This is a genomic window from Brucella lupini (genome assembly GCF_002252535.1).
GTDB classification, from domain to species: Bacteria; Pseudomonadota; Alphaproteobacteria; order Rhizobiales; family Rhizobiaceae; genus Brucella; species Brucella anthropi.
Map to the genome: position 1 here is coordinate 115,344 of NZ_NNRN01000062.1, position 113,960 is coordinate 229,303.

Sequence of the window (113,960 nt, forward strand, 5' to 3'; positions counted from 1 at the left end):
GTTCGCAATGGCTTCCGACAATGCCTGCGCCAGTTCCGTTCCGCTGGTAAAATCGTGCCGTTCAATGCTCATTCCATACCTTTCCAAAGCAGAAACCAGAGCGGTTTCAATCGGATAAAATCGTGAAGCCGCTCTATCTCTTTGTTTTTCGCATTATCCTACGCAAAACCGCTGCGCACTTTTGCTGGAAATGCTTAGAGCGCGTTTCGATCTGATTGGATCAGATCGGCGCTCTATCTCTTTGTTTTGACGCGCATCCCGAAAACCGTTTCACACTTTTCGGGATGCGCTCTAGAGGCTCTCGTGCCATGTGCGTCCGTCACGCTCAATGAGCGCGATGGACGATGACGGTCCCCAAGTTCCTGCTGTGTAGCCCTGCACAGGCTGGCTGTTCAATTCCCACCCCTGAAGGATCGGGTCGACCCAGCGCCATGCCGCCTCAACTTCGTCGCGCCGCATGAAGAGGGTCTGGTTGCCGCGAACGACATCCATGATGAGACGTTCATAGGCATCCGGATTGCGCTCGCTGAAAGATTCGGCAAAACTCATATCCAGCGGCACGTGACGCAGGCGCATACCGCCCGGACCCGGATCCTTGATCATCATCCACTGCTTCACGCCTTCATCCGGTTGCAGGCGGATGACAAGCTGGTTGGCGATGACCTTGCCAGCACTTTCGCCGAAGATGGAGTGCGGGATCGGCTTGAATGTGACGACGATTTCCGAAACGCGCGTGGCAAGACGCTTGCCTGTGCGCAGATAGAACGGTACGCCAGCCCAGCGCCAGTTGGCGATTTCAGCTTTCAGCGCCACAAAGGTTTCGGTGTTGCTGGTGTTGTTTTCGAGGTCTTCCAGGTAGCCCTTGACCGGACCGCCTGCGGATGCGCCTGCACGATATTGGCCGCGAACGGTCAAGTCTTCGACATTTGCATTGGTAATCGGCTGAAGGGACCGCAGAACCTTGACCTTTTCGTCATGGACGGCATCGGCCTCCAGCGAGGATGGCGGTTCCATGGCGACAAGGCAGAGCAGCTGAAGAATGTGGTTCTGCACCATGTCGCGCAGCGCGCCTGCCGTGTCGTAATAACCGGCGCGACCCTCAAGGCCGACAGATTCGGCAACCGTGATCTGCACATGGTCGATATGGGCAGAGTTCCACAATGGCTCATAAAGCGCATTGGCAAAGCGCAGCGCCATCAGGTTCTGCACGGTTTCCTTGCCGAGATAGTGGTCAATGCGGAAAATCTGATCTTCGCGGAAAACGCTGCCCAGCGTATCATTGAGCGCCATGGCGGATTCCAGGTCGCGACCGATCGGCTTTTCCACGATGATGCGTGTATCGCGGGTAATCAGGCCATGCGCCTTGAGGCGCGTGGCGATATCACCGAAGAGCGTGGGGCTGACGGCGAGATAGAAAGCGCGAATCTTTTCCGGCTTCTTGCCGATCAGCGTCTTGAGCGCATCCCAGCCCTCTTCGGACTTGGCATCGACCGCCACATAGCTGAGACGGGCGAGAAACTTGTCGACTTCCTTCTCGTCGACTTCCGAAGCCTTCACATGCTCGTGGATGGCATCGCGTGCGAACTGCCGATATTCCTCATCGGTCATGGCACTGCGCGATGCGCCGATGATGCGCGTTGGGTCGGTGAGCTGGCCTGCACGCTGACGCTGATACAGTGCCGGAATGAGCTTGCGTTCGGCAAGATCGCCGGAACCGCCGAACACGATGCAGTCGAAAGGCTCTACCGGAATTGTCTGGCTGGTCATCTATCGCTCTCTTCTCTTCTTGCGCAAATCAGTCTGCCTGTGGGCAGCATGCGATTTTCAAGCTGCCCTTGTCTATTATCTAATCGATTTAAATTCAACAGTCGCAATGCTGCAATCGCACGAAATTGAAGGCGCCCTGCCATAATTGACGGATTAACGGGTTGTGCATACATGACATGTTCATTTTGGTTCAGGCTCTTTACGCCATATTGAAACAAATAATCTGGATTCAAGTGATTGCACTTTACTGGAAATGCTCAAAAGGAGAATGACATGAAGAGGCTGCAGGATAAGGTCGCAATCATCACCGGTGCCGGCTCGGGCTTCGGTTCAGGCATGGCGCGCCGATTTGCAGCCGAAGGTGCAAAGGTCGTTCTCGCCGATGTGAACGTGAAGCGTGTCGAGGATGAGCTTGCCGATATCGGCAAGAACGCTCTTTCCGTGCAGGCCGATGTCTCGCGCAAGGACGACATGGAGCGCGTGGCGCGCACAGCCTTCGAAACGTTCGGCCGCATCGACATCATGATCAACAATGCCGGTTTTACGCATCGCAACATGCCGCTGACCGAAGTGACGGAGGACAGTTTCGACCTGATCGCGTCCGTGAATATGAAGGCGCTTTATTATTCGACGCAGATCGTTGTACCGATCATGGAGCATCAGGGCGGAGGCGTCATCATCAACACGGCTTCGGCTACCGCACTGCGCCCGCGCAAGGGCCTCGTCTGGTACAGCGCGTCCAAGGGCTGGATCATCAGCGCGACCAAGGCGATGGCGCTGGAACTTGCGGACAAGAATATCCGCGTGAACTGCATCTGCCCGGCCGAAAGCGACGGTGAGGCACTGAAACTGTTTCTGGAGGAAGACACCCCGGAAGCTCGTGCAGCACTCAAGGCCACCATTCCCCTCAATCGGTTTTCGACGCCGGAGGATGTGGCCGAAGCTGCACTCTGGCTGGCCTCGGACGCCGCTTCCATGGTGACGGGGACGGCACTGAATATCGACGGTGGTTACTCAATCTAGCCATCGGCTTCGGCAAGGAAGTCATCAAAAATGGCTTCCAGACGCCTGTGCCGTTCAGCGGCCATGAGCTTTCCGGTTTCCGTCTTGAAACCGGAGGCGAGGCCGAACAGTTTGGTGCGGAAATGGTCGAGCGCGAAAAGCTTGTCGTCCAGCGGGCGGTTTTCGGCGTGTGGATCGCGCCAGTCGTAAAGCGCACTGCCCATGCGGCCCGCAATGTAGAAACACCGGGCAGCTCCAATCACGCCAATGGCATCAAGCCGGTCCGCATCCTGCAGGATTTTCGCTTCCATCGTGACAGGCTCGATATTGGCTGAAAAGCTGTGCGCCTCGATGGCATGGGCGGCGAGGTCGATGCGAGCGTCATTCCAGCCGAGGTTCCGCAGCAAGGTTATTGCCTTTTCTGCCGCCAGACGCGAGGCGCGATTTCTGTCGGGCGAATTCTTCTCCACGCTCACGCAGTCATGCAGCAGGGCTGCGGCGCAAAGCACTCCGGCATCGCCGCCTTCCTGACGCTGGATCGCAGCGGCATTTTTCCAGACACGGGCAAGGTGGGACAGGTCATGTGACCCGTCCTCGCCGTGTTCGAGCGCATGAGGCAGCAGCCTTTCGGCAAGCGTTGCGAAAGGCGCGAAGATATGTGCTGTCATTCTGATTCTGCCGTGGGTTTTGCGGATTCGGGAGATGGCCGAAATTATCGGTTCTTGCGCAGGACGGTCCAGTTATAAAATGCGCCGAGAGCCATAATCAGGCATGTGCCGAGGAATACGGACCGCATGCCGAAGTGACCGCCGACGAAACCGCCAGCGACGGGGCCAGCAACCTGCCCGACATATTGGGCCGAGACGGAATAGCCCAGAATGCCGCCCGCTACACGGTCGGGCACATTGTGCCGGATGACGCTGGTGATGCAGGGCAGCAATCCGCCCAGCGCCAGCCCCATCAGAAAACGCAGGCCGATCAGCTGCCAGGCTTCCGTAACGAAAGCCTGCGGGATCAAAAGCAGCGCGGAAACTGACAGTGCCCCGATGATGACGCGGGTGTGGCCAATGCGGTCGGCAAGGCGCCCCAGTCGCGAGGATGACATGATGCTGCCGAGGGCTGCAGCAGCCATCACCACGCCGGAAATCAGTGTCACTTTCGTCTGATCGTCCATCAGTTGGATCACATAGACGGTGATGATCGGCTCAATCGACATATTGGCAAAAAGCAGCAGCATACCCGTCACCAGCATGGCGATAACCGGTTTCCTGTCAGGAATGGCAGCCCAGATGGATTCCGCCTTCTGCTCTTTGGTCGGCTTCGGTGGCTTGCGCTCTTCGCGGATCAGAAAGGTGGTGGCCAGAAAGGTGAGAAAGATCACGCCACCAGCTAGCCAGAAGGTTGCGCGAATGCCGATCAGCGGCGGCAAAGCGCCGCCGAGCAGCGGGCCGGCCAGATTGCCCGCCATGATGCCAGCCGAAAGCGCGCCCAGCGCCCAACCGGTCTTTTCTTTTGGCGTCTGGGTAGCGACGAGGATCATCGAGCCGGACGAATAGCCGCCTGCGATGCCCACGAACAGGCGCAGCGCCACCAGCTGCCAGACACTCGTCACCATGCCGATCAGCGACATGGCGATGGCCATGCCGAGGCTGGCGCGGATCAGCATCAGCTTACGTCCATAGCGGTCGCCGAGCCTGCCCCACAGCGGCGCGACGAAGGCTGCTGCCAGAAAGGTGGCGCCGTAAGCGATACCTGACCACTGCACGATTGCCGCGTGATCGGTGACGCCCAATTGTTCCACATAGAGCGGCAGGAAGGGGAGGAGGAGCGACATGGCAATGAGCGTCGTGAACGAACCGATGAGGCAGATCAGCAGATTCTGCTTCCAGTAGCGCTCGTGATTATCTTCGACGGCCATATTTTCCTGGCGGGCTGCAGCGACGGTTTCGTCGCTTGCAGCGGCTTGGGCGGTGCTCATGTCATGTCTCGCGATTGCAATGTATTCCATTTTGGGATACCAAAACGGTATGCATGAATGCGCCTGTTGATGAGGCTTGTCAATTGCAGCGCTGCCTTAGAGAGCGTTTTGTTCTGATTGTATCAGATCAAAACGCTCTCTAAGCCCTTTTATTTGAAGCATAATCTTATCGATCCTCGTTTCACTCCGGTCGGATTATGCTCTAAAATGGAGAATGGTCGCCAATGTCACAGATGAGGCAGGTTGAGACGCAGCTTCGCGACATGATCCTCGGTCTGGAACTGGGGCCGGGCGAACGTTTGACCGAGCGCTGGATCGAGGCGCAGTTTGAAGCCTCACGCACGCCGATCCGGGCAGCGCTTCTGCGGCTGGAGGCGGAAGGCCTGATCTGTCGTGAAGGGCGCGGCTGGACGGTCTCGCCAATCAATCTCAGCGAAATTGAACAAATCGGTGTCTATCGTGAAGCGCTGGAAATTGCCGCGTTAAAGCTCACCTGCGCGCTTGAAGATCGCAGTGGTGTGGAGCTGATTCTAGCGATGCTGGACAGCTGTGATGCGGACACATCGCGCGAGGAATGGCACCGGATCGGCATGGATTTTCATATCGAACTGGCGCGCCTGTCCGGCAACGAGTTTCTCAGCCGTGGCGTGCGCGATGCTATGCAGCGCCTCTCCCGGGCGCGCTGGCTGGAAGTGCGCGACGAGGCGGCGCTCGCTCGCGCATGGGCCGAACACCGCTCCATTCTCGATGCGGTGCGCGAAGGAAATACCGATAAGGCGACGGCGTTGATGAGCGCGCATCTGGACGGAAGCCGCAGCCGCCTCGTCAATAGTCTGCACGAGGACCGGCGCGGCCTCAAGGCGCGGGGCTTTGCCGTCATCAGCACGTGACGCAATCATTACCATTCGGGCAGCTTATGGCCGTCTCGCGAATAATATTGCGTGCGCCCATCACCGATGCCGATATCCCGCAAGAGATATTCCGGCGAATGTTCGGTAACGACGATATGAGTACGTTTGCGCGAAAACAGGCGGGAGAATAGTGCGCTCCAGCCGCTTTCCGATCCGTGGCTGACCGTGGGCGCTGTGGCGGTTGTGCAGGCAGAATCGACGTTTTTCATGATCTCACCTATCGAATGAAGCGGCTGTGGGAGGCAGCTGCTCGTTAAACTCTGCCTATAGGTATGCGCCTGAAAACCTTTGTTTTCCAATCGAACCTCGATTAGTATGCATAAGGAGGACTTATGCATCATGACGACAGCGCTTCCCCCTTTATCGGCCATTCGCGTTTTTGAATCCGCCGCCCGCCATGCAAGTTTTACCCGCGCTGCGGAGGAGCTGGGCATGACACAGGCTGCGGTCAGCTATCAGATAAAGATATTGGAGGAGCGTGTCGGCGCGCCCCTGTTTCTGCGTATGCCGCGACAGGTGGAACTGACCGAACTTGGCAGGCAGCTTGCTCCCGCGATCACGGAAGCGTTCGAGACGATGCGCAATGCCTTTGCCAGCCTGCGGGAAGATGCGGAAGGTACGCTGTCGATCAGCGTTCTCGCCACTTTTGCCGCCAACTGGCTGGCGCATCGGCTCGGCTCGTTCCAGATGCGGCATCCGTCACTCGCGGTCCGGCTCGATACGTCCGACAGCATGATCGATTTTGCGACGACTAATGTGGACATCGCGATCAGAAGCGGCTTCGGCAAATGGCCGGGGCTGGAGGCACATCAGCTCATCAAGGCGAGTTTCACGCCCATGCTGAGCCCGGCCTTGGCGGCCACTATAGGCGGGGTGAAAGAACCTGCGGACCTCCTGCGGCTCAAGATCATCGATGTGAGCGATCCGTGGTGGAATATCTGGTTCAAGGCGGCGGGGATCGAAAACCCGCAAATGCAAGGCAATACGCAGAGCCGGCTCGGAGCGCAGCATATCGAAGGTCGGGCGACAGTCGCAGGGCAGGGGGTGGGCATTCTCACGCCTGCTTTCCACCAGATCGAAATCGCTACCGGCCAGCTTATCCAGCCTTTCGATATTCTTGGCGATGATGGGCGATCTTATTGGCTCGTCTATCCCAAATCCCGTCGCAATACGCCAAAGGTGCGCGCATTCAGGGAATGGATATTGAGCGAGCTCGACTGTGGATAGATGCCTGCCAAGACAGGCTCAATCTTTCGACACGGCGAGGAAAACCGCGTGCTGGGCGTCATATGCACGCTTGAAGGCCGGTCGGGCTTCTCCGCGCGCGACATAGGCTGCAAGGTTCGGATAATCGTTCAATATGCCTGAACTCTTCAGCCTCCGCAGCACGGTCACCATCAGAAGATCACCGGCACTGAACGCACCCTCCAGCCAGTCATTGTTGACAAGACAGGCGGAAAGGGCATCCAGTCTTTTGCGGATACGCGCTTCCACGATGGGGATGCGCTGCTCGTACCAGCTTTCCTTGCGCTCTACGAAACCGGCAACTTCCCTTTCGAGGATCACTGGCTCGATGGTGTTATGCGCGGCGAACATCCATGTGATGGCGCGCGCCCGACCATTGGCGTCATCCGGCAGAAGGCCGGGGTTCTGCTCCGCAATATGAAGCACGATCGCGCCGGATTCGAACAGGGCCAGATCACCCTCTTCATAGGTGGGTATCTGCCCGAAAGGTTGCAGATCGAGATGGGGGTGGGCTTTCAGCGCCTCAAACGAGACGAGGCGGACATCATAGTCCTGCCCGGTCTCTTCAAGCGCCCATCGAACGGGCGTGTCACGCGCCATCCCTCGGCCGCGATCAGGCGAATTTTCAAATGCGGTGATGACGGGACGTTTCGGACTGTTGCTGTTGGTGGACGCGTTTTTCATGATGGTTCCTCCTCACTACAGCACAGGCTGTTCGCAAGGTATGTTGCAAACCGTGCGCCGGTTCAGTGGCAGCCTGCTGCCGCTTGCTCTGAGCGGTTCCCGATATGATCGGGAAAATCTCCTCTATTAAATAATACCGACCGGTTGGTATGTCGTCAATGTGGAGAGACAGGAAGATGGGACAAGGGGGCGGAGCGAGGGTAGAAGGAGGAAACCGGGAGATGGGCGTTGGAAAGGTGGGAGCAGGTGAAAGGAAACGGGGAAAGGAGGAGCGGATTGGTGCTGTTTGGATTTAAACAGATCACGGAAAAGCAGCCTATCTTGTAGCGTTCTCATGCATCAATTTCTCCATAACGTGGCGATTAGTTCCGTCGATTGGTTTCGTGGGAGGTAGTTTGTTCCATCGCATAAGAACCAAAATGTCGGGCATTTAATTTTTTTTCCACCGGATGTCACATTCGGCGTTGCTGTCTCGTCATGTCTATCGAACCCCTTGAACCGAAAGGAACAATACCATGACCCCTCTGCTCAACCCGTTCGATGTTGCCCCTGCCACGATGAAATCCTGGTTGAACGCTTCGATGACCATCGCATCCAGTCTGGAAGCGAGCCTGATCGAGCTTGTCAAAATCCGCTCATCGCAGATCAATGCCTGCGCCAATTGCATCAATATGCATACGCTTGAAGCACGCTCTCTTGGCGAGACCGAACAACGCATCTATTTGTTGTCCGCATGGCGCGAAGCACCGTGCTACTCTGAGCGCGAACGTGCGGCTCTGGGATGGGTCGATGCGCTGACCCGTTTGTCACAAGGTCACGATCTGGAAGACGCCCGCACTGCCATGCAGGCACAGTTCACTGAGGAGGAGCAAGTGAACCTTACGCTGATGATCAACATCATCAATGGATGGAACCGCATGGCGGTTGGCTTCGGCCTCTGGTTCGAGCCGGAAGCCAAGAAGCCGGCAGTAAAGGCAGCCGTCTGATGGCTGACACATCCTTGCAAGGCGATGCAGCTGACAGCTTCGATCCGCTGCGCCCGAAACTGATCCGCGTTGCCTATCGCATGTTGGGTTCGGTCGCCGATGCCGAGGATATGGTGCAGGAGGCGTTCATCCGATGGATGAACGCTGATCGCAGCGAAGTGCGCGAGCCGGAGGCCTTTCTGCGTCGCACTGTTACCCGCCTGTGCCTTGATTTTCTGAAATCCGGTCGCAACCAGCGCGAAACCTATTTCGGGCCGTGGATTCCCGATCCGGTTGTCGAAGAGGAAGCGGATGACGATGTCACCCTTCCGCTCATGCTGGCGCTGGAGCGTCTTTCGCCATTGGAACGCGCCGCCTTTCTGCTGCATGATGTCTTCGGGCTGGATTTCGACGAGATAGCCAGGACAATCCAGCGCGATGCCGCTGCCTGCCGCCAGCTTGCTGCACGGGCGCGCAAGCATGTGCGCGAGGAGCGTCCGCGTTTTCAGGTCGACAAGCAGCGCGGGCTCGAACTCGCGCAGGCCTTCTTCAATGCGTCGCGCAGCGGCGACATGAATGCGCTTGGTGCGATGCTGGCAGCAGATGTCAACCTTCAGGCCGATGGTGGCGGCAAGCGCCCGGCTTTCCCGAAGCCTGTTTTCGGCTTCGAAGAGGTGATGAAGACCCACGAGAAACTGGCGGGTTATTTCCGTGGCAACCAGTCCACGCTTTTGCGTACGGTTTTCATCAATGGTTTGCCCGGCATCATCACGCGTGAAGCCGATGGCGAAATCCAGACGACAGCTCTCGATATAGAAGACGGCAAGATTGTCGGTATCTATGTGGTGCGCAACCCAGACAAGCTAAAGCATCTGCACTGAGCAATACTGGGCCCCGCTTTCGGGCGATATGCTTATTTGTTTTCAAACATGTCTTTGTCCCGAAACCGGTTTCCACTTTTTGGAGACATGCTTTACCCGATCAGGTAGCGGCAGGCGCCTGCCGCGCCGATGCCGATCAGCACGGTTGGCAGCATGGAAAAGCGCGTTGCGGCGAAGATCGTGATTGCAAGCGCGATCAGGTCGGCAGGCTTGTCGGACACGAAATCGGGCGCGATAACCGAAATCAGAACACAGCCGGGAGCTGCTTCCATCACCGCCGTCGCACGTTTGCTGAGCGTGCGGTTGCGCAGCAGCACATAGCCGCCGATCCGCGTGAGATAGGTGACACTTGCCATCAGAACGATGGTCAGAACGGCCAATGGATCGATCATTCTTCACCTGCCAGCAGATAGGCTGCAACAAGACCGGATAAGGCACCCGCGGCGACATACCAGGCGCCGGGAATGGTGAGATAGGTCAGCGCGGCCACCACAAGGCTGACCAGCCACGGGCGCGCTGCCGCAAAACCTTTCCACATGCCCGCCAGCAGAACCAGAAACACTGCCGGAAATGCCATGTCGAAACCATAGGGGCGCAGGTCTCCCATCATCGGCCCGAAGGCGGCACCCAGCGTGGTGAATAGAACCCATGCGAGATAGAAAGGAATGGCCACGCCGGCATAGAAGGTGAGGCTCAGCGCCGGATTGACGCCTTTCGACTGGCGACGTTTCGCATCGGCAAGTCCGAGCGCCCAGCTTTCATCGCACATCAGAAACAGGCTCGCAAAAGCCTTGCGCTTGGGCAGATGGCGGATGAAGGGGGCCAGAGCTGCGCCCATCAGCAGATGGCGGCTGTTGACCAGAAAGGTGATCGCAACAATCAGCAGGACATGCGGCGGCGAGGTCCAGAGCTGGATGGCTGCGAATTCCGATCCGCCTGCAAAGTTCAGTCCGGTCATCAGGGGGACTTCGATGACGCTGAGGCCTTTTTGTGCGGCCTGCGCGCCCAGAACCAGCGCATAGGGAATAATGCCAAGCAGAACCGGCAGACCGGCTGCGGCCCCGCGACGGAATTCCGAGCCGCGCCCGGATCTGCTTTTTTGAGGCACATAGGCCTGTGAAATATCCATAAAATTCCCGTTGACCAACCGGTAACTGGTTGCCCCTTGCTCAGTCTCTTGCGTGTTTGCTTGAGAAGTTTCGTGACTATAACCAATTTCTTGAGCAATTTGGTTGCGAATTATGCCCTTATGCATCAATATTTGGCAGAGAATGCCAATAAGGTCAGCATAAATGGAATCGAACGCCAATGAAGCTGGATGATATCGATAAACGGATTCTGCGCGTGTTGCAGCGCGATGGCCGCATCGCCAATAACGATCTCGCACGCGAGGTCGGCCTTTCGCCGTCACCATGCCTGCGGCGGGTGAAGCTTCTGGAAGAGGCGGGCGTGATCGACCGTTATGTCGCCGTGCTGAACCCGGCCAAGGTTGGCAAAGGGCTGACTTTCTTCACGCGCATCCGGCTCGACCAGCAGGATGAGGAAACGCTTCAGACTTTCGCCAAGGAAATCCTGAAGCTGCCGCAGGTGCTCGAATGCTATTTCATGCTCGGCGATTATGATGCGATGATCCGCGTGGTGGCGGCGGATATCGAGGATTACCGCCGCTTCCAGTCGGAATATCTGAGCCGGATCAAGGGCGTTCAGAATCTGAAGACGGACGTGCCAAGCCAGACAGTCAAGCAGACTTCCGAAATGCCGCTCTAACCTGTCTTGCGGGCGGCGATGCCGGGCAGCAGCGCCAGACTAAGCAGGGCGACGGCGGATAGAATTGCACCGGCAAGGAAGGTGGCGGAGGAGCCATAGCTTTCCCACAGCCAACCGGCGCCGATGTTGCCGACAAGCATGACAAGACCCGTTATCACGTTGAACATGCCAAAGGCCGTACCCTTGAGGTGGCCTGGTGCCGTGTCGGCGATGAGCGTTGCGAGAATGCCCTGCGAAAAACCCATATGCAGGCCCCAAAGAACGATGCCGGCAAGGAACGGATAGATCGTGGTCGATTGGGCAATCACAAGATCGGCGACGATCAGGAAGCCGAGACTGGCGGCAAGCAGGCCCTTGCGCCCCAACCTGTCCGAGAGCGCGCCAACCGGATAGGCTGTCAGCCCATAGACGGCATGCATGACAACCATGGTGATCGGGACCCATGCGGCTGCAAACCCGGCTTCCTGCGCCTTGAGGAGCAGGAATGCTTCGCTAAAACGAGCCATGGTAAGGATCGATGCGACTGCAATCACGATCCATACGGTCGCGTTCAGCTTGCCCGCATCGGCAAATCGTGGAAATCCCTTGGAGCGAGCAAGGGGGCGTTTAGGGGGCGTTTCCGGTTCACGAATGCCGAAAATCAGAAGCGCGACCGCAATGAAAGCCGGAATGGCTGCAATCCAGAAAATGGTGATGATGTTGCCGCCGGTTACGAGCATCAGCCCTATGGCAATGAGCGGACCGACGAAGCCGCCGACCGTGTCGAGCGACTTGCGCAGCCCGAAGGCTGCGCCGCGTATTTCCGGCGGTGTCACATCGGCAATCAAGGCATCGCGCGGCGTGCCGCGTATGCCCTTGCCAACACGGTCTATCGCCTTGGCCATTACGATACCGCCCGCTGTCGTTGCCAGCGGGAAGATAAGCTTGGAAATGGCGGCCAGCCCATAGCCTGCGACGGCAAGCGGTTTCCTTCGGCCTGTCCAGTCGGAGATGACGCCCGAGAAAAGCTTGGTCACCGTTGCGATGGCGACTGACAGCCCTTCGATGAATCCGACCATCATGGCCGAAGCGCCGAGACCGGCCACCAGATAGAGTGGCAGCAGCGTCTGTACCATTTCCGAAGAGATATCCATCAGCAGGCTGACGAAACCAAGAATCCATACCGTTGACGGTATGGATGCGGTTTTCTGAGTGGATGCCATGTTGAAAACCCGAATCTGCCGAAGGAATTATCAAGCTGTTAGCACAGTACGAAAAAAGATGAGTAACAAACTCCTATTATTTCGGATAGGCGTCGACCATATTCAGCAGTTTAGCTGTATGCTCGTTGAGTATTGGTTGCATGTCGTCAAGCGAGCTGTGTCGACGGGATTGATGATCCAGTTCTTCGTTGATGCGGTCGGCAAGTGCGAAGAAATGTTTGCGTACCTTCGGAGCATAAGGATTGGCGCGCTCGATGGCCTGAAACACTTCCGGTGCATCGTGGCGGACCATGCCGACCGCCTGCATCATAAGGTCGAAGCTCTTTGTCGTCATGCGGGTTGGTAACGGCTCCATCTGCACCAGAACCTTGGCGATCAGATGCGTCAGACCCTGAACCATTGCGGCTTCGCGGTCGTGGTCTTCTGGTGTCGTGACGATGACGTCGAGGGCAAGATGCTTTTTCAGGAAGGCTGCAACGCGGCGAAATTTTGTACCGCGCACGGGGCAGACGGCGATTTTCAGACCGGCAATGCCGTCACGCGCGCTCTGCGGACCGAAGAGCGGATGTGTGGCGACAATATCGACATGCATGGGCAGGCCGCGCTGCATGATATCGGCAGGCCCGACCTTGACCGAACCGACGTCGAGAACAAGCGCACCGGGGCGCAGATGCGGCGCGATCATCGCCACCACGCGGTCGAGCGTCGCGACCGGCGTTGCGAGGATGACGATATTGCACCGGGCGACCTGTTCCATGGAAGTCAGCGTGACACCATGTATCCGCTCTGTCTGTTCAAGGTCTGCGACGGGGTCGTAGGCATACAACTGGAAATACGGATTCAGGTGACGGGCGATAAGCTGCCCGAATGCACCAAAGCCGATAATGCCAATTTTTATATGCTGATTATTGTCGCAAGACATGGACTGACCTCTTTAGGGCCGCATGGCCAGAGGTGCTGTCCTTGAAACTCAACCGCTGGCAATGCAGCGGTTGAACTATGACAAAGCAAACCCGCCGCTATATGAGCGGGGCGTAATAAGACCGGGTGCTGATGAGTGCTTTGTTCATGCCGCCTAGCTATTCCTGCTTTTGGTCGATGTCAACACACCGTCTATTTCATATAGGCGCGAACCACGTCGACGAGTTCGCCGGCACCTTCGTCGCGTTCCTTTTGCGGAAGGGCGCCATCGGCAACATGCATCAGGATGTGGTCTTCGATCACTTCCGCCATCAGCCCGTTGACCGCACCACGGACGCCTGCAATCACCTGCATGACTTCGGCGCAGCCCTTCTCTTCCTCAAGCATCCGTTCCACGCCTTCAAGCTGGCCACGAATGCGACGCACGCGATTGATGAGCTTCTGCTTTTCACGGATAGTGTGGGTCATGGGAACTTCGGTCCTTCATGGCAATGTTGCGATTTTCAGGCAGCGCGCGTTTCCACCTCCACCGTCACATGCGACAAATCATGGATCGCCGCAAGCTTGTTCCGATAGTAGGACGGTGTCTTCGGCTGCTCCGCGACGATCGACACAATGGCACCGTGATGGCCTGGCCCGAGTTGCCAGACATGCAGGTCAGCGATCTCTCCGCCTTCGCGGCTGATGATCTCCGCGATCTCGTCCGGCAGGTCTTCGTCTTCGGGCAGATAGTCCAAAAGGGTCGAGCCGGTGTCTTTGATCAGCCCCCATGACCAGTGTGCGATCACCGCAGCGCCGACAATGCCCATTGCCGGGTCGAGCCAGAGCCAGCCATAAAGGCTGCCCAGCAGGAGCGCTGCGATGGCAAGCACCGATGTCAGCGCATCGGCGAGCACATGCATATAGGCTGCACGCAAGTTCTGGTCATAGCCACCCGCGTGATCGTGATCGTGGTCATGGTGATGGCCATGATGGTGTGAATGATCGTCCCTGAGAAGCCAGGCGCAGACGAGGTTGACGATCAGTCCGATGATTGCGACGAGAATAGCCTCGTGAAAATTGATGTTTACCGGGGAACTGAAGCGCCAGAAGCTTTCCCATCCGATCAGGAGGGCGATCAGTGCGAGAACGATGGCGCTGGCAAAGCCAGCGAGATCGCCGAGCTTGCCTGTGCCGAACGTGAACCGCGAATTATGTGCGTGCTTGCGCGCATAGAGATAGGCAAGGGCCGCGATCAGCATTGCCGCTGCATGGGTGGACATGTGCCAGCCATCGGCAGTGAGCGCCATGGAGCCATAAAGGCTTCCGGCTGTGATCTCGATTATCATCATCGCTGTCGTGATGGCGATCACGATCCAGGTTCGCTTCTCATTGCGTCGGTGGTTTTCTCCCAGAAAGACATGGTCGTGTCTGGAACTCAGCTGATGCCCGGAATGGTGGGAGTGATGATGTGCGCTCATGAAAACAGCCTCTCTATTAGAATAGGGGGGTATACTATTTTCTGGAGCGCTACAAATCACACTTTCAGGAGCCGACTTAACTTCGATCAGCAGGGGCAACCGCTGGCAACGCCTTTCAACGGCAGAAAAACTCACCTTTCGATGTAGGGCTTACGCCTATTCGAGGAGGCTTTAGACCTGATTGCCGGAATCTTTTCGAGGTCGGGATCAGTTAAGATCAGACTTGTTAACTTGGGGCAAAGCACTGAAGCGCCGCTGATCCGGGCAACACGGAACGACGCTTCAGATTTTGAAGCTGTGCATCGTGCTTTGCTAGAAATCCACGCTGATTTTCAGGCCGGTGCCGTAACGAGAAGAGCGGAGGGATTCATGTCTTCAGAAAAGAACGGGCATTCGCCGCGAAGTCGTGCGCGACGACATTTTCTGGGTCTCACAGCAGCCACTGCCGCCAAGGTTGTGGCACTGGGTGCTCTGGCTTCAACAATGTCATCACGCCCGTCGCAAGCCCTGGGCACGAAATGGTGGCATGGTGGTCATGGTGGCGGAGGAGGCTCCGGATCGCACTGCCTTTTGAAAGGCACACTTATCGAAACGCCCACCGGCCCGGTGGCGGTGGAGACATTATCCGTTGGTGATCTTGTGACCACGGCTTGCGGTGAAACGCGTCCGGTCAAGTGGGTCGGATGGCAGAGCTGCAGAAAAGGCGGCACGCAATGGAATGAGAGCGTGATGCCGATCCGTGTCAAACGTTATGCCATCGACAGCAAAACCCCGCAGCGCGACCTTTACCTTTCGCCCAACCATGCGCTGCTTATCGACGGCGTTCTGATCCGCGCGAAGGATCTGGTCAACGGCCAGAGCATAGCGCGCGTGTCGATGGATACGACAATCGACTATTACAACATCGTTCTCGACAGTCATGATGCCGTGCTGGCGGAAGGGGCAGCCGTCGAAACCTATCTGATGCGCGGCGACAGCTACAAGGGCTTCACCAACTTTGCCGAGTATCAGGAACTATATCCGGACGAAGCCAATATCATCATGCGGCCCTATGCGCCGCTTATGGGCTACGAAGGTGCCCGCCAGCACATGCATGCATTGTTGTGCATGAGCGGCATTCTTCCGCTGCGCGACGTGGTTGAGGAAACCTATCAGCGTCTGGCAGCAAAGACGAGTGAAAGCGTAGCGTAGAATAATGAATAGTACCGGGCGGTGGTAAGAAAGGCGGGGCGCTGATTGTGGTGCCCCGCCTTTCTTGTGAACCGAGTTTAGCCAGCTTCTGCCGTGCGCAGGAAGGATTTCCGTTCCATTTCACTGCCGTTGATCTGGCCTCTCAGTTGCAAGAGGTCTTTTCGGCTGACCAGTCCGCAGAGTTTTCCGTCGCGTGTCACAATCGGGATACGTCCACAATCAGTCGCGATCATCATGTCGGTGATGAACGCCACGCTGTCGTCCTGATGGCCGACAGGTGTGGAGGTGTCGGAAACGGCATCTGCAAGCGTCTGGCTGGACAAATCCGTCTTCCGCTGCCATTCCAGCGCATCAGCGCGCGTCACCATGCCGATCAGTATCCGGTCGTTATCGATGACCGGATAAAGCCGATGCCGTGCCGCTTCCGAGGCAAAAAAGGCAGAGGCTTCCTGCACGGTCATGCTTGCCGGTAGCGTGTCCACATTCGCCACCATGACTTCATGCACACGGGCGGACTCGAACGGGCTTACGCCATATTCGTGCGTGATGTGCTGTCCGCGCCGCGCAATTTTCTCGGTCAGAATTGAACGCTTGAGCAGAAGAACCGTGACCGCATAGGCGGTTACCGTCGCCACGAACACCGGAACGATCTGGCCGAAATCGCCAGTGACTTCAACTGCAAAGAACGTGCCGGTCAGCGGTGCACGCATCGTGCCGCCCATCATGGCGGCCATTCCGAGCAGCGCCCAGAAGCCGGGTTCGCCGCCTGGCAAGATCAAGCCCAGCAGCCAGCCCATCGCGCCGCCGAAGATCAGAAGCGGGGCCAAAACACCGCCGGACGTGCCCGATGCCAGAGCGCAGAGCCAGATTGCGCTTTTGACAAGCAGGACCACCAGCACTGTGGTTGCCAGAAATTTATCATTGAGGAAACCGTCGATGAGATCATAGCCGACACCAAGCGCGCGCGGTTCGATCAGACCGCCAATGCCGATGGCGATGCCGCCGATTGCCGGCCACCACATCCAGTGAATGGGCAGTCGCTCGAATGCATCTTCCAGCTTGTAGAGAAGGGTCGTGAGCAAGCCGGATTGCAGGCCGGCGACAATGCCGATCAGGGCACATGCGACTATTCCCCACCAGGGCAATGCCAGATGAAAATGGGTCTGGAACAGCGGACCTGTTTCGAAAAACAAGGGTCGGTTTGTGTGAGCGACTGCTGCTGCAGCTGCCACAGGAATGAAGCTGCGGGGCTTCCACTCGAAGAGCAGCAATTCGACGCCCAGCATCACGGCGGCAATGGGCGTACCGAAAATGGCGGTCATGCCTGCGGCGGCACCGGCTACGAGCAAGGTCTTCCGCTCGGCTGAACTCATCTGAAACAATTGCGCAAAAAGCGATCCGATAGCTCCGCCCGTCATGATGATCGGACCTTCGGCGCCAAAAGGGCCGCCTGTACCGATCGAGATCGCCGATGAAAGTGGCTTCAGTATCGCCACTTTGAGCGACATGCGACTGCCGCCGATCAGGATGGCTTCGATTGCTTCCGGAATACCGTGCCCGCGAATTTTCTCGGAGCCGTAACGTGCCATCAGCCCGATTGCCAGACCGCCCAATATGGGGATGAGCACGATCCAGAAGGACGGCGAAAGGTGCGCCAGTGTTGCCGGGTCAATGCTGATGCGGCCAAACCAGACCAGATTGGTGACCAGGGCGATCAGGCTTACAAGCACCCATGCGGCAGCGGTGCTGGCGGCACCGATGACGATCGCCATCGCGATCAGGAGCAGCATTCGCCTGTCGGCGGTAAAATCGCCCGCGACGCGGCGCGCGACGCCGCCGGTGAAATCGTGCGGTCTTCGAAACTCGTTTTGCCGGGCCATAGCAAACTCCTGTCTTTCTCGGCGGATACGCTAGCTTGGGGGAGAGCGTCTTGGAGCGCGTATCGATCTGGTTGAATCAGACCGGCGCGTCTCGATGTTTGTTTTGACGCGCATCTTGTCCGAAAACCGCTTCACACTTTTCGGGATGCACCTAAACGGCTGGTTAAATATATCGTAATACGATATAAATCAATTGCCATCTTTGTGTTTGGGCAAGGGGCTTGCTATTGGGGAGGGGATTGCTGCAAAGCGCCTTCGGAAAAGCCGAACGGGCGTGTTTATATCGAGGTCAGGGAAGAAGCCTGTTGTGAAACAAACTCCGGATGCTTTGACACAAGCCGACTATCAGGCGCTTGCGGAACTTCGCTATCGTTTGCGCCGGTTCATGAGTTTCAGTGCAACGGCTGCGGAAGCGGAAGGGCTTCCGGCGCAACAGCATCAGGCGCTGCTTGCGATCAAGGCCCATGCCGCTAATGCACCGTTGACGGTTGGCAACCTTGCGGAATGGCTTGTCATTGCTCCGCATACGGCAACGGAGTTGGTCGGCAGGCTGGCGGATGCCGATCTGGTGATGCGGATGGTCGATCCTTCGGACCGCCGGCGTCATACATTGGCGCTCACCGACAAGGCCGAGCAGGTTCTTGAGCGGCTCAGCGCCGCGCACCTTGCCGAGATACGCGAGCTGGCCCCCAATCTGATCGGTGTGTTGACCAAGCTGGAGCGCGCAGCGAACAAGCCGAAGTAACGGCTTAGAGCGCGTATCGATCTTATTCAATCAGATCGATACGCGCATCTTGTTCCGAAAACCGTTTCACACTTTTCGGGATGCGCTCTAAATCCTGTCCATCAGTGCATACCACGACAGGGCGAGGAACAGCAGCGGTGAGCGGAAAGTACGGCCGCCGGGGAAGGCGGGAATCCGCAGTTCTTCGAACAGTTTCAACCGGTCGCGATTGCCAGCAACGGTTTCGGCATAGAGCTTGCCCATATAGTTTGCCAGCATGACGCCATGACCGGAATAGCCACCTGCGGAAATGACACCGGGCATCACTTCGCGCACGAAGGGCTGGCGCGGCATGGTGATGCCGACCGAGCCACCCCATGCATGGGTGATTTCGACCTTGTCCAGCGCCGGATAAATCTCGGCTATCTGGCGGCGGATGTGGGTGCTGATATCGCGCGGATTGTCGGCAGTGTAGGCTTCACGCCCACCGAACAGCAGCCTTCCGTCCTTTGAACGACGGAAATAACGCACCACGAAGCGGGAATCGTCGATGGATTCACCGCCCGGAATAATGGGGCTGTCGTCGCCAAGCGGCACTGTTGCGCCGATGAATGAGCGGATCGGCATGACATGCGATGCGCTGACCGGTTCCAGCAGACCGCCATAAGCATTGACAGCGATGAAGGCATTTCGCGCCGATATGGTTCCGCGATTGGTTTCGACTTCGACCCGCCCGCTTGCGGTGCTGATTTTGGTGGCTCTGGTGTCTTCAAACAGCTTTGCGCCCGCCGCATGGGCGGCCTTTGCAGTTCCGACAAGCAGTTTCAGCGGATGAATATGGCCGGTGCCTGCATCATAAACGCCGCCAAAATAGCGTTCAGAACCGAGCAGAATCGCTGTTTCAGCGCGGTCGAGCAGACGCAGGTGCTGATAGTTGAAGCGACTCGCCATCAGCTCGACATGGCGTTCATACGACTTCAGATAGCGCGGCTTGTGCACGACCGAAATCTGGCCGGGCACATATTCCATATCGATCCTGTGTTCGTCGGCAAAGGCAAGGAGATAGGCCTTGGCCTCTTCCGCCACGTCGAATAGAGCCTTGGCGCGCTCAAAGCCATATTCGGCTTCAAGGTCTTCGGCCCATGTGCGCTGGCCGGTGCCGAACTGGCCACCATTGCGCCCCGACGCCCCATCGCCGAACCGCGCTCCGTCGATGAGTGTGACGTCCACGCCCTGTCTCGCCAGATGGTAGGCAGCCGAAAGCCCTGTATATCCGCCACCAATGACAACGACATCGGCCTGCCGCGAGCCATCCATTTCAGGATATTGCGGCCGATCAGGGACACTCGCTTCGTACCAGGAAATGCCGGGCGAGATTGGGCTTTGGTAGGGCATGTGGAACCGGTCAGACGTTGAGCAGCAGGAACTCGCGTTCCCACGGGCTGATGACTTCCATGAAGGTTTCGAACTCGGCACGCTTGATGGCGGCATAGGTCGTGACGAAGGAACTGCCGAACAGATTGCGCAGCTCCGTGTCTTCCTCAAACAGTTCCACCGCGTCGATCAGGCCGCGGGGCAGTTCGATTTCCTTGGTGTTGACGCTGGTGGTCGCAGGCTGTTCAGCTTCAATCTTGTTCACGAGGCCGATCAGGCCGCAGGCAAGTGAAGCCGCCAGCGCGAGATAGGGGTTGGCATCGGAGGAGGGGATGCGGTTTTCCACGCGGCGCCCATTGGGGTCGGAGCGCGGCACGCGGAAAGCGGTGGTGCGGTTGTCGTAGCCCCATTTGACGTTGACGGGTGCGGAAGCATCCGGCGTCAGGCGGCGATAGGAATTCACATAGGGCGCGAACATGACAAGCGCATTCGGCACATGACGCTGCATGCCGCCGATAAAATGGCGGAAAGCCTCGCTTTCGCTGCCATCCTCATTGGTGAAGATGTTGCGTCCGGTCTTCTTGTCCACGATGGACTGGTGGATATGCATTGCCGATCCGGGCTGGCCCTGAATGGGTTTGGCCATGAAGGTGGCATACATGTCGTGCTTGAGCGCCGCCTCGCGGATGGTGCGCTTGAACATGAAAACCTGGTCGGCGAGTTCCACCGGGTCGCCATGGCGCAGGTTGATCTCAAGCTGGCCAGCGCCTTCTTCGTGGATCAGCGTGTCGATCTCCAGCCCCTGGCCTTCGGAGAAATGATAGATGTCGTCGATCAGTTCGTCGAACTCGTTCACGCCTGCAATCGAATAGCCCTGTCCGCCGCCAATGGCGCGACCCGAGCGACCGACAGGTGGCGTCAGCGGATAGTCGGGGTCGGGGTTCTTGCGGACCAGATAGAACTCGATTTCCGGGGCAACGACCGGTTTCAGGCCGCGCTTGCTGTAGGCGGCAACGACATTGCGCAGCACGTTGCGCGGAGTGAATTCCACCCCGCGTCCGTCCTGATAGACGAGATCGCAGATAACCTGCGCCGTTGGATCGGATTCCCACGGCACAGCCGAAAGGGTCGAGAGGTCCGGCACCAGCTTGAGGTCGCCGTCATCCTCCGGGTAATGAAAGCCGTAGCCGTCTTCCGGATAGTCGCCGGAAATCGTCGTCATGAAGACGGCCGAAGGCAATGCCAACGAGGTATTGGAAGTGAACTTCTTCGACGGCATCATCTTGCCGCGGGCAACCCCCGCCTGATCGGGGGTAATGCATTCGATGTCTTCGATATCACGCCAGGCAAGCCATTCGGTTGCCTGCTTCCAGTTCTTCACACCGCGAAGAGATTTGACATAGGCAGGCGTACGGCGACGCGGGGCGCGCGTAACCTTCTTTTCCGTCGTATCAGCAGACATCAATCACCAGAAAATGATTTCGATAGCGGCATGATAGCTGCGACCGGCCTCAATGACAAATGGGTCCGGCAAGCTTTTGTGTGCGCCATCGCAGAAAGCGCACACAAAAGAAAATCGATGCGTCAGAGACCGAAATGGCCCTTGAGAGCGGGTACGTTTGCCACCAGCTGGTCGACCAGCTGCGGGTCATGGTCGCGCACATAATTGATCACCTGCCCGCCTGCTTCGGTGATCTGGTCGCTGGACAGGCCGCTGGAACGAAGCGTGGCAGCGGCTTTGAGAAGCGCACTCATCTTTTCGCCAGCCACATTATCCATCAGTCCCGACAGCGCACCCATAATGCCGCCGGTACTCGAGGTAAGCACGTCGTGGGCGCTGGCGAGCTGCTGGGCATCCGGCAGGAGTGCGAAGATCTTGTTGCCGATTTCCGGTGCGCTGTGCTGCAGAACGGAAAACACCGAGCCAGCCAGCTTTTCTGCAAGCTGCGGATCGATGTTGATCTTGGTGGCGATACTGTCAATGAGAGACTGAACAGACATGAAAATTCCAAATTCCTTGCCCCCGCAAGGGGCGGTTCAAACCGCAGTCGGCGAGCAAACCCTATGGCTTCCACGACCAACCATTTACAAGTGACCCGCAGGCTTGTGCGCCGGATCGGGGTGCAGGGACCACCAATGGTGCACCGGCGTCAATGCATGAGGCGCGGCTTTGTTGGAGTTCGGTGAATTTTCGGTCAAGATTCAGTTTGTGGAATATTGAAGTGGCTTTTCAGTGCCGGGACGAAAGCAAAGAGCTTTCGCACAAGTTCGCGATCTTTTTGCCTGATATGACGGATGACTGTCAGGAATGCCTGATTGGCCTGATCCATGCTCATGCCGGTGGATTTCAATGCCGCCAGACCGCAGACCAGAGCGCCTATTCTCTCGCCCGCAAAATTTCCGGCCACATTCGAAACTGTTCCGAGGATCCCATCTGCATGATGATTTTCAGGGTTGAGCACATCATTGGCGCGTGCCAGTGCGGGCGCTCCGGGAATCAGGTTGAATATTTGCGGCGCGACAATCGGAGCCTCGTGCTGGATGATGGAGAGCAATATACCAACTGTTTGCTCGGCGGTTCCAGGATTTATATTGGCGTTTGAGGCAATATTGTCTATCAAGGATTGGATTGACATTTCTCACCCATGAAAATTGATAAAATAATATTTGTCAGAACAATTTTATGAGAAGTAATACTGTTATTTAGAATAATATAATTTTGTATTCTCTTATACGGTAAGAAAATACAGGGTGCTTCTGGTCGTGTGTTGCAAGAAGGCGTATAGGCTGCATTTGCTCATCTTCGTCGGACCCACTTGAAATGATCGTTCGCCCGCGCCCTCTTTTGTGGAAGCTCTTCTTCATACTCAAGGGCTCCATCATCCTGCGTATCCTGCCGCAGATTTTTGCGGTTTTCCTTCTGTCGGTGCTGGTTGTGTGGGCGCATCGCGCGTTTCCCGGCTGGGTGCCAGCCGTCAACAACGGGACGGCTTTGGCGCTGCTCGGCATTGCGCTTTCGATCTTTCTCGGCTTCCGCAACAATGCCTGTTATGACCGCTGGTGGGAGGCTCGCAAAATCTGGGGCAAGCTCGTCTATACGACGCGCGGTCTGGGGCGTCAGACGCTGTTGCTGGAGAATGTGCCGGGACTGGAAGGCGGACGGGAAAAGCTGCTCCGTTATGCGATTGCGTTTTCGCAGGCCATGGTCAGCCATCTTCGGCCAGAGGAAACCGGTGGCTCAAACAAATACGACAAATGGTTGTCTGCGGAAGAGCGGAAAGCGTTGGCGGAAAGCCGCAACAAGCCTGATTTCATCCTGCGGCGGCTTGGTGCTGCTCTGGCGGATATGCGTGGGAAAGACGCTCTGCATCCGGTCGATTTCCAGACGCTTGACAGTTCAGTGTCCGCATTGGCAGAGGTTCAGGCGGCCTGCGAGCGGTTGCGGTTCACGCCGGTTCCCTTCGGCTATACGCTGCTTCTGCATCGCACGGCCTATCTGTTCTGTTTCTTCATACCGTTCGGCTTTGCCGATATGCTTGGTTGGGGAACGCCATTTGCGACGACACTGGTGGCCTATACTTTCTTTGGGCTGGATGCGCTGGGCGACGAGCTGGAGGAGCCGTTCGGAACATTGCCCAACGATCTGCCCATCGGGGCCATCGCCGATACAATCGAAATCAATCTGCGGGAAGCATTGGGCGAGGAAAACCTGCCCGACCTTCCTCAACCAGTCGATTATCTTCTTATGTAAAAAAAGCCCCGACTGGCAGGGCCAGCCGGGGAGGTCAGTTGAGGAAATCCGACCATAAAGCGAGTGACAGATCAACCCTGTTTCATCGAATTTTACGGGCAACTGCCAGTTTGGACATTGTGTCGCTGCCAAAAGAGAAGTGTGTGAGCATGGCAGCGAACATGAGAGCGAGGACCGTCATCATTTGTCGTGGGTGACGATAACCGGGATCAATAGATCACCCCAGTTGCCGTCGCCGTTCCCGTGCTGCCGAAGGCACACAAAATGAAGGAACATGGCGGCGACGGCGATTGTCGAAAGCATCATCATTTGTCGTGGGTGACGATGACTGGGATCAGTAGATCACCCCAGTTGCCGTCGCCGCCATGATGCCGGGCCGAGCGGACCAACTCCACGGAAACGCCTGCCTCGACCGCCTTCATGACGGTGTAGTTGAGGCGATGCAGATCGTTGGCGAGCATACGGATAACGGTCTGCTGATCCGTGGTCATGCTTGAAGATTGTTCTTCTGCTCTTTCCTTGACGCGTGCTGGCGAATTCATGGAACTGTTCCTCCTGTTTGTCGCCGGGCTGTTATTCAGCAGCCGGTCTGAACTGTGCTGTTTCAGTCGATTCCTTCATGGCGGTGGTCGAAGACTGGCCGCCGGTGATTGCGAGCGATACGGCATCGAAATAGCCGGTGCCGACTTCACGCTGATGCTTGGTCGCGGTGTAGCCGTTGGCTTCGGCTGCAAATTCCGCCTGTTGCAGTTCGGAATAGGCTGCCATTTGCCGGTCCTTGTAACCGCGTGCCAGTTCGAACATGCCGAAGTTGAGCTGGTGGAAACCGGCCAGCGTGATGAACTGGAACTTGTAGCCCATCGCGCCCAGCTCGCGCTGGAACTTGGCAATCGTGGCATCGTCGAGGTTCTTCTTCCAGTTGAACGACGGCGAGCAATTATAAGCGAGCTTCTTGCCCGGATGTGCCTTGTGCACGGCTTCCGCGAAGCGACGAGCCTGCTCGAGATCGGGCTTGGATGTTTCCATCCAGATCAGATCGCAATAAGGCGCATAGGCAATCGCACGGGCGATACATGGCTCAATGCCGTTCTTCACCTGATAGAAGCCTTCCGCCGTGCGGCCCGCATCGTAATCGACGAAGGGCTGGTCGCGCTCGTCAATGTCCGAGGTCAGAAGCTTGGCGGCTTCCGCATCCGTGCGGGCGATAACCAGCGTTGCCGTTCCCATCACGTCAGCAGCCAGACGCGCCGCGTTAAGGTTGCGGATGTGCGCTGCCGTCGGGATCAGAACCTTGCCGCCAAGATGGCCGCACTTCTTTTCCGAGGCAAGCTGGTCCTCGTAGTGAACGCCTGCCGCACCCGCCTCGATGAAGGCTTTCATGATCTCGAAAGCGTTCAGCGGACCACCGAAGCCTGCTTCAGCGTCGGCAACGATGGGGGCAAACCAGGTATCGACCGAAAGCCCCTTGCCTTCGGCGGTTTCGATCTGGTCGGCACGCTGCAACGTCTTGTTGATGCGCTTTGCCAGTTCCGGGGCGGCATTCGCCGGATAGAGTGACTGGTCCGGATACATGGCCGAAGCCGTGTTCGCATCCGCTGCAACCTGCCAGCCGGAGAGGTAGATTGCCTTCAGTCCGGCGCGAACCATCTGCATGGCCTGATTGCCGGAAAGTGCGCCCAGCGCATTGACGAAATCTTCCTCATGGATCAGCTTCCAGAGGCGGTTGGCGCCCATCTCGGCCAGCGAATACTTGATCTCCACCGAACCACGCAGCCTTTTTACATCTTCGGCCGTATGCGCACGCTGGATGCCGTCGAAGCGACCCTTTGGTGCCGAAGGAATAAGGCTGTAAAAATCTGTCATTTCGGTGTCTCCTCACACTTTGGACTGGTTCTGGAAGAGCAATTTGTCTGCGCTCTTTCTGTGACTAGATTTACAATCGAGATTGTTAGTGCGCCAGAAAAACCAATAAAAAGAGCTTATAATTGAGGTAATGCTGTCGGAGTTTTGACTGGATGGCACTGTAAATTTGTAAATCTTGTCAAAGATGAATTTTACAGCTATTTTGTCATGAATTGTAAAACTGCCGTTATGGGTCGGGAGGACCAGGTGAGCGAACGCAAGATATTTGCCGGCCCACGCATCAGGCGCATCCGCAACGAGCGGGGCTTGACCCAGACGGCGATGGCCGAGGCGCTCGGTATTTCGCCGTCTTACCTGAACCTGATCGAGCGCAATCAACGACCGCTGACGGTGCAGCTTTTGCTGAAGCTCGCCAGTGTTTACAAGCTCGACCTCGACAGTCTTCAGGCCGAAAGCGGCTCCACGATCACGGGGCTGAAGGAAGTGTTTTCCGATCCACTTCTGACCGGTGAACTGCCGGGCGATCAGGAATTGGTCGAAATCGGCGAGGCCGCGCCCAATGCTGCCGTCGGCATCATGAAGCTTTACCGTGCCTATCGCGAGCAGCAGCAACGCTTGTCCGATTTGTCGCAATTGCTGTCGCATGAGGGAAGCGGGGCTGAGCTTTCCGCGACGCGCCTGCCGCTCGATGAAGTGCGCGATGTGATGGCGCGGCGGGCCAACCATTATCCGCGTATCGAGGAAGAGGCGGAGAGCTTTTACACCCTCCTTAAGCCGGACGGGGATTTACCCAGCGCCTTGAAGGACTGGCTGCGCCGCGAGCATGGCATCACGGTTCGCACGTTGCCGGTCGCCACCATGCCGAACTGGCGCAGGCGTTATGACCGGCATTCGCAGCGGCTTTTCATCTCGGAGCGTCTGTCGCCCTTCGATCAGCTGCAGGAAATTGCCATGGAGGCGGCGCTGATCCGGATGCAGGTGGTGATCGGCGCGGAGACGGAGGGCTTGAAACTGTCGTCGGGCGAAGCGAAGCGCATCGCGCGGTTCGAACTGGCGCGCTATGCGGCGCAGGCCTTGATGATGCCCTATCGCCAGTTTCGCGATGCAGCTGTGCGGGCCCGTTATGATGTCGATGTGCTGCGCACGCGTTTCGGGGTTTCATTCCAGCAGGCGGCAAACCGGCTGACCACCTTGCAGCGACAGGGGGCAAGTGCGCTGCCCTTCTTCGTGATGGAAATCGATCATGCAGGCAATCGACTGCGCGTTGCAGGGGCGGAAGGTTTTCCGACCCGCTTCGGCGGTCAATGCCCCAAGCTGCCGGTCTATGCGGCTTTCGCTCAGGCAGGGCAGGTGCTGGTGGAACCGGCGGAACTGCCGGACGGCTCGGCTTTCCTGACAATTGCCCGCACGCTGGAGGGGCCGCAGGGCGCATTCAGCGAGCGTCCGCGCCGGACAGCGCTGTTGCTTGGTTGTGCGTTGGAAGCGGGGGCCGACACAGTCTATGGCGCGTCACTTTCAAAGGCTGGTAATACCGAGATCGGTCCGGCCTGTCGTCTGTGCGAAAGGCAGGGCTGCATCACTCGTGCCGAGCCACCGCTGACACGTCCGCTCGGGCTGGATGAGATGGTGGCGGGGATATCGGCCTTCGACTTCCAATAGTAAGCTGGTGTTTGTCAGGCATAACCGAAATCTCATTGCCCCACGGATGGGGGCGGATGGGGCCTGCGATGCAATTTTTATGTTCGTCCTGTCACGACCCTGTTGACGAATGCTGTGCAATCTAAAAAAGTGCAATAAAGAAACAGTATATCCACCTTGAACCTGCACCGGAATTTATCGTGCAGATTGGAGCAAATGATGGGGATCAAATCCTTCCTTCTGGCAACGACCGTCGTGACGGGCTTTGTAGCGGCTGCCACATTTTCCGCGAGCGCGCAGGAGCGGGTGGTCAATATCTATAACTGGTCGGATTATATCGACGACTCCATTCTCAAGGATTTCACCAAGGAAACCGGGATCAAGGTCGTCTACGACGTTTACGACTCCAACGAAATTCTGGAGACCAAGCTTCTGGCCGGTGGCAGCGGCTACGATCTCGTGGTGCCATCGGGCGAATTCCTTGGCCGTCAGATTCCGGCAGGCGTGTTCCTGAAACTCGACAAGGACAAGCTGCCGAACCTCAAGAACATGTGGGATGAAATCTCCAACCGCGCGGCAACCTACGATCCGGGCAACGAATATTCCGTCAACTACATGTGGGGCACGACCGGCATTGGCTACAACAAGGCCAAGATCAAGGAAGCGCTCGGCACCGACACGATCGACTCCTGGGACGTGCTTTTCGACCCGGAAAAGTCTGCGAAGCTTAAAGGTTGCGGCATCTATCTTCTTGATTCTGCCAGCGAAATGCTGCGTCCGGCTTTGAATTATCTGGGTCTCGACCCGAATTCGCCGTCGCCGGATGATTTGCAGAAGGCTCAGGATCTTTATCTGAAGATCCGCCCGAATATCCGCAAGTTCCACTCGTCTGAATATATCAATGCGCTGGCCAATGGCGATATCTGCATGGCCATCGGTTACTCGGGCGATATCTTCCAGGCACGTGATCGTGCTGAAAAAGCAAAGCAGGGCGTCGAGATCGGCTATTCGATCCCGAAGGAAGGCGCGCTGATCTGGTTCGACCAGATGGCGATCCCGGCAGACGCCAAGCATGTGCCGGAAGCGCTTGAATTCATGAATTACATGATGCGTCCGGAAGTGGCTGCCAAGGCTTCGAACTACGTGTTCTATGCCAATGGCAACAAGGCCTCGCAGGAGTTCATCGACAAGGAAATTCTTGACGATCCGGAAATCTATCCGACCGAAGACGTCATGAAGAAGCTGTTCGTGCCCACGCCTTATGACACCAAGACCCAGCGCGTGGTCACCCGCGCTTGGACCAAGATCGTCACCGGCCAGTAAGAGCCGAAATACTATGGGACCGATATGTCCCGCCCGACATCGTGAAGAGCGGCCCACTGTGCAGACGGAGGGCCGCTCTGCGTCTTGTAATACAGCATAATTATCGAGAGCGGTCCCGCTTTATAGACAGGCTTTTGGTTCCGGGTAGATCGGATAGGGGAACGGAATGGAATCTTTTGGCAGTTTTCGCCGCAAATTTGCGCCCTGGAACGATCCGGCGGCCAAGCCCTTCATTTCTTTTGAGAATGTGACGAAAATATTCGGCGATTTTACCGCCGTCGATGATCTGTCGCTCAATGTTTTCAATCGCGAGTTCTTTGCGTTGCTGGGGGCTTCCGGCTGTGGCAAGACCACGCTGATGCGCATGCTGGCAGGCTTTGAGGAGCCGACATCGGGCCGTATCACGCTCGACGGCCAGGATATGCGCGGCATCCCGCCCTATAAGCGCCCGGTCAACATGATGTTCCAGTCCTATGCGCTGTTTCCGCATATGACGGTCGAGAATAATATCGCTTTCGGCCTCAAGCAGGACGGTATGGCGAAATCGGAAATAGACGCGCGCGTGGCCGAAATGCTCAAGCTCGTGAAGCTGGAGCAATATGGCAAGCGCAAGCCACATCAGTTGTCCGGCGGCCAGCGCCAGCGCGTGGCGCTTGCCCGCTCCGTTGCCAAGCGCCCCAAGGTGTTGCTGCTGGATGAGCCGCTCGGCGCGCTCGACAAGAAGCTGCGCGAGGAGACCCAGTTCGAACTGATGGATTTGCAGGTCAAGCTTGGCATGACCTTCATGGTCGTCACCCACGATCAGGAAGAAGCAATGACCATGTCCGACCGCATCGCGGTGATGGACAAGGGCCGCATCAAGCAGGTGGCGACGCCGGCGGAAGTCTATGAGGCGCCGCGCTCCAAATTCGTGGCTGACTTCATCGGCAATGTGAACATCATCGAAGGCGAAGTGGTGAAAGCCGCGAACGGCGAGGCAGAAATCGCCACGGAAAAATTCGGCTTTCACATTCAGACCGAGACCCGCGAAGAACTCGATCCGGGCCAGAAGGTCTGGTATGCGGTGCGTCCTGAAAAGACACGCATCACACGCGAAAAGCCGGACGATGCGTCGGTCAATGCGGTGGAAGGTGAGCTTTGGGATATCGCTTATTTCGGCGATATGACGGTGTTCCATGTGCGGCTGGAAAATGGGCGCACGATCAAGGCTGCAAGCCTCAATGCCGTGCGCAAGACGGAAAATCCGCTGACCTATGACGAGCGCGTCTGGGTTTCCTTCGATACCGATGCCGGTCTGGTGCTGACCGCCTGAGGAGGCCACCATGCAGAAGCTCGTCGCTTCCATTGCCAGCCGTCTCGTCATCGCAGTGCCTTATCTCTGGCTGCTGGTATTCTTTCTGGTCCCGTTCTTCATCGTCTTCAAGATTTCCCTGTCGGAAGTCGCGATGGCGATCCCGGCCTATATGCCAACTTTCGATCTGGCACAGGGGTTCGCAGCAACGTGGGAGAAAATCAAACAACTCTCCTTCGACAATTATCTCTGGCTGTTGGATGATCCGCTTTATTACAAAGCCTATCTGTCCAGTGTTCGCATTGCGGCTATCTCCACCTTCCTGACCTTGCTTGTCGCCTATCCGATGGCCTATGGCATGGCGCGCGCGCCAACGACAATCCGTCCGACATTGCTGATGCTGGTGATCCTGCCGTTCTGGACTTCGTTTCTGATCCGCGTCTATGCATGGATCGGCATTTTGAAGCCGGAAGGCCTGCTCAATCAGTTTCTGATGTGGCTCAACGTCATCGATACGCCGCTCAATATTCTCAATACCGATACGGCCATCTTCATCGGGATCGTTTATTCCTATCTGCCGTTCATGGTGTTGCCGATCTATTCCTCGCTGGAAAAGATGGACTATTCGCTCATCGAAGCGGCGCAGGACCTGGGCTGCACACCGTTTGCCGCCTTCTGGAAAATCACCTTCCCGTTGTCGCTGGCGGGTGTGCTGGCCGGTTGTTTCCTCGTGTTCATTCCGGCCGTAGGTGAGTTCGTCATTCCGGACCTTCTCGGTGGTTCGCAGACACTCATGATCGGTAAGACGATCTGGAGTGAGTTCTTCTCCAATCGCGACTGGCCGGTCTCGTCGGCGGTGGCTGTGGTGCTCCTGATCCTGCTGATCATTCCGATCGTAATTTTCCAGCAGGCGCAGGCGCGGGCGCAGGAAAAGGGGAAATAGGATGCAGAACAACTGGTCCCGCTTCAATATCGCATCGGTGGCTCTGGGCTTTGCCTTCCTCTATCTGCCCATCGTCCTGCTGGTTATCTACTCGTTCAACGAATCCCGACTGGTCACGGTCTGGGCCGGATTCTCGACCAAATGGTATGTCGAGCTGTTTCGCAATCAGGCGCTGATGGATGCGGCATGGGTGACGATCCGCGTCGGCCTTCTGTCCGCAACGATTGCGACGGTTCTGGGTACGCTCGCAGCGCTGGCGCTGACACGTTATACGCGCTTTCGCGGACGCATCCTGTTTTCGGGCATGGTTTACGCACCGCTGGTCATGCCGGATGTCATCACCGGTCTTTCATTGCTGCTGCTGTTCGTGGCGATGAATTTCGACCGTGGCTTCTGGACGGTGACGCTTGCACACATCACCTTTTCGATGTGTTTCGTGGCGGTCGTCGTGCAGTCACGTCTGGTGAGCTTTGATCGTTCGCTGGAAGAAGCAGCAATGGATCTGGGTGCGCCGCCGGTCACGACCTTCATGAAGGTAACTCTGCCGGTTATCCTGCCTGCCGTGGTTTCAGGCTGGATGCTTGCATTCACCCTGTCGCTCGACGATCTGGTGATTGCAAGCTTTACCTCTGGTCCGGGCGCAACCACGCTGCCGATGAAGATCTACAGCCAGGTGCGCCTTGGTGTGACGCCGGAAATCAACGCTGTCTGTACAATCCTGATCGCGCTGGTGACGATCGGTGTCATCATCGCCTCGGTCGTCAACAAGCGTCGCGAAGTGCAGCGCCGCCGCGACGAGCAGGCGGCATTCCGTATGGGATAATGAAAAACGGGGCTTACTGCCCCGTTCCCATGGATGACGGTGAAATAAATGGCCGATCCCACGAGCCGCCGACGAAGAAATTGAGCGGCGGCTTGGCGGGCGGAGTTTCGGCTGGCGGCTGGCTATCCGGACCGTCTGTGCTGCCTTCCTGTGGCTGCTGCGGCTGGCTGTTCGGGAAAACGACTTCGCCACTCAGCGCCAGACTGCGATCCACGAAAGGCACAATGCCTGCCAGCGTCAGCGTGCCATCGGAAGTGTCAAGACGCGCATTTTCCAGCGTCGCCACACCATCGGACAGATTGGCTTTCACATCCAGACGATTGAAGGCAAGCGCGACGTTTTCCTTCCGCTCCAGAGCGAAGAAGCGCTGGCTCTGCGCCTTGGTCAGAAAATCCTGCACGGCAAAGCCCTGCATCTGACCATTGTTGAGCTGGATGGAAACATTGCCCTGCGCGTTGGTCAAAAGGCCGGACCAGCGATTGGCCGGACCTTTCATGAACAGGGAAACATTGCCTTTGCCGCTTACGAAAGGCTTGTCGAAGCCAAGTGCCGTAAAGAACTGCGAACTGTCGATATCCGAGGCGTTGAAACGCAATTCGCCGCTCGCACTTTTCAGGTCACGCACGATCTGCACATTGGCTTGCATGATGCCGTTGAAGGCTTTGGCGTCGCCGATGTCGAAGATGGCACGTCCGCCTCGTATCTGAACCGCAGCAGCTACACCCGTCATGTTCACCGGGCCCGCCGTGGCACTCTGCGCGGAAAGGCGAAGGTCGACTTCTGCGCGATCAATGAAGCTCGTATCGACCACGTCGCGGTCGTGATTGTTGCGCTCGTTCGGCGAGCGCGCGCCGCTATCGGGCAGTGGAATGAAGGCTGAAAACAGGCGACCAAGGTCAAGCTTGTCGAAAGCCAGTGTTCCGGTTACCGCAGGCTGTTCCTGTTCCAGACCGATCTCGATCACGCCCTTGGCCGGGCTGTCGCTGGCGGTCATTTCCACATCGGCGAATTTCAGCCGTTTCGGTGTCGCGGTTATGGTGGATTCCAGCGAGAATGCACCAATTTCGGCGCTGCCCGCAATTGGCGGAAGGCTGAGCCAGCGTACCGCGCCGCTGAGTGACGGGGTTTTGGCAGTCAGATCGCCTTCGAAAAAACGATCCTTGGAAATATTCGCCTTGCCCTGAAATGTGAGGCTTAGCGGATTGGCGGTCAGGCTTGCGGTCACATCCGATGTGCCGCCCGCCAGAAGCGGCAGCGCTTGTGCGGCAGTCAGGCTGAACTGGGAGGTCTCTTCGCGCCATTTGGCGCTGCCCTTCAGCGTTGCGGCGCTTGATGTGCGCGGCCATTCCAGTGTTGCGTTGACATCGGTTATCTGCTCGTCACTGGTGATTTCCGGCTCGCTATCCGGACGGTTGAAGGCAATCGTCCCATCACGAACCACGACACGGCCAAACGGTTGTGAAGCCTGCTGCGTTGCCTGTGCATTATCCCCGGAACCGTCTTTCTGCAGGGCGCGCTGCGCACGGATCGCGGTGCCGAGGCGTCCGTTGGAATTGGCGATGGCGTCGAGGAGCTGTGAGAAATTCGAAATCGGTCCGTCGAGGTTTACATGCGGACGGACGATCTGCGTTTCGGAAAACGAGATATGTCCCATGATAGCATCGAGCGGAGAAAGCTCCACATCGATGCGATCAGCGCTCATGAGTGGTTTCTGACCCTGATCGGTAAGTTTGCTGAGCGTCACGCCGTTCAACGATGCGCGCAGAACGGGGAACACCTCCAGGCGAGGGGCTTGTCGCAGTTCAACGCTATAGCCGGTCCAGGCGCTGATTTCCTGTGCAACGCGGATACGGATGGCATCGGTAGAGACAATAAAAGGCACCACGGCCAGCAAGGTTGCTGCAGCCGCGGCGCAGAGAATGACGAGCGCAATTATGAGGCGCGTAAATCGGGGCCAGCGCATCAACCATCCAATCAGTGAAGTTTCATAGAAACACGCCACGTTTTTTCTTCGCGCCGCGCCTCGGTATTCGTTTTTCTGCATATCGTTATCGCAAAACTGCTGAGCACTTTTGCGCGACATATTTCAAGCTGTAAACCAGCAATGGGTCAAAGCAAAGACGCTAGTTTTATGATAAGTCGTCTACGGTTGCAGAGAACGGAATCAAATCAACAGCGCTGCTTCTTTCCTATGGTTAATCAATTGCTGCGCGGAAATTAACCCCGATTTTACAGTCGCTACTAATGCGTAAATTCTGAACGAAGAACTTAAGGCGTCGTTAACCGGCTTCACGCGATAAGGAATGCAACACTGAGTGATGATCGAGCTGCCGTTTCCGGTGCTCCGTTGCGAATTGCTTTTGTGTCCTTTGTCTCTGAGATTCTGATAGCGCCGGTTCGTCCGGCGCTTTTTTTTGAGTTGAATCAGGACATGAAAAAACCTCCCGCAAGGGGAGGTTCTTTAGCCTTTCAAGGTGCCGATCAGTCAGCCAGTACGCGTGTCGGCGGGAAGGCAATCTCGACCACCGTTCCGTGTCCCGGAGTGGAATCGATGGCAAATTGCGCCCGATTGGCTTCTACCATGGCTTTTGTTAGGGGCAGGCCCAGCCCGGTGCCTTCGCTGCGCCAGTCCTTCGCGGTCTCGGCCTTGCGGCGTTCCAGCGCGTTGACCTGCCGGAATGGTTTCAGCGCCTGCTCGACCTCAGATTTGGTCATGCCGATGCCGGTATCGCGCACCCGCATCACGACATCGCCGTTCATTTCATAGCTTGTCGATACGATCACCTGACCGCCCGGAGCCGTGAAGCGCACAGCGTTGGACAGAAGGTTCAGGGCCACCTGCTTGATCGAACGCGTATCGGCAACGATGTCGGGCAAGTTGGATTGGAAGCTTGAGCGGATGATGACGCGCTCCCGATTGGCCTGCGGTTGCATCAGTGCGATGGCTTCGGCAATGGCATCGTTGAGTGAGACCGCTTCAAACTGCATGTCGAGAGCACCAGCTTCGATCTTTGAAATGTCGAGCAGATCGTTGACCAATGCCAGCACGTGATTGCCGGAACGGTTAATGTCGCGCAGGTAATCCCGGTAGCGATCATTGCCGATGGAGCCGAACTTCTCGTCGGCCATCAGCTCGGAAAAACCGATGATTGCATTGAGCGGCGTGCGGATTTCGTGGCTGATGCGTGCCAGAAACTCTGTTTTCTGGCTTGAAGCGCGTTCAGCTTCCTTGCGCGCATTGGTTAGTTCTTCCTCGGTGCGTTTCCACTGCGTGATGTCCCGCAGGACGGCGCAGAACCCACGCGTGTGCGGCAGTTTGCCGATGGTCATGAACAGCGGAATAAAGCCGCCCTTGGCTTCGCGGCCGATCACTTCGCGCCCATCATTGAGGACACTCAGAACGCCGTTGCCGGAAAGGCCGTGCAGATAGTCCATGGCGGCGCGCTGGCTTTCGATGGCAAACAGCATAGAAAAGAACTTGCCTTCCGTCTCGTCGCGTTCATAGCCGAAGAGAGCCGAGGCCGAATGGTTCATCGAGCGGATGCGGCCTTCAGGGTCAATAAGGACAACGCCATCCGTCGCCGTGTCGAGAATGGTCTTCAGTTCCTCGACATGATCCGCAAGTGCCTGCTTCTCGTCGTCCTTGTCGATCGCAACCGGCGCTTCAGCCGGGGCGGCAACGGCTTCAACGGATACCGGTGCAGCTGCCACCGGCATCAGGCTCAGCATGAGTGCGCGGCCTTCGCGCCAGGAAATGGCGTTGAGATGCGCATCGACAGGTTCTTCGCTGCCATTGGCGCGGCGCAACACCATGCCCTGTCGCGTTTCGCCATCGTCGCTTTCGCTGTTGAACAGCACATCGACGCCACCCGCACCGCGAATATCATCAAGCGATTCATAGCCGGTGAGATCGAGCAAGGCCTGATTGACGTAATGGATCTTATCGCCCGAATGAATGATGACCGGCACAGGCAGATTGGCCAGCAGGGCCGTTTCATCTCCATAGGCCATTCCGGATGACGGAAGTGATGCTTCGTCGGCGGTAACTTCGTCGATGAGCGGCGCTTTCGCGTCGGCATGTTCGACCGGCTGCGAGCTGTCAATAACGGTCTCGTCCGATATGGCGACCGTTTCGGTTTCGGCGCGCGAATTGGCAAGACCCTGCTTGCGCAGACGATCAGCAATTTCGCGGAATGCGTTGCGCTCGGTCTTGGTCAGCCCGCCTTCGGGACGCTCTTCGCGCTCCCGTTCCTTCAGCATCCGCGCCTGGTCCGCAGCCACTTTCTCTTCTGCGCAAGCGTTCAGTAAGCTGATCACCTTATCGGATTCCCGACGTCCCGGTGTCGGCGCGATATCCAGCGGCGGCTTGGGCAGCGTTGCGACAGGGCTGTCGTCATTGGCAACTTCTTCGCCTAGCGCCAGAACATCGTCGTCTTCGACAGGTGTTGCCGTTTCGACCGGTTCGCTGACGGGCTTGCGCGCCTGCGGAATGCCGCCTGCAAGCACCAGCCCGATTTCTTCCGGGTCCTTTTCGGCCTCAGCCGGACGCACCAGGCCAAAGCCGCGGAAACCGGTAAATTCCCGATCGCGCGAATAAACGGGCAGGGCGGCAAGCTCGACCGGCACGCGCAAATCCGTGCCCTCTACCGGCCACATCAACCGTTTTCCCGACCATGTGTCACGCTTGTCCAGCAGTGCCGCAATACTGCCATCGGGATCGAAGCCGAAGACATTGGCCACATCGGCAAAGCGACGCCCGACGACATCAGCCGCATTCGGCCCAATCGTCGCGGCAAGGTCCGGCGATATTTCGCTGAATGTGCCGTCCGGTCCCACCTTCCAGATGAAACGCGCGGGCGGAGCATCCTGTTCGAACACAAAGCTACGGGGCTTCTGCTGATCGGTGGAAGCATCTTCAGTATTTGCGCTCTCCACAGGCTCTGGAAGTATCTCTTCCAGAATTTCTTCGGCCTCACCCTGCAGAGCGGCGGGTGCTTCCAATGTCGCGACGGGAGCATCACCGATGATGCAAAGAAGATGCATGGGCGGCGTATCGGTCAGTCGCGCAATCGCTCCCGGCACGGAATGCTTTCCGGCGCGGATGCGGCGCTTGACGATACGGTCAGTCGCATCTGCAGCTTCAATGACAAGGTCTTCCAGCGTCGTGGAGGAAATGTCGAGTGCAGCAAAACGCGGGCTCGCGGCAATCACCCGGCTGTTCGCGTCGATCAGCGCAATATGCGTGCTGTCGTCGCTGAGGCCGGAAATGATGTCTTCAGCTTCTGCGTCCTTGCCATCGGCAGTCAGCAGCAGCCCGGACACGCCGTCGGGAAGCGTAATATGTGACACGCTGAACCGGGTAAGGTCGGAACGCAGTCCGCCGCCGAGGCGAACGGAAACGGTTCGGGTTTCACCCTCCGCATTGCTGTTCGAAGAGGCGATCTGCCGGCGTGTGGCGATGGGCAGATCAAGGCCGCCGCCGATCATGTCTTCCACGCGATCGAAGCCGAAAAGCTTCGCGCCGGGGCCGTTGACCCAAAGCACTGCCGACAGGTCGTGCGTCAGCACGAGCTGCGCATCGCCCTTTGCAAAGCCCTCGCGGATAGAATCCAGCGCGGCAATATCGATGAAGGGGTATGATCCTGACATACCTGTCCTTACCTGTTCTTTCGACCGCCCGCAGTGCTCGTTAACACCCTGTTAATAAGCCTCTTATGGGCGCGGGTCCACATTGCCATTTGGTATGGGCTGCATTTTCTGTTTCATTAGTTAATACGGGAAAGGCAATTTTACAGGCTCGGGCCAATATCCGGGTTGTGCACAGCCGGTCACCTATAATGGTTACCAGCCGGTGACCGTTAACAGCAGGATTTGATATTGAATCCCGCAATTGGGAATTTCTCAAAAAAGAGAGCTATAATCACTTGCAATATGGATCGATTCTCCGTATGTGACCCCCTGTCGGCGACGCCAGAGCGTTACGCAGCCGACACAAAGGTACGCGGTCGTAGCTCAGTTGGTTAGAGCGCAGGATTGTGGCTCCTGAGGTCGTTGGTTCAACTCCAACCGACCGTACCATTGTCTCTCATATATTCGTTGCGAGTTTAAATCAGCGATAAAACGCTGGTTCGTCGAGCTGCGAAAAATTCATAAAAACAACAGTTTAATGCGAATTGCAGGAATGCGATAGCGCGCTTGATGCTTTAATTGGAACCAATAGCCTACCCTGCCATTAGGTCTGTAGCGGCAAATCTTATGCCGCTGAAACCAACAGGAGGATTTGATCCATGAAACAGGTCAACCCGACTGAGGCAAGGCAGGGGCGCGAAGGCAAGCCCGTTCTCATCGTGCTGCTGGTCAGTATCGCGGCGGCACTGGTCGTGTGGGTGCTGGTCGAAATCTACGGCACCGTTATTTCTCCCGATGAGAATACGCCTAATGGCGAGAACTCCCTGCCACCCGCCACGACGGAATCGGTCCCACCGGCGTCGGCGAAATGATCGTTTGCTTGCGAGTGCGCGTCGTTGGTACATTCGTCTATAGCGGAACCAAACCCAATGGTGCCCGTTGTGAAGCATGGAACAATTCTGGGCTGAATTTACGCATGAGAATGTAATCAGTTTGCCGGTGGTTCTGGCGCGGATGCTGCTGGCAACACTGCTCGGTTCCATTATCGGTCTGGAGCGGGAATGGCGTCGGCGACCGGCCGGGTTGAAAACCCATATGCTCGTCTGTCTCGCCTCCGCTACCTTCACGATTGTTTCGCTGGAACTGGTCAATGTGCCGGTATTCAACGATCAGAATATCCGGATGGACCCTTCGCGGCTCGTTGAAGCAATCACCAGCGGGGTCGCCTTTCTGGCGGCGGGGTTCATCATCTTCGCACGCGGAAAAATAACCGGCATCACGACCGGCGCCGGCATGTGGCTTGCAGCCTCAGTGGGGCTCGCCAGTGGTCTGGGCCTCTGGCATATCGCAATCATGGCGACATTGATTGCCGTCACGGTTCTGGTCGTAGTGGGCAGGATGGAAAACTCGGTTGGCCCGGACAACAGCAAAGTCGAGGACAAAAGCTCCTGAGCTGTTACCGAGCCAACAGTTTGCCGGAGTGACGGATCAAACGTCGGCGAGCGCTTCGGCGATGCTGTCCTTCAGGGCAAGGCGCTGTTTGCGCAGGTTTGTTTCTTCTTCCTGGCTTACTGGCGCAATCTTCGTTTCAGCGCGGTGGATGCGGTCATTGACGGAATCGTATTCTTCCAGAATGCGGGCAAAATGCGCATCCTTTGCCTTCAATGCGTGAATGGCGTCGAGCTGGCCGGGAAACTCTTCTCCAAGTGTATGGGGGGTGTTCGACATTCTTTAGCTCCTTCCTTTGTTGAAAAGAGCTTCGCAAGCCAGCGAGCCAAAGGCATTGATCGCGATCAAGTTGAGCGGAAAGGAATATGCGGAAACTGCATGGCTGGCATGCAAATGCCGATCTTCTAAGTTGTCAGTGCGATCCCCATCTCATGGGCACGGACCAATGAAGTGTCCGTGATGGAGAGAAAAATGTTTACCCGCTTCAATAATCGTTTCGGTCGTGCATTCGCGCAATTCGGCAGCGCCATTCGTGCTTCTGCTGCTGTGCGCGCTGGTCAGAAGCCTACTGCCCAGGACCTTGAGACGCTTGGTATCGACGTTGACCAGTTCCGTCGTATTCAGGGTTGAGCAATCAAGTAAGCGTATGTGTATCTGAGTAAAAAAGCCCCGGGTTTCCGGGGCTTTTGTTTTTAGTCTTCGTCCGTTGCCATCTGGCTCAGCAGGGCACCCTTGCCGCGCTGGCGCATGATCATCGGCACAACGACTGCTGCAATCGCCAGTGCGATCAGCACGATCGATACCCAGGAATGCACCAGAGCCATCGGGTTGCCCTGACTGATCTGCAATGCCTGACGCAGGCTCTTTTCTGCCATTGGCCCGAGGATCAGGCCAACAACAACCGGCGCGATGGGATATGAGAAGCGTCGCAGCACATAGCCCAGCACACCGAATGCCAGTAGCAGGCCGAGCTCGAATGAGACCGGCAGGCCGAACAGCATCGAAGTGGAGGCATTCGCACCGATTGTTCCAAGCGTTGCGAAAACCAGAATGCCTGCATAGAGCCAGTGGCGCGGGATGGTGAGCATCTTCACCCACAGGCCGATCAGCGGCAGGTTGAGAACCAGCAGCATCAGATTGGCCACGAGAAGGCTCGCCACCAGACCCCATACCAGCGTGGCATTGGTCACGAACAGGAGAGGGCCGGGCTGCAGGCCGAACTGCTGAAAACCGGCAAGCATGATTGCTGCCGTCGCCGTGGTTGGCAGGCCGAGCGTCAGAAGCGGCACGAGGGTGCCCGCAGCCGAAGCGTTATTGGCGGCCTCCGGTCCCGCAACGCCTTCGATAGCGCCTTTGCCGAATTCTTCCGGATGTTTCGAGAACTGCCGTTCCGCTGAATAGGAAAGGAAGCTCGACACGTCGGCGCCGCCTGCTGGCATGGCTCCGATTGGAAAGCCGATGGCGGTGCCGCGCAACCACGGCATCCATGAGCGTTTCCAGTCATTCTTGGTCATCCAGACGGAACCCTTGACCGCGATGACTTCATCCTCTGGTCGAAGCTTCTTCGATACGACCGCAAGGGTTTCACCGATGGCGAACAGCGCCACCGCCAATGTCGTGACATTGATCCCGTCGAGCAGGTTCGGCGTTCCCATGACGAGACGTGCCTGACCCGTCAGCTGATCGATGCCGATCAGGCCGAGCGCCAGTCCGATGAACAGGGACGTCAATCCGCGAAGCGTGGAATCGCCGAATGCTGCCGAGACCGTCATGAAGGCCAGAAGCATGAGCGCGAAATATTCGGACGGTCCGAAGGACAGGGCGAATTTCACGACCCATGGTGCGACAAAGGCAAGCGCCAGTGTGGCGAGCAGGCCTGCGATGAACGAGCCGATGGCCGCCGTTGCAAGCGCTGGTCCGCCACGCCCGGCCCGGGCCATCTTGTTGCCCTCCAATGCGGTGACGATGGAGGCGCTTTCTCCCGGCGTATTCAGCAGGATCGATGTGGTCGACCCGCCATACATGCCGCCGTAATAAATGCCCGCGAACATGATGAGTGAGCCGGACGGGTCCAGCTTGTAGGTAACGGGCAGGAGGAGCGCGACGGTAAGTGCAGGGCCGATACCCGGCAAAACACCGACGGCGGTGCCGAGCGTGACACCGATCAGCGCGTAAAGAAGGTTCGATGGTTCAAGCGCCACCAGAAGTCCGTTGGCGAGAAGTGCGACAGTATCCATGATGGCACTGAGCCTTTAAAGCATTTCCAGCAAAAATGCGAAGCGGTTTTGCGTAGGATAATGCGACAAAACAAGGACTTAGAGCATTTCCAATGTTTCAGTCAAAACTGGGAATGCTCTAAACGAATTGTTCGAGCCAGCCGGACGGCAGCGATAGCTGCAGGCCGCGTGCAAAGATGAACCAGATCACGAAGGCGAAGACGATGCCGACGGGAACGCTGATCCAGAATTTGCGATAGCCGAAGCCACGTGCGGTTGCTGCGAAAAGCAGGCCGGTGGACAAGGAAAAGCCGACAGTCTTCATCGTCAGCATCTGGATGGCCAGACCGCCGATGATCCATGCCATCGGGGCGATCTCCTGATGCTCTCGCTCTGGAAAATCACCGCGAAGCGCCTCGAATACGGTCCAGATGGCAAGGCCGAACAATCCGGCTGCGACGACATAGGGAACGGTTTTCGGGCCGACCGGCGAGTAGCTCGTCACGTCGTTTCCATAGGTTGTCGACCAGGCAATGGCGATGGCGACAGCGGCAAGAACAAGGGCGATGACAAGAGCGGCGAAATCTGGCGCCGCCCCTTCCGGGCGGCGCTTTTCCTGCGGTTCTGTTCCTGTCATTTGACGAGGCCGATTTCCTTGAGGATGGTTTCAGTCGCAGCGACGTCCTTGGCAAGCTGCTCCTTGAACGCCGGGCCGGCGAGATAGGTATCCGCCCAGCCCTTGTCTTTCAGAGCCTTCTGCCAGGATTCCGACTTCACCATTTTCTCGATATCGGCATTGATGGCAGCTTCCTGTTCGGCAGTGATGCCGGGAGCAGCGGCCACCATGCGCCAGTTCTGGATAGAAACGTCCACGCCGCCTTCCTTGAAGGTCGGTGCGTCGATGCCTTCCACGCGCTCGTCGCTCGAAATGCCAATGATGCGTAGCGTACCGGCCTTGATCTGGGCGTCGAATTCGCCATAGCCGGAAATGCCGACGGTTACCTGATTGCCGAGAATGGCTGCCAGTGCTTCGCCGCCGCCCGAGAAGGCGATGTAATTGACCTTGGTCGGGTCGACGCCTGCTGCCTTGGCAAAGAGGCCAGCGGTGATGTGATCGGTGCCGCCCGCAGAACCGCCGCCCCACGAAACGGAGCCCGGATCAGCCTTCAGCTTTGCCGCAAGGTCGCCAAGGTTCTGGATGTCGGAAGCAGCAGGCACGACGATGGCTTCATATTCACCGGTGAGGCGTGCAATCGGCGTGATGGCGTCGAGCGTGACCGGCGATTTGTTGGTCAGGATAGCGCCGACCATGACATAGCCACCGACGATGAGCTGGCTTGGGTCGCCCTTGTTCTGGTTCACGAACTGGGCAAGGCCGATGGTGCCACCAGCGCCCGGAACGTTGATGACCTGCACGCTGCCGGAAATCTTTTCGTCCTGAAGCGCGCTCTGCATCGTGCGCGCCGTCTGGTCCCAGCCGCCGCCTGGAGCCGCAGGCGCCAGCACCTTGTAGTCTTCTGCGGAAGCAGAGCCTGCCATAGCCAACGCCGCTACCGACGTCAGGGCCAGAATAAATCTACGCATATGTCCTCCCAGATAGAATGTATGCCGCCTCCCGGCGGACCTCCCCAAAGTCCCGCTCCTCTAGCGGGAGAAAACTACATGGAGATTAGCGAAAACAAATTCAATAGGCCAGCGCATGCGACGATAGTTTGGCCGCAATTTAAATAACGGGCTTTCGAATCGTTTGAAAACCGTGCGTTGGAAATAGCCATCGAGACCTGCTTGACGGCGACATCGGGTCAACGTAATAGTGTAACGACGGTTCCCCGACCGAGAGCGAAGGGGATTAATAGGGAACACGGTGAGGACGACCCGAAAAGGGGCCAAGACCGTGGCTGCCCCCGCAACTGTAAGCGGATTGCCGTTCATCCTCGTGACGTTGAAAGCGTCATGCCACTGTGCCGGAGAAGCGCGGGAAGGCAGATGAACAGCAGATATTCGTGAGCCAGGAGACCTGCCGTCTAGTGTTGTCCATTGTCACGGGCGGGGATGCCCGGAGCAGGAGCCGGTTATGACAGATTTCCGCGTCGCAGGACGCATCCTTCCATCGTCATCGCATGATTTCGACATGTCCCCGGATATGCCTGTCCGTCTTCCGTATCGGATTTTTTCCGCCAGCTGACAGGGCGTCTTTTTCTCATCATTTCGGGGACTTTCATGAATATTCTCGGCAAGATGCCATTTCGCGCCGCCCTCTGTGCGGTTGCGTTTCTCGCAGGCGGTTTGGCTGCACAGGCAGCGGAAACGCAATATCCGCTGACGCTGAAAAATTGCGGTCGTGACGTTACCTTCAAGCAGGCACCGAGCCGCGCGGTTGCGGTCGGCCAGAGCAGCGCAGAAATTCTTTACAGCCTTGGTCTCAGCGACAGGGTCGTCGGCACGGCAGTGTGGTTCGGGCCTGTTCTCAAAGGTTTTGAGGAGGTGAATGCCAAGGTAAAGCGGCTCGCCGATAACGATCCGAGCTTCGAAAGCGTTCTGGCGCAGAAGCCGGATATCGTAACGGCGGATTTTCAGTGGCATGTCGGCCCGACCGGCATTGTTGCGAAGCCTGAACAATTCGAGGAACTGGGCATTCCGGCCTATACATCGCCTTCCGATTGCGTTGGCAAGGACAATTCCGGCGGTGGCGACGGTGTTCGTACGGCAGCCTTCAAGATGGATATCGTCTATCAGGAAATCACCGAACTGGCGGAAATCTTCAATGTGCAGGATCGCGGCGAGAAACTCGTCGCCGACCTGAAGGCGCGCGAAGCGGCCGCGCGCGAAAAAATTGGGTCTGCTGGCGGCAAGCTGTCTGCCGTTGTCTGGTTCTCCAGCACGCAGGTCGATGCCGATCCTTACGTCGCAGGCAAGTTCGGCGCACCCGCCTATATTCTTTCGGCACTCGGCATCAAGAATGTGATCAACAGCGAGGAAGAATGGCCGACGGTTGGCTGGGAAACGATTGCAAAATCGAACCCTTCGATGATCGTGGCTGCAAAGCTGGATCGCCGTCGCTATCCGGCTGACGACATTGCCGTCAAGTACCAGTTCCTCGAGAACGATGCGGTCACGAAGCTGATGCCAGCAGTCAAGGACAAACATGTCTTCGACATGGATGCACAGTCGATGAGCACGTCGCTTCGCGTGATCGAAGGCATCGAAACACTTGCAGCCGATATCGCCGCCTCGGGCCTGAACAAGTGACGGCGCGGGTAGCGACAACAGGCTTCAAACAGAAGGGAAGGACCCGCTCCGGCGTGTTCTTCCTGGCCTTTTCGCTTGTCCTGCTTCTTCTTGCCCTTTGGCTCGGAGCGGCGATAGGCGAAACGGCGATACCACTCGATGTGGTTGCGAAAACCGTAGCCAATCGGGTGTGGAATGCCGGATATCCGCTCGAACCCATCGATGAAGGGATTGTCTGGAGCTATCGCCTCAGCCGTGCGGTTATCGCTGCATGTTGCGGCGCGTCACTCGCAATATCCGGCGTCATTCTGCAGTCGCTGCTCCGAAACTCGCTTGCCGATCCGTATATTCTGGGCATTTCCGCCGGCGCTTCGACTGGAGCCGTCGCCGTTGCCATTCTCGGCATCGGCGCTGGCGTGCTGACACTCTCGCTTGGGGCTTTCATCGGTGCCATCGTTGCTTTCTGTCTCGTGTCCCTGCTGGCGCTGCGGGCGGGGCCAGGCAGCAGCGCTATCATTCTGGCGGGTATTGCCGGTTCACAGCTTTTCAATGCGCTGACTTCGTTCATTGTCACCAAAGCTGCAAATGCGGAACAGGCGCGCGGTATCATGTTCTGGCTTTTGGGCAATCTTTCCGGGGTGCGCTGGCCCGATGTCACTCTCGCTTTGCCTGCCTGTTTGATCGGTCTTGCCATCTGTCTGTGGCATGCGCGTGCGCTCGATGCCTTCACCTTCGGAACGGAATCCGCAGCTTCTCTCGGCATACCGGTGCGCCGCGTCTATGCGGTTCTGATTGGTGTCAGCGCCATGATGACGGCGGTCATGGTTTCCATCGTCGGCTCTGTCGGCTTCATAGGCCTCGTCATTCCCCATGCGGCGCGAATGGTGGTCGGAGTTCGGCACGGCAGGTTGTTGCCCGCGGCGGCCCTTATCGGAGCAATCTTCATGATCGTTGCGGATATTCTGTCGCGTATCATTATTCCGGGTCAGGTTCTGCCGATCGGGGTTATCACGGCGTTGTTCGGTGCGCCGGCCTTCGCCCTGTTGCTTGGACAAAGGAGGGCGTCGTCATGATCCTCTCAGCATGCAATATCGGCTGGTCGGCGGGCAGTGTCGAAATCTTGCGCGATGTTTCGCTGGAAGTGGCGGAAGGTGAGTTTCTTGGCATCATAGGGCCGAATGGTTCGGGAAAGACCAGCTTTCTGTCTTTGCTTTCCGGTGTTCGTAGATGCCGCGTTGGCGAAGTGAACCTCTGCGGTGCATCCATCGACAGTTTTAGTCGTCGCGAGATTGCGCGCCAACTGGCGCTGGTCGAGCAACAGGCGGGAACAACCGAGCGCATTACGGCGCGTCAGGCGGTCGAACTCGGGCGAACGCCCTATCTTGGGGCCCTGTCGCCATGGTCGGCGGAAGACGATGCAATCGTTGACCAGGCGCTGGTCAATGTCGATATGGTCCATCTGGCTGACCGCTATTGGCACACGCTTTCCGGCGGAGAGCGGCAGCGCCTGCATATAGCGCGCGCCCTGGCGCAGGAGCCGCGGATTTTGCTTCTGGACGAACCGACCAATCATCTCGATATCGGGCACCAGATCGGGTTGCTTGATCTTGTCAGCCGCCAAAAACTGACAGTCGTGGCCGCCTTGCATGACCTGAACCATGCCGCGATGTTCTGCGACCGAATCGCGGTGATGGACAAGGGCAATCTCGTCGCGCTCGGCACACCGCGAGAGGTGTTGCGGGCAGAGCGCATCGCCGAAGTCTTCGGTGTCGATGTCGACGTCGAATATCAGGGCATCAGCGGCTGTCACATCCGCTATCGTGCTCCGGGCCAGCGCCCGTTGGAACTCAGACATTCTGCATGATCGGTCAGGCTGCAAGTCATTGTTTCGGTTGCTGCGGTACTTCTAATAAACGGGAAATAAATAGGATCATGAAATAGGTATTACTAATATTAAGATTGATGATTTCGGGTAACATCATGAAAAGTTGTAGCTTTTTCAGAGTTTACTCACAGTAATGTGAGTGATTTTGTTGACAAACTGTTTCCATCGCGTTGACGGTTGCGCTATACAACCTCAGCGCATCAGGGCATGCATTCACTTGTAAGGCTGCGGCCTTTCTTGCTGAGTGCAGGCTGAAGGACAGAAGAGATCATTCTTTGATTTGTTCCGTCATTCACGGTTCTGATATGCGGGTCGCTCCGGTTTTTGGGCCGGGAAGATCCGTTTTAAATAAAGAAACCTTATTGGCAGGTTCGCATGAATGCGACTTGCGGCGAATGCAGTTTTTTCAATGAATTATTATACTTATAAAGAGCGGCGGCTTTTCGTTTTGGAAAGCCGCCGTTGTTTTATCAAGGATATTGGGCGCCAGTGACTGTGAGATAGACCGCATAAAGCGACTTCGTTGCTGTGATGAACAGTCGATTGCGGCGTGGATCGCCGAAAGTCACATTGGCGACCGTTTGCGGCGTCCTGATCTTGCCGAGAAGCGCCCCTTCCGGCGAAAAGCAGTGCACACCATCACCAGCACTGGTCCACAAGTTCCCGTCCGTATCGAAACGAAAACCATCCGGCAGGCCATTGTCGATGGTGCAGAAAACCGTGCCACCCGTCAGGCGCTTACCACCATCCACAACGTCGAAGACACGGATGTGGCGCGGCGCGTTGTCATCGTGGCTATAGGCGCTGTCGGCGACATAGAGCCGGGTTTCATCCGGCGAGAAGGCGAGGCCATTCGGCTGGTGGAAGTCGGTTACGACGGCATTGATCTCGCCAGTCTTCGGGTCCAGCCGATAGACATTGCGCGTCGGCTGTTCCGGGTCGGCCTTATAGCCTTCGTAATCGGCCATGATGCCGTAGGTCGGATCGGTGAACCAGATCGTTCCATCCGAGCGCACGATGACGTCGTTAGGCGCATTGAGCTTCTTGCCCTGATAGCTGTCCGCCAGCACAGTGATGCTGCCATCTGGTTCCGTACGGGTGACGCGGCGACCGCCATGCTCGCAGGTGACGAGGCGTCCTTCACGATCACGGGTGTTGCCGTTGGAGAAATTGGAGGGCTGGCGGAACACTGAAACGCCGCCATCTGGGACCCAGCGCAGGATGCGCTGGTTCGGAATGTCGCTCCACAAAAGGCAGTTCTGGTCACCGAACCACACCGGACCTTCCGCCCAGCGGCAGCCGCTATAAAGTTCGTCCAGATCGGCGCTCGGCACGATCATCTGCTTGAAGCGTTCGTCGTGGATTTCGTAAATCGAAACAGTCTGAGACAAGGGAGATACTCCGAAGATAATTAGCGCTCGGCGCGTCGACCACTGGCGAGGATGATCACCGCAATGATGGTGAGGCCAGTCAGGACAAGACGGACACCGGCGCCGAAGCCGTAGGTGTTGAGCATCGAAACTATGAGGAACATGAAGAGGGCGGCACCCCAAATACCTGGGATGTTGGAATCACCGCCTGCAACCGCCGTGCCGCCGATGATGACGACGGCAATTGACATCAAAAGATATTCCGCGCCCATGTTCAGCGCTGCACCGCCCGAAAAGCAGGCAAGCAGAAAGCCGCAGAGCGAAGCGAGCACTGCACAAAGCAGATAGGTTACGAAGCGGGTGCCATCGACCGGAACGCCCGCCATGCGCGCAGCGAAAGGATTCTGGCCAATTGCCGAAATCCAACGTCCATAGATGCTCTTCTTCAACAGTACCCAGCCAATGACTGACAGGATCAGCGCCACGAGGGCGACATTGGGAACGCCAAGCGTGGAGGATGTCGTGAACTGCGCTAGGCTTTCCGGCGGTTTCACGCGCAGGCCGCGATTGCTCCAGATGGCGGTGGACTGGATCAGGAAGCTCATCGACAAGGTGGCGATGATGGGCGGAATGCGTAGAAGCTTGATCAGCGCATAATTGCAGATGCCAATGGCAACACCAACCAGAATGGCAACACCAAGCCCCGCCAGCACCATGCCATCCTGCGTATCCATGAGCTTGAGCGCCAGTGTTGCGGCGAGCGTCATATTGGCCGGGACCGACAGATCGATATTGCCGGGTCCGAGCGTGATGACGAACATCTGGCCGAGACCGACAATCACCGAAAAGGACGCGAAAGTGAAAGCTGCGTGGGAGAGCCCGTGCGCGCCAGCGCCGCCGGTAAAGAGGATGGTGATGATCCAGACGACGGCAGTGGCGATGAACGACCATATCCACGGACGGTTGATCAGGATGGTGAGACCGCTCATTGCTTTTTCTCCCTCTTTTCGAGGCGATTGAGGAAAAGGCGCAATGCCAGCACCACGATGAGAATGCCGCCTTGCGCACCGATCTGCCAGTCCGGCGAAATGCGCATAAAGGATAGGAAGGATCCGGCAAGCGTCAGCGTCAGTGCGCCGATGACGGCTCCGATAGGCGATACGCGTCCGCCGACGAATTCACCACCGCCGAGAATAACGCCTGCGATAGACAGAAGCGTATAACGTAACGCGATATTGGCATCGGCCGATGTGGTGAGACCGACGAGTGCAATCCCGGCCAGCACTGCGAAGAAGGCCGCCAGTGCATAGGTTCCGGCGCGGATCATGGTCACAGACCAGCCCGCACGTTCTATGGAACGGCTGTTACCGCCCGCGCCACGCATCAGCACGCCGAAGGTCGAACGCATGACGATGAAATGCGTGACGACCGCGATCAGGATGCTGGCGACAATGGCCATCGGCATGAAAGGCGGCTTGGCGGTCATGATCCAGCGCGCCCAGTCCGGCGCCTGTCCGCCGGGCGAGGGCAGCAGCAGAACGGCAAACCCGCCCCAGACGAAGCTCATGCCAAGCGTGACGACGATGGAAGGCAGATTGCGCAGGTGGATCAGCGCGCCAAGCGCCGCATAAGCTGCAATGGCTGCGGCAAGGATCAGCATTCCGATGATGGGCGCAGTGTTGAGATAGGTTGCGGCAACACAGACCACGAAACTCACGAAGGTGCCCATCGAGAGGTCGAGGTCGTTGACCGCCATGATGAGCATCTGGGCGATGGTCGCTAGCGCAATGGGGACGGCCAGATTGAACAGCAGATTCAGCCCGGTATAGCTCATGGCGCGTGGTTGCATGTAGAAGACGGCGGCAAGCAGCAGAACCAGCGAGAAAACCGGCGTCAGCAGGCGGATGGAGGAAGAGGAAAGGCGCATTATTCGTGACCTCCCTCAAATGATGCTGCAAGCACGTTCTTTTCCGTAATGTCTTCGCCGGTCAGTTCCGCAACGATAGCGCCGTCGCGGAAAACATAGACACGGTCGCAAAGTTCGATTTCGTCCATTTCGGTGGAGTACCAGACGAAGGTGCGTCCGTTGTCAGCCTCATGGCGCAGGATTTCATAGACTTCCTGCTTGGTGCCGACATCGACGCCACGCATTGGATCGTCCATCAAAATAGTGTTGGCGCTGGTTGCCAGTGCGCGGGCGAAAAGCACTTTCTGCTGGTTGCCACCCGACAGTGACAGGATGCGGTTACCCATATCCGGCGTGCGTATCTGGATACGGTCTTTCCAGTCGCTGCTGAGGACATCTTCCCGCTTCTGGTCCACGAGTTTCAGCGACGACAGCCGGTCCAGCGAGCCGATGGTGAGATTGTGCAGGATGCTCCACAGCGGGAAGGTGCCGTTGAGGCTGCGGTCGCCAGCAACGAAGGCGATTTCGCAATTGCGTGCCGGAACCCAGTTCGGTCGCCGCGCATAGTAGAGATCGAGCAGCATCCTGGTCTGTCCGTGTCCGGCCAGCCCGGCGAGGCCGATGACTTCGCCCTTGAAAGCCTCAAACGGCTTGATGTCGCTGGCGCGCTTGGCAAAGGACAGAACGGGCGTGCCGCTCGTGTCGGTCTTTGCAACGCGGCGCGCAGCCTTTTCGCGCTCGACGCTGCCCATGGCTTCGACGAGGCTGCGATTGGTGAAATCGCCCGCAGCGCGGTTGGCGACCACCTTTCCGTCCTTCATCACCACGATGCGGTCGGAGGTTGAGAGGATTTCACCCAACATATGCGAAATCAGGATAACGGCGCCGCCGGTGCTGACAAAACGGCGCACATAGGCCATGAGCTGCGCGGCAATGCCTGCATCAAGCGAAGAGGTCGGCTCATCGAGAATAACCAGTTTTGGCGCAGTGCCGGGCGCGGTAAAGTTGATGGCGATTTCGACCATCTGCCGCTCGGCGATGGAAAGCTCGTCGATGGTGGCGCCGCTGTCGATCTTGTGACCGGGGAAAATCTCGTCGAGCTTTTTGGAAATCAGTTCGACGGCCTTGCCGCGCCAGCCAGCGCCGGTCAGATCGCGCTGCATGATGCGGACATTTTCGGCAATGGTCAGGTTCGGAAACAGCGACAATTCCTGAAAGACGCAGCGCACGCCGTGCTTGCGCGCCATCGCTACGCCGTGTCCTGCTTCCTCATGATAGGAAACGCTGCCTTCATGTGGCGACAACCCGCCATTGATGACATTGACGATGGTGGATTTGCCCGCGCCATTGTGGCCGACCAGCCCGACGCATTCACCTTCGCGGATCACGAGCTCAGCGCCATCCAGTGCTTTCACCGCACCGAACTGCACGCGAATATTGCGCGCGGCGACGACCTCCCGTTTCTCTGCTGTTTCTGTCATACGCTCAACTGATTGCTGGAAATGCTGAAGAATAGACGATGGAAAAGGGCGGGAACGAAACCCGCCCCAATCGCTCGATTATGTGAGGCCCGGCTTACTTGGCCGCGTCGATAACCTTCTGCGCGTCTTCCAGCGAATATTCGACATTGGCGACGCCACCCTTCTGGGTGTTGGCCAGATCCTTGTCGAGCGATTCCTGGCTGACGCTGAGGAACGGAACCACGAGGTCCTTCTTCACGTCCTTGCCGTCGAGAATCTGCTGGGCAACCCAGAAAGCAAGCGTTGAAACGCCGGGTGCAATCGAAACCGACATGGTTTCGTAGCCATTGGCGTCCTTCTGTTGCTTCCACCACTGCAGTTCGTCTTCACGGTTGCCCATGATGATGATCGGCGTTTCGCGCTTGGCGGCGGCGAAGGCCTGCGCAGCGCCATAGCCGTCACCGCCTTGCGTCACGACTGCGTCGATTTTCGGCAGGCTTGGGAGGATGCCAGCGACGGCACGCTGTGCCACGTCCGCCGCCCAGTCGCCATTGACGGAGCCGACGATCTTGAATTTCGGATGCTTCTTCACGCCTTCTTCGATGCCAGCATGGATATTGTCATCGACCGAAACACCGGCAAGACCGCGAATTTCAAGCAGGTTGCCGCCATCGGGGAAGCGCTTTGCGAGATAATCGATCTGGCCTTCGCCCATTGCCTTGAAATCGACCGCGATGCGCCATGCGCAAGGCTCCGTGACGGTGCCGTCAAAGGAAACGACCGTGATGCCCGCATCGCAGGCTTCCTTGATTGCACCGTTCAAAGCGGTTGGCGAAGCGGCATTGATGACGATGGCATCATAGCCCTGCAGGATCATGTTCTGGATCTGTGCGGCCTGTTCTGTGGCCTGATTTTCAGCCGTCGTGAACGGGTCAGCCGCAGCGACCACACCGGCCTTCACGGCTTCCTTGGTGATCTTGTCCCAGCTTTGCAGCATGGCCTGGCGCCATGAGTTGCCAGCATAATTGTTGGAGAATGCAATCTTCTTCGACGATGTGTCAGCCATCGCGCTGCCAGCGGCGAGAACGCCTGCCAGTGCTGCGGATGCGAAAAGGATTCTTGCGAGTTTCATTCTTTCCTCCCGGTTGCCAGTGTACGACCCGCAGCGCCCCGGCACTTCGGATCGTCTGAATTGATTATGATGCGAGCCTCCCGCACCGCCGCTCCTCAACGGCACCAGTCTGCACCTGACGCGATTTTACGCTCTTGTCTTGCGGGCAATTTTCTGGTGAAGCGAGGATGAAAGAAGAGAAGCCTTCTGTGAAGGCCGAATGAAGCAACTGTCTTGCGGGTTCCCGCAGCAAAATTGCGGGAACCCGCAAGACGCGCCGAGGATGTGACGGCGTATTATAGTGCTTCAGGAGCAATTTGCGTTTGGAGGAGAAACGCTTGGCCGAACTCGTGCCCCAGAGGTTGCTCGACCACTATCTGAATATTTCCAGATTGCTGGCGGGACAACTCGACTTCGATTCCATTATTCAGGCGGTGGCGGCGGAAATCACGCATATCGTGCCCTATGATCATCTGGACGTTTGCATCAAGATGGTCGATGGCAAGTTCCACATCGCCTATGAGAGCGGCATATCGACGGCCTGGAGCCGTAATCCTCCCGCTCTGTTGTCGGGCAGTCCCATTCGAACGGTGCTCTCCGGCGAAGTCGACCATCTTCTGACCGACGATGCGCGCACCGATCAGCGTTTTCACTTTGAAGGTTCCTTTTCCAGTCCGATCATCGAGCATGATCTGAAAGGCCGCCTGCATGTGCCCTTGAAGGCGCAGGGCGATATTATCGGCGCGCTCAGCTGTTCCAGTCTCGCGCCCGCCTGCTACACCATGCGGGACGTGGAAAACGCCCAGTCGATTGCCGATCTGCTTGCACCATATTTTTTTGCGATCCGCGCGGCGGAACAGGCCAAGCGTTCCGCTATCGTGGAAACGGAAGCGCGCGCTCGCGAGGAAGGCTTGCGTTTCGGCGCGTTGAAGCTGACCGAAGCGCTGGAGACAGAGCGCCATCGCATCGGTATGGATTTGCATGATCAGACGCTGGCCGACCTGACACGCCTTGCGCGTCACGTGGAGCGACTTACCCATGCACCGGACCTCTCGGGCGAGCAGCTTGAACCGCTGTTTCGCGGGCTGCAGCATTGCATGCACGATCTCAGGCAAATCATTGAAGAAGCTAAGCCTTCAATTCTTCAGCTGTTCGGTTTTGTGCAAGCGACGGAAAACCATCTTGACCGTTCGGTGCGCGACAGTGGATCGTCCATCGAGTGGACGCTGGACGACTGCAGCGACGGCATGGCCGATCGGCTGGAGGAAACGGTTGCGACTTCGCTGTTCCGCATCGTGCAGGAAGCGATCAACAATACGATCCGCCATGCTCATGCCAGCCGGTTGCGGGTTACGTTTCGCGACAAGGGCGGTCGCCTGCACGTCGAAGTCGCTGACAATGGCATCGGCATGGATCGCCAGGTGCAACGTTCCAGTGACCGGCATGGCGTCGGACATGGGATCGACAATATGCGCACGCGCGCGCGGTTGATTTCTGCAAGTTTTGCTATCAGGAAAAATGGGGAAGGCGGTGGCACCAGCGTGACGATCCATCTGCCTGTGGAAATGTGCCGGGAGACGGGAGGGTAAAATGCATGTTCTGATCGTGGAAGATGATCCATTGCATCGCGCCTATCTTGGCGAGGCTGTGCGTGCGGCATTGCCTGAATGTAGCGATGTGCTGGAAGCCGACAACGGCTCGGCAGGTGAGAAGCTGGCCCGTCAGCATCGCGCAGCCCATATCGTCATGGACCTGCAGATGAGTGGACGTAACGGCATTGAGGCCGCCCGCACCATCTGGAAGGAGAATCCTGAAACGCGCATCCTGTTCTGGTCGAACTATGCCGACGAAGCCTATGTGCGCGGTGTGTCGCGCATCGTGCCGGAAGGGGCGGCTTATGGCTATGTGCTGAAATCGGCGTCCGACGATAAGCTGCGGCTGGCATTGCGCAGTATCTTTGTCGAAGCACAATGCGTCATCGACCGCGAGGTGCGCGGCCTGCAGCAAAAGAGCCTCGGTCATGCCAGCGGTTTCAGCGAAAGTGAATATGAAATTCTGGTCGATATCGCGTTGGGGCTTACCGATCGCGTTATTGCGCGCCGCCGCAATCTGTCGCTGAGAAGCGTCCAGAACAGATTGCAGCAACTCTATGAAAAACTTGGCGTTTATCAGGAAAAAGGTGAGCCGAAGGAAGGGCGTTTCAACCTCCGGGCTCGTGCCGTGACGGTAGCGCTTTTGCGCAAACTACTGAATTACAGTGCGCTGGAACGCGCAGAAATCGAACTGAACGAATGGCTTAGCCGACAGCTGCCTTCAAACGGCTCTGTGCGAGATTGAGGCCGAGTTCCGACGCAAGGGCGATGACCGGAGCGAAGCGACGCCGCTTTTTTTCGTCATGGTTGGAAGCAATGTCTGCGATGCGATGCTTGAGGAAAGGGTTGAGAAACCGCTCCCGCACCGAAGCCACGTAAGCTTCGGCCTGTTCGCCAAGGCCGTCCGCAGCAAATACCGGCAGGACTTCCTCGCGCCATACCGCTTCCAGTTCATTCCGGATCGTTTCGTCCTGCATGGCTTCCAGTACGATCTCGTCTTTCGGACGGCTGCCCTTGAGCCATTGTTCCGCGATGAATGTGTGGCCAAGGTTGAGCAAGTAGAGTTTCAAATGCTCATAGCGCGCAAGATCGTCGGTGACGACGATATCTTCGTGTTCGCAAGGAAGCGTCAGGCCATCGGCCTTCTCGATTGCCCAGAGCGCATAGGGCTCGGCGATGGCGCCGATTGGCTCGATGGGTTCGGAAACGATGCGGTCGACAAGGCTGTTGGCAAAAATGCATCGGGTTTCGAGCCATTGCACGAAACCGTCCGGCAGTTTCCAGTCATGGGCAAGATCGATGAGGATCGAGCGCAACCTGTCGCCATTGCGCGAGATCAGCTCGCAGGGAAACAGCGACAATGGCGCATCGGGATTGTGCTGCCAGCGGTGATGTAGAAGCACCAGAAGTTTGGCTGGAAAACTCTTCGGCAAGGCATCCGGGTTCGCAAGAAGCGAGCTGTCATCGCTTCTGTCGAGTTCGTAGCCCTTGTCGCCGGTGTTGGAGAGGATCACATCGACGCTGGCACCGAGGTCGAGAATCGCCGCCCAGTCGTGATGTGCGGAATAGGCAGCGGTAACGCCCTTCGCCTGATGTTCCGTTTCGGATGGCTTGCCGTCGACAAGCCCACGGATCATCACAGGATAGCCGTTGCTTTCGTTCAAAGCCGCGATGCGCTGGCTGCTCTGCGGGTTTGAAGTCGTCTGCACGACGGCAATTGTCCCAATGGCTTTGCCCTTGGAAAACGCCTCCGAAACAAAGAAATCGACATGAGCCAACAGAAAACGGCTGGTGCCGAACTGCAGGATCGCTGGCTTCTCGTGCATGACCTTCTCCCATAAATCAGTGGTTTTAACTAAGCGATGCAGGGTAAATTGGTCAAGCCAGTAGGATTCTTTATCGAACGATTGGTTCGGTTCCACATGATGAAATGCGCGATTTGCCGCAATTAACCGGGTTTTTAAGCATATTGCGCTTCTGTCCGGTTGGAAATATGGTAAGGCCAATTCGAGGAGAGGCGGATTTGGGAGCGCTATGAGCGATTTTACGGCAACTGCGGAACCGCGCAGGCTTTATCAGCAGATCGCAGATCGGGTGAGAAGCCTTATCCAGGACGGCCAGTTTCCTGCTGGCAGCAGGCTACCGGCTGAACGCGAGCTGGCGCAGCAACTTGGCGTGTCGCGGCCTTCGCTGCGCGAGGCGCTTATTGCACTCGAAATCGCCGGTAATGTCGAAATCCGCATGGGGTCGGGCATCTATGTCACGGCAGAGTCGGAAAAGCGTTCGCTTTTACATGGCGCTTCCATCGGCGAGAGTCCGCTTGAAATCATGCAGGCGCGCGAAATGGTCGAAGGCAGCGTGGTCGTCACGGCTTGTGCGCGCATGACGCCTGAAAGGCTTGCCGAGTTGCGCGCAACGATTGACGCAATGAAGGTGAATGTCGATGCCGGGCGCAAGGCGATTGAGCTCGACAGGCAGTTTCATCTGCTCATTGCCGAGCAATCGGGCAATTCCGTGCTGGTGCGCATCGTGCGCGACCTTTTTGACGAGCGGCATAGTCCGTTGACGTCGCATATCAGGACGCGCTTCGAGGATAACGATACATGGGCTCTGGCTTTGGCCGAGCACGAAGCCATCTATGCGGCGCTGGAAGCGAGGGATCCGCTTCAGGCGCAGGCAGCCATGCGAACGCATCTGGACCGGTCCAAGCAGCGTTGGATGGATAATGAACCCAGCGAGTAATTAGCCGGGACGATTTGGGAGTGAGGTCAGACAAATGAATGAATCCGTTGATACAGCGGTTGCGCCGGTTATTCTGCTGCATCCGTCGGATGATGTTGCCGTTGCGCGCATTTCGGTTCGCGCCGGTGATCCGATTGGCCTTGACGGGATCAGGGCCAGCGAACTGATCGGTCGCGGGCATAAGGTTGCCATTCGTGATATTCCGGAAGGCAAGGAAGTCCTGAAATATGGTCAGGTGATCGGCGTTGCGACGAAGGATATCGCTCAGGGCGAGCATGTGCATTTGCAGAACCTCGCCATGCTGCCCTCCGAACACGAGCATCAGTTCTCCATCGATATTGAAGAACGCGGCATGCTGCCGGACGCAGAACGCCGCCATTTCATGGGCTATGACCGGGGCGCGGGCGGTGTCGGCACGCGCAATTTCATCGGCGTGATTTCGTCGGTCAATTGCTCGGCCACGGTGTCGCGTTACATCGCCGATTATTTCAACCGCATGGACGGTCTCGATGGTTTCGACAATGTCGATGGCGTCGTGGCGCTGACGCATGGCAGCGGCTGTGCGCTCAACACCAAGTCGGAAGGCTATCGCCTTTTGACACGCACTATTCAGGGCTATGCCAAGCACCCGAATTTTGGTGGCATCCTGCTGATCGGCCTTGGCTGCGAAACCAACCAGATCGCGCCGATCCTCGAACATTACCGCATGGAAGAAGGCTCGCGCCTGCGCACCATGACGATCCAGCAGCATGGCGGCACGCGCAAGACCATCGATCATGCGATCGCCGAGATCAAGGAAATGCTGCCGCTGGTCAATTCGGCGGTGCGCACCAAACAGCCTCTGTCGAAGTTGAAAGTAGCGCTGGAATGCGGCGGCTCGGATGGCTATTCCGGCATTTCGGCCAATCCGGCATTGGGCTATGCCTCGGACCTTATCGTGCGCAATGGCGGCACGACCGTTCTTTCGGAAACGCCGGAAATCTATGGTGCCGAACATCTTTTGACCCGTCGCGCAGTAACGCCTGCGGTGGCGGAGAAGCTGTTGCAGCGCATCGACTGGTGGCGTGATTACACGGCGCGCAATGGCGACGAGCTCAACAACAACCCATCGCATGGCAACAAGCTCGGCGGGCTGACCACCATTCTGGAAAAGTCGCTCGGTGCAGTTGCCAAGGGTGGTTCCATGCCGCTCAAGGCCGTCTATGAGTTTGCCGAAACCGTCACGGAACAGGGTTTCACTTTCATGGATACGCCGGGTTACGATCCCGTCGCGGTGACTGGACAGGTGGCCGGTGGCTGCAACGTGATCTGCTTCACCACTGGCCGTGGTTCGGTTTCCGGCTTCAAACCTTCGCCTTGCATCAAGATCGCCACGAATTCCGAAATGTACGAGCACATGAAGGAAGACATGGACATCAATTGCGGCGGTATCGTCACCGGCGACGAGACCATCGAACAGTCCGGCATCCGCATCTTCGAACATATCATCGCGGTCGCATCCGGCGAGAAGACGTTGAGCGAAGTCTACGACTATGGCGACAACGAATTCGTGCCTTGGCAGGTCGGCGCCGTAACCTGATCCCTTTCTTTAATGACGACTGACAGGAATAATTCGATGGTCAAAGCTCTGCGTATCGAGAGCGAAAACGTCACACGTTTTGCAGAAATCGACGAAGCGCCGTTGCTGGCCGGTCAGGTCCGTGTGCGGGTTCGGCACGTGGGTCTCTGCGGCAGTGATCTGAACACCTTCAAGGGGCTTAATCCGCTGGTGCAGCTGCCGCGCATTCCTGGGCATGAAATCGGCGGCGAGATCATGGAAACCGGAGAGGGTGTCAGCGCTGCCTATGTCAAAGGCAAGCGGGTTATCGTGCTGCCTTATACGAATTGCGGTGAATGTTCGTCCTGCCGTAAAGGTCGGCTCAATGCGTGCCGTTATAACAAGACGCTCGGCGTGCAGCAAAATGGCGGCCTGGCCGACCAGATCGTGCTGCCTGCCGAAAAATTGATCCTCAATGAGACGCTGTCGCCCCGTCATCTGGCGCTGGTCGAGCCGCTTTCGGTTGGCTTCCATGCCGTCGAGCGCGGACGTGTTCAGGCAGGTGATACGGTTGCTGTTCTCGGTTGCGGCATGATCGGTATGGGTGTTCTCATCGGCGCGCTGGCGCGCGGTGCCAAGGTCATCGCCATCGATCCAAGCGCTGAAAAGCGCGAACTGGCACTGCAATTCGGCGCAACACACGCATTGCCGGGCGGTGAGGATGTCGTCGCCAAGGTTCAGGAACTGACCAACGACGACGGCGTGGACGTTGCTTTCGAAGCGGTCGGTCTGCCGATCACCTTCACGCAGGCTGTCGACCTGGCGGGCTTTGCGGGCCGGGTGGTTTATGTCGGCTATTCCAAGGCGCCGGTCACCTATCAGACGCAGTTCTTCAACCTGAAGGAACTCGACATCATGGGATCACGCAATGCGACGCTCACGGATTTCGAGGCCGTCATTGAGCATCTGGAAAAGCTTGGGGCGGATGCCGACAAGCTGATCTCGAAGATATTTCCGTTTGATGAGGCTGAAGCGGCACTCCCTTACTGGGACGGCGACCGTAACGTTTTGAAGATCATCATCGAACGCGACTGAAATCGAAGCAAATGCTCCACGTCGGGAAGGAAGACGTGGGGTGCCACGCATCGATGGAAAATCGATGCGTAAACTGAAGAAATTAGAGCGTCCTTTAAGCGTCCAAATTGGACGCATGGCGCTCTAACGGAGGAAACCGGCCCTAAGGCCAATTGTTTAATGACCCCATATGGGAGGACAAAGATGAAGAAACTCGTTACCGGCATGATCGCCGCCAGCATGCTGCTGGCAGGAAGCATGGCTGCCTATGCTGCCAATGTTTCGATCAAGGTTGCCTATGAAAACAACCCCGGCGAGCCTTTCGATGAGGTAATGCATTACTGGAAAGATGATCTTGCCAAGCGCAGCAATGGCGAAATCACGCTCGAACTCTATCCAAGCTCGCAGCTTGGCTCCAAGAAGGACGTGACCGAGCAGGCCATGATGGGGCTCAATGTCGTGACCATTTCCGACGTTGGCTTTCTGGCCGAATATGACCCGGACCTCGGCGTACTCTACGGTCCGTTCCTGACCGATGATCCGGCACAGCTTTTCAAAGTTTATGATGGTCCCTGGTTCAAGGAAAAGAGTGAAGAGCTGAAGAAGAAGGGCATTCACATCGTAATGCCGAACTATCTCTACGGCATTCGTCAGATCATTTCCAAGAAGCCGATCCGTACGCCTGAAGACCTGAAGGGTATGAAGATTCGCGTGCCGAACAACGTCATGCAGATCAAGACTTTCGAAGCCATGGGCGCAACGCCAACCCCGATGCCGCTGGGCGAAACCTTCCCGGCGCTGGCGCAGGGCGTGATTGATGGCGTTGAGAACCCGATCTCGGTTCTTTACGGCCAGAAGTTCCAGGAAGAAGCCAAATATCTGAGCAAGGTCGGCTATCTGACCAACGTTGCTCTGATTGTCGGCGGCGAAGCCTTCTTCTCCACGCTGCCGGAAGATCAGCTCAAGATGATCCATGAGTCCGCTTACGATGCGGGTCTCTACAGCCAGAAGCTGACGATCGAAAAAGACAATGAAATGATCGAGAAGATGAAGGAAGCCGGTGTCGAGATTATCGATGTCGACCGCGCTCCTTTCAAGGCACTTGCTGAAAAGGTCTACACCCAGTTCCCGGAATGGTCGCCCGGCCTTTATGACAAGATCAAAGCCGAACTGAACTGATCCATCCTTACTCGGATAATGCCGTGTCGCGGTTTGCCGCGGCATGGCTCGATCGTGGAACTCAATCCGATGAAATACTTTGAAAAACTGATCGAATGGCTGGCTGCTGTGCCGCTGTTCATCCTGCTTGCGATGTTCAACATCGCCGTCGTCATGCGTTATTGGATGCATCAGCCATTGCAATGGACCGAGGAAATGGCCGGTCTGTTGATGATCTGGATCGTGATGCTTGGCAGTGTCGCCGCAGAACGCAGCAACCAGCATCTTGCCATTCCGATGCTCGTGGATCTGCTGTCGGAGAAGGTGCGCGATGTCGTCAACGCCATCGTCTCCATCTTGTCGGGACTGTTCCTGCTTTACGTGTCCTATGCCGGTTACAAGCTTTCGGTTGCGGCTCAGTTCAAAGTGACTGACGTGCTGCGGGTCTCCTATTACTGGATCGATATCGCTGTGCCGGTCGGCTTCGTCATTATCGCTCTTTATATGTTTGCAGGCGCATTCAAATCCTTGCGCGCCGCTTTTGCGGGAGGCAAGGCATGAACCTGACAACCATCGTTCTCATCATGCTGGTGCTGATCGCGCTCAATATGCGCCTCTATGTGGCCATTTTGATTGCGGTCTTCACCTATTTCACCTTTTTCAACCAGATGCCGATAGCGATTGCCGTGCAGCGCTTCATCAGCCCGGCACAGAACACGTCGCTGCTTGCCATTCCGTTCTTCATCATGCTTGGTACGGTGATGTCGCATACCGGCATTGCAGAACGTCTGATCAAGGTCGCGGAAATTCTGGTCGGTCGTATGCGCGGCGGCATGGCACTCACCAACATCATGGTTTCCACCCTGATGGGTGGCGTCAGCGCTTCCAATCTGGCTGACAGCGCCATGCTCACCCGCATGATGGTGCCGGAAATGGTCAAGCGTGGCTATGACAAAGCGTTCTCCTGCGCGGTGACGGCAGCTGGCTCGCTGATTACGCCGATCATTCCTCCCGGCATTGCACTCATCATCTATGGTCTGATTGCGGATGTTTCCATTGGCAAGATGTTCATGGCAGGTGTGCTGCCGGGCATTCTGGGCGCCGTTATCCTGATGATCGCGGCTTATGCGACATCGGTAAAGCGCGGCTACAAGCCAAGCCGTGAAAAGCGGATGAGCGGCGCCGAAGTTGCCTCGACGCTTGCTTCGGCATGGCCTGCGGTGCTGCTGCTGTTCGCGATCATCGGCGGCATCCGCTTGAACATCTTCACCCCGACGGAAGCCGGTGCAGTTGCCGTTACGCTGGTTCTGATTATCGGCTTCGTGATCTATCGTGAAATGCGCATCTCGCATGTGGTGGATTCGCTGATCGAAACGGCGAAATCGACCGCGTCCGTCATGCTGGTCATCATGGCGTCATCGGCGCTCGCATGGGTGTTTTCGCTTGAACAGGCCGGCCAGTCGCTGATGCAGCTGATCTCGTCCTTCACCAGCAATCCTTATGCGTTCCTGCTGGCAGTCAACGTGATCTTGCTGATCCTCGGCGCGCTGATCGAGGGCACAGCTCTGATGATCGTTCTGGTGCCGCTTCTGATGCCGACGGTTAAGGCTCTGGGCATTGATCCTGTGCATTTCGGTATCATCGTGATTATCAACCTGTCGATTGGCACGCTGACACCGCCTGTCGGAACGGTCATGCTGATGGTCTGCAATATTGCGAAGGTGAGGGTGGGAGATTTCACCCGCCAGGCATTCAGCATGTATATGGCGCTGTTCATTCTGCTGGCGCTGGTCACTTACGTGCCGATTATCTCAACCTATCTGGCTCATTAGAGCATTTCCAGCAAAAGTGCGAAGCGGTTTTGCGTAGGATAATGCGTAAAAACAAAGAGATAGAGCATTCCCAAGTTTCAATTTAAACCGGAAATGCTCAAAGAAAAGCGCGGGAATTTCCCGCGCTTTTTTCGTTTGTTCACCACGGATTTTCGACACGCGGCCAGATAGCGCGACTGAGCTTGCGGTAATTGGTCGTGCGCGGATTGCTCGGATAAGAGCTGGGCGCCGCGACATAGATGATCTCGGCAGCAATCGGCACGAAGCCTGCGTGGAAATGATTGGTGGATTTCACCACCAGCATATCCTTCTTCATCGGATCGATGCCGATATTCGAGAAGATATCCGGCTCGAATGTCTGCGTCCGGTTGGTGTTGAGAATGATATCGATCTCGGTGCCTTCAAGTCGCACGACTGCCGAGGCCCCCAGCGTCACGCGGCTTGGGCCAAAACTCTGCCAGCCTTCGGCAAGGGTTTTCATGACCGTCACGCGGGCATCGATGGGTTCGCCACCAAGCGGACCGGACTTGCCGCCGAAACGCAGGTCGATCACTGCGCCTTCGCCTGCCGCATGACAGAAGGTCACTGCGATGGGGTCCCAGATCGTAGCAATGCCTATATTGTCGATGCCGCGTTCGATCAGGCGGCGAAGGACATAGGTTCCGTCGCCTGCAACCCCGCCGCCGGGATTGTCCCATACATCGGCGATCACCGCAGGTTTGGCGGGATTGGCTGCATGGGCAGCCAGCGCCCGGTCGATGCCCTGATCGGTGTCGAACATGGTCATCAATGTCTGCTCGCGCATCGCAATCAATTCACGCCCGAGTTTTTCGGCAAGTGCTGCCCCCTTGGCCGGATTGTTGTCTGTGACGACGAGAATACGGGTCCCCATTTCCGGCACATCGGCAGCCATGAAGCCATGAATGACGGAGATCGACAGAATCCCGTCCTTGCCGTGCATCGCCTTGATGCGGTCGACGAAGGAGCGCATCGGCTCCTTGCTTGTGGGAAACACACTGATCATATGGCAGTCGAAAGTGGATATGACCGGCTTGATGTGACCCTTCAGGGCGTCCAGCGCGAGATCGACCACATGCTCGCCGCGCTCATAAAAATCCGTGTGAGGAAATTCGAGGAACGACGCGAAAATATTGAGGTTTTCGACACGCTTCGGCGTCAGATGGCTATGTGGATCGAATTCGCTGGCAACCAGAATATCCGGCCCGACAATGGCGCGCACGCGTTCCAGAAGATCACCCTCGCAATCGTCGTAACCTTGAGCGACCATGGCGCCATGCAGGCCGAGCACGACTGCATCAACGGGCATTGCGGCTTTCAGCTGGTCAAGGATTTCATCACGCAATTCCTCGAACGCCTGCCGCTGCAACAATCCGCCCGGTTCCGCCCAGGTGGCAGTGCCTTCGATGACGGTCAGCCCTTCCGCTGCCGCACGCTTGCGCAATGCGACAATGGGCGAAGAGCAAAGCGTCGGCGTTTCCGGATGCTTGCCCGGCGCGGCATAAAAAGCCATCTCGAACGAGGCCCTGTCGGTTGGAACCGGCGAGAACGTGTTGGTTTCTGTCGCAAGCGATGCGGTGAAAATGCGCATGGAAATACTCTGTGCGGGGAGGTGACGTGCTTATTTTTGTGGTGCGTAGGCGATGGCTTCGACTTCGATCTTGATGTCGATCATCAGGCGGGATTCAACCGTGGTGCGCGCGGGAGGCTCTTTTGGAAAATAGGTGCCGTAAACGGCATTCATCCTCCCGAAATCCCGAGCATCTTCCAGCCATATGGTGGTTTTGACCACGTCTTCCATTGTGGCGCCTGCAAGCGCAAGTGCGGCCTTGACGTTTTCGAGGACCTGTTTTGTCTGGGCTTCGATGCCGCCTTCAACAATCTGGCCGTTTGGTCCAACCGGTACCTGACCCGAAACATAGACTGTGTCGCCTGCGCGAACGGCGGGGGAAAGTGGCACATGCGATGCGCCGAAGACCTGTTTTCTGGACATGATTTTCTCCGGTTATTTGACTGCTCCAAGGGCCAGTCCCTTGATGAGATAGCGCTGGAGCCAAATGAAAAGGATGGCGACCGGCAGTGTGGCAAGAAAGGTTGCCGCCATGACGTAATGCCATTCGACCGTGTAGCGCCCCGCGACGAGCGAGAAGACCTGAATGGGCAGGGTGTAGCTTTCCTGTCTGCGCAGCATGGTCAATGCGACGACGAATTCGTTCCATGCATTGATGAAGGTGAAAATTGCCGTGACGGCAATGGCGGGCAGGCAGAGCGGCAGGAACACTTTTATCAGTGTCTTGCCGCGCCCGGCGCCTTCCATCCACGAGGCTTCTTCCAGATCGCGCGGTATGGTGTCGAAATAGCTCTGCAGCATCCACACGGTGAAGGCGATGTTGAAGGCCATATAGACCGCGCCGACCGCGGAGACACTTTCAATCAATCCATAGGCGGCGAGCAGCCGGAAAAGGCCCAGCACCAGAACGATGGGCGAGATCATCTGCGAAATCAGCAGGAATTGCCGGAATGCACCGTGGCCTGCAAAGCGGAAGCGCGACATGGCATAGGCGGCAGGAATGGAAACAATGATGGCGCCGACGGAAGCAATAACCGAAACGTAAAGCGAGTTCAGAAGCGCTTGCCCGAATTTGGTCTGAACCCACATTTCCGAAAAATTCTGCCAGCGGAAGCTGCTTGGCCACCATGTTGGAGACAGGACCTCCTGTGGAGGCTTGACGGCGGTGAAAAACATCACCGCGAAGGGAAACAGTGTCAGCACGATAAGCGGCGACAGAATGGCCCAGGCAATGATTGTGCGTTTCAACTTCGAGCCGGTCATGCGCGTTCCCCCCGCATTGCGAGGCGGATATAGATCGCCGTGAAGACGAGGAGTATTGCCAGCATGATAAGCGATACGGCGGAGGCTTCCCCCAGCTTTCCGAGGCGGAAAGCCAGCTTGTAGAGATGCGTTACCAGAATATCGGTGGAGTTTGCCGGCCCACCTTGCGTCATGACCCAGATGATCGGGAATGAATTGAAGACATAGATCGTATTGAGCACGATGGCGATGTTGACGAAGGGCTTGAGCAGCGGAAACGTGATTTCGCGAAACTGCTGCCACAGGCTGGCGCCTTCGAGAGACGACGCTTCATAAAGATCCTCCGGAATGGATGACAGTCCGCCGAGGAAGATCGTGGTCGTGAACGGCACGGTGACCAGAATGCCGACCAGTATCTGCATGGGAAAGGCGGTGGCCGCGCTCGCTAGCCATTGAATATTGCTGTCGATGATACCGAGATTGCGCAGTGCGGAATTGAGCATTCCGCTTTCGCCATTGAGCGCCCAGCGCCAGACAATGGCTGTCATGGTGAGCGAAACTGCCCACGGCAGCATGACGATGACCCGCGCTACCGAACGGCCATAGAAATCCATGTTGAGGATGATGGCGACCGGAATGGAGACGATAAGTGCCCCGCCAACCACGGCGACGGTCCAGAGTGCGGTGCGCCAGAGTGCATTCAGAAAATCGGGCGTTGCGAATAGCGCAGTGAAATTTGCGCCGTCGTTGAAATCGCGTAGCTGCCCGAAGCGGTTTACGTCATGACTGGCAATTTCAACGAGATGCACCACGGGCCAGAAGATCACCACCGCAGCCAGAAGCAGGCTCGGCAGAATCAGGAGATAGGGCAGGGTGCGGCTTTGCATTGGCAATCAAAATCCCTGAAAAGAAAAAAGCCCGGCAGAGCGAGGGCACTGCCGGGCAGGCGGGGAGTGTTACTTCTTCAGGATTGCGTCCGCCTTGGCGGCGGCGTCCTTCAGCACGACATCAGGTTCGCCCTTGCCGAGATAGATGCTCTGCATGGCGTTGGACGTGATGTCGGCAATTTCTTCCCAGCCCGGAATGATCGGCGCAAAGCGGGCATCCGGCAGAAGCGCGGTGAAGGCGGCAAGATCGGCATTATTGACGTAATAATCCATCTTCGCTTCTTCCTTGTTGACCGGAAGGAAACCTTCACCCTGCGTGAACTTGGCGCGCCATTCAGTCTGGAACAGGAAGTCGAGCACCTTCCAGGCTTCCTCCTTGTTCTTGGAGTTCTGGAACATGATGACGGAATCGGTCACGCCATAGGTGCCACGCGCGCCTGTCGGTCCGGCAGGAATGGCTGCAACGCCATATTTGAGGTTCGGGGCTTCTTCCTTGATCTGGTTGGAAAGGAAAGGCGCGGTAATCATCATGCCGACCTTGCCCTGCTTGAAGAGGTTCTGCACGTCTTCGCGTGCATAGGAAGTGACGCCGGGCTGGGTCAGGCCATCGTCGATCAGCGACTTGTAAAGCTTCGCGGCTTCAAGTGCGCCCGGTGTGCTGAGGCCCGACGTGCCGTCCTTGTTGAGAATTTCTGTCCCATAGGACCACATGCCGTAATAGTAATAAACGTCGGTCTCGATTTCCTTGCCCTGTAGGCCGAAACCGTAATTCTCTCCGCCGAGCGCTTTGATTTTCGTGGCGGCGGCTCTCAGCTCGTCCCAGGTTGCGGGCGGGTTTTCGACGCCTGCCTTGGCCAGCAGATCCTTGTTGTAATACATGGCGCGGGCAGAGGCTGCGATCGGCAGACCGTAGGTCTTGCCCTCAAGGATGGATGGAGACAGGAAAGTCTCGATGAACCGGCCCTTGAACTCGTCGTTCATGTAACCGTCGAGCGGTTCGGCGATGCCCTGTTGCACGAAATCGATCAACCAGCGTGTGCCGATGATCGAAAGGTCCGCATTGGTGCCTGCTGAAATATCGGTAGTCAGTTTCTGCAGAAGTACATCCCATGGAACTACTTCAAAGTTGAGCGTGATGCCGGGATTGGCAGCTTCAAATGCCTTCTTGACCTCTTCGAAGTAGGGGCCGGTCTTGGAGCTGTACTCCGCGACGGTCATGCGCACTTCGCCTGCATTCGCAACCGATGACAGCGCCAGAACGCTCAATCCGGCCAGCAGGCCGGCCTTCCATTTATTGATAGACATCTTCCCGTTCCCTTGTTTTGCCGCGCATTGGTGCGATGACGATCTATTTTTGTTATTTTCTTACATTATCGGCTTAATCTGCACTTTCAAGCGAAAAGTTTTGTTGCAAACTTACATTTTGACTTTTACGCTGGTGGGAATAAACAGGTGCAGAAAGCTGCCGCATAAAAGGGGAATAGCGTGGAGCAAGCAGGCGAATTTACCGGAAAGTCGGTGCTGGTTACCGGAGCCGGTGGCGGTGTTGGAAGCGCGCTGGTCAAGCTGTTCTCTGAACGCGGCGCCAGCGTGATCGGTTGCGATACGACACTGGAGGCAATGACCGGCAATGATTTTCATGCGCGTCATGCCTTTGATCTGCTTGACCGCGACGGGCTGGAGCTGGCTGCAAAGCGGATAATAGCGGAATCGGGCCCGCCCGATATTGTCATCAACAATGCGGGCTGGACCCGTGCCGAGACTTTCGATGGGTTGGATCAGGGCAATATCGACGCCGAGATTGACCTCAACCTGACTGCGGTTGCCGGATTTTCCAATGTCATGGCGCAGGCCATGGCAGCGCGCGGACAAGGCGTTTTCGTCTTCATTTCCTCGGTTAACGGTCTCCTGCATTTCGGAAACCCGGCTTATGCAGCTGCCAAAGCCGGAATCAATGCCTTTGCACGCGGTATTGCGGTTGAGTTCGGAAGGAAGGGCGTGCGTGCCAACGTCGTCTGTCCGGGGTCGATAAGAACACCCGCATGGGATCATCGTATCGCGCAGGATGCGAGCGTGCTGGAGCGCCTACAGCGGTTTTATCCGCTGGGGCGCATCGTTGACACGCGTGAAGTGGCGGAAACGGTAGCATTTCTGGCCTCTGACCGCGCATCGGGGATTACCGGCGCGATCCTTCCGGTCGATGCCGGGCTGACTGCGGGCTGCCGTCCTTTCATCGAAGATATTCTCGGAGGGAACTGACCGATGAAAGAGGTTTCTCTGCGCGGCATCACCAAGACTTTCGGACAATTAACGGTCCTCGACCATGTCGACCTCGATATTCAAAGTGGAGAGTTTCTCGTACTGGTTGGCCCTTCCGGCTGCGGAAAATCCACGCTTTTGCGGATGGTGGCCGGGCTTGAACCCATTTCCGGTGGTGACCTTCTGATTGGTGGGGAACGGGCTAACGAGTTGCCACCGCAAAAGCGCAATATCGCGATGGTGTTTCAATCCTATGCGCTGTTTCCGCATATGACGGCGCGTGAAAACATCGGCTTTGGTCCGCGTATTCGCGGCGAAAAGTCAGAAGAAACGGCCGCGAAGGTGGACAGGGCGGCGTCCATCCTCAATCTCCATTCCTATCTTGATCGCTACCCACGTCAGCTTTCAGGCGGGCAGCGCCAGCGCGTCGCCATGGGGCGCGCCATTGTTCGCGAACCATCGGTATTTCTGTTTGATGAGCCGCTTTCCAATCTGGATGCGCAATTGCGCGTACAGATGCGTACGGAAATCAAGGCGCTACATCAGCGGCTGAAGTCGACGGTGATTTATGTCACCCACGACCAGATCGAGGCCATGACCATGGCCGACCGGATCGTGGTTATGAATCAGGGCAGGATTCAACAGATCGGTGCGCCGCTGGATCTTTACGATCGTCCCGCCAACAAGTTTGTTGCGAGCTTTATCGGTTCGCCGTCGATGAGTTTCATTCCGGGAACTGTGTCAGACGGAGTATTCCGTACCGAAGAGGGCGAGGAAATCGCTGTTGGCGCGGGATCATCCGAAACCCGGCAGGTGGAAGCAGGCATTCGACCGGAAAATTTTACGGTCGCGCCGGATGGCAAAGGGCTGAAACTCACCATCGAGGTGATCGAGCCGACTGGTCCCGAAACGCATATTTATGGCCGGATCGCAGGACAGCCTATACGAGCTGTGTTTCGCGAGCGCATACATCTTGCGCCCGGCGAGCAAGTGCCTGTAACTGCGAAGAGCGAACACATACATCTTTTCGACAAGGATAGCGGTCTCCCGCTTTGAATTTCCGATGAGCAAGGTTGCCGACATCATCACGCGGCTGCATGTCGTGGCGCAGGACGGATCGAAATCCGACCGGAGGCTGGCTGCGCTCGTGCTGGCCGATCCCGATTATGCTTCCAAGGCGGCAATCTCGGAAATTGCGGCCAGAGCAGGTGTCAGCGAACCCACGGTGACACGTTTTTGCCGGGCACTTGGCTGTGACGGGGTTCGCGACTTCAAGTTCTTTCTGGCGCAGGCCTTGGCCATCGGCGGGCAGTATCTGACGGCTGAAATTCCCGCGCGGGATGTGCGTGAAAGCCGCATAGCGACGGCTGTGACTGATGCGGCAGTTGCCGCCATTCAGCGCGCCAGCGACGGGCTCGATATGGGCGTGTTGATGAAAGTGGCCGAACGGCTTGCCGCCGGTGGTCCTGTGCTATGTCTTGGGTCTGGCGGCATCTCGTCCATGCTGGCAACAGAAATGCAGAACCGCTTGTTCCGGCTGGGTATTCCTGTCAGCGCGCAGGTTGATGGGCAATTACAGCGCATGTATGCCGCCGTCACCACGCATGAAACAACGGTAATCGCTTTCTCCGTCTCCGGCTTCGCGCGTTCGGTGGTGGAGGCCGTGCTTGTCGCACGGCAATATGGAGCACAGACGGTGGCGATCACGCCTGCCGGTTCCGATCTCGCCAAGGCAGCGGATGTGCTTATTCCATATCAGGCCAATGAAGACGGCAATATCTACAAGCCGACATCATCGCGCTTCGCGCTGCTCGCCATTCTCGACATGATCGCCACGGCGACAGCAGAAGCGCGTGGCCCCAAGGTGCTGGAAAGCCTGCGTCGCATCAAGCATAGCCTCAATACGCTCACCATAGACGATCCGCGCTTGCCGCTGGGAGACTGATCCATGACCAGACCGAAAACCGTTCACGAGGTGGATACACCTGCGATCCTCATCGATATTGATCGCGTGAAGGCGAACATCGCCAAGGCGCAGGCGCATGCAGATGCGGTGGGGGTTAAACTGCGCCCGCATATCAAGACGCATAAGCTGCCGCTCTTCGCCAAAATGCAGGTGGAAGCGGGCGCGACCGGGATCACCTGCCAGAAGCTAGGCGAGGCAGAAGTCATGGCCGATGCTGGGCTGACGAACATTTTCCTGCCCTACAATATTCTCGGACAGGAAAAGCTTGATCGCCTTCATACGCTGCATCAACGCATCACCCTGTCTGTAACGGTCGATAATCGAACCTCCCTTGCAGGACTGGCGGCGCGTTTCACCGATGAAAAGCATCCGTTGAAAGTGCTTGTCGAATGCGACACGGGCATGGGGCGCTGTGGCGTGCAGACGCCAGCCGAAGCCCTGGAGCTGGCACGCATTATAGACCAGAGCACAGGACTGCGTTTTGGTGGTCTGATGACCTATCCCGCAGCGGGCAAGCCGGACGAGGCTGAACAATGGCTTTATTCGGCACGTGAGTTGCTGGAGGCGAATAGCCTTCCCTGCGAGACGATTTCAAGCGGCGGCACGCCCGATATGTGGCGCAAACCCAGCGACAGCGTCGTCACCGAATATCGCCCCGGCACCTATATCTATTTCGACCGTTATCAGGTCGAAAAGGGCGCGGCGACAGTGGATGACTGCGCCTTGACGGTGCTTTCAACGGTCGTCAGCCATCCAACATCAGAACGAGCGATCGTTGATGCCGGGTCCAAGGCACTATCCAGCGATACGCTGGGACTGAGCGACTTTGGTGAAGTGATGGGCCGTCCCGATGCCCGTGTGATCGGCCTGAGTGAGGAGCACGGCAAGCTGGTTGGTGATGTCGCGGGTCTGAAGGTTGGTGAGCGGCTCCGGATTATTCCCGACCACGTCTGCGTCGTTTCCAATCTCTTTGATGAAGTTCATCTTGTTTCGGGCGAGGATGTCGTCGATATCCTGCCGGTCGCCGCACGTGGAAAATTAAGATAATCAGGAGGATAGCATGAAGGGTGCGGCCAATCCGTTTGCTGGCGACAAGGATCGCGAGCAGATTTGGGAGATGCTTGTACGGCGCGATATCGAGGCCTTCGTATCGCAGGACTGGTCATTGGTGGCCGATGATTTCGATGAGGTGCGCTTCCTTGGCATTCATGCGCATAATGATCGCGATCCTGACAATTGGGACGCCGGTTTTCCGACGCTCGCAAGTTATCGCGATGAATGGCTGCGACAGGCAGCGGAGAGTGCAGCGGTGGAATATGCCGAATCTCTGGCGGACGGTATCTTTCGTGCGACCAACCTGAGTGTGATCGATATTACCGGCGACGTCGCTCTCGCACGGAAAAAATTCGATGGAACGATCGCCAGAAAGGACGGAACAATCGATCGCCTCAACTGGCAGACGCTTTATTTTTGTGGTCGCGACGGGGCACGCTGGAAGATCACCGGCTTTGTCGGATATATGGCTTATCGTTGAAGAAACAGGCCTTTGAAACAGGGTTTATTACGGCGCGGATTGCTCAATCCGCGCCGTCTTTATGTATAGACTAGATAACTCCGAGTGATAGTATAATCACACTATTTTTCTGTAATTATAGTCATTTTTATCCCGAATTATACTAATTCGAACGATGTCGCAGCTGATAGCATATTTGTCGCAGGGTGTTCCGGTAATTGACTGGATCGGGACTACTATTGTCTTCAGGCTGGTCGATTGCCTCCTGCTTTAGTCAGTGTCGAACAGCCTTCGAAATGCGTCGTGCAACCCTTCAAAAAAATCATTCAAGGGGACGGTTGCTGGACGGATCATTCAGATGAATTCACGGCTGTGGGTGGACATGTCGGGAAATGACCTATATAGAATCAAGCAATCTATCGATAATCATTCCATGCGGACCGTTTGCGGAACGCAGATCGCGTGTGGGCACTTTGCGCTGGAATGAAGTTCTATCAATGTTAAAAAGGAGATTAAGTCCGCCAGCACAGCGGGGTTAAACTTAATGCATGGTATTTTATACAAGGAAGAAAGTATGAAGTCGCCGGCTGAGACGAAAATAAGCTTGAAGAGCGTTTTTAAAGTCTTCGGCGATGACCCGGAGCGTGCAATGCAAGAATTGCGCGCAGGTAAATCAAAAACCCAGATTCACAGCGAACTTGGCGCAACAATCGGCGTCGATGATGCGACCTTCGACATCTATGAAGGCGAAGTATTCGTTATTATGGGTCTCTCCGGCTCGGGCAAATCCACGCTTCTGCGTCTGCTCAATCGCTTGATCGAACCGACTGCCGGTTCCATCGAAGTGGACGGCCGCGATATCGTCAAAATGACGAAGCGCGAGCTGATCGATCTTCGTCGTCGCGACATGAGCATGGTGTTCCAGTCTTTTGCGCTCCTGCCCAATCGATCGGTTCTGAACAATGCGTCGTTCGGTCTCGAAGTGGCCGGAATGGGTGAGGCGGAACGTCACCAGAAGGCACTGAAAGCACTCGCTGCGGTTGGTCTTGAACCATATGCTCACAGTATGCCGGATCAGCTTTCCGGCGGTATGAAGCAACGTGTCGGACTGGCGCGCGCGCTGGCAAGCGAGCCGACCATTCTTCTGATGGACGAGGCATTTTCTGCCCTTGATCCGCTGATCCGCACCGAAATGCAGGACGAACTCAAGCGGCTGCAGGCTGAACATAGCCGGACGATCATTTTCGTGAGCCATGATCTGGACGAAGCCATGCGTATCGGTGACCGTATCTGCATCATGCAGCACGGCAAGGTCGTCCAGGTGGGAACGCCGAACGAAATCGTGTCCGCACCGGCCAACGATTATGTTCGTTCCTTCTTCCGCAATGTCGATGTGTCCCGCGTATTCAAAGCCGTCGATGTGGCTCGCGACGACGAGCTGATCGTGTTTGAACCCGAACAGCTGGCGACGGCGCTCGAGCGTTTCGACGCGAGCGGCAAGACGTTCGGCGTGTTGATCGATGCCGACCGCACATATCGCGGCATGGTCAGTCGTGATGTGCTGGCAAAGGGTGCTGTCGCGCAGGATGGCGAGAGACTGGATAGCGTCTCTGCTATCGAAGCCGAAGCGCCGCTTGCCGGATTGCTGACACAGGTGGCGGAAAGCCCTTGGCCGGTCCCGGTCACTGACCGCCAGAACCGTTATGTCGGTGCTATCAGCAAATCGGCCTTGCTTGAAACGCTTGGTCGCGCGGGCTGAGACCTGCGCGCCAACGGCCTTTTGCCTGATGAAGGCAGAATTGGTCCAATCCAGAAGAAATACGGAAATGGACGGTAAAACATGGATTTGAATTTCAGTGTCGGCGGATGGGCGGATGTTGTGGTCAACTACATTCTCGACCACTTTACGCCTGCGCTCGATATGATCGCAGCCGCCATCGGTTTTGTGACTGACGGTATTCAAAACGCTCTTCTCGCAGTCCCGCCGATAGGTGGGGTCGCAATTCTTACACTGCTCGCGCTGTGGCGTGTGGGGTGGAAGTTCGCGATATTCACGGCTCTCGCATTGGGCCTTATCATCCACATGGAATTGTGGACGGGCACTATGGAAAGCCTCTCTCTGGTGCTGGCATCGACGGTTATTGCTGTCGTGATCGGCATTCCGCTTGGCATCGCCATGGCGCGCAGCGATACAGTCGCCTCGATTGTGCGCCCGGTGCTCGACCTCATGCAGACGATGCCCGCTTTCGTCTATCTCATTCCGGCCGCAATGTTCTTTGGCCTCGGTGCCGTGCCCGGAACAATTGCGACGGTGATTTTCGCCATGCCGCCGGTTGTGCGTCTGACCAATCTTGGTATCCGGCAGGTACATGCCGAATTCGTTGAAGCCGGGCTGGCCTTCGGCTGCACATCACGGCAGCTTCTGTTCAAGGTGCAGCTTCCAAACGCCATGCCCTCGATCATGGCCGGCATCAACCAGACGATCATGCTGTCGCTTTCAATGGTGGTCATCGCGTCGATGATCGGTGCGGGCGGCCTCGGCAATACAGTGTTGACCGGCATCCAGCGCCTCAATGTGGGCCTCGGCTTTGAAGGTGGCCTTGCAGTGGTCATTCTGGCGGTCATTCTCGACCGCATTACCCAGAGCTTCGGCAAGGGCGGAGCCGGATTTTTCAAAAGGCTCGCATCTTTAAGAAAGGCGGCGGACACTCAGTCCGCCTCGTCCTTTCGCAAGCAGGAAGCATGAAGAAAGCCAAAATAACCAAGAATAACCCAATAATAACTATGGGAACTGATACCAATCGAAAAGGAGAAGCTATGTTAGGCAAACTAACCAAATTCGGTCTGGCGGCAGTTGTGGCGGGAACGATGACCATGGGCGCAGCATTTGCGCAGGACGGCAAGCCGGTGAAGATCGGCTGGGCACCTTGGTCGGATGCTGAGTTCGTCACCAAACTTGCCAAGAAACTGATCGAAGACAATCTCGGCCAGAAGGTTGAGCTGGTTCAGACGGACGTGGCCCCACTTTATCAGGGCGTGAGCCGTGGCGATATCGATGCCATGATGATGGCCTGGCTGCCGGAAACGCACGCCGATTACTATGCACGCGTGAAGGACAAGGTCGAAGACCTAGGCCCGCTCTATGAAGGTGCAAAGCTCGGTTGGATTGTTCCGGCTTACATCCCGGAAAGTGAGATCAGCTCCATTGAAGACCTGAAGAAGCCGGAAGTTCGCGAGAAGCTGAAGGGCGAAATTCAGGGCATCGATCCGGGCGCAGGCCTCACTCGTCTATCGCAGGAAGCGATCAAGAAATACGGGCTGGACTACAAGCTCAATATTTCGAGTGAAGCGGCCATGCTGACGACAGTTGACCGCGCCACACGTTCCGACGGCTGGTTCGTGGCAACCTCATGGAGCCCGCACTGGATGTTCGGCAAGTACAAGCTGCGTTACATTGCCGATCCTGAAGGCGCACTGGGTGGTGCCGAACATATCGACGCCATTGCACGTAAGGGCTTCAAGGAAGACAATCCGAAAGTTGCTTCATTGCTGACCAAGATGAGCATTCCGATCAGCGAGCTCGAAGCTGCGATGTTCGATGCGCAGGAAACATCCTATGAGAAGGCCGTCGATAAATATATCGCGGACCATCCGGACCGCATCAAGGAATGGCTGGCTGAGTAATCAGCTCCGTAAGAAAGCCCCGGGAAACCGGGGCTTTTTCATATCCTATCCTCTTCGAGCGATCAAAATGCCCGATATCACGATGATGCCGCCCAGAGCCTGCAACATGCCGATAGGTTCCGACAGGATAGTCCAGGCAAGAAACGCTGCGACAACCGGTTGCAGAAGCAGGGTGAGTGACGAGAACGATGCCGGAAGATAGGCGAGGGCATAAGCGATCATGCTCTGGCCTGCGGCATGAGTTACCCATGCTAGGCCTGCAAGAATAAGCCATCCATAGAGCGTGGCAGGCAGTATCTGACCTTCCATGAAATACGCAACCGGCAGCGAAAAGACGGCTGCAATCGCGCTGCTCCACAGCATGATGCGCATGGTGGAAAAGCGGCTGCGCAAGCGGCCAACCGAGAGAATGTAACCGGCATAGAAGACTGCGGCCAGAAGCGCCATCGCATCGCCGGACGATTGGGACTGGAGAAGCTCGCCCGGTCCACCCTTTAGCACGACGACGCCAATGACCGCGACGGCAAGGCCGATCATGAAAGACGTGCTCACGCGCGAGTTGAAAAGCAACCAAGCGCCCAATGTCACGAAAATCGGCGCCATATTGGCAAGCAGCGTGGCATTTGCAACGGATGTCATGTGCAGCGACAAGTGCCACGCGCCGAGGTCGAAAGCGATAAACAGGCCTGGCAGGGCGAGGCGCAAACAGTCGGACAGCGTGAGCGGGGTAGTATCCTTTTCGTCGCGCCGTTCGCGACCATCCATGAGCAGAAGCGGTAAAACTGCGAGTGCAAGACGCCAGAAGCCTGTTGCGAGCGGACCCACCTCGGAAAGTCGGACAAAGATCGGCGAGCTGCCAATAGCGATTCCGCCAACGATCAGAGCGGTCATCGCCAGACGTTGCGCATTGGTAGGAGCGGGGCTTGCGGCGGTGGTATGCGACATTCTCAAACTCAAGGTTGCGCCGAAATCGTTCTGCTGCCCGCGCAATGCACGCAGCTAAAGAGCGACTGCCGGCTTTGGACTGAACTGGTCGTGGAGAAAGTCGAGCACATTTCTTTCACCATCCACGTTCTGAATATTGTCCGTCATGTCGCAAAAGAATGGGAACGAAGAAAATTTTGCCCGCGACATTGCTATGACGCGGGCTTGCTTATTCCTCTTTGAGAGAGGCGTCCAGCATTGGGTTATCGCAGAAACCGGAAATTTCATCACGTTTCTGTTCGACACATCGTAAACTATATGAAAAAGCGCCCTCAAAGGGCGCGTTTCCAATTATCAACGAGAATAGGGCGAATAGCACTGTCTGCGCGGCCCATTATAGGGCTGGAATGTATTGTCTGAGGAGCGATAGGATTTGTAGCGGTTATAGCACCACTGAACATGCGCGTTGGACATCCTCGATGCACGATAAACGGGGCGAGGCTGACTTACGGCACCGCCAATGATGGCACCTGCGCCGAAAGCTGCCAGCGGATACCACCACCCGTCATTATAGCGACGATAGCCATGACGATAATGCCGATAGCCGCGATGACCGTTCCAGTATCCCGGCCGGTGGGGCCTATGGCTATTATAGTGACGTGGCGGGCGGCGATGATCGCGCACCTGTTCCACATTATGATTGATGACCGGACGTTCCAGATTCAAAGGCGCTGCCATTGTCGGCGCGATGGACGTCGCTCCGAAGATCACGGCCAACGCACCGACACAGGTCTGTTTGAAGATATTCACGTGCAACCCTCCGTCTTAGGTGATTAAGGTAAACGCTTGAAATATCGATTTGTTCCCGCTTCTCTACAGGCGGAAAGCCGGGTTTTCGCTGTTTTGGGCAGGCCTGAATGTTGCGCAAAATGAAAGGGAGCAGGCTCCTCCCCAAGAACCTGCTCCCCAATGCATCGCCCCCCGCCATAGGTGGTGCGATGCTTACTTCTATGGCCCTCGCCGAGCCTGAATTCAGCGTGTCAGACCTTACCTTCGAGTGCAGCATTTAGCAACTTCAACGCGCGTTCTTTTGTCAATTCAATCGGGTTGCCGCCAGCGGTTGGATCGACGATAGCCATCTCGGCAATCAGGTCTTTCCGGGCGTCATCCATTGTGAGGCCTTTGATGAATTCGGGCAGCGTATTGGGGACGCTCAAATCGCTCCGCAATTTCATGACTGCTGCCAGAAATCCGTCGAACCCGCCCTTGATGCCGAGATAATCGGCAAGCCGTTCTATACGCTTTTCGATGGCAGATCGGTTCTGAAGCAGGACATAGGGCATGAAAACCGCATTCGTCATGCCATGATGGGTATCATAAAGGGCACCGATGGGATGCGACAGGGAATGGATTGCACCAAGCCCTTTCTGGAAGGCTGTTGCACCCATTGCGGCCGCTGCCATCATGTTCGCACGCGCTTCAATATTCTTGCCATCGGCATAGGCGGTGGGAAGGTTTTCAAGAACCAGACGGATACCCTCCACCGCGATGCCATCGGCCATCGGATGAAATCCCGGAGCGCAATAGGCTTCAAGGCAGTGTGCCAGTGCGTCCATGCCAGTGCCCGCAGTGATGAAAGGTGGCATTCCGGTGGAAAGCTCAGGATCGGCAATGACTGTGATCGGCAGCATCTTGGGATGGAAGATGACCTTCTTGGTATGGGTCGCTTCGTTGGTCAAGACACCTGCACGGCCAACTTCCGATCCGGTGCCAGCGGTCGTGGGCACGGCAATGATCGGGGCAATTGCTTTGCTGTCAGCGCGCGTCCACCAGTCACCAATGTCTTCGAAATCCCAGACCGGTCGTGTCTGCCCTGCCTGAAAGGCAATCAGCTTGCCGAGGTCGAGCGCTGAACCACCACCAAAAGCGATGACGCCATCATGCTTGCCGCTTTTGAAGACCTCAACGCCCGCATAGAGATTGCTTTCGACCGGATTAGGTTTGACGTCGGAGAAAACCCCGTATTTCACACCAGCTTCATCCAGAATAGCGAGCGTGGACGCCACCACTGGAAGTTTTGCCAGACCGGGGTCAGTCACAAAGAGCGGATTCTGAATGCCAGCGGCCTTGAGGACGACAGGCAATTCCTTGATGCGGCCTGGGCCAAAAAGCACGGTGGTGGGGAAATTCCATTTGGCAGTCAAAGTGGTCATGTCGATTGCTTTCCAGAAATTCAATTCAGATCAGATTTTCTCACGCAGGTGGAAGGATTTCGGTCGCGTGAGATTGCCGTAGCCGATGGGTGACAGGGCAGCACCCTTGCCAGTGTCTTTGACCCCGGTCCAGACAAGTGCGGGGTCGAGATAATCGCAGCGGTTCATGAAAACCGTGCCCGTTTCGATGCGGTCACCGAGAGCGGCAGCGTGGTCCGTATCTGCTGTCCAGAGCGAAGCTGTAAGGCCGTAGATGCTGTCATTCATGAGCGCGAGAGCTTCCTCGTCATTGCGTACTTTCATGATGCCGACGATGGGGCCGAAGCTTTCTTCACGCATGACGCTCATCTGGTGGTCGACATTGGTGAGCACTTCCGGCGCGACATAGGGAGAGCCCGCGCGATCATTCTCGACGCTCATATTGACGTGGGCCTTCGCACCCTTGCGCAACGCTTCCGCCTTCTGCTCGCGGATGAGATCTGCAAAGCGCGCCTGCGCCATTGGTCCGAGCGTCGTTGAGCTATCCAGCGGATTGCCGACGACATATTGCTTCGTCAGGTCGATGAAACCATCGACGAAGCGGTTATAGACTGCTTCATGAACATAGATGCGCTCGATCCCGCAGCAGCACTGGCCGGAATTGAAAAAAGCACCATCGACCAGATTGGCGACGGCATGGTCCAGATTGACATCAGGAAGCACATAGGCCGGGTCCTTGCCGCCAAGCTCCAGCCCGAGCGTCATGAAGGTGCCCGCAGCAGCCTTTTCGATGGCGCGCCCCCCGCCAACCGAGCCGGTGAAATTCACGTGGTCAATTGTGCCGGATGCAAGCAACTTTTCCGTCGATGCGTGATCGAGAACGATATTCTGGAATACACCCTTGGGCAGCCCGGCCTTCTCAAACGCTTTTGCAAAGCGTTCACCAGCCAGAAGCGTCTGCGTGGCATGTTTGAGGATCACAGTGTTCCCGGCCATAAGTGCGGGAATGATTGTGTTGACGGCGGTGAGATAGGGATAGTTCCACGGTGCAATCACCAGAACCACGCCAAGCGGCACGTGCTTCACATACCGACGGAAACCATCCTTCTGTGTGGGCACATAAGGTTTCAGCGCCTCTTCGGCGATATCGATCATATATTGGCCGCGTTCCTGCACGCCGCCATTCTCCCCGCCGTAACGGGTCGGGCGCCCCATCTGCCATGCGATTTCAGGGATAATCTCTTCCTGCATCCCGGCAAGCGCATCCAGTGCGGCCCGGCAATAGCGCGCGCGCTCAGCAGTACTCAACTGAGCCCAGCCTGTTTGCGCAGCGCGCGCTGCCGCCACCGTCGAGGCGATTGCAGCCTCATTTAAAAAAGGACGCTCGGCATATACCGAGCCGTCTATCGGAGAGATGATCTTGGCCGTGCCGCTCATCTGCAATTTCCTCTGAAGTCTGGCATTGCGTTATTCATTTCGGGACCGGTCACGCGGGTCAATAGCGCTCGAAACCGCGATGTAGTTCCCAGTCGGTCACGCGCCGGTCGTATTCGATCTGCTCCCAATGGGCGGTGTGGACATAGTGGTTGACCACAGCGTCCCCAAAAGCTTCCTTGAGAAACGACGAGTTCTTGAGCGCCTGTGCGGCCTCCCGGAGCGTGTAAGGAATTTCCTTGAGTTTGACCGCACTATAGGCATCGCCGACAAAGGGCTCATCAAGTTCCAGTTGTTCATCTATGCCTTGCAAGCCCGATGCGATAAGCGCTGCAAAGGCCAGATATGGATTGAGATCAGCACCACCGATGCGGCATTCGATGCGGATGCCTTTCGTACCTTCGCCGCAAAGGCGGAAACCTGCAGTGCGGTTATCCTGGCTCCACATGATTTTCGTCGGCGCAAAAGTGCCTGCCTGAAAGCGCTTGTAGGAATTGATGTAAGGCGCCAGGAAATAGGTGTAGTCGGTGGCGTATTTGAGCTGTCCGGCCACCCAGGAACGCATGAGCGGCGTCATAGTGTATGGGGCTTTCGGATCAAAGAAGAGCGGTTCCTTGCCATCGGCGCTCCAGATGGAATTATGCACGTGGCTGGAGCTTCCAGCCTTGCCGTAATCATACTTGGCCATGAAGGTGATGCATTTGCCGTGTGCTTCGGCGATTTCCTTCATCGCATTCTTCATGATGACATGGCGGTCTGCCATTTCGAGCGCTTCGGCATAGCGCACATTCAGTTCTTCCTGTCCCGGACCCCATTCGCCCTTGGAGTTTTCGACCGGAATTCCCGCTGCCGCGAGCTGGTTGCGCATTGCGCGTAGAACCGGTTCCTCCTTGGTGGTCAGGTGGATGACATAATCCTGCACGTAAGGAGATGCCGTTTCCATATCCTGCCAGTGCTTTGCGCGGGCTGTCTTATAGGTCTCGTCAAAAAGATAGAACTCAAGCTCAGACGCGAAATAGGCGCGATAGCCGCGCTCGTGCAGGCGCGCGAGCTGTTTCTTGAGGATAGCACGCGGGGAATGCGCCAGATCCTGATGGTCGTGATGATCGAGCACGTCGCAAAGCACGATGGCGGTCTTTTCCAGCCATGTGGCGACGCGCAAGGTCGAAAGATCCGGCTTGATGACAAAATCACCATAGCCCTTGTCCCATCCGGCGGCCTCATAGCCCGGCACTGGTTCCATATCGATATCGTCGGCAAGAAGATAGTTGCAGCCATGGGTCTCGTCGTAACCAGATTCCACGAAAAACTGCCCGTAGAAGCGTTTGCCGATCAAGCGTCCCTGCATGTCCACAAAACATGCAAGAACCGTATCGATTTCATCATTCGCAACGGCTTTTTTCAATGCATCGAAAGTCAATTGTCCGGCCATTTATGCTCGCTCCAGAACGGAAAAAAGTGATGGACGCGGCACAGTGTGCCGCGTCCAAAATCCTTAGGCATAACGGTAAGGTGCGCCCGCACCTCGCATGGTTTCCTGATATTTTTTCAGGATTGCGACGACTTTGGCGTTTCTCTCGCTCTTGGTTGCGATTTCATCCCAGAACTGTTCAGCAGCGTCCTCAATCTGTTTCCATTCCGATTCCGGAATAGTTGTCAGTTCCAGCTTCCCACCGGTGGTGCGATAGTGAGCTTCGCCCCACCAGTACCAATGCTGGCGATAATAATGCGATGAGTCCATTGCCAGCTTGAAGAGCGTCTTCAGGTGATCCGGCACAGCGTCCCATTTCTCGGTATTCGCGAAATAGGAACCGGCCCATGCGCCGTTGATATTGTTGGTCAGATAGTACTTGTTGATGTCGGCCCAGCCAACCGTATAGGCCTCGGTCGCGCCACACCATGCAACGCCGTCGAGTTCGCCAGTCTGGATAGCGACTTCAATATCTTCCCACGGCAGCGTGACAGGCACGACGCCGAATTTGGTCAGGAAGCGGCCACCGGTCGGGAATGTGAAGACCCGAAGTCCCTTCAGGTCAGCAACGCTGCGGATCGGCTTGGTGGTTACGAAATTGCACGGGTCCCAGGAACCGGCGCTGAGCCATGTGACGCCCGGAATTTCCTTATAGGCTTCCTCCCAGATTTCATTGAGCCCGTACCAGTTGAACAGCGCAGGCACATCGAGGCTGTAGCGCGATGCAAAGGGGAAATAAGCCCCAAACACCGCGACATCGACTGGTGACGCCATCGAGTCGTCATCACTTTGCGCAGCGTCGATTGTGCCGGATTGAACCGCGCGGAACAACTCACCCTGCGGCACAAGCTGGTCGGCAGTATAAAGTTCGATCACCATCTCGCCATTGGCAGCCTTGTTGAAGGCGTCGATAGACGGCTTGATGACGTGCTCTGCAAGTGCCGGACCTGCATAGGTCTGGAGCCGCCATTTGATCGGGCTCTGCGCCCTCACATATGGCGTTGCAAGCGTGCTTGCACCCAGCGCGCCAACGGTCGTCAGCCCGGCTTTCTTGAGAAAATCGCGTTTGTTAAGCTTGCTCTTCTCACTCATGCCCATTCTCCCACTCTTGTTTGAGTTCACCCTTTATGTGTTCCGGTCTAGCCGTTCTGGCTCTTGTCACCGGCTTATGCGCATTCTCCCGTAATTATCGTCATCGTCCGGTGTACCAGTTGGGCAACCACATCGCGATCTGCGGAAAGATCATCAGAAGGATGATGGTCAGCACCATGAGGAAGAAGAACGGTACGATTGAACGATAGATGTCTATCAGCGTGACTTCCTTCGGGGCCAAGGCCCGCATCATGAAGAGATTGTACCCGAAAGGCGGCGTGATATATGCGATCTGGCAGGTGATCGTGTAGAGCACACCGAACCAGATGGCGTTGAAGCCGAGGCTCTTGACCAGCGGTATGTAAAGCGGTGCCACGATGACCAGCATTGCCGTGTCATCGAGGAACATGCCCAATATGATGAACGAAAACAGCATCAGTATCAGGATTGTCCAGGGCGACAGATCGAAGGTGTTCAGCAACACGCTTTCAATGGCTTTCACCGCTCCAAGGCCATCATAGACCGATGAAAAGCAGAGTGCAGCCAGAATGATCCAGAGGAACATGCAGGTGACGGTGAGACTGTTCCGTGACGTGGTTTCCCAGACAATCTTGTTGAGGCGTCCGGTGAAAAGCGCGGCAAGCGTTGCAAGCAATGCGCCGACGGCCGAGCTTTCAACAAGGCTGGTAACGCCGGTGAGGAACAGGCCCATCATCGCGCCGAAGACCACGAGTGGCAGAATGCCTGCGCGCAGCGCGACGAAGCGGTCGTGCCATGTGATCCTGTCCAGTTCTTCTTGTGGCAAAGTCGGTCCGAGCTCGGGCTGGAGGCGGCAGCGTATGTAGATATAGATCGCAAAGAGCGCGGCCATGAGAAGGCCGGGACCAATCCCTGCGAGCCAGAGCTGCAATACCGGCTGCCGGGCAATCATCGCATAAAGTACCAGCACGACGCTTGGCGGAATAAGGATACCAAGTGAACTGCCAGCCTGAATGACGCCCGTTACCATAACCTTGTTATAGCCACGCTTGAGAAGCTCTGGCAGTGCGACGGTAGCGCCGATTGCCATGCCTGCAACGCTCAGGCCGTTCATGCAGGAAATAATGACCATCAGGCCGATCGTACCCAGTGCCAGACCGCCGCGAATGCCGCCGAACCACACGTGGAACATGCGGTAGAGATTGCTGGCAATGCCCGATTCCGAGAGCATGTAGCCCATGAAGACGAAGAAGGGCACAGTGATAAGCGGATACCAGTTCAGCACCGCAAAGGTGGCATTATACGGCATCTCGAACGAGCCTTTGCCCCAAAGCAGGAGAGCGGCGAGCGAGCCGACAAAACCGATCACGCCGAATACGCGCTGCCCGGTCATGAGCAGCACCATCATGGTTGCAAACATGAAGAGCGTTATGAATTCCGAACTCATATGTGATGCCCTTCCTCAATGGCAGGACCCGCGATGGTGCTGATCGGCTGTCCACGCAGGGAGGCCCAGTCCTTGAAGAAATTGGAGACGCACTGCAGCAGCAGCAGGAGAATACCGACAGTCATGATGAGCTTGATCGGCCAGAGAAGCGGCGCCCAGGCGGTATAGTTCTTCTGGCTGTAAACGATGGCGTAGTTGGTCGATGAAATGCCGCCGGCGACCATCACGCCAAGATAGAAAATGATGAACAGGATGGTGATCATGTCGGTGATCATTTTCCTGCGCGGTGAAAGACGGTCAAAGAACAAGTCCATGCGCACATGCGCGCCCTGTTGCATGGCGTATGCTCCACCGAGCAGATAGTAGGCCGAGAGCAGAAACTGGGACATTTCCAATACCCAGTTGACCGGTACGCCGAGAACAACACGCGAAAAAGTCGAATATAGAAGGCAGGCGCCGAGCACGAAGAAGAGATACATCGCGAAGCGCCCGACATAGTAATTCACTGCATCAACATATTTGACGAACAGTCTGATCGGCTTCGGCATTTCCCGCTCCTTCAGGCTTTCTGTTCTGTGTTGCGAGGGTCAATTGCTTTCGCAATGTCCCTCAATATCGTTGCGAGTTTTTCGGCCCAGGCAATCTGTGCCGGACCATCGGCAATCTCATTGTTGCGAAGTTCGATCATCACGCAGGGCGCGTTGCGCGGACGCGCGTGCCGCTCCAGCGTGTAATAGACGCGATCGGCTGGTGAATAGGGTTCGTTGACGCCGACATTGAGCGCTGGATCTTTCCTCAGTGCGGCGATCAACGGCTTGCCGATCCGGTCATCTTCGTCGTGGATGATGCCGATCGGCCAGGGGCGGGGGACGTCGCGATAGATGGGCGTGAAGGAGTGGATCGTCACGATCCACGATGCCTGTCCTCGTCGCGCACGCTCTGCAATCACGTGTTCGACAGCAGTGTGGAATGGCCGATGTGAAAGATCGATACGTGCCAGACGTTCCATGGAATTGAGCACGTGATTTCCGGGAACCACGGTCGTCTCGCTGATTTCCGGAATGAGGTCGTGAGCGTCGAGTGGACGATTGCAATCGATCAGCAGTCGCGAAAGCTGGCTTTCGACGAGCGGCGCGTGAAGGGACGAGGCGAGATGCCTTGCAACTTCCACTGCGCCTGGATCCCACGCGATATGTGCCTGCAAGGCATCTCCCCCCAGACCGAGCCCCTCGAAAGTCTCGGGAATGAAGTTGGATGCGTGCTCGCAGACAAGAAGATAGGGACTTTCCCCATCCTTGTTGAAGACAGAAACAGGCTCGCACGAAGCCGTGCGATGTTCTCGCTCGTCCGTCATTCTGTTTGTTCCCCGCGCTGTAACTTATGTTACGTTTTTTCCAATTATGCGCTATTGCGGATTATTTGATACGTCCTATGATTATTTGTCAAACACAATTTCGCCCAAATTCAAAAAGGGCGTTCAGGAACGGGAAGTGCTGTGCCGGTGCATGCAAGCGTTGCGGAACTGATCAATGAACGGATCGATACGATGCCAGCGGGCGAGCGCAGTGCCGCCCAGACGCTGATCGCCAATTACCCGATGCTGGGACTAAAAACTGTCGCGGAGTTTTCCGGCTTGGCCGGTGTCAGCTCCCCAACGATATTGCGCTTTGTGAACAGGCTCGGGTTTCAGAGCTATCCTGATTTTCAAGCGCGCTTGCAGGATGAACTCGCGGCTCAACTGCAATCACCGCACCACCGCAACGAACAGCCGGGAACCGGGCGAGACACAGCCTATCCGGCGGTGGAACATACGCTTGAGAATATTCGGGAGAGTTTCCGGCATTTGGGTGCAAAGCAGTTGCGGCAGGCCGTGTCGGCTTTGAGTGACGCCAAGGGCAATGTCTATCTGATTGGCGGGCGCTTCACTGACCCCATTGCGCAATATATGGCGGCGCATATGACGGTCATTCGCCCGCATGTCTTTCACTTGGGCGGACAGGAGAGCGTGTGGCGTGACCGTCTTCTCGATATGGGAAAGCGCGATGTTCTGGTGGTTTTCGATATTCGTCGTTATCAGGACAGTCTTTTGAAACTGGCTGAGACGGCAAGGTCACGAGGCGTGGAAGTCATCCTCGTGACCGACCAGTGGCTTTCACCGATTGCACGCGTGGCGCGCCATGTTCTGGCGGGACGTACGGCCGTACCGTCAGCCTGGGATTCTTCGGCAGCGCTCTTTGTGCTGGCGGAAACGGTCATTCGCGAAATGACCAGAATGCTTGAAAAAGACAGTGCCGCCCGCATCGCGGAACTTGAAGGATTACGCTGAAAGGGTTGTCGGTACGCGTTTTATTCCAACCCACAGGCCCGCAGAAACAGCGCCGAAACCTCTTTCTCGATCCTTTCGAGATCGAGCGGTTCGTCCTTGTCGAGTTCCATCATGCTGCGAACCTGCGTTTCAAAGTCGGCATAATGCTGGGTGACGGCCCAGATATGCATCTGAAATAGTAGAGGATCGACAAGTTTGATCCGACCATCATCCACCCACGACTGGATGAGTTTCACTGCATTATGGGTCGCTGCGACGTGCTTTTTCCAATGGCGGCTCAGATAAGGTGCACCATTGGCAATTTCGGTGGTGAAAAGGCGCGAGGCTTTGGGGCTTTTCTGGCTATATTCGAGCTTGGCGCGGATATATTGGCGGATCACCTTGGCAGGGTCGTCTTCGGTACTGGCCCCGAGGAATATGTCTTCCCATTCTTCGAGGATGTAGACGATGATATCCTCGTAAAGCTCTTCCTTGCTCGAAATATAGTAGTGCAGTTGCGGCTTGGTGAGACCGGCGCGGTGCGCAATGCCTTGCGTGGATGCCCCCGCAAGGCCTTTTTCGGCAAATTCATCGATCGCGGCAGCCCGTATTGCACCGAGAATGCGCCGCCTGCGTCCGAGAACCTTGTCCCGTCCGGTCAGTTCGGTGTCGTCATTCTCGTCGCCGTTGTTCATTCATGCCTGCCGCGATTGAGGAGGGGTTATTGCCCCAGCTTTTTCTTGATGTCGAGCCCCACGCCCTTGTTTACGAAGGCATCGGTCGCGACCTTGCTCATGTCGAGTTCGTCGCCGCTGACAATCCCTGCCTTGCGGGCGAGTTCGTAGAACGCCTTGACGCGATCCATCGAGATTGCCCCAATTCCCTTTTCGAGCGTATCGCCACTGTCGATAAGCTGAAGGTTCTTGATCCGCTCCAGTTCCGCATCGAGCGTTTCTTTGCTCATATCCGGATTGTCTTTCAGGATCCGTTCGTAGGCTTTGCTGCGGTCGCCGTAGAGGAAATTGGTCCAGCCTTCCACGGAAGCGCTGACGAAGCGCTGTACCAGATCAGGGTTCTTTTCGATCAGATCCTGACGGGTTTCGATTGTATTGCCGTAAGTGCTGTAACCGTAGTCGGCGAGGAGATAGGTCGTAACCTTAGCGCCTTCCTTTTCTGCATAGATCGGCTCGGCGGTCGCATAGGCCTGCTGCACGACTTTCTTGTCGTTAAGGAACTGGGCGAGGCTATAGCCATAAGGGCGCAGCTGTTCGTCCTTGAAGCCGAAATCCTTGACGAGCCATGGCCAGAACGAGAACTGGCCGTCCTTCGAAATCAGGATCGTTTCGGCATTGGCCAGGTCCTTGAAGTCCTTGTACGCACCTTCATGCGCCATCAATGCCTGCGGATCCTTCTGGTAGAACGCGGCAACAACCGTCGTCGGCACGCCGTTGGCGACATTGTTGAACGACAGTAGCAAGTTTCCGGTCAGCAGGAAGTCGAGACGACCTGCAGCAAGCATCGGGCGATTGTTGACCTGCGGTCCGCCCATTTCGATTTGCACATCGAGGCCGTATTTTTCATAGGTGCCATCTGCGACAGCCTGATAAAAACCGCCGTGACCGGCTTGTGCGAGCCAGTTGGTACCGAGCGTCACCTTGTCGAGCGCATAGGCCATCTGTGCAGAAAGGCCCATGGAAAGTGCGGCCAACGCCGCAACCAGTGTCTTTTTCATTTGGTTCCCCTTGTTTTAATCAGTCAAAGCCATGTCAGCGGTCCAGCCGCGCGTTTTGCCCGGATTGAGCAGGCCATATGGGTCTGCCAGTTTCTTGAATTCGATCTGGACACTGTCGATTTCTTTCATGCCGCCATCCTCGATGGTGTAGGCATGCGGATCGTAAATATCGCAACCGTCAACCTGCTCCAGTTCCTTGATCAGGCGGTACATCTCGTCACGGCCTTCAAAGCGAACAAGCGGAAGCGCGAAAATCTGCACTTCTCCTTCAAGGCGCGCCATTTCATGATGCATATATTGCGTTTCGCCGTAGCGCTCGATCTGGCGTGTCACTACATCCACGTCAAACGGACGCGGATAGGCGACCTGCAGATAGGTCCAGCCTTCCTCGGCTTTCAGCGCCTGCAAGGTTGTGTGGTTCCAGCCGCACTCATAAGCAGGCTGCAAACCATTCTTGTGCAATTCATCCAGCGTCATGGCGAAGGAAATCTTGCCGCCAAATTCAGTGGCGAGCGCTTCGAAACGAGCCATTTCTTCCGGGGCAATCATGGCAAAAACCGCATCCTTGTCGGATGGGAACAGATCGCCGAACTTGGTGTAAAAGCGCGCAAAACGGCGATCTACAGTGGTCAGAAGATAGCAGTCGAGATTGCCTTCTAGCGCCTTGAGGCAGAAGTTGAGCGTTGCCTCGTAACTATCGAACAAGGCTGCAGTATGTATCCAGTCCGTTGCCTTGGTAAGACCGATTTCCAGCTCCAGAATGATGCCGTTGGTGCCATAGGCATGTTGAACTTTATGAATGTCGCGTCCGGTCAATTCGATAATCTTCGGCTCCGGTTCGACAGTCAGAACCTTGACCGAATAGACATTGCCATCGTCGCGCAACATGCCGTGACGTAATGAGCCGATGCCGCCTGAACCACCTGAGAAGAAGCCGCCAATCGTGGCGATGCGGCGGGTCGACGGATACATCAACAGTTCCTGACCGGTTTCGCGCACGGCATCGTCCAGACGCGAAATGCGAGCGCCGCCTTCGACACGAACCTTGCCGGGTTCGATGGAAACGATGCGGTCGATCTTGGTCATGTCCAGAATGATGCCGCCTTCGAGCGGAACGCATTGACCGTAATTGCCTGTGCCGCCGCCACGAACGGTGATCGGGATACGCAATTTTGCAGCGGCTGCCGCTACGCGACGCACCTCATCCTGATCTTTCGGGATGACGACGAGATCGCCGACATAATGGCCGATATCTTCGGTGAGGATCGGGCTGTACCAGAAATAATCACGCGAGCGCAGTTCGACCTGCTTTGGGTCGTCATAGATGCGGATTCCATCGATTTCGCCGCGAAATGCGGCCCAGTCGTAGATGCGCTGTGGAGCGGCAGAATTCATGTGGCTCTCCCGTTGATTTGAGGCACGGCAACGCCATTACGCCAGACGACGCGGCGAGCCTGCGGGCGGCTGATGAGATCGTTCAGGTCTGCTGCGTCGTGCCAGACAAAACTGGCCACGCCACCTGCCTGCGGTTGCTGCACGTATTCGCTGCCAATAAGGCGGGCGGGCAGGGTGGTGATGCTGTCGAGCCAATCCTGCGGCTCGACATGGCAAACCGGCGCTGCGAGACGAAGTATGGCGAGCGGGTCGTAATCGCCATAGGGATAGAATGCATCGCGGACATTGTCGGAACCGAACATGACATCCATGCCTGCTGCGCGCGCTTCCTTCAACGGTGCAACACCGCGCAGGCGCGGAGACTTTCCGCCGATCCGGTCTTGCAGATAGAGGTTTGTCGTGGGTAGCGAAACGAGTGCCGTGCCTGCTTCTGCGGCAGCGTCCAGGATGCGCTGCAGTTCGTCCGGCCTGCGCAGCGACAACGAGCAGGCATGACCGCACAGCACCCGACCAGCCATGCCATGGCGTTTGGTTGCCGATACTATCAGCGAAAACCCGTCTGCTTCGACATCCAGACCTTCATCGACATGGAAGTCGAGATTGAGACCATGCTGCACAGCGAGGCGGAACATCTCTTCGATTTTGGCTTCAAGATCGGCATTGCGATAGAAGAACGCTCCGAAGACACCGCCATCTTTTGCAACACGGGCCGCGATTTGTGAGCCTGCATCAAGCACCAGATCACCATGCACAAGCGCCGCCAGCTGAAGGTCGATCCGGTCTTTCCATTCCTCGCGCAGCTCGTTTAGAACGGGCCATGCAACAGGAACTTCCGGTGTCGTCCAGTCCACATGGCTGCGCATGGCGCCGACGCCTTGTTCGAACGCAGCCTCAATGCCTTTGCTCGCGCGGTCGCGGATATCTTCCGCGCTCCAGTTCTTCCGGTCTGTGCCCATCAGGTCTATGGCGTCGAACAGGCAATCCACTCTGGCGCTGCCATTTTCTGCAATACGCTGAATCGTGAACGTCTTGTCGAGATGGACGTGGATATCCGCAAAAAGCGGGGTGACAAGTCCGCCGCCAACTGCCTGCGACGGAACAAGCGATGCGATGCGATCACCTTCGATCTTGATGTCGTAGTGTCCGGAAAGCCCGGTTATGGCGACGCCAGTCAGCATTTTAGCGCTCACGACGGATTTCGCTTTCGTGCCAGCGTCCGAGGACGAGGCGCGACAACCAGCTTGTGATGAGGAAAATCACGATGCCGAGCAGCGACACGAGGAAAAGTGCCGCAAACATGCGCGGAATTTCGTTGCGGAAGCTCGATTCCAGAATACGCGAGGCAAGACCGGTGCTTTGGCCTGCCGTACCGGCAACGAATTCAGCCACCACAGCGCCAATCAGCGACAGGCCACCAGCGATTTTTAGCGCGGCCATGAAATAGGGCAATGCGCTCGGTGCCAGCAGATAACGCAGGCGCTGCCATGGAGAAGCGCGGTAGAGCTTGAACAGATCGCGCAGGTTGTGGTCGGCGCTGTGCAATCCTATCACCGTGTTGGAGAGGATCGGAAAGAACGCCACGATCCAAGCACAGATCAACAAGGCTGAAAATGTGTCGCGCACATAGATGAGGATGAGCGGCGCGATAGCGATGACCGGCGTGACCTGAAGGATAACGGCAAAGGGAAAAAACGCCATTTCTATCGGGCGCGACAGGGCGAAGATCATGCCGAGCAGAACGCCGCCAATAATGGCACAGGCAAGTGAAATCAGGGTTAGCTTGACGGTGAACCACATGGATGCCGTCAAGGATGGACCGTCCTTGATCAGGGTCTCGGCGACCAGCGAAGGAGCTGGGATCAGGTAATGCGGTACCTGATAGTAGCGGACGAGGCCTTCCCATATGCCGAGCGCGATGATGATTGCCAATGTCGGCATCATGATGCGCAAAGTGCGCTCGCGCCGGGCGAGGCGATCCTGTTCGGAATTGAGAACGGGCAGTTCGTTTTGCATCTGGTTCATCTTCCCGCCCTCAATGGTCTATATCTTGAGAAGAAAGCGTCGCGGTCAGCGCGTCGGAAACCTTGGCGCAATATTTCGCATATGCGTCTGTCGTGCGGTAATTTTCAGCGCGAGGATAGGAGCCGATGATCGGTATATCGGCAACCACTCGGCCCGGCCTTGCCGCCATGACGATAACGCGGTTTGACAGGTAAACCGACTCGTAAACGCTGTGGGTGACGAAGATTACCGTCAGGCCATGTTCCTGCCAGAGGCGCAGCACGTCATTATTGAGCTTGAAGCGCGTCATTTCATCGAGTGCCGCAAAAGGTTCGTCCATCAAGAGAAGACGCGGACGTGTAACCAGCGCGCGGGCGATGGAAACGCGCATTTTCATGCCGCCTGAGAGCTCTCGCGGAAAAGCCTTGGCAAAGCGTGACAAGCCAACCTGTGCCAGAGCTTCTTCAACGCGCGGGGTCGCTTCCTTGCGGGAGATACGGGCAAGGCGCAGCGGCAGATAGACATTGTCGAAAACGCTGGCCCATGGCATCAGCGTCGGCTCCTGAAAAACAAAGCCGATATCTTGCGCCCCGATAGGACCTTTACCGGGAGCATGGCCGTTAACACGGATATCACCGGCGGAAATCGATTCCAGACCGGCAATCATGCGCAGCGCGGTGCTCTTGCCGCAGCCTGATGGACCAAGGAAGCTGACGAACTGGCCTTGCTCGATCTTGAGCGACATATCGCTCACGGCCATCACACCAGTGCCATATTGCTTGTAGACGCCGTCTATCTCAATCAGAGAGGACGAAGCTTGCGAGTTGGGGGCCACGCTCATTGTCCTTACCAGGCTGGTTGATTGTCGAGCCAGGAAAGCGGCGCTCGTTCGATTTCTGCGAGAACCTCGACCAGCCGCTCGGCGGCAAAATCGATGGTCGCTCGACCTTTTTCGGCAGTCGCGAGCGTTGCGTCGCCAGCGGCGCCATAGGGGTTGATATCCTGAATCTGCCAGGCAGGCTTCGCGCCGCCGCTCAGCGCAAGATGCTTGAAATCACGTGCAAAAGTTTCCGTAAGAGTGCGGAAATCCTGAGCTTTCGACATGTCGACCAGGTCTGGATGCATTTCCAGCATCACCGAGGTTTCCATGTCACCGGCATGAATGCCGTGCTTGGCATCGTGGTCGCTGTAGACGCCTTCCGGCATTCCGAGACCGAACCAGTTGATGCTCACCACCATCATATTGTGACGGATACGAAGTTCTCGTGCCACGATATCCATGACACTGATCTGGCCGCCATGGCTGTTGAGAAGCGCCATCTTGCGAACGCCGCTTGCCGCCACGCAGCCACCTATTTCGCACCACATGCGAATGATCGTCTCTGCCGAGAACGTCAGTGTGCCGGGATAAAGACTGTGTTCGTTGCTCTTGCCAATGGCCTGCGTCGGCAGGAAAAGCGCGTGGCTTGTTTCAGGCAGGCGGGCGATTGTTTCCTTCACCATGCCGTCGACAATCGCGGCATCGACCGCCAGCGGCAGGTGCGGTCCGTGCTGTTCGATTGCGCCGACGGGCAGAACCGCCACGAGCTTCTCGCGATCGAGGCGGGAGAATGCCTCGCTCGTATAATCGGACCAATATCGTTTCAAGATTGCAACTCCTACACGCTCGGGCCAAGGGCGTTAGACATATCCTACTAAACAATCTGACCGATCGGTCAAACTAAATGTTTTAAATATTCGAATTGCGTGCAATTAAGGTGTGAATCCGTGGCTATTCGGTCACGCGACGGGCCGTGACGTGTTTATGATGCGCGGAAATTTCCGGAGGTCCTATGGACGACAGATGCATTATCATTGGTGCCGGCCATGCCGGTTCGCAGGCCGCTATCAGCCTTCGGCAGGAAGGCTATGCAGGCGAAATCGTTCTCATCAACGACGAAACCGATATTCCCTATCATAAGCCTCCGCTCTCCAAATCCTATTTGAAAGCCCCGGAAGGCGGTGGCCTGGTGTTGCGCCCGGAAGCAACCTATCGCGACAATAATATCGAGATGCTGTTCGGCCATCACGTCGATGCCGTATCGATTGCCGACAAGACGGTCGCGCTTGATGATGGGCACGTGTTGAACTGGTCTGAACTGATCTTCGCGACCGGCGCACGTGCGCGCATTCCCAATGTACCCGGTGTCGGGCTCGAAGGTGTCTTTACGCTGCGCCGGATGGACGATGCACGCCGTATCGCAGCGGCAATGCCGAATGTCGAGAATGTCGTCATTATCGGTGGCGGTTTCATTGGCCTCGAAATGGCCCATAGCGCAATCGCGCTTGGCAAAAAGACGGTTCTGATCGAAGCGGCGCCTCGTGTGCTGGGTCGTTCGGTTGCAACGCATATCTCTGCCCATGTGGAAGCGCGCAGCCGCGCCGCTAACATCACACTTTTAACCGGTCTCGGCGTGGCGGCAGTCGAGGGGGAAAATAACCATGTTATCGGCGTTAAAGCTGCAGACGGCACGATATTCCCGGCGGATATGGTCGTGATCGGCACTGGTGCGGTACCAAATGTGGAGCTTGCAGTAACGGCGGGACTTGCAATCGACAATGGGATTATTGTCGACGAGAACCTGCGTACTTCTGCTAGCCATGTCTACGCCATTGGCGATTGCGTGAGCTACGATCACTTTCATGCTGGTCGCCGGGTACGGCTGGAATCGGTACAAAACGCGACCGATCAGGCAAAGCATGTGGCGCGCACCATTGTCGGACGCGAAGCGCCGTTTCGGGAAGTCGCCTGGTTCTGGTCCGATCAGGGCGATATGAAGCTGCAGACGGCAGGACTTTCCTTCGATGCTGATCGGCATATCCTTTCAGGGAACCCGGAAGAAAATGCATTTTCCATCTTCCATTTTGCCGGTGACAGGCTTGTGGCTGTTGATTCCATCAATCGTCCGGCAGACCATATGATTGCGCGCCGTCTGCTGGCTGCGGGTATTAATCCGACCGAGGCCGATATTGTCGCCGGGGCGGCACGGCTGAAAGAAATGCTGGCCGCTGCGCCGAAATCTTGAGGATTCACGATGAACAGTTTGAAACATCTGCTGCCCGCTGACATGGCAGTACCCTTTGCCGCCTACAGCCATGGCGTGAAGGTTAAAGCCGGTGCTGAAATGATTTTCTGTTCCGGTCAGTTAGGCATCGCGCAGGATGGAAATGTGCCGGAAGACGCAGGCGCTCAGGCTGAACTCTGCTTCGAGAATATTCGCCGTATTTTGCGCGATGGCGGTATGGACCTTTCCGATGTCGTGCGTATCAACGCCTATGTGACAGACCGGGCCTATATGCGTCCTTATATGGATGTTCGTGACAGGCTGTTCCCGCAACCAGCGCCAGCCTCCACGCTGATGATCGTTTCCGGTTTCACGCGTGAGGAATTCAAGGTCGAAATCGAGGCGGTCGCGGCCAGATAATCGTTTGTTTTTGAGCCGTCAAAGCGCCGCAGCAATGCGTATCGCCTTTGCCTGAAAGGAGTGGTAGGGTTGTCCGACATCCTCCATTCCCTTCAGGCCCATTCATGTCCAAAATTCAGCCTTCGGCTTCATCGCCGGAAACTTCGCTACGTTCGTCTGCACGATTGGCGGAACTAGCGCTTGCCATCGGTGGCTTCGGTATAGGTACCGGTGAGTTCGCCATTATGGCGCTGCTGCCCGATATCGCGCGTGATCTTGAGGTGACCATACCGCAAGGCGGCCATCTCATCAGTTCTTACGCGCTCGGTGTTCTGATTGGCGCACCGGTGCTTGCAGTGATCGGCGCAAAGCTTGACCGCCGCAAGCTCCTCTTCCTGCTGATGGGGCTATTCGCTTTCGGTAATCTCGCAAGCGCATTCATGCAGGACTATGCCGGTCTTTACATGATGCGGTTCGTCGCTGGTTTCCCTCACGGAGCCTATTTCGGCGTTGCTTCACTTGTCGCCGCATCTTTGGCGGAACCGGGCAAGCGTGCTCAGGCTGTAGGACGGGTCATGATGGGACTGACCATTGCGACATTGTGCGGGACGCCGCTTGCGACCTCTCTCGGTCAGATTGCCGGATGGCGCGCAATGTTTGCATCCGTTGGCCTGATCGCAATGCTAACTATGGTGCTGGTCGCGATCTATGTACCCAAACAGCCTGCAGAGGAGGGGGCGTCACCCCTGCGCGAACTGGGAGCATTTCGCCGCAAGCAAGTCTGGCTGACGCTTGGGATTGGTGCAATTGGCACGGGCGGCCTGTTTTCCGTTTTTACCTATGTCGCGGCAACAGTTACCGAGGTTTCGCATGTCGATGTGAAATGGATGCCTTTCGTCTTCGCGATGTTCGGCCTCGGCATGGTGCTTGGAAATATAGTTGGGTCGCGACTGACAGATCGTTCGGTTATGGGAACTGTTGGTCTGGTGCTGCTCTATGATATGGCCGTCATGTTGGCATTCCCCGTCCTCATGCAGCATCCTGTGACTGCATTCTTGAACGTGCTTCTGGTCGGCGGCGGGTTTGCACTCGTCCCCGCATTGCAAACGCGTCTGATGGATGTAGCGGCGGATGCGCAAACGCTGGCGGCTGCCCTCAACCATTCCGCGCTCAATCTCGCCAATGCGCTCGGTGCTTGGCTCGGCGGTCTTGCGGTTGCATGGGGCTATGGCTGGACGTCGACGGGAATAGTCGGCGCATTGCTTGCCTTATCTGGTCTGGCGGTCTTTGCAATCTCGATTGCATTCGACAGACGCGGTGCGGCAACACCTGCCTCGCAAGAGGCATAAATACAGCCCATAAACGAAAACACCCGTCGCGGGAGGAGGCGACGGGTGTTTTATGGGGAAGACCGGACTTGGGAGGAGGACATCCGGTCTTGAATCACCGAGGAAATGGGAGGAGGAGAAAGCACCCCGGTGATATTCTGGAAACTGTAGGACCGCGCGGTTATGGGGACTCGCGATCCTTGAAGAAGGCTGATGCCTTCCGGAGGCGCTATTAGCGAGCAGCGGCCTTGCGTGCAACGAACGGGATTTCCGAAGGCAGGATGCCAAGGTCGTTCAGTTCACGTGGGCTCAGGCGGCTCAGTTCGTTTACGGTGTTACGGTAACGGCGCCAGTTGTTGTACGAGCGGATCAGGTTCATTTCTCTCACCTAGTAAAATCTTATCTCTTTGTTGCAAACAGCATATAGGCTTGAAGCATTTCGAATTGGAGAGACAGATTTGCATAGCTGCAATGCGTTAAAGCTTGTCAGTTGCACGCCTTTTGCGCAGCTTGGTCATCATGCGATCACAATCTGATGCCCTGTTAGGCAAATCGGCTGGATTCAGGCTGCTCCGGCAGCTAACTGGTTAAAACTTCTTTAAAAATTTGCTGGCCGAAAAACTGCTCCACAAAATGTGGTGGAGAGCGGCGCGTCCAACTGATTTAGTTGCCGGTAAATGCGCGGTCTCGTCTGTGCCGCAATATGCATGTATAATAGAGTATAAATCCGGACCTCCTGTCCGCTTTAAATTTTGTCGCAAAAGTCCGGGAAATCGTCGGTTAGAGACAACAATTCTACATGACTTGCGCGCCGGATTGGGGTAAGGGAGTTTCGTCGGGTGTCGGGACGCCATATCATGTGACGTTCTTGCACTGTCTGTCTGCGGGAGAGCGCCAATTGGCCGCCGAAGGGGAAATCGCCCGAAATCTCTCAGGTACAAGGAACCGCAGACGGGTAAGACAACTCTGGAAAGTCAGGGGAAACCCTGCGCCGAAGGTGTAAGTATGGCATCCTTGCCATGCGAGTCTCTCAGGCCTGAGACAGAGGGGCACGAAGCAACCGCATTTTGCGGAGGCACACGTGCGACTCTGGAGTTGTTATGGGCGATACCGCACATTTGAATACCCTGCCTTTGCAGGATTTGCATGAACAGGCTGGCGCGCGCTTCGGCGGCTTTGCTGGTTGGAACATGCCGATCACCTATCCGCTGGGCGTCATGAAGGAACATCTTCATACGCGTGAACATGCGGGCCTTTTCGACATTTCTCATATGAAGCTGATCGAGATTTCGGGCGCGGATGCCGCTGCGCTTCTTGCCGAAACCTGTCCGCTTGACCCGATTGTGCTGAAGGAAGGCCAGTCGAAGTACACTTTCTTCCTCAATGATAATGGCGGCGTTCTGGACGATCTGATCGTCACGCGTCTTGGCGAAGACCGTTTCATGGTTGTCGCCAATGCGGGCAATGCCGATGCCGATATCGAGCATTTGACGGAAGCTGCATCGGGCAAGGACGTTAAGGTCAATCCTCTTGACCGTGTGTTTCTTGCTCTTCAGGGGCCGGAAGCGGAAGCCGTCATCAATGATGCCGGGCTGGCTGGTGCTGAGCTTGCTTTCATGAGCGGGTTTGAACCCAAGGCTGGCTGGTTCATGACCCGTTCGGGCTATACCGGCGAGGATGGTTTCGAGATCGGCGTTCCAGCCGATGAAGCCCGTGCGCTTGCAATGAAACTGCTTGCCGACGAGCGCGTCGAATGGATCGGCCTGGCTGCTCGCGACAGTCTGCGCCTTGAAGCCGGTCTCTGCCTGCACGGTCAGGACATCACGCCGGAAACGGATCCTGTTTCGGCGGGCCTCACATGGGCAATCACCAAAGCCGTGCGCGAAAAGGCTGCATTCAACGGCGCAAAAGCCGTGCTGGACGCGATCGCCAAGGGCGCATCTGCCAAGCGCGTCGGTCTGAAGCCGGAAGGCCGCCAGCCGGTTCGCGGCGGAGCCGATCTTTTTGATGAATCCGGTCGCCAGATCGGAACTGTTACTTCCGGTGGGTTCGGTCCATCGGCAGGCTTCCCAGTCGCCATGGGTTATGTCGAGGCAAGCCTCGCTACCCCCGGCACACGTGTTTTCGCTGACGTTCGCGGCAACAAGGTTCCCGTTGACGTTTCGGCGCTTCCCTTCACTCCGCATCGCTATCGCAAAGGATGATTTCCATGGCCAATATCCTGTTCACCGAAGATCACGAGTGGATCAGCGTCGAAAACGGCGTTGCCACTGTCGGCATTACGATCCACGCACAGGAACAACTGGGTGACCTCGTTTTCGTCGAACTGCCGGACGTCGGCCGCACGGCCACCAAGGGCGAAGGCATCGTGGTTGTGGAATCGGTCAAGGCTGCTTCCGACGTTTACGCGCCAGTCGATGGTGAAGTGGTCGAAGTCAACGAAGCCGTTGCAAGCGATCCAGCCCTTATCAATCAGGCCGCAGAAGGCGAAGGCTGGCTGTTCAAGCTGAAGCTTTCCGACGAAGGCCAGCTCTCCGGTCTGCTCGACAAGGCCGGTTACGACAAACTGGTAGGATAAACAGATGACGCAACAGGTTCTTCCCTTTGTTGCCCGTCATATCGGGCCAAGACTGGAAGACGAGCGCGCAATGCTTGCAGCGCTCGGCCTTCCTTCCATGGAAACCCTTATCACCCAGGCGGTTCCAGCATCCATTCGTTTGAATCGCGCGCTCGATTTGCCAGCCGCTTTGAGCGAACATGCAGCACTTGCGGAGCTCAATGAAATCATGGGCCGCAATGTGGTGAAGAAGAGTTTCATCGGCGCGGGCTATCATGGTGTGGAAACGCCACCCGTCATTCAGCGCAACCTGTTTGAGAATCCGGCCTGGTACACGGCTTATACGCCTTACCAGTCGGAAATCAGCCAGGGTCGTCTTGAGCTTCTTTTCCACTTTCAGACGCTGGTTGCGGAACTGACCGGTCTGCCGGTTGCCTGCGCATCGCTCCTGGATGAAGCGACTGCAGTTGCTGAAGCCATCGGCGTTGCTTGTCGTCACCACCGCGACAAGCGCAGCCGTATTCTGCTTGCAGGTGAACTGCACCCACAGACCGTCGATGTGATCAACACCCGCGCCGAACCGCTCGGCTGGGAGATCGAAACTGGCAGCACTGTCGATGACAATACCGCTGCCATCGTCGTGCCGTGGCCGAATACGCGTGGTGTCTATGGCGATTTCAGCAAGGTCATCGCCGATGCGAAAGCCAAGGGCGCCCTCGTCATCGCCGTTGCCGATCCGCTGGCGTTGACCATTATGGAAGCGCCTGCCAGCTGGGGTGCCGACATGGCTGTAGGCTCCATGCAGCGTTATGGCGTTCCGATGGGCTTCGGCGGCCCGCACGCCGCGTATCTGGCGGTGTCTGAGCCTCTGACCCGCATCATTCCGGGCCGCATCGTCGGTCAGTCGGTCGATGCGCATGGTCGTGCGGCCTATCGTCTGGCGCTCCAGACCCGTGAACAGCATATCCGTCGCGACAAGGCCACGTCGAACATCTGCACCGCGCAGGCGCTGCTTGCCAATATGGCGGCATCTTTCGCTATCTGGCATGGCCCGGCAGGACTGCAGGCTATTGCTACACGCGTGGCCGGCCTTGCTGCACGCTTTGCGGCTGGCCTCAAGGCTGCTGGTGTCGAGATCGCAGGTGATAGCCTGTTTGATACGGTAACGATTAAAGTTGCCGGTAAGGCTGCGAAGATTGCCGACGAAGCCGACAAGGGCGGTCGTCTGCTCCGCATCGTTGATGCGGATACAGTTGGTGTCACCTTTGACGAAACCTCGACCGAGGAAGATCTTGCAGCACTCGCCGTTCTGTTCGGTGCCAAGCCGGTCGATGGCGACAAAGCTTTCGTTCCCGGCAAGGGGCGCGGCGAAGGTTTCCTCACGCAGGACGTGTTCCATTCGCACCGTTCGGAAACCGAGATGATGCGCTTCCTGCGTCGTCTGGCCGACAAGGATCTGGCGCTTGATCGTGCGATGATCCCGCTTGGCTCTTGCACCATGAAGCTCAATGCAGCGGCAGAAATGATGCCGGTGAGCTGGAATACGGTTGCAAACCTGCATCCATTCGCGCCTGCGGCCCAGACTGAAGGCTATGCGAAGATGACGGCTGACGTCGAAGCATGGCTTTGCGAAATCACCGGCTTTGCGGGTGTTTCGTTGCAGCCGAATGCAGGCAGTCAGGGCGAATATGCTGGTCTCCTGGCCATCCGCCACTATCACCAGTCACGCGGCGAAGGTCATCGCAACATCTGCCTTATCCCATCGTCTGCACATGGCACTAATCCGGCCAGTGCTTCGATGGCAGGCATGAGCGTTGTTGTGGTCAATTGCCGTCCGGATGGCGATATCGATATCGACGATCTCAAGGCCAAGGCCGAGAAGCATCGCGATAATCTCGCGGCGTTCATGATTACCTATCCGTCGACCTATGGCGTGTTCGAGGAAGGCATCAAGGCTTTCTGCGAAATCGTCCACGATAATGGCGGTCAGGTCTATTTCGATGGCGCAAACCTCAATGCACTCGTCGGCCTTGCGCGCCCTTGCGATATCGGCGCCGATGTCTGCCACATGAACCTGCACAAGACCTTCTGCATCCCGCACGGCGGTGGTGGTCCGGGCGTCGGTCCGATTGGTGTTGCCAAGCATCTGGTGCCTTACCTGCCGGGCCATGTGGATATCGGTTCCAAGCATGCGGTTTCGGCTGCACCGTTTGGTAGCGCATCCATTCTGGTCATTACGTGGATGTATATCCGCATGATGGGCGGCGCAGGTCTCAAGAAGGCAACCGAAGCTGCGATCCTCAATGCCAACTACATCGCGCATCGCTTGAAGGACGCCTATCCGATCCTTTACACCGGCGCGCATGATCGTGTGGCGCATGAGTGCATCGTCGATACGCGTGTTCTGAAGGACAGCGCAGGTGTGTCCGTGGAAGACGTGGCCAAGCGCCTCATCGACTATGGTTTCCATGCACCGACCATGTCCTGGCCGGTCGCCGGAACGCTGATGATCGAACCGACCGAGTCTGAGCCGAAGTCGGAAATCGACCGTCTCTGCGATGCGATGATCGCCATTGCGGGCGAAGCGAAGAAGGTTGCCGACGGCGTTTGGCCAGCAGATGACAATCCGCTTGCCAATGCACCGCACACGGCAGGCGATACACTGGCAACGGAATGGGCGCATCCTTACACGCGTGAGGAAGCCGTATTCCCGGCAAGCGCGATCAATGGCGATTTCGATGCGACGGCAAAATACTGGCCGCCGGTCAGCCGTGTCGACAATGTCGGTGGCGACAGAAATCTCATCTGCTCGTGTCCGCCAGTAGCAGCCTACGGCTGAGATAAAATGTAGGTCTATTGATGGAAAGCGCCGCGGAAACGCGGCGCTTTTTTCTATGTTGCACCCAAGTGTATTTGGCTGATTAACTGAGAATAAGTTAATTTGCAGAGGGGCGAATATAGTGAAGCTGATTTTTATGAATTAGTGTTTTTAAAACAGCAAGTTGCACAAGTTGCACATTTTTAGTGAAACGAGCCGCTATCCAGATTTTGGGCAAAAAAAGAGCCGGACTGGGAAGTCCGGCTAAGTTATGAAGGTGCCACATTGGGCAAACCTCCAGAGGGGAACACTTACCGCGCGCAATGGGAGGAGGCACAGCGGTAAGTGACTGTGATATGTATCACCTTGCTCCAATCTTCAACCCCTGAAACACGAAATTTTTGACCATTTCGGAAAATTCTGAAACTTTTCGAATTTCGGCCGTGTTCTTTGGCTTATTGGTCAGTATTTGTATCCCATGGCGGCTTCGCCGTACTCCAAATCGAAACAATCTCCCGTTGCAAATGCCAAGTCGGTTGCGACTAGCAAATCGGCCCGCAAAGTTTTGGGATGTATTCGCACTGGCTGGTGGCTAGGATGTCATCAGGAACATGTTGGCATCGCTGCGAATGGGAGATTTTATGGATTTGCGGCTGCTTCTGCTTATGGTTGTCGCCGGGATAGGCTTCGGCGTTCTGTTAATTCATTTTCTGGGTGGAGGGCTTAAGCGCAGCATTCTTCCCGACGACGAAAGTGTCAAAGCGCGCTTTCATCTTGATTATCCCGAAATCGAAATCGGTGAGATTTGTTATACCGACGATCATCGTACAGCATTTTTCCTGTTGCGTGGCGCATCCACAGGGCTCGTCCATAGCGTCGGGGACCGCTTTTTGACGCGATGCGTGACCGCTGCAGACGTCCTGACACTTGAGCACAAGGGCGATACTGAATTGATATTGCATATGAAGGATTTTACCTGGCCCAAAGCGCGGTTTCTTTTCAGTAATGCTGAGGATCGGGAAAGAGTGATATCCTGGCTTTCAGGTCTGTCTGGGGAGGGGAGCCGACATGGATAGCAATCCGGTATTTTTCGATGTGACGCGTGTTGCGATCCCGCTTTATGTGCTGGGAATTCTGATTGAGCTCGTGGCAATCCGCTATTGGCAACGCAAGGGCGAATTTGAGACAAGAGACGCTTTTACAAGCCTGTTGATGGGGGCGGGCAATGTTGCAGCGGGTTTGCTGCTCGGCTTCGTTTCCGTGACAGCGCTGCTTTGGGTTTGGCAGTTCCGCTTTCTTGATCTCGGCCTGCACTGGTGGGTATTTGTGGTCGCCTTCATCTTCGATGATTTGCGCTACTACTGCTATCATCGGATTGCGCATCGTGTGCGCTGGGTCTGGGCGGAACACGTCAACCACCACTCCAGCCAGCATTATAATCTCACGACGGCGCTGCGTCAGTCGTGGACAGGACAGATGACGGGCATGTTCGTGTTGCAAGTGCCGATGGTACTCTTCGGATTTCACCCTGCGGTGATCGCCTTCGTCTATGGGTTCAATCTGATCTATCAATTCTGGATTCACACGGAAGCCATAGATAAACTACCGAGGCCTATCGAGTTCATCTTCAACACCCCGTCGCATCACCGCGTACATCACGCGACCAATCCGCGTTATCTTGATGCAAATTACGCTGGCACGCTGATTATCTGGGATCGCATGTTCGGCACTTTCGTGGAGGAATTACCGGAAGATATGCCGCGCTATGGCATCGTGAAAAATGTCGGCACATTTAATCCGGTGCGTGTGGCGTTTCACGAATGGGTTGGTATGTTTAAAGACGTATTCTCGTCAGGTCTCACCTTGCGGCAGCGCCTGATGTATATAATCGCGCCTCCCGGCTGGAGCCATGATGGCAGCCGCAAGACATCCGAAGATTTGAAAGCTGACTATGTCAGGCTTAATCCGTCGCAAGCCGGGAAAGCAGGTTTGCCCGAGGGATTTGAAACCTAGATCGGTTTGATTTCAGTTCGCAATGAACTGCTGTCTAAAAGTGCTTGGGCCATGGCTTCAGTGCATTTTCAATGACTTATGCAATCATCTCTGAACTTGGCAGACTATCATTCCTCGCTAACAAACGGACTCATAAGCTCCTGAAATAATTAGAATAATTCTAAAACATTCCTACGTTGGTCAACTTCATTTAGCTTGCAGCGCTGGCCGTGCGGATATAAAAAGATGACCAAATGGCGAAGGCTTCATGCCGGGTTTGAAGAGAAGCGACCGAGGGACAGGCCGATTTCTCTGTCTTTTGGATAGTTGGAATGCTCGTACCTTTTCTAATCATGTTCCGCGAAGGCGTGGAAGCAGCGCTGATCGTTGGCATTATTGCCAGTTATCTCCATCAGACTGGCCGCAGTGCCTGGATGCCAGTGGTCTGGATCGGCATATTGCTGGCATTGGCCATGTCGTTGGCCGTCGGCGCTATTCTGCAGCTTCTGAGTGCAGAATTCCCACAGAAGGCGCAGGAACTGTTTGAAGCCATTATTGGTCTGATTGCCGTTTTTGTGTTGACCTCGATGGTGTTCTGGATGCGCAAGGCGGCTCGTTCTATCAAGTCGGAACTGCATCATTCCATCGATGCAGCTTTTCAGACACCGACACATAAAGGTTTCGGCCTCATTCTGATGGTGTTCTTTGCTGTCGCACGCGAGGGGCTTGAATCGGTGTTCTTTCTGTTGGCGGCTTTCCAGCAGAGCGAAGGGGCGGCAGCACCGCTTGGCGCGCTTCTTGGCGTGTTGCTAGCTGCGGCAGTTGGCTACGGCATCTTTAAAGGCGGCTTGAAGCTGAACCTTCGCCGTTTCTTCCGCTGGACCGGCGTTTTTATTTTGATCATCGCGGCAGGCATTCTCGCCAATTCGGTCATGGCGCTGCACGAAGCTGGCATCTGGAACCATTTCCAGACGGTCGTTTTCGATATGAGCGATATTCTCCCGCTCGACAGCACGCTTGGTTCAGTTCTTGCTGGCATTTTCGGTTACATCGCGACACCGACCGTCAGTGAAGTTGTTGCCTATGTAGCCTTCCTCGTTCCAGCGCTCATTCTGTTTCTGATGCCTGCAAATGCACCAGCAACGGCAAGCCAGGCCAAAACAAGCGCACAGTAAAAGAGATTTCAATGACGAATCCGAAACCTGCTGAACCCATGTCGCGCAATCTGGTCCGCATCGGACTGGCTTTCGCCGTGCTGTTGCTGCTCGCCGCTGGCGCTGCGTTTTATTATGCATCTCGTGTGTCGGACAAAGCCCGCCATGCAGAAGCCGGTGACACAATACAGGTCGCGATCAACGGTAAAAGCTGCGAGCCGAACGAACTGACCGTTCCGGCCGGGCGCTCGGTATTCGAAATTGTCAATAAGTCCGACCGTACGGTTGAGTGGGAAATTCTCGACGGAGTAATGGTTCTTGAGGAGCGCGAAAATATCGCTCCTGGCTTCAAGCAGACCATCACCGCCAAGCTGACGCCTGGCGAATACCAGATTACCTGCGGGCTCCTTTCCAATCCGCGCGGCAAGCTGATCGTGACTGCGACCGCTGCCAGTGAAGCGGAAAAGGGCAAGCTTCCGCTTACAGCTTTCATTGGTGCACTGGCTGAATATCAGATTTATCTGACCACAGAGGTTGCCGAATTCCAGAAATCGGTTTCGGCACTTTCCACGGCAATAGCCAGCGGTAATCTTGAGGCTGCGCAAACCGCCTACGGTCCGGCGCGAGAAGCCTATGCGCGCATTGCTCCCGTGTCGGAAGCGTTCTCCGATCTCGATACGGCTATCAATGCTCGTGCGGATTATTTTGAAAAGCGCGAGCAGGACCCTGCGTTCGGTGGTTTGCACCGTATCGAATACGGTTTGTTCGAACAGAAATCCGTCGATGGTCTGGCTCCTGTTGCTGGCAAGCTTGAGCAGGATGCCACTGCATTGAAAGAGCGCATTCGCGGGCTTCGGATTTCTCCGGATCGCATGATGGCGGGCACTGCTTCTGCATTGAACCGTTTTGCATCGACGGCGTCGGATGCTGGTGAAGACCGGTACGCTCACACCGATCTGCAGGCTTTGTCTGGCCTTCTTGAAGGCTCTGGCAAGACTGCCGATGTCCTGCGCCCCATTGTTATAAAGGCTGACCCGAAAGCCTTTGAAGGCATCGACAAGGACGCAGCTTCGATCAAGAAGCTGCTTGGTACGGGTGCTGAAGGCAATGGCTACAAGGCGTATGATGCTCTGTCGTCTGATGAAAAGACGAAAATTAAGGAAGGTGCAGCTCAACTCGCTGCACAGTTTACGAAACTCCGCGATCAGCTTGGGGTAGATTGATGACCAGAAAATTTTTCAAAACCGATAAGATTACCACTGAAGAGCCTGTTTCCGCCGGTCGCCGTGCACTGCTCCTCGGGGCTGGTGCAACCGGGGTTGCCGGAGCAGTTGCAGGCGTGCTTGCCCCGCAGACAGCCCATGCTCTTTCTTCGGAAAGCGTGACCAATGCGCCGGAAAGCGACAAGATTCACGAAAGTCAGCCTTTTTATGGGAAGCACCAGCCCGGTATCGTCACGCCGCGCCCTGCTGCGGGTCTCGTCGCTTCCTTTGATGTGTTGGCACGTGACCGCGCCGAACTGGAACGCATGTTCAAACTGCTCACTGAGCGGGCAGAATTTTTGATGAAGGGTGGAGAACCACCGGAGCTTGATGCGAAGTTTCCGCCATCGGATTCCGGTATTCTTGGACCTGTCGTCACGCCGGATAACCTCACGGTTACGGTGGCGCTCGGTTCATCATTGTTCGATGATCGTTTCGGTTTGAAGCCGTTGAAGCCGAAACTTCTGCAGCGCATGACCGGTTTCCCCAACGACGCCCTGCAGAAGGACATCTGCCACGGGGACCTCGTCATTCAGTTCTGTTCGAATACGCCGGACACGAACATTCATGCGCTGCGCGACATCATGAAGAACATGCCTGATCTTCTGATGGTTCGCTGGAAGCAGGAAGGGACGGTTCCGGTGCAACCGCCGCATTCGCCCCGGGCGAAGGAAAGCGCACGAAACTTCCTCGGTTTCCGCGATGGATCCGCCAATCCGGATTCCGCCGATGATGCATTGATGAACCGCATCGTTTGGGTGCAGAAGCAAAATGAAGAGCCGGGCTGGGCCGCTAATGGCAGCTATATGGCTGTGCGCATCATTCGCAATTTTGTCGAACGCTGGGACCGCACGCCGCTGCAGGAGCAGGAAACCATTTTCGGACGCCGCAAGAATAGTGGCGCGCCATTCGACGGTAAAACCGAAGCCGATGTTCCCGATTATGCGAAGGATGCGGATGGCAAGGTGACGCCACTCGACTCGCATATCCGTTTGGCAAATCCGCGGGATGCCAATGCCGAGCAGCACCTCATTCTGCGTCGACCATTCAACTATTCAAACGGGGTCAGCAAATCCGGCCAGCTTGATATGGGGCTGCTCTTCATCGCCTATCAGGCCGATCTGGAGAAGGGCTTCATCACGGTGCAGAACCGTCTCAACGGCGAGCCGCTGGAAGAATACCTGAAACCGATTGGGGGCGGGTATTTCTTCGCGCTGCCTGGTGTTCAGGATCATAAGGACTACTACGCGCGCACACTTATGGAGGCAAGCGGTCCGCAAAATGCTGGCGGGTGAGGATTGCATCTCAAGTTTTTGATTTGACGCGCATTTCCCGCAATGCGCTTTATCTGGAGAGGCTAAACATGAAGTATCGTCTGCCATTGCTCGCATCGGCATGTGCCGTTGCCCTCACGCTCAGCTTCGGCGCAGCCAAGGCTGAAGTTTCGCCGCTGGACCTTGTTCAGCCGATTGCTGACTACAAAGTCTATGTGCAGGAAAACCTCGACGTTCTGGTAAAGGACACCAAGGCTTTCACTGACGCGGTCAAAGCAGGCGATTTGGAAAAGGCCAAGGAGCTTTATCCTTCATCGCGCGTCTCCTACGAAAAGATCGAGCCGATTGCCGAGCTTTTCGCCGATCTTGACGCTTCGATCGACAGCCGCGCCGATGACCATGAAAACGGCGAGAAGTCGGAAGACTTTATCGGGTTCCATCGCATCGAGTATGGCCTGTTTGCGCAGAATTCAACCGAAGGACTCGCTCCGGTTGCCGACAAGCTCTACGCAGATGTTCTGGAACTCCAGAAGCGTGTAAAAGACCTCACCGTTCCGCCGGAAAAGGTTGTTGGCGGAGCTGCTGCCCTGCTTGAAGAAGTGGCTGCAACCAAGATTTCCGGTGAGGAAGATCGTTACAGCCACACCGATCTTTGGGATTTCAAGGCTAATGTCGATGGGGCTCAGAAGATCGTCGAGCTCTTCAAGCCTTTGCTGGAAAAGGAAAATCCGGACCTCGTGAAGAAGGTGGAAGCCAACTTCAAGACTGTCGACGACATTCTTGCAAAGTACAAGAAGGGTGACGGCTACGAATCCTACGACAAGCTGTCGGATGATGATCGCAAGGCGCTTGCTGGTCCTGTGACCACGCTTGCCGAAGATCTCTCTACCCTGCGCGGGACGCTCGGCCTGAATTAAAAAGCGAACACTGAAATGGCGGGGTAACCCGCCATTTTCATGCGCTCATGCGCAATTTGATTTCGGCATTGAGTAGAATGCGCTGCGTTTCTGGAAGCTCCAGTCGGTCATCCGTTGTTTCGCCCAGTGTTCGAAACAAGAGCTCAATCGCCAGCCGTCCGATTTCATTGTAATCCTGCGCCACTGTAGTGAGTGGCGGACACGTGTATTCTGACAGTGGATTATTGTCGTGGCCGGCGACACGAACGTCGCAATCCTTGAGCCTGCCAATCTTCAGACCGGCCTGCCAGAGTGCACTCGTTACGCCAAAGGCGATGCGATCATTGGAGCACAGAACAGTGCTTGTCGGCAGGCGTCCCTTTTCACGCAAAATGCGCGCTGTTTGCTCGAAGGCATAACGTTCGAAATCCCAGCTTCGGCTCTGTTCAAGGTCAATGATACGCGGCTCATAACCAAGCTTTTCCATGGCTTGTCGATACGCATCTTGCCGCTTGATTGCATTGTTGTTGACCATCGGCATGGAAAAATAACAAGGCTCGCTGCCCGAGCGGCACAGATAATCAACAATCAGATGGAAGGATTTGAGATTGTCGGTGCCGACAAAGGGTGAAGTGTTGTCGAGTGGAGAGTCGACATAGACAATTGGAACGTCTTCCGCGAGACGTGCCAGTGTCGAATGTTGCGACTCTTCGCCAAGCGGTGCGATGATGGCACCTGCGACATTGAGCGAACGCAGGGTTTCAATTGCCTGCTTTTCCAGCTCAGGCTTGCCATCGGATGACAGGACAATCGCAAGATAGCCGCGTTGCTCTGCGAGCGATTGCAATCGTTTCGTCATCGCCATGTAGAAATGATCGAGCTGGTTGGGGATAATTATACCCAGAATTGTCGTGCGACGTCGATTGAGATTCACCGCGAAAAGATTGGGGCGAAAGCCGGATTGCTTGATCGCCGCTTCAATCAGTTCGCGGGTCTTGGGACGGACGGACGACGGATCACTGAAATATTTCGACACTGTCGGGCGGGAAAGCCCAACAAACTCCGAAAAATCCTCCATGGTGCGTATTGTCTTTCGCACGTCTTTAAGTCCTGTTCGTCAGTTGTCGCGGCCTAGGTGCACACGACGATGCTGTTCTTTGCGAAGCCGCCGCATAAACTGGAATGTGCTGATTTCTCGGGACAAAATCTGGTCCCGGTTGCCGCTTCTGTAACGATTTCAGGATGTTCCTCCAGCTCCGCTCGCCGTTGTATTCCTCCAGGCGAAGTCTCGTCAAACTGTCAAAGGCGGGGCAAAACGTCAAGCAGGCAAATGTGTTCGCAGAGAATGATGCGGTGAATATCCATATATGCTAAAACATCGGTTCGTGAATTTGGCAGGTGGAAATGTCCGCGATTTCGGCCCTTGGAACTGTTCACAAAAGCGGTCGTTTCTTCTCGCAACGCAAAATTGAAAACCGTGCTTGACAAGCTACGGAAGCTCGCGCCATAAATTTTACATATGTAAGAATTTTGCTATGCATTCGTAAAGGAGGAGACGAAATGCGGACCAAGTCTTATGTTGCAGGGCTTATTGCGTCTGCTGCAAGTATTGCAGTTATGGCCGGGGCTGCGTGGGCGGAAGAGCTCACCATCGCGACGGTCAATAATGGTGACATGATCATCATGCAGAAGCTGTCGCCGGAGTGGGAAAAAGCCACCGGCAATAAAATCAACTGGGTTGTGCTTGAAGAAAACGTGCTGCGTCAGCGCGTCACGACCGATATCGCGACCAAGAGCGGCCAGTTCGATATCCTGACCATTGGCGGTTACGAGACGCCGATCTGGGGTAAGGCTGGCTGGCTTCTGTCGGTGGATGATCTTGGTGATGATTACGGCTATGACGATCTCATCAAGCCGGTTCGCGCCGGTCTGACGGTGGATGGCAAGCTTTACGCCGTGCCATTCTATGCCGAAAGCTCGTTTACGCTCTATCGCAAGGATTTGTTTGACGCGGCGGGCCTCAAGATGCCCGATGCGCCAACCTATGCGGAAATCAAGGATTTCGCGACCAAGCTCACCGACAAATCGAAAGAGCAATATGGTCTCTGTCTGCGCGGAAAGCCGGGCTGGGGCGAAAACATGGCTTACCTCGGTACATTGATCAATACGTTCGGTGGCAGATGGTTTGATGAAAACTGGAAACCCCAGATCAATTCGGACGAATGGAAGAAGGCGATTAACTTCTACGTCGATCTGATGAAGGAAGCGGGCCCTCCTGGAATTACGTCAAACGGCTTCAACGAAAATCAGGCCCTGTTCTCGACCGGCCATTGCGCCATGTGGATCGACGCCACTTCGGCTGCCGGACGCATCTATGATCCGAAGCAGAGCCAGGTTGCCGACAAGGTTGCCTTTACCAAGGCACCGGTCGAGGTGACGCCAAACGGTTCTTCATGGGCGTGGTCCTGGAACCTCGCAATTCCGGCATCAAGCAAGAAGGTGGAAGCCGCAAAGTCGTTCCTGAAATGGGCGACCTCGAAGGAATATGTCGAGCTCGTCGGCAAGTCCGAAGGCTGGGTTGCTGTTCCTCCGGGCACACGCCAGTCCACCTATGCCAATGAGGAATACAAGAAGGCAGCTCCCTTCGCGGATACGGTGCTGAAAGCCATCGAATCTGCCGATCCGACAAAGCCGACCAAAGACCCGGTCCCTTATACCGGCATCCAGTTTGTGGCCATTCCTGAATTCCAGGCCATCGGCACGCTGGTTGGACAGGCGATTTCGTCGGCTGTTGCCGGTCAGCAGAGCGTTGATGCAGCGCTCGACGGTGCGCAGCGTCAGGTCGAACAGATCATGACGCAGTCCGGTTACATCAAGTAGCCGTGAGATAAAGGTCTGCCGCCTTCGGTAGGAGGAAGGCGGCAGACCTGATTTTCGTAGAGGTTCGCCACGGTGAATCCGAAACGGGAAGGGGAGGATAAGTCCGAATGCCAGCAAACCATGCGTTGGCCGCAGGCACAAAATCACGCTTTGCAGCAAAGTCTCGTCGCAGTGTCCGCACTGGACCTCTGCTCGCTCCAGCAGTCATTCTGCTTTTGCTGTGGATGATCGTTCCACTTGCGATGACCTTGTGGTTCTCGTTTCAGTATTACAATCTCATCAATCCATTTATTACTGGTTTTGCCGGTTTCTCGAACTATTCCTTCCTGTTATATGATCCGACCTTATGGTCCGCAATCGCCAAGACACTGATCCTTGTCGTGTCGGTTCTCGTGATATCGGTCGTCCTAGGTGTGCTGTTTGCGGTCATCTTCGATCAGGATTTCTGGGGCAAGAATATAGCGCGGCTTCTGGTCATTGCGCCGTTCTTCGTTATGCCAACCGTTTCGGCGCTGATCTGGAAAAACCTGCTGATGCATCCGGTGAACGGGCTGTTCGCCTTCATTTCACGCAGTTTCGGATTGCCGGTCATCGACTGGTTCTCGCAGTTCCCGATGGCTTCCGTCATCATAATTGTGTCCTGGCAATGGGTGCCGTTTGCGACGCTGATCCTGATGACGGCGATGCAGTCTCTTGATAGGGAACAGATGGAGGCCGCGCGCCTGGACGGGGCCAAAGGCCCGGTAATGTTCTATTATATCGTGCTGCCGCATTTGCTGCGCCCGATCTCGGTCGTCATCATGATCGAGACGATCTTTCTTCTTTCGGTGTTTGCGGAAATTCTTGTTACCACTTCGGGTGGACCGGGGATCGCCACGACGACGCTGACCTATTTCATTTATCTGAAAGCGCTCCTGCAATGGGATATCGGCGGCGCTTCCGCAGCCGGCGTCATCGCCATCATCCTTGCCAACATCGTTGCCGCGTTCCTGATCCGGACTGTCGCACGAAATCTGGATAATTAGGAGGGCTGACCGATGGCTGCAAAACGCAAGATCAACAAGGCTGCCGTCTCTGCCGGAATCATTGGCTGGATCGTGGCGTTGCTGATGTTCTTCCCGATCCTCTGGATGCTGCTTGCTGCATTCAAGACGGAAATTGATGCGGTGGCACCACCAAAGCTGTTCTTCGAGCCAACGCTGGAGAATTTTGTAGCGGTCAATCAGCGTGCTAATTATTTCCGCTATGCCATGAACAGTATCGTTGAAAGTCTGGGCGCGACTATTCTCTCGCTCATTATCGCGGTGCCCGCGGCTTATGCGGCAGCGTTCTTCCCTGGCAAACGCACTAAAGACCTTCTTCTATGGATGCTGTCCACCAAGATGCTGCCTGCAGTCGGCGTGCTGGTGCCGATCTATCTTTTGGCACGCGATACTGGGCTTCTTGATACGCGCACCGGTCTCATCATCATCTTCACCCTGTCCAATCTGCCGATTGTGGTCTGGATGCTCTATTCCTTTTTCAAGGAAGTGCCCGGAGAAATCCTCGAAGCAAGCCGTATGGACGGTGCGAAAGTCGGCCAGCAGATACGCTATCTGCTTCTGCCGTTAAGCCTTCCGGGTATCGCGTCCACCGCGCTCCTTTCGATCATCCTTTGTTGGAATGAAGCGTTCTGGAGCCTGAATCTGACGGCTTCGCAAGCCGGCCCGCTCACCGCATTCATAGCGTCCTTCTCGTCACCGGAAGGATTGTTCTGGGCAAAACTTTCGGCGGCTTCCACGCTCGCCATCGCGCCAATACTTGTCTTCGGATGGGTCACGCAGCGCCAGCTGGTGCGCGGTCTCACTTTCGGCGCAGTGAAATAAAGGGAATGAAATGGCTACACTATCACTGAAAAACGCCACCAAGTCCTTTGGCAATATTGATGTCATCAAAGGTGTCGATCTCGACATTGCAGACCGCGAATTCGTGGTTTTCGTCGGGCCATCCGGTTCGGGCAAGTCGACGCTTCTGCGCATGATTGCCGGGCTTGAGGAAATCACCGGCGGAGACCTCACGATTGATGGTGAGCGTATCAACGATACGCCGCCGGATGAGCGTGGTCTTGCCATGGTTTTCCAGACCTATGCGCTCTATCCACATATGAATGTGCGCGACAATATGGGTTTTGCGCTGAAACTTGCAGGTGTTGCCAAGGCGGAACGTGACCGCAAGGTGGAAGAGGTTGCAAAAACGCTGCAGCTTGACCAATTGCTTGACCGCAAGCCGAAACAGCTTTCCGGCGGTCAGCGTCAGCGCGTTGCCATTGGACGCGCAATGGTGCGCGAACCGAAGATTTTCCTGTTCGATGAGCCGCTGTCCAATCTCGATGCCGCGCTCCGCGTGCAGATGCGTATTGAATTGGCGCGCCTGCACGACCGGCTCAATGCGACGATGATCTATGTCACGCATGATCAGGTGGAAGCGATGACGCTCGCACACAAGATCGTGGTTCTCCGCGACGGGAAGGTGGAGCAGGTAGGATCGCCACTGGAGCTTTATCATCATCCGGTCAATCGTTTTGTGGCTGGTTTTATCGGTTCACCGACCATGAACTTCATCGAAGTCAAAGCCAGTGCCGTCGATGCCGACGGGGTGACAGTTCAGCTTGCAAATGGACGTTCGGTCAAAGCGCCTGTCAAAAGCGAAGGCGTAAGCGCTGGGGCGCCGCTGGTTCTCGGCATTCGTCCGGAGCATCTTCATCCGGCAGCCGATGGTATCCTTGAAGGTGAGATCATGGTTGTCGAGCGCCTTGGTGGTGAGACCTATCTCTATGTGCAAAATGAAAGCGCAACCGGACTGATTGTTGCGGAAGCAGGCGGTGGCAGCGCAGCACGTGCACACGAAACGGCGAAACTGGGTTTTGACCCGACTGACGCGCATTTGTTTACACCCGATGGCAAGGCTTTGGAGCGCTTTGAACGGCATCCATTATTGCTGACGGAAAAGAAAACGCACCTGTGAGTGCAGGCTGCAATATCCCGGAGTATCCCCATGCGACTTAAAGACAAGGTGGCCCTCATCACTGGTGCTGCACGCGGTATCGGACTTGGCTTCGCTGAAGCCTATGCGCGCGAGGGCGCGAGGGTTATTATTGCCGATATTAATATTGAGCGGGCAGAGGAGGCCGCACGCGGCATCGGTTCATCGGTCAAGGCGGTAAAGCTTGACGTGACCGACCTCAGTCAGATTGACAAGGTTGTTGCAGAGATCGACGCGGAATATGGCGGCATCGATATTCTGGTCAACAATGCCGCGATCTTCGATATGGCCCCTATCAACGAACTGACCGAAGACAGTTATGAGCGTGTGCTCGACATCAACCTGAAGGGACCGCTTTTCATGATGAAGGCGGTTTCAAACGTAATGATCAAGCGCGGACGCGGCGGCAAGATCATCAATATGGCGAGCCAGGCGGGTCGCCGCGGCGAGGC

General features: G+C 56.4%; 108 protein-coding genes, 1 tRNA gene and 2 riboswitches (2 of these 111 cut by a window edge). Of the genes, 55 read left to right on the forward strand and 54 right to left on the reverse strand.

Features of this window, described 5'->3' with window-relative positions; genetic code table 11:
- Both pgl and zwf read right to left on the reverse strand, forming a co-directional pair.
- On the reverse strand, positions 1 to 72 hold the 5' end (the start) of the coding sequence (gene pgl / locus CES86_RS23985; protein WP_012093298.1) for a 6-phosphogluconolactonase. 627 nt of this gene lie to the left of the window's left edge; the window shows 72 of its 699 coding nt (coding positions 1-72); the start codon lies at positions 70 to 72; the stop codon falls past the left edge of the window.
- Between the two features lie 219 nt (positions 73 to 291).
- Positions 292 to 1,767 (reverse strand): glucose-6-phosphate dehydrogenase, encoded by a 1,476-nt coding sequence (gene zwf, locus CES86_RS23990; RefSeq protein WP_012093297.1) that lies wholly within the window; start codon positions 1,765 to 1,767, stop codon positions 292 to 294.
- Between the two features lie 273 nt (positions 1,768 to 2,040).
- Between zwf and CES86_RS23995 the strand changes: the two genes are divergently transcribed.
- A complete protein-coding gene (locus CES86_RS23995; RefSeq protein ID WP_010659142.1) occupies positions 2,041 to 2,790 on the forward strand; it encodes an SDR family oxidoreductase in 750 nt (249 codons plus the stop codon).
- Here the strand turns inward: CES86_RS23995 and CES86_RS24000 are convergent.
- Positions 2,787 to 3,437, reverse strand: coding sequence for an HD domain-containing protein (locus CES86_RS24000; protein WP_094515607.1), 651 nt, complete (start codon positions 3,435 to 3,437; stop codon positions 2,787 to 2,789). The genes CES86_RS23995 and CES86_RS24000 overlap by 4 nt on opposite strands.
- A 44-nt stretch (positions 3,438 to 3,481) precedes the next feature.
- Positions 3,482 to 4,747: a multidrug efflux MFS transporter gene (locus CES86_RS24005; protein ID WP_040128633.1), complete on the reverse strand. Its 1,266-nt coding sequence runs from the start codon at positions 4,745 to 4,747 to the stop codon at positions 3,482 to 3,484.
- Positions 4,748 to 4,971: 224 nt separating this feature from the next.
- On the opposite strand from CES86_RS24005, the gene CES86_RS24010 reads away from it, so the two are divergent.
- Positions 4,972 to 5,637, forward strand: coding sequence for a GntR family transcriptional regulator (locus tag CES86_RS24010; protein ID WP_012093294.1), 666 nt, complete (start codon positions 4,972 to 4,974; stop codon positions 5,635 to 5,637).
- Between the two features lie 8 nt (positions 5,638 to 5,645).
- Here CES86_RS24010 and CES86_RS24015 read toward each other — a convergent pair whose 3' ends face one another.
- Positions 5,646 to 5,867, reverse strand: coding sequence for a hypothetical protein (locus tag CES86_RS24015; RefSeq protein WP_040128636.1), 222 nt, complete (start codon positions 5,865 to 5,867; stop codon positions 5,646 to 5,648).
- A gap of 130 nt (positions 5,868 to 5,997) precedes the next feature.
- On the opposite strand from CES86_RS24015, the gene gcvA reads away from it, so the two are divergent.
- On the forward strand, positions 5,998 to 6,885 hold the full coding sequence (gene gcvA / locus CES86_RS24020) for a transcriptional regulator GcvA (RefSeq protein WP_010659137.1): 888 nt from the start codon (positions 5,998 to 6,000) through the stop codon (positions 6,883 to 6,885).
- 18 nt (positions 6,886 to 6,903) lie between these two features.
- Here the strand turns inward: gcvA and CES86_RS24025 are convergent, their stop codons facing one another.
- Positions 6,904 to 7,587, reverse strand: coding sequence for a glutathione S-transferase family protein (locus CES86_RS24025; RefSeq protein WP_012093293.1), 684 nt, complete (start codon positions 7,585 to 7,587; stop codon positions 6,904 to 6,906).
- Between the two features lie 515 nt (positions 7,588 to 8,102).
- Here CES86_RS24025 and CES86_RS24030 point away from each other — a divergent pair.
- Together CES86_RS24030 and CES86_RS24035 are read left to right on the forward strand one after the other, a co-directional pair.
- Positions 8,103 to 8,573 (forward strand): carboxymuconolactone decarboxylase family protein, encoded by a 471-nt coding sequence (locus tag CES86_RS24030; RefSeq protein ID WP_010659135.1) that lies wholly within the window; start codon positions 8,103 to 8,105, stop codon positions 8,571 to 8,573.
- The gene (locus tag CES86_RS24035) at positions 8,573 to 9,433 is read left to right on the forward strand and encodes a sigma-70 family RNA polymerase sigma factor (RefSeq protein ID WP_094515608.1); all 861 of its coding nucleotides are present in this window, start codon (positions 8,573 to 8,575) and stop codon (positions 9,431 to 9,433) included. The genes CES86_RS24030 and CES86_RS24035 overlap by 1 nt, the downstream gene beginning before the upstream one ends.
- Before the next feature lie 92 nt (positions 9,434 to 9,525).
- Here the strand turns inward: CES86_RS24035 and CES86_RS24040 are convergent, their stop codons facing one another.
- Both CES86_RS24040 and CES86_RS24045 read right to left on the reverse strand, forming a co-directional pair.
- Positions 9,526 to 9,825, reverse strand: coding sequence for an AzlD family protein (locus CES86_RS24040; RefSeq protein WP_010659133.1), 300 nt, complete (start codon positions 9,823 to 9,825; stop codon positions 9,526 to 9,528).
- Positions 9,822 to 10,562 (reverse strand): AzlC family ABC transporter permease, encoded by a 741-nt coding sequence (locus CES86_RS24045; RefSeq protein ID WP_010659132.1) that lies wholly within the window; start codon positions 10,560 to 10,562, stop codon positions 9,822 to 9,824. Before CES86_RS24045 ends, CES86_RS24040 begins: the two co-directional genes overlap by 4 nt.
- A 179-nt stretch (positions 10,563 to 10,741) precedes the next feature.
- Here CES86_RS24045 and CES86_RS24050 point away from each other — a divergent pair, with 179 nt between their 5' ends.
- Positions 10,742 to 11,200: an Lrp/AsnC family transcriptional regulator gene (locus tag CES86_RS24050; RefSeq protein ID WP_010659131.1), complete on the forward strand. Its 459-nt coding sequence runs from the start codon at positions 10,742 to 10,744 to the stop codon at positions 11,198 to 11,200.
- On the opposite strand, the gene CES86_RS24055 is transcribed toward CES86_RS24050, so the two are convergent.
- The 4 genes from CES86_RS24055 to dmeF all read right to left on the reverse strand — a co-directional run bounded on the left by CES86_RS24055 (position 11,197) and on the right by dmeF (position 14,783).
- Positions 11,197 to 12,402: an MFS transporter gene (locus tag CES86_RS24055; protein ID WP_012093291.1), complete on the reverse strand. Its 1,206-nt coding sequence runs from the start codon at positions 12,400 to 12,402 to the stop codon at positions 11,197 to 11,199. The genes CES86_RS24050 and CES86_RS24055 overlap by 4 nt on opposite strands.
- Before the next feature lie 76 nt (positions 12,403 to 12,478).
- On the reverse strand, positions 12,479 to 13,324 hold the full coding sequence (locus CES86_RS24060) for a prephenate dehydrogenase/arogenate dehydrogenase family protein (protein ID WP_094515609.1): 846 nt from the start codon (positions 13,322 to 13,324) through the stop codon (positions 12,479 to 12,481).
- A gap of 191 nt (positions 13,325 to 13,515) precedes the next feature.
- Complete coding sequence (locus tag CES86_RS24065) at positions 13,516 to 13,791, reverse strand: metal/formaldehyde-sensitive transcriptional repressor (RefSeq protein ID WP_012093288.1); 276 nt, start codon at positions 13,789 to 13,791, stop codon at positions 13,516 to 13,518.
- Between the two features lie 35 nt (positions 13,792 to 13,826).
- Entirely contained in the window at positions 13,827 to 14,783 is a 957-nt protein-coding gene (gene dmeF / locus CES86_RS24070; protein WP_012093287.1) for a CDF family Co(II)/Ni(II) efflux transporter DmeF, read from the reverse strand.
- A gap of 369 nt (positions 14,784 to 15,152) precedes the next feature.
- Here dmeF and CES86_RS24075 point away from each other — a divergent pair, with 369 nt between their 5' ends.
- Complete coding sequence (locus CES86_RS24075) at positions 15,153 to 15,974, forward strand: Hint domain-containing protein (protein WP_012093285.1); 822 nt, start codon at positions 15,153 to 15,155, stop codon at positions 15,972 to 15,974.
- A gap of 77 nt (positions 15,975 to 16,051) precedes the next feature.
- Here CES86_RS24075 and CES86_RS24080 read toward each other — a convergent pair whose 3' ends face one another.
- Positions 16,052 to 17,854, reverse strand: coding sequence for a chloride channel protein (locus tag CES86_RS24080; protein ID WP_094515610.1), 1,803 nt, complete (start codon positions 17,852 to 17,854; stop codon positions 16,052 to 16,054).
- A 385-nt stretch (positions 17,855 to 18,239) separates the two neighbouring features.
- On the opposite strand from CES86_RS24080, the gene CES86_RS24085 reads away from it, so the two are divergent.
- The gene (locus CES86_RS24085) at positions 18,240 to 18,599 is read left to right on the forward strand and encodes a MarR family winged helix-turn-helix transcriptional regulator (protein ID WP_235820028.1); all 360 of its coding nucleotides are present in this window, start codon (positions 18,240 to 18,242) and stop codon (positions 18,597 to 18,599) included.
- Between the two features lie 87 nt (positions 18,600 to 18,686).
- Here the strand turns inward: CES86_RS24085 and CES86_RS24090 are convergent, their stop codons facing one another.
- The 4 genes from CES86_RS24090 to CES86_RS24105 form a co-directional block, all read right to left on the reverse strand.
- Positions 18,687 to 19,973, reverse strand: a complete 1,287-nt coding sequence (locus CES86_RS24090; protein ID WP_029926763.1) for an NAD(P)/FAD-dependent oxidoreductase — start codon at positions 19,971 to 19,973, stop codon at positions 18,687 to 18,689.
- Between the two features lie 10 nt (positions 19,974 to 19,983).
- Positions 19,984 to 21,414 carry a glutamine synthetase family protein gene (locus tag CES86_RS24095; protein ID WP_010659122.1) on the reverse strand — a complete coding sequence of 477 codons (1,431 nt, stop codon included), beginning with the start codon at positions 21,412 to 21,414 and terminating at the stop codon, positions 19,984 to 19,986.
- A 122-nt stretch (positions 21,415 to 21,536) separates the two neighbouring features.
- On the reverse strand, positions 21,537 to 21,953 hold the full coding sequence (locus CES86_RS24100; RefSeq protein WP_094515611.1) for a DUF2267 domain-containing protein: 417 nt from the start codon (positions 21,951 to 21,953) through the stop codon (positions 21,537 to 21,539).
- 194 nt (positions 21,954 to 22,147) lie between these two features.
- Positions 22,148 to 22,588, reverse strand: a complete 441-nt coding sequence (locus CES86_RS24105) for a hypothetical protein (RefSeq protein ID WP_094515612.1) — start codon at positions 22,586 to 22,588, stop codon at positions 22,148 to 22,150.
- A gap of 185 nt (positions 22,589 to 22,773) precedes the next feature.
- On the opposite strand from CES86_RS24105, the gene CES86_RS24110 reads away from it, so the two are divergent.
- Positions 22,774 to 23,703, forward strand: a complete 930-nt coding sequence (locus CES86_RS24110; protein ID WP_094515613.1) for a bestrophin family protein — start codon at positions 22,774 to 22,776, stop codon at positions 23,701 to 23,703.
- Positions 23,704 to 24,008: 305 nt separating this feature from the next.
- On the opposite strand, the gene CES86_RS24115 is transcribed toward CES86_RS24110, so the two are convergent.
- Positions 24,009 to 24,245 carry an SMc00767 family acetate metabolism repressor gene (locus CES86_RS24115; protein WP_010659117.1) on the reverse strand — a complete coding sequence of 79 codons (237 nt, stop codon included), beginning with the start codon at positions 24,243 to 24,245 and terminating at the stop codon, positions 24,009 to 24,011.
- A gap of 31 nt (positions 24,246 to 24,276) precedes the next feature.
- Positions 24,277 to 25,566 carry an isocitrate lyase gene (gene aceA / locus CES86_RS24120; protein ID WP_010659116.1) on the reverse strand — a complete coding sequence of 430 codons (1,290 nt, stop codon included), beginning with the start codon at positions 25,564 to 25,566 and terminating at the stop codon, positions 24,277 to 24,279.
- Positions 25,567 to 25,812: 246 nt separating this feature from the next.
- Between aceA and CES86_RS24125 the strand changes: the two genes are divergently transcribed.
- The 5 genes from CES86_RS24125 to CES86_RS24150 all read left to right on the forward strand — a co-directional run bounded on the left by CES86_RS24125 (position 25,813) and on the right by CES86_RS24150 (position 31,584).
- Entirely contained in the window at positions 25,813 to 27,225 is a 1,413-nt protein-coding gene (locus CES86_RS24125; RefSeq protein WP_040128638.1) for a helix-turn-helix domain-containing protein, read from the forward strand.
- Positions 27,226 to 27,423: 198 nt separating this feature from the next.
- A complete protein-coding gene (locus CES86_RS24135) occupies positions 27,424 to 28,527 on the forward strand; it encodes a polyamine ABC transporter substrate-binding protein (protein ID WP_010659114.1) in 1,104 nt (367 codons plus the stop codon).
- Positions 28,528 to 28,693: 166 nt separating this feature from the next.
- On the forward strand, positions 28,694 to 29,839 hold the full coding sequence (locus tag CES86_RS24140; protein WP_012093275.1) for an ABC transporter ATP-binding protein: 1,146 nt from the start codon (positions 28,694 to 28,696) through the stop codon (positions 29,837 to 29,839).
- Positions 29,840 to 29,849: 10 nt separating this feature from the next.
- Positions 29,850 to 30,761, forward strand: a complete 912-nt coding sequence (locus CES86_RS24145) for an ABC transporter permease subunit (protein ID WP_010659112.1) — start codon at positions 29,850 to 29,852, stop codon at positions 30,759 to 30,761.
- Position 30,762: 1 nt separating this feature from the next.
- Positions 30,763 to 31,584, forward strand: coding sequence for an ABC transporter permease (locus CES86_RS24150; RefSeq protein ID WP_010659111.1), 822 nt, complete (start codon positions 30,763 to 30,765; stop codon positions 31,582 to 31,584).
- A 13-nt stretch (positions 31,585 to 31,597) separates the two neighbouring features.
- Here the strand turns inward: CES86_RS24150 and CES86_RS24155 are convergent, their stop codons facing one another.
- Complete coding sequence (locus CES86_RS24155; RefSeq protein WP_094515823.1) at positions 31,598 to 33,547, reverse strand: AsmA family protein; 1,950 nt, start codon at positions 33,545 to 33,547, stop codon at positions 31,598 to 31,600.
- A 518-nt stretch (positions 33,548 to 34,065) separates the two neighbouring features.
- The gene (gene pdhS, locus CES86_RS24160; protein ID WP_094515614.1) at positions 34,066 to 37,233 is read right to left on the reverse strand and encodes a cell-division control histidine kinase PdhS; all 3,168 of its coding nucleotides are present in this window, start codon (positions 37,231 to 37,233) and stop codon (positions 34,066 to 34,068) included.
- A gap of 352 nt (positions 37,234 to 37,585) precedes the next feature.
- Here pdhS and CES86_RS24165 point away from each other — a divergent pair.
- The 3 genes from CES86_RS24165 (at position 37,586) to CES86_RS24175 (ending at position 38,664) form a co-directional block, all read left to right on the forward strand.
- A tRNA-His gene (locus CES86_RS24165) sits at positions 37,586 to 37,662 on the forward strand.
- Between the two features lie 209 nt (positions 37,663 to 37,871).
- Positions 37,872 to 38,084, forward strand: a complete 213-nt coding sequence (locus tag CES86_RS24170) for a hypothetical protein (RefSeq protein ID WP_010659108.1) — start codon at positions 37,872 to 37,874, stop codon at positions 38,082 to 38,084.
- Positions 38,085 to 38,160: 76 nt separating this feature from the next.
- Entirely contained in the window at positions 38,161 to 38,664 is a 504-nt protein-coding gene (locus CES86_RS24175; protein ID WP_012093272.1) for an MgtC/SapB family protein, read from the forward strand.
- A gap of 36 nt (positions 38,665 to 38,700) precedes the next feature.
- Here CES86_RS24175 and CES86_RS24180 read toward each other — a convergent pair whose 3' ends face one another.
- Complete coding sequence (locus CES86_RS24180; RefSeq protein ID WP_012093271.1) at positions 38,701 to 38,940, reverse strand: YdcH family protein; 240 nt, start codon at positions 38,938 to 38,940, stop codon at positions 38,701 to 38,703.
- 192 nt (positions 38,941 to 39,132) lie between these two features.
- Here CES86_RS24180 and CES86_RS27640 point away from each other — a divergent pair, with 192 nt between their 5' ends.
- Positions 39,133 to 39,291 (forward strand): hypothetical protein, encoded by a 159-nt coding sequence (locus CES86_RS27640; RefSeq protein WP_167387152.1) that lies wholly within the window; start codon positions 39,133 to 39,135, stop codon positions 39,289 to 39,291.
- 62 nt (positions 39,292 to 39,353) lie between these two features.
- Here CES86_RS27640 and CES86_RS24190 read toward each other — a convergent pair whose 3' ends face one another.
- The 3 genes from CES86_RS24190 to CES86_RS24200 all read right to left on the reverse strand — a co-directional run bounded on the left by CES86_RS24190 (position 39,354) and on the right by CES86_RS24200 (position 42,461).
- Positions 39,354 to 40,898, reverse strand: a complete 1,545-nt coding sequence (locus tag CES86_RS24190; RefSeq protein WP_010659104.1) for a tripartite tricarboxylate transporter permease — start codon at positions 40,896 to 40,898, stop codon at positions 39,354 to 39,356.
- Positions 40,899 to 41,016: 118 nt separating this feature from the next.
- Positions 41,017 to 41,514 (reverse strand): tripartite tricarboxylate transporter TctB family protein, encoded by a 498-nt coding sequence (locus CES86_RS24195; protein ID WP_010659103.1) that lies wholly within the window; start codon positions 41,512 to 41,514, stop codon positions 41,017 to 41,019.
- A complete protein-coding gene (locus CES86_RS24200; RefSeq protein ID WP_094515615.1) occupies positions 41,511 to 42,461 on the reverse strand; it encodes a Bug family tripartite tricarboxylate transporter substrate binding protein in 951 nt (316 codons plus the stop codon). Before CES86_RS24200 ends, CES86_RS24195 begins: the two co-directional genes overlap by 4 nt.
- Before the next feature lie 221 nt (positions 42,462 to 42,682).
- A riboswitch (cobalamin riboswitch) is annotated at positions 42,683 to 42,916 on the forward strand.
- Between the two features lie 181 nt (positions 42,917 to 43,097).
- Here CES86_RS24200 and CES86_RS24205 point away from each other — a divergent pair.
- From CES86_RS24205 to CES86_RS24215, 3 genes are read left to right on the forward strand one after another with little or no spacing between them, the layout of a single operon-like run.
- Positions 43,098 to 44,126, forward strand: coding sequence for an ABC transporter substrate-binding protein (locus CES86_RS24205; RefSeq protein WP_094515616.1), 1,029 nt, complete (start codon positions 43,098 to 43,100; stop codon positions 44,124 to 44,126).
- Positions 44,123 to 45,178, forward strand: coding sequence for a FecCD family ABC transporter permease (locus CES86_RS24210; protein WP_094515617.1), 1,056 nt, complete (start codon positions 44,123 to 44,125; stop codon positions 45,176 to 45,178). The genes CES86_RS24205 and CES86_RS24210 overlap by 4 nt, the downstream gene beginning before the upstream one ends.
- On the forward strand, positions 45,175 to 45,969 hold the full coding sequence (locus tag CES86_RS24215) for an ABC transporter ATP-binding protein (protein WP_094515618.1): 795 nt from the start codon (positions 45,175 to 45,177) through the stop codon (positions 45,967 to 45,969). Before CES86_RS24210 ends, CES86_RS24215 begins: the two co-directional genes overlap by 4 nt.
- 491 nt (positions 45,970 to 46,460) lie before the next feature.
- On the opposite strand, the gene CES86_RS24220 is transcribed toward CES86_RS24215, so the two are convergent.
- The 5 genes from CES86_RS24220 to CES86_RS24240 all read right to left on the reverse strand — a co-directional run bounded on the left by CES86_RS24220 (position 46,461) and on the right by CES86_RS24240 (position 51,858).
- On the reverse strand, positions 46,461 to 47,330 hold the full coding sequence (locus CES86_RS24220) for an SMP-30/gluconolactonase/LRE family protein (protein WP_094515824.1): 870 nt from the start codon (positions 47,328 to 47,330) through the stop codon (positions 46,461 to 46,463).
- 71 nt (positions 47,331 to 47,401) lie between these two features.
- Positions 47,402 to 48,349, reverse strand: a complete 948-nt coding sequence (locus CES86_RS24225) for an ABC transporter permease (protein WP_094515619.1) — start codon at positions 48,347 to 48,349, stop codon at positions 47,402 to 47,404.
- A complete protein-coding gene (locus CES86_RS24230; RefSeq protein ID WP_012093264.1) occupies positions 48,346 to 49,287 on the reverse strand; it encodes an ABC transporter permease in 942 nt (313 codons plus the stop codon). The genes CES86_RS24225 and CES86_RS24230 overlap by 4 nt, the downstream gene beginning before the upstream one ends.
- Positions 49,287 to 50,747, reverse strand: a complete 1,461-nt coding sequence (locus tag CES86_RS24235; RefSeq protein WP_094515620.1) for a sugar ABC transporter ATP-binding protein — start codon at positions 50,745 to 50,747, stop codon at positions 49,287 to 49,289. The genes CES86_RS24230 and CES86_RS24235 overlap by 1 nt, the downstream gene beginning before the upstream one ends.
- A 94-nt stretch (positions 50,748 to 50,841) precedes the next feature.
- A complete protein-coding gene (locus CES86_RS24240; RefSeq protein WP_012093262.1) occupies positions 50,842 to 51,858 on the reverse strand; it encodes an ABC transporter substrate-binding protein in 1,017 nt (338 codons plus the stop codon).
- A gap of 317 nt (positions 51,859 to 52,175) precedes the next feature.
- On the opposite strand from CES86_RS24240, the gene CES86_RS24245 reads away from it, so the two are divergent.
- A complete protein-coding gene (locus CES86_RS24245; RefSeq protein WP_094515621.1) occupies positions 52,176 to 53,426 on the forward strand; it encodes a GAF domain-containing sensor histidine kinase in 1,251 nt (416 codons plus the stop codon).
- Between the two features lies 1 nt (position 53,427).
- Positions 53,428 to 54,174 carry a response regulator transcription factor gene (locus CES86_RS24250; protein WP_094515622.1) on the forward strand — a complete coding sequence of 249 codons (747 nt, stop codon included), beginning with the start codon at positions 53,428 to 53,430 and terminating at the stop codon, positions 54,172 to 54,174.
- On the opposite strand, the gene CES86_RS24255 is transcribed toward CES86_RS24250, so the two are convergent.
- Positions 54,134 to 55,255, reverse strand: a complete 1,122-nt coding sequence (locus CES86_RS24255; RefSeq protein WP_094515623.1) for a mannitol dehydrogenase family protein — start codon at positions 55,253 to 55,255, stop codon at positions 54,134 to 54,136. The two genes, CES86_RS24250 and CES86_RS24255, sit on opposite strands and share 41 nt — an antisense overlap.
- 208 nt (positions 55,256 to 55,463) lie before the next feature.
- Between CES86_RS24255 and CES86_RS24260 the strand changes: the two genes are divergently transcribed.
- The 6 genes from CES86_RS24260 (at position 55,464) to CES86_RS24285 (ending at position 61,772) form a co-directional block, all read left to right on the forward strand.
- Positions 55,464 to 56,171 (forward strand): FadR/GntR family transcriptional regulator, encoded by a 708-nt coding sequence (locus CES86_RS24260; RefSeq protein WP_010659090.1) that lies wholly within the window; start codon positions 55,464 to 55,466, stop codon positions 56,169 to 56,171.
- A 34-nt stretch (positions 56,172 to 56,205) separates the two neighbouring features.
- Complete coding sequence (locus CES86_RS24265; protein ID WP_012093257.1) at positions 56,206 to 57,750, forward strand: UxaA family hydrolase; 1,545 nt, start codon at positions 56,206 to 56,208, stop codon at positions 57,748 to 57,750.
- Positions 57,751 to 57,786: 36 nt separating this feature from the next.
- The gene (locus tag CES86_RS24270) at positions 57,787 to 58,803 is read left to right on the forward strand and encodes a zinc-binding alcohol dehydrogenase family protein (RefSeq protein ID WP_094515624.1); all 1,017 of its coding nucleotides are present in this window, start codon (positions 57,787 to 57,789) and stop codon (positions 58,801 to 58,803) included.
- Between the two features lie 183 nt (positions 58,804 to 58,986).
- On the forward strand, positions 58,987 to 59,961 hold the full coding sequence (locus tag CES86_RS24275; protein WP_012093254.1) for a C4-dicarboxylate TRAP transporter substrate-binding protein: 975 nt from the start codon (positions 58,987 to 58,989) through the stop codon (positions 59,959 to 59,961).
- 69 nt (positions 59,962 to 60,030) lie between these two features.
- Positions 60,031 to 60,501, forward strand: a complete 471-nt coding sequence (locus CES86_RS24280; RefSeq protein ID WP_181152405.1) for a TRAP transporter small permease — start codon at positions 60,031 to 60,033, stop codon at positions 60,499 to 60,501.
- Complete coding sequence (locus tag CES86_RS24285) at positions 60,498 to 61,772, forward strand: TRAP transporter large permease (RefSeq protein ID WP_094515625.1); 1,275 nt, start codon at positions 60,498 to 60,500, stop codon at positions 61,770 to 61,772. The genes CES86_RS24280 and CES86_RS24285 overlap by 4 nt, the downstream gene beginning before the upstream one ends.
- A gap of 139 nt (positions 61,773 to 61,911) precedes the next feature.
- On the opposite strand, the gene CES86_RS24290 is transcribed toward CES86_RS24285, so the two are convergent.
- The 5 genes from CES86_RS24290 to CES86_RS24310 all read right to left on the reverse strand — a co-directional run bounded on the left by CES86_RS24290 (position 61,912) and on the right by CES86_RS24310 (position 66,794).
- Positions 61,912 to 63,381: a M81 family metallopeptidase gene (locus CES86_RS24290; protein WP_094515626.1), complete on the reverse strand. Its 1,470-nt coding sequence runs from the start codon at positions 63,379 to 63,381 to the stop codon at positions 61,912 to 61,914.
- Positions 63,382 to 63,411: 30 nt separating this feature from the next.
- A complete protein-coding gene (locus CES86_RS24295; RefSeq protein ID WP_010659083.1) occupies positions 63,412 to 63,783 on the reverse strand; it encodes a RidA family protein in 372 nt (123 codons plus the stop codon).
- Between the two features lie 12 nt (positions 63,784 to 63,795).
- Positions 63,796 to 64,623, reverse strand: coding sequence for a carbohydrate ABC transporter permease (locus CES86_RS24300; protein ID WP_094515627.1), 828 nt, complete (start codon positions 64,621 to 64,623; stop codon positions 63,796 to 63,798).
- Positions 64,620 to 65,489, reverse strand: coding sequence for a carbohydrate ABC transporter permease (locus tag CES86_RS24305; RefSeq protein WP_012093248.1), 870 nt, complete (start codon positions 65,487 to 65,489; stop codon positions 64,620 to 64,622). The genes CES86_RS24300 and CES86_RS24305 overlap by 4 nt, the downstream gene beginning before the upstream one ends.
- Before the next feature lie 69 nt (positions 65,490 to 65,558).
- Entirely contained in the window at positions 65,559 to 66,794 is a 1,236-nt protein-coding gene (locus CES86_RS24310) for an ABC transporter substrate-binding protein (protein ID WP_012093247.1), read from the reverse strand.
- 180 nt (positions 66,795 to 66,974) lie between these two features.
- Between CES86_RS24310 and CES86_RS24315 the strand changes: the two genes are divergently transcribed.
- From CES86_RS24315 to CES86_RS24350, 8 genes are all read left to right on the forward strand, one after another.
- A complete protein-coding gene (locus CES86_RS24315) occupies positions 66,975 to 67,748 on the forward strand; it encodes an SDR family oxidoreductase (RefSeq protein WP_094515628.1) in 774 nt (257 codons plus the stop codon).
- A 3-nt stretch (positions 67,749 to 67,751) separates the two neighbouring features.
- On the forward strand, positions 67,752 to 68,804 hold the full coding sequence (locus tag CES86_RS24320; protein ID WP_094515629.1) for an ABC transporter ATP-binding protein: 1,053 nt from the start codon (positions 67,752 to 67,754) through the stop codon (positions 68,802 to 68,804).
- 7 nt (positions 68,805 to 68,811) lie between these two features.
- The gene (locus CES86_RS24325) at positions 68,812 to 69,693 is read left to right on the forward strand and encodes a MurR/RpiR family transcriptional regulator (protein WP_010659077.1); all 882 of its coding nucleotides are present in this window, start codon (positions 68,812 to 68,814) and stop codon (positions 69,691 to 69,693) included.
- A gap of 3 nt (positions 69,694 to 69,696) precedes the next feature.
- A complete protein-coding gene (locus CES86_RS24330; protein ID WP_094515630.1) occupies positions 69,697 to 70,761 on the forward strand; it encodes a D-TA family PLP-dependent enzyme in 1,065 nt (354 codons plus the stop codon).
- A gap of 13 nt (positions 70,762 to 70,774) precedes the next feature.
- Positions 70,775 to 71,248, forward strand: a complete 474-nt coding sequence (locus CES86_RS24335; RefSeq protein ID WP_094515631.1) for a hypothetical protein — start codon at positions 70,775 to 70,777, stop codon at positions 71,246 to 71,248.
- Between the two features lie 553 nt (positions 71,249 to 71,801).
- Positions 71,802 to 72,986, forward strand: coding sequence for a glycine betaine/L-proline ABC transporter ATP-binding protein ProV (gene proV, locus CES86_RS24340; RefSeq protein WP_094515632.1), 1,185 nt, complete (start codon positions 71,802 to 71,804; stop codon positions 72,984 to 72,986).
- Positions 72,987 to 73,067: 81 nt separating this feature from the next.
- Entirely contained in the window at positions 73,068 to 73,973 is a 906-nt protein-coding gene (locus tag CES86_RS24345; protein WP_010659073.1) for an ABC transporter permease, read from the forward strand.
- Positions 73,974 to 74,044: 71 nt separating this feature from the next.
- Positions 74,045 to 74,911: a glycine betaine ABC transporter substrate-binding protein gene (locus CES86_RS24350; RefSeq protein WP_010659072.1), complete on the forward strand. Its 867-nt coding sequence runs from the start codon at positions 74,045 to 74,047 to the stop codon at positions 74,909 to 74,911.
- Between the two features lie 45 nt (positions 74,912 to 74,956).
- On the opposite strand, the gene CES86_RS24355 is transcribed toward CES86_RS24350, so the two are convergent.
- From CES86_RS24355 to CES86_RS24400, 9 genes are all read right to left on the reverse strand, one after another.
- Positions 74,957 to 75,856: a DMT family transporter gene (locus tag CES86_RS24355; protein WP_094515633.1), complete on the reverse strand. Its 900-nt coding sequence runs from the start codon at positions 75,854 to 75,856 to the stop codon at positions 74,957 to 74,959.
- Between the two features lie 333 nt (positions 75,857 to 76,189).
- Positions 76,190 to 76,645 (reverse strand): BA14K family protein, encoded by a 456-nt coding sequence (locus tag CES86_RS24365; protein WP_094515635.1) that lies wholly within the window; start codon positions 76,643 to 76,645, stop codon positions 76,190 to 76,192.
- Between the two features lie 230 nt (positions 76,646 to 76,875).
- Positions 76,876 to 78,048: an iron-containing alcohol dehydrogenase gene (locus CES86_RS24370; RefSeq protein WP_012093239.1), complete on the reverse strand. Its 1,173-nt coding sequence runs from the start codon at positions 78,046 to 78,048 to the stop codon at positions 76,876 to 76,878.
- A gap of 30 nt (positions 78,049 to 78,078) precedes the next feature.
- A complete protein-coding gene (locus tag CES86_RS24375) occupies positions 78,079 to 79,464 on the reverse strand; it encodes an aldehyde dehydrogenase family protein (RefSeq protein ID WP_094515636.1) in 1,386 nt (461 codons plus the stop codon).
- Between the two features lie 58 nt (positions 79,465 to 79,522).
- Complete coding sequence (locus CES86_RS24380) at positions 79,523 to 80,893, reverse strand: glutamine synthetase family protein (protein WP_012093237.1); 1,371 nt, start codon at positions 80,891 to 80,893, stop codon at positions 79,523 to 79,525.
- A 63-nt stretch (positions 80,894 to 80,956) separates the two neighbouring features.
- Complete coding sequence (locus CES86_RS24385; RefSeq protein WP_094515637.1) at positions 80,957 to 82,024, reverse strand: TRAP transporter substrate-binding protein; 1,068 nt, start codon at positions 82,022 to 82,024, stop codon at positions 80,957 to 80,959.
- Positions 82,025 to 82,124: 100 nt separating this feature from the next.
- Positions 82,125 to 83,450 carry a TRAP transporter large permease gene (locus CES86_RS24390; protein WP_012093234.1) on the reverse strand — a complete coding sequence of 442 codons (1,326 nt, stop codon included), beginning with the start codon at positions 83,448 to 83,450 and terminating at the stop codon, positions 82,125 to 82,127.
- Positions 83,447 to 83,998, reverse strand: coding sequence for a TRAP transporter small permease subunit (locus CES86_RS24395; RefSeq protein ID WP_010659063.1), 552 nt, complete (start codon positions 83,996 to 83,998; stop codon positions 83,447 to 83,449). Before CES86_RS24395 ends, CES86_RS24390 begins: the two co-directional genes overlap by 4 nt.
- Before the next feature lie 11 nt (positions 83,999 to 84,009).
- On the reverse strand, positions 84,010 to 84,804 hold the full coding sequence (locus tag CES86_RS24400) for an N-formylglutamate amidohydrolase (RefSeq protein WP_012093232.1): 795 nt from the start codon (positions 84,802 to 84,804) through the stop codon (positions 84,010 to 84,012).
- Between the two features lie 192 nt (positions 84,805 to 84,996).
- On the opposite strand from CES86_RS24400, the gene CES86_RS24405 reads away from it, so the two are divergent.
- Positions 84,997 to 85,776 (forward strand): MurR/RpiR family transcriptional regulator, encoded by a 780-nt coding sequence (locus tag CES86_RS24405; RefSeq protein ID WP_231771610.1) that lies wholly within the window; start codon positions 84,997 to 84,999, stop codon positions 85,774 to 85,776.
- A 20-nt stretch (positions 85,777 to 85,796) separates the two neighbouring features.
- On the opposite strand, the gene CES86_RS24410 is transcribed toward CES86_RS24405, so the two are convergent.
- From CES86_RS24410 to CES86_RS24440, 7 genes are read right to left on the reverse strand one after another with little or no spacing between them, the layout of a single operon-like run.
- Positions 85,797 to 86,450 carry a TetR family transcriptional regulator C-terminal domain-containing protein gene (locus CES86_RS24410; protein ID WP_094515638.1) on the reverse strand — a complete coding sequence of 218 codons (654 nt, stop codon included), beginning with the start codon at positions 86,448 to 86,450 and terminating at the stop codon, positions 85,797 to 85,799.
- A 26-nt stretch (positions 86,451 to 86,476) separates the two neighbouring features.
- Positions 86,477 to 87,487 carry an ABC transporter substrate-binding protein gene (locus CES86_RS24415; RefSeq protein ID WP_012093227.1) on the reverse strand — a complete coding sequence of 337 codons (1,011 nt, stop codon included), beginning with the start codon at positions 87,485 to 87,487 and terminating at the stop codon, positions 86,477 to 86,479.
- A 15-nt stretch (positions 87,488 to 87,502) separates the two neighbouring features.
- On the reverse strand, positions 87,503 to 88,882 hold the full coding sequence (locus CES86_RS24420) for an FAD-binding oxidoreductase (protein WP_094515639.1): 1,380 nt from the start codon (positions 88,880 to 88,882) through the stop codon (positions 87,503 to 87,505).
- Complete coding sequence (locus tag CES86_RS24425) at positions 88,879 to 90,072, reverse strand: amidohydrolase family protein (protein ID WP_235820022.1); 1,194 nt, start codon at positions 90,070 to 90,072, stop codon at positions 88,879 to 88,881. Before CES86_RS24425 ends, CES86_RS24420 begins: the two co-directional genes overlap by 4 nt.
- A complete protein-coding gene (locus tag CES86_RS24430) occupies positions 90,062 to 90,904 on the reverse strand; it encodes an ABC transporter permease (RefSeq protein WP_181834070.1) in 843 nt (280 codons plus the stop codon). Before CES86_RS24430 ends, CES86_RS24425 begins: the two co-directional genes overlap by 11 nt.
- A gap of 10 nt (positions 90,905 to 90,914) precedes the next feature.
- Positions 90,915 to 91,724, reverse strand: coding sequence for an ABC transporter ATP-binding protein (locus CES86_RS24435; protein ID WP_094515642.1), 810 nt, complete (start codon positions 91,722 to 91,724; stop codon positions 90,915 to 90,917).
- 5 nt (positions 91,725 to 91,729) lie between these two features.
- A complete protein-coding gene (locus tag CES86_RS24440) occupies positions 91,730 to 92,530 on the reverse strand; it encodes a creatininase family protein (RefSeq protein ID WP_010659054.1) in 801 nt (266 codons plus the stop codon).
- 185 nt (positions 92,531 to 92,715) lie between these two features.
- On the opposite strand from CES86_RS24440, the gene CES86_RS24445 reads away from it, so the two are divergent.
- The 3 genes from CES86_RS24445 to CES86_RS24455 all read left to right on the forward strand — a co-directional run bounded on the left by CES86_RS24445 (position 92,716) and on the right by CES86_RS24455 (position 95,675).
- On the forward strand, positions 92,716 to 93,948 hold the full coding sequence (locus tag CES86_RS24445; protein ID WP_094515643.1) for an NAD(P)/FAD-dependent oxidoreductase: 1,233 nt from the start codon (positions 92,716 to 92,718) through the stop codon (positions 93,946 to 93,948).
- Positions 93,949 to 93,957: 9 nt separating this feature from the next.
- The gene (locus CES86_RS24450) at positions 93,958 to 94,347 is read left to right on the forward strand and encodes a RidA family protein (protein ID WP_094515644.1); all 390 of its coding nucleotides are present in this window, start codon (positions 93,958 to 93,960) and stop codon (positions 94,345 to 94,347) included.
- A 104-nt stretch (positions 94,348 to 94,451) separates the two neighbouring features.
- On the forward strand, positions 94,452 to 95,675 hold the full coding sequence (locus tag CES86_RS24455) for an MFS transporter (protein WP_094515645.1): 1,224 nt from the start codon (positions 94,452 to 94,454) through the stop codon (positions 95,673 to 95,675).
- A 211-nt stretch (positions 95,676 to 95,886) separates the two neighbouring features.
- Here the strand turns inward: CES86_RS24455 and CES86_RS24460 are convergent, their stop codons facing one another.
- Positions 95,887 to 96,033, reverse strand: coding sequence for a DUF1127 domain-containing protein (locus CES86_RS24460; protein WP_002965914.1), 147 nt, complete (start codon positions 96,031 to 96,033; stop codon positions 95,887 to 95,889).
- A 495-nt stretch (positions 96,034 to 96,528) separates the two neighbouring features.
- Positions 96,529 to 96,612: riboswitch (glycine riboswitch) on the forward strand.
- Positions 96,613 to 96,754: 142 nt separating this feature from the next.
- Between CES86_RS24460 and gcvT the strand changes: the two genes are divergently transcribed.
- From gcvT to efeO (CES86_RS24505), 9 genes are all read left to right on the forward strand, one after another.
- Entirely contained in the window at positions 96,755 to 97,858 is a 1,104-nt protein-coding gene (gcvT, locus tag CES86_RS24465; RefSeq protein WP_012093217.1) for a glycine cleavage system aminomethyltransferase GcvT, read from the forward strand.
- Positions 97,859 to 97,863: 5 nt separating this feature from the next.
- Entirely contained in the window at positions 97,864 to 98,232 is a 369-nt protein-coding gene (gene gcvH / locus CES86_RS24470; protein ID WP_010659049.1) for a glycine cleavage system protein GcvH, read from the forward strand.
- A 4-nt stretch (positions 98,233 to 98,236) separates the two neighbouring features.
- On the forward strand, positions 98,237 to 101,050 hold the full coding sequence (gene gcvP / locus CES86_RS24475) for an aminomethyl-transferring glycine dehydrogenase (RefSeq protein ID WP_012093216.1): 2,814 nt from the start codon (positions 98,237 to 98,239) through the stop codon (positions 101,048 to 101,050).
- Positions 101,051 to 101,640: 590 nt separating this feature from the next.
- The gene (locus CES86_RS24480; RefSeq protein ID WP_094515646.1) at positions 101,641 to 102,105 is read left to right on the forward strand and encodes a hypothetical protein; all 465 of its coding nucleotides are present in this window, start codon (positions 101,641 to 101,643) and stop codon (positions 102,103 to 102,105) included.
- Positions 102,098 to 103,042 (forward strand): sterol desaturase family protein, encoded by a 945-nt coding sequence (locus tag CES86_RS24485; RefSeq protein WP_012093214.1) that lies wholly within the window; start codon positions 102,098 to 102,100, stop codon positions 103,040 to 103,042. The genes CES86_RS24480 and CES86_RS24485 overlap by 8 nt, the downstream gene beginning before the upstream one ends.
- Positions 103,043 to 103,353: 311 nt before the next feature.
- Positions 103,354 to 104,196, forward strand: coding sequence for an iron uptake transporter permease EfeU (efeU, locus tag CES86_RS24490; RefSeq protein WP_010659045.1), 843 nt, complete (start codon positions 103,354 to 103,356; stop codon positions 104,194 to 104,196).
- A gap of 11 nt (positions 104,197 to 104,207) precedes the next feature.
- Complete coding sequence (gene efeO, locus CES86_RS24495) at positions 104,208 to 105,398, forward strand: iron uptake system protein EfeO (protein WP_094515647.1); 1,191 nt, start codon at positions 104,208 to 104,210, stop codon at positions 105,396 to 105,398.
- Positions 105,398 to 106,732 carry an iron uptake transporter deferrochelatase/peroxidase subunit gene (gene efeB / locus CES86_RS24500; RefSeq protein WP_094515648.1) on the forward strand — a complete coding sequence of 445 codons (1,335 nt, stop codon included), beginning with the start codon at positions 105,398 to 105,400 and terminating at the stop codon, positions 106,730 to 106,732. Before efeO (CES86_RS24495) ends, efeB begins: the two co-directional genes overlap by 1 nt.
- A 68-nt stretch (positions 106,733 to 106,800) precedes the next feature.
- Positions 106,801 to 107,628: an iron uptake system protein EfeO gene (gene efeO, locus CES86_RS24505; protein ID WP_010659042.1), complete on the forward strand. Its 828-nt coding sequence runs from the start codon at positions 106,801 to 106,803 to the stop codon at positions 107,626 to 107,628.
- Positions 107,629 to 107,665: 37 nt separating this feature from the next.
- Here efeO (CES86_RS24505) and CES86_RS24510 read toward each other — a convergent pair whose 3' ends face one another.
- Positions 107,666 to 108,685: a LacI family DNA-binding transcriptional regulator gene (locus CES86_RS24510; protein WP_029927075.1), complete on the reverse strand. Its 1,020-nt coding sequence runs from the start codon at positions 108,683 to 108,685 to the stop codon at positions 107,666 to 107,668.
- A gap of 482 nt (positions 108,686 to 109,167) precedes the next feature.
- On the opposite strand from CES86_RS24510, the gene CES86_RS24515 reads away from it, so the two are divergent.
- The 5 genes from CES86_RS24515 to CES86_RS24535 all read left to right on the forward strand — a co-directional run.
- Positions 109,168 to 110,487, forward strand: a complete 1,320-nt coding sequence (locus CES86_RS24515; RefSeq protein ID WP_036587439.1) for an ABC transporter substrate-binding protein — start codon at positions 109,168 to 109,170, stop codon at positions 110,485 to 110,487.
- A gap of 107 nt (positions 110,488 to 110,594) precedes the next feature.
- Complete coding sequence (locus CES86_RS24520; protein ID WP_094515649.1) at positions 110,595 to 111,512, forward strand: carbohydrate ABC transporter permease; 918 nt, start codon at positions 110,595 to 110,597, stop codon at positions 111,510 to 111,512.
- A 12-nt stretch (positions 111,513 to 111,524) separates the two neighbouring features.
- A complete protein-coding gene (locus CES86_RS24525) occupies positions 111,525 to 112,352 on the forward strand; it encodes a carbohydrate ABC transporter permease (protein ID WP_094515650.1) in 828 nt (275 codons plus the stop codon).
- 10 nt (positions 112,353 to 112,362) lie between these two features.
- Complete coding sequence (locus CES86_RS24530; protein WP_029927081.1) at positions 112,363 to 113,490, forward strand: ABC transporter ATP-binding protein; 1,128 nt, start codon at positions 112,363 to 112,365, stop codon at positions 113,488 to 113,490.
- A 30-nt stretch (positions 113,491 to 113,520) separates the two neighbouring features.
- Positions 113,521 to 113,960 carry the 5' portion of an L-iditol 2-dehydrogenase gene (locus CES86_RS24535; RefSeq protein WP_012093206.1) on the forward strand. 331 nt of this gene lie beyond the right edge of the window, so only the first 440 of its 771 coding nucleotides appear in the window; it begins with the start codon at positions 113,521 to 113,523; its stop codon lies beyond the right edge, outside the window.

Coding starts and splice junctions, on each gene's coding strand:
- CES86_RS27640 (WP_167387152.1), top strand. CDS start 39,133: ATGTTTACCCGCTTCAATAATCGTTTCGGTCGTGCATTCGCGCAATTC.
- CES86_RS24055 (WP_012093291.1), bottom strand. CDS start 12,402: ATGGCATCCACTCAGAAAACCGCATCCATACCGTCAACGGTATGGATT.
- CES86_RS24060 (WP_094515609.1), bottom strand. CDS start 13,324: ATGTCTTGCGACAATAATCAGCATATAAAAATTGGCATTATCGGCTTT.
- CES86_RS24010 (WP_012093294.1), top strand. CDS start 4,972: ATGTCACAGATGAGGCAGGTTGAGACGCAGCTTCGCGACATGATCCTC.
- efeU (WP_010659045.1), top strand. CDS start 103,354: ATGCTCGTACCTTTTCTAATCATGTTCCGCGAAGGCGTGGAAGCAGCG.
- CES86_RS24155 (WP_094515823.1), bottom strand. CDS start 33,547: ATGCGCTGGCCCCGATTTACGCGCCTCATAATTGCGCTCGTCATTCTC.
- CES86_RS24335 (WP_094515631.1), top strand. CDS start 70,775: ATGAAGGGTGCGGCCAATCCGTTTGCTGGCGACAAGGATCGCGAGCAG.
- CES86_RS24310 (WP_012093247.1), bottom strand. CDS start 66,794: ATGTCTATCAATAAATGGAAGGCCGGCCTGCTGGCCGGATTGAGCGTT.
- CES86_RS24195 (WP_010659103.1), bottom strand. CDS start 41,514: ATGACAGGAACAGAACCGCAGGAAAAGCGCCGCCCGGAAGGGGCGGCG.
- CES86_RS24445 (WP_094515643.1), top strand. CDS start 92,716: ATGGACGACAGATGCATTATCATTGGTGCCGGCCATGCCGGTTCGCAG.
- CES86_RS24480 (WP_094515646.1), top strand. CDS start 101,641: ATGTTGGCATCGCTGCGAATGGGAGATTTTATGGATTTGCGGCTGCTT.
- CES86_RS24455 (WP_094515645.1), top strand. CDS start 94,452: ATGTCCAAAATTCAGCCTTCGGCTTCATCGCCGGAAACTTCGCTACGT.
- CES86_RS24045 (WP_010659132.1), bottom strand. CDS start 10,562: ATGGATATTTCACAGGCCTATGTGCCTCAAAAAAGCAGATCCGGGCGC.
- CES86_RS24350 (WP_010659072.1), top strand. CDS start 74,045: ATGTTAGGCAAACTAACCAAATTCGGTCTGGCGGCAGTTGTGGCGGGA.
- CES86_RS24485 (WP_012093214.1), top strand. CDS start 102,098: ATGGATAGCAATCCGGTATTTTTCGATGTGACGCGTGTTGCGATCCCG.
- CES86_RS24405 (WP_231771610.1), top strand. CDS start 84,997: ATGCCAGCGGGCGAGCGCAGTGCCGCCCAGACGCTGATCGCCAATTAC.
- CES86_RS24460 (WP_002965914.1), bottom strand. CDS start 96,033: ATGAACCTGATCCGCTCGTACAACAACTGGCGCCGTTACCGTAACACC.
- CES86_RS24080 (WP_094515610.1), bottom strand. CDS start 17,854: ATGGCCCGGCAAAACGAGTTTCGAAGACCGCACGATTTCACCGGCGGC.
- CES86_RS24220 (WP_094515824.1), bottom strand. CDS start 47,330: ATGATCGTGCCGAGCGCCGATCTGGACGAACTTTATAGCGGCTGCCGC.
- CES86_RS24090 (WP_029926763.1), bottom strand. CDS start 19,973: ATGCCCTACCAAAGCCCAATCTCGCCCGGCATTTCCTGGTACGAAGCG.
- CES86_RS24025 (WP_012093293.1), bottom strand. CDS start 7,587: ATGAAAAACGCGTCCACCAACAGCAACAGTCCGAAACGTCCCGTCATC.
- CES86_RS24140 (WP_012093275.1), top strand. CDS start 28,694: ATGGAATCTTTTGGCAGTTTTCGCCGCAAATTTGCGCCCTGGAACGAT.
- CES86_RS24300 (WP_094515627.1), bottom strand. CDS start 64,623: ATGACCGGCTCGAAGTTGAAACGCACAATCATTGCCTGGGCCATTCTG.
- CES86_RS24280 (WP_181152405.1), top strand. CDS start 60,031: ATGAAATACTTTGAAAAACTGATCGAATGGCTGGCTGCTGTGCCGCTG.
- CES86_RS24105 (WP_094515612.1), bottom strand. CDS start 22,588: ATGTCAATCCAATCCTTGATAGACAATATTGCCTCAAACGCCAATATA.
- CES86_RS24415 (WP_012093227.1), bottom strand. CDS start 87,487: ATGAAAAAGACACTGGTTGCGGCGTTGGCCGCACTTTCCATGGGCCTT.
- gcvT (WP_012093217.1), top strand. CDS start 96,755: ATGGGCGATACCGCACATTTGAATACCCTGCCTTTGCAGGATTTGCAT.
- CES86_RS24000 (WP_094515607.1), bottom strand. CDS start 3,437: ATGACAGCACATATCTTCGCGCCTTTCGCAACGCTTGCCGAAAGGCTG.
- CES86_RS24260 (WP_010659090.1), top strand. CDS start 55,464: ATGAGCGATTTTACGGCAACTGCGGAACCGCGCAGGCTTTATCAGCAG.
- CES86_RS24410 (WP_094515638.1), bottom strand. CDS start 86,450: ATGAACAACGGCGACGAGAATGACGACACCGAACTGACCGGACGGGAC.
- proV (WP_094515632.1), top strand. CDS start 71,802: ATGAAGTCGCCGGCTGAGACGAAAATAAGCTTGAAGAGCGTTTTTAAA.
- CES86_RS24230 (WP_012093264.1), bottom strand. CDS start 49,287: ATGCGCCTTTCCTCTTCCTCCATCCGCCTGCTGACGCCGGTTTTCTCG.
- CES86_RS24375 (WP_094515636.1), bottom strand. CDS start 79,464: ATGAGCGGCACGGCCAAGATCATCTCTCCGATAGACGGCTCGGTATAT.
- CES86_RS24515 (WP_036587439.1), top strand. CDS start 109,168: ATGCGGACCAAGTCTTATGTTGCAGGGCTTATTGCGTCTGCTGCAAGT.
- CES86_RS24190 (WP_010659104.1), bottom strand. CDS start 40,898: ATGGATACTGTCGCACTTCTCGCCAACGGACTTCTGGTGGCGCTTGAA.
- gcvH (WP_010659049.1), top strand. CDS start 97,864: ATGGCCAATATCCTGTTCACCGAAGATCACGAGTGGATCAGCGTCGAA.
- CES86_RS24075 (WP_012093285.1), top strand. CDS start 15,153: ATGTCTTCAGAAAAGAACGGGCATTCGCCGCGAAGTCGTGCGCGACGA.
- CES86_RS24450 (WP_094515644.1), top strand. CDS start 93,958: ATGAACAGTTTGAAACATCTGCTGCCCGCTGACATGGCAGTACCCTTT.
- CES86_RS24330 (WP_094515630.1), top strand. CDS start 69,697: ATGACCAGACCGAAAACCGTTCACGAGGTGGATACACCTGCGATCCTC.
- CES86_RS24065 (WP_012093288.1), bottom strand. CDS start 13,791: ATGACCCACACTATCCGTGAAAAGCAGAAGCTCATCAATCGCGTGCGT.
- CES86_RS24270 (WP_094515624.1), top strand. CDS start 57,787: ATGGTCAAAGCTCTGCGTATCGAGAGCGAAAACGTCACACGTTTTGCA.
- CES86_RS24295 (WP_010659083.1), bottom strand. CDS start 63,783: ATGTCCAGAAAACAGGTCTTCGGCGCATCGCATGTGCCACTTTCCCCC.
- CES86_RS23995 (WP_010659142.1), top strand. CDS start 2,041: ATGAAGAGGCTGCAGGATAAGGTCGCAATCATCACCGGTGCCGGCTCG.
- CES86_RS24150 (WP_010659111.1), top strand. CDS start 30,763: ATGCAGAACAACTGGTCCCGCTTCAATATCGCATCGGTGGCTCTGGGC.
- aceA (WP_010659116.1), bottom strand. CDS start 25,566: ATGACAGATTTTTACAGCCTTATTCCTTCGGCACCAAAGGGTCGCTTC.
- CES86_RS24525 (WP_094515650.1), top strand. CDS start 111,525: ATGGCTGCAAAACGCAAGATCAACAAGGCTGCCGTCTCTGCCGGAATC.
- CES86_RS24290 (WP_094515626.1), bottom strand. CDS start 63,381: ATGCGCATTTTCACCGCATCGCTTGCGACAGAAACCAACACGTTCTCG.
- CES86_RS24380 (WP_012093237.1), bottom strand. CDS start 80,893: ATGGCCGGACAATTGACTTTCGATGCATTGAAAAAAGCCGTTGCGAAT.
- CES86_RS24520 (WP_094515649.1), top strand. CDS start 110,595: ATGCCAGCAAACCATGCGTTGGCCGCAGGCACAAAATCACGCTTTGCA.
- CES86_RS24390 (WP_012093234.1), bottom strand. CDS start 83,450: ATGAGTTCGGAATTCATAACGCTCTTCATGTTTGCAACCATGATGGTG.
- CES86_RS24095 (WP_010659122.1), bottom strand. CDS start 21,414: ATGTCTGCTGATACGACGGAAAAGAAGGTTACGCGCGCCCCGCGTCGC.
- CES86_RS24370 (WP_012093239.1), bottom strand. CDS start 78,048: ATGACCACTTTGACTGCCAAATGGAATTTCCCCACCACCGTGCTTTTT.
- dmeF (WP_012093287.1), bottom strand. CDS start 14,783: ATGAGCGCACATCATCACTCCCACCATTCCGGGCATCAGCTGAGTTCC.
- CES86_RS24040 (WP_010659133.1), bottom strand. CDS start 9,825: ATGATCGATCCATTGGCCGTTCTGACCATCGTTCTGATGGCAAGTGTC.
- CES86_RS24320 (WP_094515629.1), top strand. CDS start 67,752: ATGAAAGAGGTTTCTCTGCGCGGCATCACCAAGACTTTCGGACAATTA.
- CES86_RS24240 (WP_012093262.1), bottom strand. CDS start 51,858: ATGAAACTCGCAAGAATCCTTTTCGCATCCGCAGCACTGGCAGGCGTT.
- CES86_RS24115 (WP_010659117.1), bottom strand. CDS start 24,245: ATGAATTCGCCAGCACGCGTCAAGGAAAGAGCAGAAGAACAATCTTCA.
- CES86_RS24265 (WP_012093257.1), top strand. CDS start 56,206: ATGAATGAATCCGTTGATACAGCGGTTGCGCCGGTTATTCTGCTGCAT.
- CES86_RS24135 (WP_010659114.1), top strand. CDS start 27,424: ATGGGGATCAAATCCTTCCTTCTGGCAACGACCGTCGTGACGGGCTTT.
- CES86_RS24100 (WP_094515611.1), bottom strand. CDS start 21,953: ATGTCTGTTCAGTCTCTCATTGACAGTATCGCCACCAAGATCAACATC.
- CES86_RS24205 (WP_094515616.1), top strand. CDS start 43,098: ATGAATATTCTCGGCAAGATGCCATTTCGCGCCGCCCTCTGTGCGGTT.
- CES86_RS24250 (WP_094515622.1), top strand. CDS start 53,428: ATGCATGTTCTGATCGTGGAAGATGATCCATTGCATCGCGCCTATCTT.
- CES86_RS24285 (WP_094515625.1), top strand. CDS start 60,498: ATGAACCTGACAACCATCGTTCTCATCATGCTGGTGCTGATCGCGCTC.
- CES86_RS24305 (WP_012093248.1), bottom strand. CDS start 65,489: ATGCAAAGCCGCACCCTGCCCTATCTCCTGATTCTGCCGAGCCTGCTT.
- CES86_RS24435 (WP_094515642.1), bottom strand. CDS start 91,724: ATGAGCGTGGCCCCCAACTCGCAAGCTTCGTCCTCTCTGATTGAGATA.
- CES86_RS24030 (WP_010659135.1), top strand. CDS start 8,103: ATGACCCCTCTGCTCAACCCGTTCGATGTTGCCCCTGCCACGATGAAA.
- CES86_RS24175 (WP_012093272.1), top strand. CDS start 38,161: ATGGAACAATTCTGGGCTGAATTTACGCATGAGAATGTAATCAGTTTG.
- gcvP (WP_012093216.1), top strand. CDS start 98,237: ATGACGCAACAGGTTCTTCCCTTTGTTGCCCGTCATATCGGGCCAAGA.
- CES86_RS24430 (WP_181834070.1), bottom strand. CDS start 90,904: ATGAACCAGATGCAAAACGAACTGCCCGTTCTCAATTCCGAACAGGAT.
- CES86_RS24170 (WP_010659108.1), top strand. CDS start 37,872: ATGAAACAGGTCAACCCGACTGAGGCAAGGCAGGGGCGCGAAGGCAAG.
- CES86_RS24255 (WP_094515623.1), bottom strand. CDS start 55,255: ATGCACGAGAAGCCAGCGATCCTGCAGTTCGGCACCAGCCGTTTTCTG.
- CES86_RS24180 (WP_012093271.1), bottom strand. CDS start 38,940: ATGTCGAACACCCCCCATACACTTGGAGAAGAGTTTCCCGGCCAGCTC.
- zwf (WP_012093297.1), bottom strand. CDS start 1,767: ATGACCAGCCAGACAATTCCGGTAGAGCCTTTCGACTGCATCGTGTTC.
- gcvA (WP_010659137.1), top strand. CDS start 5,998: ATGACGACAGCGCTTCCCCCTTTATCGGCCATTCGCGTTTTTGAATCC.
- CES86_RS24355 (WP_094515633.1), bottom strand. CDS start 75,856: ATGTCGCATACCACCGCCGCAAGCCCCGCTCCTACCAATGCGCAACGT.
- pdhS (WP_094515614.1), bottom strand. CDS start 37,233: ATGTCAGGATCATACCCCTTCATCGATATTGCCGCGCTGGATTCTATC.
- CES86_RS24035 (WP_094515608.1), top strand. CDS start 8,573: ATGGCTGACACATCCTTGCAAGGCGATGCAGCTGACAGCTTCGATCCG.
- CES86_RS24200 (WP_094515615.1), bottom strand. CDS start 42,461: ATGCGTAGATTTATTCTGGCCCTGACGTCGGTAGCGGCGTTGGCTATG.
- efeO (WP_010659042.1), top strand. CDS start 106,801: ATGAAGTATCGTCTGCCATTGCTCGCATCGGCATGTGCCGTTGCCCTC.
- CES86_RS24050 (WP_010659131.1), top strand. CDS start 10,742: ATGAAGCTGGATGATATCGATAAACGGATTCTGCGCGTGTTGCAGCGC.
- CES86_RS24530 (WP_029927081.1), top strand. CDS start 112,363: ATGGCTACACTATCACTGAAAAACGCCACCAAGTCCTTTGGCAATATT.
- efeB (WP_094515648.1), top strand. CDS start 105,398: ATGACCAGAAAATTTTTCAAAACCGATAAGATTACCACTGAAGAGCCT.
- CES86_RS24325 (WP_010659077.1), top strand. CDS start 68,812: ATGAGCAAGGTTGCCGACATCATCACGCGGCTGCATGTCGTGGCGCAG.
- CES86_RS24400 (WP_012093232.1), bottom strand. CDS start 84,804: ATGACGGACGAGCGAGAACATCGCACGGCTTCGTGCGAGCCTGTTTCT.
- CES86_RS24215 (WP_094515618.1), top strand. CDS start 45,175: ATGATCCTCTCAGCATGCAATATCGGCTGGTCGGCGGGCAGTGTCGAA.
- CES86_RS24225 (WP_094515619.1), bottom strand. CDS start 48,349: ATGAGCGGTCTCACCATCCTGATCAACCGTCCGTGGATATGGTCGTTC.
- CES86_RS24110 (WP_094515613.1), top strand. CDS start 22,774: ATGATCGTTCGCCCGCGCCCTCTTTTGTGGAAGCTCTTCTTCATACTC.
- CES86_RS24275 (WP_012093254.1), top strand. CDS start 58,987: ATGAAGAAACTCGTTACCGGCATGATCGCCGCCAGCATGCTGCTGGCA.
- CES86_RS24015 (WP_040128636.1), bottom strand. CDS start 5,867: ATGAAAAACGTCGATTCTGCCTGCACAACCGCCACAGCGCCCACGGTC.
- CES86_RS24420 (WP_094515639.1), bottom strand. CDS start 88,882: ATGAATTCTGCCGCTCCACAGCGCATCTACGACTGGGCCGCATTTCGC.
- CES86_RS24145 (WP_010659112.1), top strand. CDS start 29,850: ATGCAGAAGCTCGTCGCTTCCATTGCCAGCCGTCTCGTCATCGCAGTG.
- efeO (WP_094515647.1), top strand. CDS start 104,208: ATGACGAATCCGAAACCTGCTGAACCCATGTCGCGCAATCTGGTCCGC.
- CES86_RS24385 (WP_094515637.1), bottom strand. CDS start 82,024: ATGAGTGAGAAGAGCAAGCTTAACAAACGCGATTTTCTCAAGAAAGCC.
- CES86_RS24235 (WP_094515620.1), bottom strand. CDS start 50,747: ATGACAGAAACAGCAGAGAAACGGGAGGTCGTCGCCGCGCGCAATATT.
- CES86_RS24085 (WP_235820028.1), top strand. CDS start 18,240: ATGAGTTTCAGTGCAACGGCTGCGGAAGCGGAAGGGCTTCCGGCGCAA.
- CES86_RS24005 (WP_040128633.1), bottom strand. CDS start 4,747: ATGAGCACCGCCCAAGCCGCTGCAAGCGACGAAACCGTCGCTGCAGCC.
- CES86_RS24395 (WP_010659063.1), bottom strand. CDS start 83,998: ATGCCGAAGCCGATCAGACTGTTCGTCAAATATGTTGATGCAGTGAAT.
- CES86_RS24510 (WP_029927075.1), bottom strand. CDS start 108,685: ATGGAGGATTTTTCGGAGTTTGTTGGGCTTTCCCGCCCGACAGTGTCG.
- CES86_RS24345 (WP_010659073.1), top strand. CDS start 73,068: ATGGATTTGAATTTCAGTGTCGGCGGATGGGCGGATGTTGTGGTCAAC.